Raw genomic sequence first — 113,801 nt, 5'->3', positions numbered from 1 at the left:
ATGTCGCGACCGGTCGATTCCATGATCCGGCGCACCACCGGATAGGCCTCGGGGTGCACGGAGGAGGTGTCCAGCGGGTCGTCGCCGCCGCGGATACGCAGGAAGCCCGCGCACTGCTCGAACGCCTTCGGGCCGAGGCGCGGCACGTCGAGCAGCGCGGTCCGGCTGCGGAAGGGTCCGTGCTGGTCCCGGTGCGCGACAATGCTTTCCGCGACCGAACCGGCGATACCCGACACCCGGGACAGCAGCGGCACCGAGGCGGTGTTCACATCGACGCCGACCGCGTTCACCGCGTCCTCGACCACCGCGCCCAGCGAGCGCGCCAGCAGCGTCTCGGACACGTCGTGCTGGTACTGGCCGACACCGATCGACTTCGGGTCGATCTTCACCAGCTCGGCGAGCGGGTCCTGCAACCGGCGCGCGATCGACACCGCGCCGCGCAGCGACACGTCCATGTCCGGCAGTTCCTGGGTGGCGTACGCCGAGGCCGAGTACACCGAGGCGCCCGCCTCGGACACCACGATCTTGGTCGGCTTGTTCTCGGGGATCCGCGAGATCAGCTCGGCGGCAAGGGCATCGGTCTCGCGCGAGGCGGTGCCGTTGCCGATGGCGATCAGTTCGACGCCGAACCGGGCGACCAGCGCGCCGAGTACGGCGAGCGACTTCTCGGTCTGTCCCTGCGGCTTGTGCGGGTAGATCACCTCGGTGGCGACGACCTTGCCGGTCGCGTCGACCACCGCCACCTTCACGCCGGTCCGGTAGCCCGGGTCCAGACCCATGGTGGTGCGGGTGCCCGCGGGCGCGGCCAGCAACAGGTCGCGCAGGTTCGCCGCGAACACGTCGACCGCGTCCTTCTCGGCGGCTTGCCGCAAGCGCATGCGGGTATCGATGCCGAGGCTCACCTGGAGTTTGGTCCGCCAGGCCCACCGCACCGTGTCCAGCAGCCAGGTGTCGGCAGCGCGGCCCTTGTCCGCGATGCCGAACTTCACCGCGATGCGACCTTCGTAGATGGTTCGCTCGCCCGGCTGCGGCTCTTCGGTGTCGGGCTCGAGGTGCAGCGTCAGCACCTCTTCCTTCTCGCCGCGCAGCAGCGCGAGGATGCGATGCGAGGGCAGCTTGGTGAACGGCTCGCTGAACTCGAAGTAGTCGGCGAACTTGGCGCCGGCCTCCTCCTTGCCCGCGCGCACCGTCGAGGTGACCTGGCCGCGGTTCCACATCAGTTCACGCAGCTCGCCGACCAGGTCGGCGTCCTCGGCGAACCGCTCGACCAGGATCGATCGCGCACCGTCCAACTGCTCGGCGTTGTACTGCGCGGGATCGGTGGTCGGATCGGAGATGAGCGCGTCGGCGACCGGCTCGTGCCCCGCCTCGCGGGCGATCTGTGCCTTGGTGCGCCGCTTCGGCTTGTAGGGCAGGTAGATGTCCTCGAGCCGGGCCTTGGTTTCGGCGAGCATGATCTGCTGGTGCAGGGCGTCGTCCAGTTTGCCCTGGCCCCGGATGGATTCGAGGATCGCGCCGCGGCGCTCGTCGAGTTCGCGCAGGTAATGCAGGCGCTCGTCCAGCTGCCGCAGTTGCGCGTCGTCGAGACCGCCGGTGACCTCCTTGCGGTACCGCGCGATGAACGGCACGGTCGAGCCGGCGTCGAGCAGCTCGACGGCGGCCCGCACCTGGGTCTCGCGCACCGCGAGCTCGTCGGCGATGCGGCGATTCACGCTGGCCTGGCTCACGATCGTCGCGGGGGCGGACACGGGCTGGGACTCTGCACTGGTGGTCTCGGGCGCTGTCGTCACGCCGGAGACACTACCTCCGTCGCCCGACACGGGGCCCACACCCAGGTGAACCGGCCTGCCCGACCGCCCGCGCCGCAGGCGTCCGGGCTGCACGCGAGCACGCCGAACGGGCCGAGGATGCCCGGCCCGGTTCGGCGATTTCGGCGCGCAGACGCGAATCATCTACTACAGGACCAGTTCCGGGCTGAAGATGGGCGAGTTGACGTTACCGTTCACGGTGACCTTGGTGACGGTGACGTAGCGATGCCCCGGCTTCGCGTCGGCGGCGTCCACGGTCAGCGGCGGGGACGGGTACCGTCCGTTGAAGCAGTTGAACTCGCTGGTCGCGACGTGCGCGTCGGAACCGTCGGGAGCGCCGCCCCGGTCCACGACGGTCACCTCCATCGTGCAGTTGTCCGGCGTGATGGTGTTCTTGATGGTGAGGCCGCCGAAGGCGCGCGGCACTCCGTTCTCGGCGTAGATGCACGACTCGACTTCCCCTGTGCCGTCACCCAGCAGGAAGACACCCGAGCAGCTGTACTGGCCGTCCGGCGCGGCTACAGCTTGCGGCGCGAACATCAGCAGAGGCGCCGCGGTGGCGAAAACACAAGACAGGACACGGGACAACGAACCGATGGACATGCAAGACCTCTCGATATCAGATGTGTCAGATCCCCCCGACAGTCGAACTCATCCCACCTTATGGTCGCCACCTCCGGGTCACATGACCGTAGTAATCGGGGCACCTCATCTCAGGTCTGATCCGGCAAAGCGAGTAGCGCACGGGACAATTCACGCATTTCGGCCTTGCGGATCTTTCCGGTGACGGTCATCGGGAATTCGTCCACCACGTGCACGTAACGCGGAATCTTGAAATGCGCCAATTTGCCGGTGCAGAACTCGCGAACCCTCGTCGCGTCCAACGGCGCCGCGCCCTCGCGCATCCGGACCCAGGCCATCAGCTCCTCGCCGTACTTCGGGTCGGGTACGCCGATGACCTGGGCATCCAGGATGTCCGGGTGGGTGTAGAGGAACTCCTCGATCTCACGGGGATAGATGTTCTCGCCGCCGCGGATCACCATGTCCTTGATCCGCCCGGTGATCGCCAGGTAGCCGTCGTCGTCCATCACGCCGATATCGCCGGTGTGCATCCAGCGGGCGGCGTCGATGGCCTCGGCAGTCTTGCCGGGATCGCTCCAGTAGCCGAGCATCACCGAGTAACCACGGGTGCACAATTCGCCCGGCTCGCCGCGGGGCACGGTGAGACCTGTTGCGGGATCGACGATTTTGACCTCGAGATGCGGGCCGACCCGGCCGACGGTGGCGGTGCGGCGATCGATGCCGTCGTCGCGGCGGGTCTGGGTGGAGACCGGCGAGGTCTCGGTCATGCCGTAGCAGATGCACACCTCGTGCATGCCCATCCGATCGATCACCCGCTTCATCACCTCCACCGGACACGGCGAGCCGGCCATGATGCCGGTGCGCAGGCTGGACAGATCAGTTGTGGCGGTGTCGAGTTCGGTGAGCAGGGCGATGAACATGGTCGGCACGCCGTAGAGCGAGGTGCAGCGCTCGGCTTCGACCGCGGCCAGGGTCGCCACCGGATCGAATGCGGGCGCCGGAATCACCACCGCCGCAGCGTGACTGGTGGCGGCCAGATTCCCCATCACCATGCCGAAGCAGTGGTAGAACGGCACCGGCACGCAGATCCGGTCCTGCTCGGTGTAGCCGCACAGCTCCCCGACGAAGAAGCCGTTGTTCAGGATGTTGTGGTGGCTCAGCGTCGCCCCTTTGGGGAAACCCGTTGTGCCCGAGGTGTACTGGATGTTGATCGGGTCGTCGATGGACAGTTCCGCGGCGCGTGCCGCCAGCCGATCCGGATCGATCGCGGTCCGCGCCAGCTCGTCCCACTCCGGCGTGCCCAGGATCAGCACCTGTTCCAGCGCCGGGCAGTTCGGGCGGACCTCGTCGATCATCGCGACGTAGTTCGAGGTCTTGAACTCCGCGGCCGCGATCAGCACGCGCACGCCCGCCTGGCGCAGGACGTATTCCAGCTCACTGGTCCGGTAGGCGGGATTGATGTTCACCAGGATCGCGCCGATCTTCGCCGTCGCGTACTGCGCGAAGAACCATTCCGCACAGTTCGGCGCCCAGATGCCGACCCGGTCGCCCTTCGCGATGCCGCGCGCGGCCAGCCCGGTGGCCAGCGCGTCGATCGCCGCACCCAGCTCCCGATAGGTCCAGCGACGATCGGAGGTCTTGTCCACCAACGCTTCCCGATCCGGATGCGCCGCCACCGCGCGGTCGAGATTGCCGCCGATGGTGTCGCCGAGCAGCGGAGTCTGCGACGTCCCCGAGGCGTAGCTGGGCTGCGACATCACTTGTTTCCCTTCTGCCGCAGCACGAATCGCTGCACCTTGCCGCTGGGCGTCTTCGGCAGCTCCGGCACGAAATGCACGGTGCGCGGATAGGCGTGCGCGGCGAACTTCCGCTTCACCAGATCCTGCAACTGGGCCGCGAGCTCGTCGCTGCCCCCGGAACCGTCGCGCAACACCACGAACGCCTCCAGCACCTCGCCGCGCAATTCGTCGGGCATGCCGACCACGGCGGCCTCGGCGACCTGATCGTGCAGCACCAGCACGCTTTCCACCTCGAAAGGGCCGATCCGGTACCCGGCCATGATGATCACGTCGTCGTCCCGGGCGGAGAAGTGGAAGCAGCCGTTCTCGTCCTGCGAGCCCGCGTCACCGGTGAGGTACCAGCGGCCGTCCGGCGTGAAGCGCTGCGCGGTGCGTTCGGGCGCGTCCAGATAGCCGAGGAACCACAGCAGCGGACTGTTGGCCGTATCGATCGCGACGCGGCCGAGTTCGCCGACGGGCGCGACGGTGTCCGCGTCGTCGGCCAGCACCGCGCAGGTCCAGCCCGGCAGTGTGCGTCCCATCGACCCTGCGGGCACCTCCGCGTCGAGCGCCTCGTGCCAGGCATTGCAGATGAGCATCCCGTGCTCGGTCTGGCCGTAGTGATCGCGCACCGCGACGCCGAGATTCTCCAGCGACCAGGCCACGACCTCGGGCGTCAGCGGTTCACCCGCCGAAGACGCGCGGCGCAACCTGATCCGCGGCGGCGTGCCACCCGCCGCGCGCAGCGCGCGGTACACCGTCGGCGCGGCCGTGAAATTGGTGACGCCGAAGTGTTCGAGCACCTGCCAGGTGAGCGGCGCGGAGAAACCCGCGTGCAGCAGCAGGCTGCGGATGCCGCTGGACAGCGGCGACAGAATCGCCCAGTAGAGGCCGTAGGCCCAGCCCGGATCGGCGGCGTTCCAGTACACGTCGTCCGTGCGGACGTCGAGCGCGAACTCCTGATACGCCTGGAAGGAAGCCAAGGCGCGCAACGGAATCGGCACCCCCTTCGGGGTGCCGGTGGTGCCGCTGGTGAACAGCTGGATCAGCAGCCCGTCCCCGCCGACCGCGACCGCGGCGGCGTTCGGATCGTCCGCGGACTTGCCGGCCAGCAGCTCCGCCATGCTCAGCGTGCCGCTCGGCGCCGCACCGCTGACGATGACCTGCCACGGCGCGTCCGCGGGCATGTCCGGCCCCGGCGCGAGCTTGCCCGCCTGGTCGGCGTCTGCGATGACGACCGTGGTCCGGCTCGCCTCGAGCCGGAACGCGATGGCGGGCGGCGCGAACGCGGTGAACAGCGGGACGTGCACCGCCCCGCGGCGCCAGATGGCCAGCAGGGCGACCACCAGATCCGCGGACTTCGCCATCAACGTCGCCACCCGATCGCCGGGCCCGATCCCGAGGTCGGCCAGCGCCGCGGCGAACCGGGACGAGCGCTCCCGCAGTTCGCCATAGGTGAGATCGGTCGACGACAGGTCGCTCTCGACGATGGTGAACGCGATCCCGTTCGCGGGATGCCGATCGCACAGTACGTCGGCGGCCGAGGCGTCCGGCCGGTCGTACATGTCCAGCAACTCCCGCACGCGTGGATTCAAGTCGATACCCATCTCGTCACTCCTCAGTGTTCGGGTCACGCACTGGCGCGTCCCCGCCGCGCGCCAGGCGTGACCGAACACGCACTACGTCCCGTTGGTCCTAATAGGATGTGGGTCACACCTAGTTCGCCACTACCCCCGAAAAGGGGTGAGTCCCATGACCCACACCGCGCTGCTCCGCCCGCGCGACTCAGACGCGCTGCGCGCCGAAATCCGCTGGGTAGCGGGCACGGCCGGGGTGCCGGTGGCGTTCGGCGGCGAGGTGCACGGCGATGCGCTACTGCTATCGGAATTCGTCGGCACCCTGACCAATGGACTGCGCGGTCTGTCCGTGCTGCGCACCTCGGGGCTGGGCGGGCGGGTGATGGAGTCCGGCCGTCCGGCGTCGGTCGCCGACTACGTCAACACCTCCACGATCACCCATCACTACGACGGGCCGGTGTCCGGCGAAGGGTTGCGTTCGATCGTCGCCGTGCCGGTGGTGGTCGGTCAATGTTCGCGGGCCGTGCTCTACGCCGCCACCCGCGGCGCCAGTCCGATCGGCGACCGCACCGCCGATCTGGTGGTGCAGGCGGGCCGCAGGCTGGCCACCGAGATCGCCGTCCGGGACGAGGTGGACCGCAGGCTGCGCCTGCTGGAGATGACCGCGCCCGCCTCCGACACCGCGCCCGCGGTCGCCGAGGAACTCCGCGACATCCACGCCGAGCTGCGCGGCATGGCCCGCTCGGCCGACGACGACAACCTGCGTGGACGGCTGCACACGGTGTGCGAACGCCTCACCCGCGTCATGGTCGGCGCACCCGCCGCCGACGCGCCCCAGCTGTCCCGGCGGGAGCTGGACGTGCTCTCGCAGGTCGCCCTCGGCTGCACGAATCAGGAGGCGGCGCAACGGCTCTCGCTCGCCGCGGAAACGGTCAAGAGCTACCTGCGCAACGCGATGACGAAACTGGACGCGCACTCACGCCACGAGGCGGTGGTCGCGGCGCGGCGGCACGGGCTGCTGCCCTAGGTAGGTCAGGGCAGCAGGTCGGGGCGGCGCTCACGGGTGCGCGCGAGGGACTGCTCGCGGCGCCAGGCAGCCACCTTGGCGTGGTCGCCGGAGAGCAGGATCGGCGGGACCTCGAGCTCGCGCCAGGTGACCGGACGGGTGTAGCTGGGGCCCTCGAGCAGGCCGTCGGAGAACGAATCCTCTTGGTGGGATTGCTGATTGCCGAGCACCCCGGGGATCAGCCGGACCACGGCCTCGGCCAGCACGAGCACGGCGGCCTCGCCACCGATCAGCACGTAGTCGCCGATGCTCACCTCTTCGACGCGCACCCGACGGGCCGCATCGTCGAAGACGCGTTGATCGATGCCCTCGTACCGGCCGCACGCGAAGACGAGATGGTTCTCGGTGGCCCAGCGCTGCGCGGTCGCCTGAGTGAACGGGACGCCCGCGGGCGTCGGGACGACGAGCAGCGCGTCGTCGGGGCAGACCGCGTCCAGCGCGTCGCCCCACACCGTCGGCTTCATGACCATGCCGGGGCCGCCGCCGTACGGAGCATCGTCGACGGACTTGTGCACGTCGTGCGTCCAGTCGCGCAGATCGTGCACGGCGACCGAGATAAGGCCCTTGTCGATCGCCTTGCCGAGCAGCGCGGTCCGCAGCGGCTCGAGGTACTCGGGGAAGATCGTGACGACGTCGAGTTTCATACGCTCATCCCCTACTCCGGATCGAGCAGTCCCTCGGGCGGATCGATGACGATCAGCCGTTCCGCCAGCGAGACGGTGGGCACGATCGCGGTGACGAACGGGATCAGGATCTCCCGGCCGTCCGCGGCGGCCCGCACCGAAAGCAGTTCTCCCGCAGCCGAATGCAGGACCTCACGCACGGTGCCGACCACGGTCTCGTCGGTGAGCCGGACGGTCAGCCCCTCGAGTTCGTGGTCGTAGTACTCGTCCGGATCGTCCGAGGGCGGCAGATCGGCGCTGTCCACCACGAACAGCATTCCGCGCAACGCGTCGGCCGCCTCGCGCCCGCTGACGCCGTCGAGAAACACCAGAAGCCGGCCCGAGTGCTCTCGGGCCGACTCCACGGTGAACTCACGAACTTCCTTGGACCGCGCCAGCCGTCCGCGCAGCGTGCTGCCCGGCGCGAACCGGGCCTGCGGCTCGTCGGTGCGTATCTCGACGACCAACTCGCCACGCACGCCGTGCGACTTGGCGACCCGTCCTACGACAAGTTCCATCTACTGGTCGGTGTCGACCACGTCGACCCGGATGCCCCGGCCGCCGATACCGGCGACCAGGGTGCGCAGCGCGGTCGCGGTACGACCGCCGCGACCGATCACCTTGCCCAGGTCATCAGGGTGAACGTGCACCTCGACGGTGCGTCCGCGGCGGCCGGTGATCAGCTCGACGCGGACGTCATCCGGATTCGCGACGATGCCGCGAACCAAATGTTCCACAGCATCGGCGACGACTGCGCTCATTACTCAGCAGCCTCGGTCTCGGCCACGGCGGCCTCGTCCTTCTTGGCGGCCTTCTTCTTCGGGGTGACGGCCTCGGTGGTCGGGGCGTTGTCGGCGGCGGCCAGCGCGGCGTTGAACAGGTCCAGCTTGGACGCCTTGGCGGCCTTGACCTTCAGCGTGCCCTCGGCGCCCGGCAGGCCCTTGAACTTCTGCCAGTCACCGGTGATCTCCAGCAGGCGCTGGACGGGCTCGGTCGGCTGCGCGCCGACACCCAGCCAGTACTGAGCGCGCTCGGAATCGATCTCGATGAGCGACGGCTCTTCCTTCGGGTGGTACTTGCCGATGGACTCGATGGCCCGGCCGTCCCGGCGGGTACGCGCGTCCGCGACGACGATGCGGTACTGCGGGTTGCGGATCTTGCCCATGCGGGTGAGCTTGATGCGAACAGCCATGCTTGTTCTGCCTCTTTCATTGGTTGGTCACGGCGCAATTCAGCGACCCGCATGGTCTGCGAGCCCGGTTTAGCGCTTGGAGTGTGTGACCGCCGCGCGGTACGTAACCGGAGACGGGCTGACACTTTGTCCGGAAGGACGGTGGTTCATTGTGCCAGATGGACCGCGAGCACCTGAAATCGCCTGGACTTGTTGCGCCGAGGCGGCCCGCCGGTATAACAGGTCATGGGGATCTTCCGCCGCCGCCGACGCAGGCGTAGCACCGCGCGTGACACCGCCCGCGAAACAGTCACCGACATCGGCCAGGACGTCGCCGTCGAATACGCCACAGCGGGCGGTTTCCGCCTGCTGCGCGGCATCGCGTCCGGCCTCGCGAACCTCTTCAACTGAGGCTAGGCGGGCCGGTATCGCAGCAGCACCACCCCCGATTCGAAGGGGCGCGTCTCCACGAGCCGCAGCGCCGGGATCGCCGCACCCCCGGTGAACAGGCGCCGACCGGTGCCCCGCACGACCGGATAGACGAACATCCGGTACTCGTCGACCAGGTCGGCGGCGATCAGGGCATGCACCAGCCGGATGCTGCCGGTGGCCACGATGGCCTTGCCCGGCGCCGCCTTGACCGCGCGGATCTCCTCGACCAGCGGACCACGCAGCACCACGGTGTTCGCCCAGTCCGGTTGGTCGAGGGTGCCGGAGACGACGTACTTGGTCGCCCGGTTCAGATGATCGGTGACCCCGGTGGTGTCGTCGGCCTGCGCCGGCCAGTAGCCCCGCATGTCCTCGAAGGTGGCCCGGCCGAACAGGACCGCGTCGGAATCGGCCATATGCGACCGCAACGTCGCTACCAGGTCGGACTGATCCACACCGGCCGCGTTGGCCACCTCGAACCACTCCGCGGCCTCGATCACGCCGTCCAGCGTGATGTTCTCGGTCACGATCAATTCCCGCATCGCCGTTCCTCCCGTTCGGAATTCGCCTGTTACTGAAGACGTTCCGCACCGAGGGAATTCATCGGCGGGTCAGGCGGTGGCGGGTGGGGCGGTGGCGCTCAGGGTGCGGGTCGGCATCCAGGGGCCGCCCCACCAGACCTGCCAACCGAGGGTTCGGGCGCGCAGGGCTTGGGCGCCGTTGGCGACGAGCGTGGTCTCGTATTCGCCGGTCCGGCCGATATCGACGAGGACGAGGTGACCGCCGGGCCGCAGCACGCGCAGCGCCTCCCGCACGGCGGCCGCGCGCCCCGCCGAGGATTTGATGTTGTGGATGACCAGGCTGGAGACGACGACGTCGAACTCGCCGGTCCGGAACGGCAACGAGGTGATGTCGCCGGTGTGCAGTTCGATCCGGTCCGCGACCTGCTCGGCGACCGCGTTCTGCGCGGTGGTCGCGGAATTGTTGCCGGATTGGTCGACCGAACGCCACAGATCGATGCCGACGGCCTTACCCTCGGGCAAGCGCTTGGCCGCGGCGAGCAGCACCGCACCGCGCCCGCAGCCGAGATCGAGCAGGCGCTCGTCGCCGCGCAGCCGCAGGTCGTCCAGCAGCCCGTCCCAGGCGCGGAACTTACCCCGCCGGGTGGCGTGCAGGAACAGGCTGAACTGCGCGGCCATCGCGAGCCCGATCAACACCAGCACCGCCGCCGACGCGAGTTCGCCGACCAGCACGTCGACCACCGCACCGATCAGGAACCCGAGCGCGAGCACGCCTAGCAGGACCATGATCGGTGGCGCGTCGAATCCGTAAGAACCCCGCCGCTCCGGTGTGGACGCTGTCACGTTGCCGATTCTATCGACCGGAAAAGTTTCCGTACTCCCAACAGTTTTCAGGGCACGTTCGATCAACGCACCAGCGGCGCAAGGGCATGTCCCGCGAGCTCGACCGCACCGGGGCGATGGCCGTTGGTGAGCATGTTGACGACGAGTCCTTGCACGCCGTGATCGAGGACGCGGCGCTGCAATTGCTCGGCGACCTCGTCGGCGTCGCCGGCGAACTGGCGGTCCGCGACGGACTGCGCCAGCTCCGCAGGGGACATGCCGGACAGCTCGATGCCGTTGCCGCGCAGGAAGTCTCGCTGCTGCTTGCGGGCCTGGTCGCCGTCCTCGTCGAGGAACAGCATGCACAGGTAGCTGACCTCCAGGGTCGCCGGATCGCGGCCGATCTCGGCGCAGCGCTGGTGCAGGGCCGCCATCTTCCGTGGCAATTCCGAAGCGTTGCACACGATGTTGAGGTGATCGGCGTACCGCGCGGCCAGGGCGAAGGTCTTCTTCTCCCCGGAACCGCCGAGCATGATCGGCAGATCGTCGCGCAGCCGCGGCTCGTTCATCGCGTGCTCGGCCCGGTACCACTTGCCGTCGAAGGTGGCCGGCTCGCCGCGCAGCATCGGCCGGATGATCTGCAGCGCCTCGTCGAGCCGCTCGAAACGCTCGGTGAACGTGCCGAACTCGAAACCGTAGGCCGTGTGCTCGAGTTCGTACCAGCCCGCGCCGATGCCGAGCACCGCGCGAGCACCGCTGACCAGGTCCAGCGTGGTGACGGTCTTGGCGAGCAGTGCCGGGTTGCGATAGGTGTTGCCGGTCACCAACGCCGACAACTGGATTCGCTCGGTCGAGGCGGCCAGTGCGGACAGCGCGGTGTAGGACTCCAGCATCGGATCGTCCGGCGTGCCCAGCCCCGGCAGTTGATAGAAGTGGTCCATCACGAACACGGTGTCGAAACCGGCGGCCTCGGCCGCCCTGGCCTGCGCGACCACGGTCGGGAACAGCTCACGCACCGGCTGTCCGTACGTGAAGTTGGGCATTTGATAGCCGAGGCGAATGCTCATGGGTGCCGACCCTACGCGCGCCGTTCGGTCCTACGCGCGGGGCGCTCAGCCGGCCGGACGGGCGAAACGCACCGCGACCGCGGAACCGCCTTCGGCGTCGGGACGTTCGATCTGGCGCTGCGCGATATCGACCGCCCACGCATAGCGCGCGTCCGGGCGCAGGGCGTGCTCGCGCAGGCAGGCCTCGGTGAACTTGATGACGTGCTCGTCACCGTGGTCGACGGCCCGGCCGACCAGTTCGTCCCAGGCCGGCACCTCGGCCCGTTGCGCACGGTCCAGTGCGCCGTCCTCACCGTCGCGGCCGTTGGTGACCATCATCAGCAGCGTCACCTGGGCCTGCCACAGCGCGGCCACGGTCGGCCCGTGCAGCTCCTGCGGCAACTGCGGCAGCACGAGCCGGGCCGCGGCGGGCGCGGTGACGCCGTGCAACAGCGGGATCGGGAACCCGGCACCGGAGTGCGCGACGCACACCCCGGCGTAGGTCGCGGTCATCTCCGAGATCAGCCGGTCGGTGTGGTCGGCGGCGAGCGCGGTGAGCGCGTCGGTGTAGCCCGGCATCGCCTGCGGATTCCGCATCCGCGCCAACCCCTCCTGCGGACTGCGCGGCCGTTCGGGCAGGCGCGGCACCGCGGCCAGCGCGGCGGGCACCGGCAGCCGGCCGGTCAACCTGCCCGCCCACCCGGCGTCGACGAACCGGGCGGCCCAATAACCCAGCCCACGGGACAGTTCGCGCAGCTGCACCGGAGTCGGTGGCGCGGCGGACAGGCCGCGCACCGCGTGCGCGGTTCGGATCAGTCCGTGCGTCAGTCCGGTCATCGGGCCCGGGAGCAACCGCGGCCACCAGCGCACCAGCACCGCCTGCCAGCCTTCCTCGGCGATCTCACGCAGGAAGAGTTCTTCGAAATCACCCGCGCGGCCGATATCGCCCAGCGCGGCCCGCCAATCCGCCTCGTCGGTGCCGTCGATCCGCTGGTACGGCACGGGCGGTTCGTGGTGCGGCGCCGCCTTGCGGTAGGTCGCGACCCAAGCCGGCACCGCGTCGCCGTGCCCGAGCACCGCGAGCGCCTCGGCACCCATCGGCCCGTGATTGGCGAGATCGCCACCCCCGAGATTGCGTTCGTAGCCGAGGTCGTCGAGGCGCTCGAGCGCATCGATGACCGCATCCTGATAGCTGGACACCCCAACCCCCAATGGTTTGGATATACGAATAGTTCGTTTATCCGAATATATATGCTGTACCCATGCCCGACAAGCCCAGCGCACCCCGGCTGCCGAACCGCGCGGAGATCACCGAGGTGATCGGTTACGTACCGCTGATTGCCAACTTCTTCGACAAGGCACGGTCCGACATGCCTGTCGCGCATCAGGATTCGTTCGCAGCCCACGGTCTGACCGCTCGGCACGGCGCGGTCTGCGTACAACTGGTACCCGAGGCTGCGCTCAGCGTCAGCGAGCTGGCCGGACGGATGGGCCTGGCCCTGTCCACGGTCAGCGAACTCGTCGGCGACCTCGACCGCGCGGGATGGGTGAGCAGACAACCCGATCCGGCCAACCGCCGCCGGACCCTGGTCGCGCTGCTGCCGCAGTGGCGCGAACACATGGAGACCTTCGTCGCCCGCCGCGCCGAACCGCTACTCGCCGCGATGGCCACCCTCACGCCGGAGCAACGCGCGGGTTTCGCGGCGGGACTCCAAGCCTGGGCGCGCGAAATCCGCCACTGGCGCACCTGATTCGAGCACGCTCGAGATCAGGGGGAACCCGTGGCGGCGTTTCGCGAGAGGCCGCCGCCACCAGTTCCCCCTGATCTTGTCAGCGGTGACCCGTGACCGGGTCCCGCTGGGCGTACACGCGGCCGCGCAGGATCACCGCGTAGGGCGCGATGAGGGTCTCGGGGCGAGCGCGGGGATCCTCCTGGTAGACAACGAAGTCCGCAGGAGCGCCGTGCTCGATGCCGGGACGGCCGAGCCACGTGCGAGCGTCCCACGAGGCCGCGCCCAGTGCATCGTGCGGCGACAGACCCGCGCCGCCGAGCGCGGCGATCTCGTCCGCGATGCGGCCGTGCCGGATCGAACCGCCCGCGTCGGTGCCCGCGAAGATCGGCACGCCCGCGTCGTGCGCGTTGGCGACGGTGGTGCGCACGCGGCGGTGCAGGTCACGCATGTGCGCGGCGTAGACGGGGAATTTGCCCGCGCTGTCGGCGATATCGGGAAAGGTGTCGATATTCACCAGGGTCGGCACCAGCGCGGTGCCGTGCGCCACCATCAGCTCGATGGTGTCGTCGGTGAGGCCGGTGCCGTGCTCCAGGCAATCGATGCCCGCGCCGATCAGGCCGGGCAGCGCGTCCTCGCCGAACACGTGCGCGGTGACCCTGGCGCCGTTGGCGTGGGCCGCGTCGATCGCCTCCTTCAGGATCGCGTCGCTCCACAGCGGACGCAGATCTCCCACCGCGCGGTCGATCCAGTCGCCGACGATCTTCACCCAGCCGTCGCCGAAGCGCGCCTGCTCGGCCACGATCTCCGGCAGGTCGCGCTCGTCGTCCAGCTCGATGCCGAGTTCCCGGATGTAGCGGCGCGGGCGCGCGATATGGCGGCCGGCGCGGATGATCTTCGGTAGTTCCGGATGGTCGTCGATGAACCGCGTGTCGATCGGTGAGCCGGCGTCCCGCAGCAGCAGCGCGCCCGCGTCCCGTTCGGTCTCGGCCTGCGCGATCGCCCCCGCCCGGTCCTCGTCACCACCGCCGTAGCGGATCCCGACGTGGCAGTGCGCGTCCACCAGACCCGGCACGATCCACCCTGTGCGGCACAGTGTTTCGGCTCCGGGCACGGGTTCGAACGACACGGTTCCGTCCCGAACCCACAGATCGCGGACCTCGTCACCGGGGAGAAGCACGCCACGCAGATGCACAGAGACCTCCTTTGTCCCCAACCTACTGCGTGCGAGTGCGGTCCGCGCCTCGGCCGACGCGCGCGCAATAGCGCGCCGCGCACGAATTCGTGCGCGGCGTGCGGAAACGTGCGCGGCGACGGTCAGTTCTTCGGGAACTTCAGCTTCGAGATGTCGAAACCCTCCAGGCCGGGCGGGAGCTGGTCCAGGCCGGGCGGCATGTTGGACAGGTCGGGCATCCCGGCGGGCATGCCCGGCATCCCCGCGGGCATCCCCGGGAAACCGCCGCGTGCCTTGGGCGGGGTCGGTCCGCGACCGCCCTTCTTGCCCTTCTTGCCCTTCTTGTTGTTGCCGCGGCGGGCACCGGGCATGCCCATCTGGCGGCCCATGGCGGCCATCATCTTCTTGGCCTCGAAGAAGCGGTCGACGAGCTGGTTGACGTCGGACACCTGGACGCCCGAGCCGTTGGCGATGCGCAGCCTGCGGGAGGCGTTGATGATCTTCGGGTTGTCCCGTTCGGCGGGGGTCATGCCGCGGATGATCGCCTGCACCCGGTCGAGCTGCTTGTCGTCGACGGCGGCGAGGGCGTCCTTCATCTGGCCCGCGCCGGGCAGCATGCCGAGCAGGTTGCCGATCGGGCCCATCTTGCGGATCGCGAGCATCTGCTCGAGGAAGTCCTCCAGCGTGAGCTCGCCGCTGCCGATCTTGCGCGCGGCCTCCTCGGCCTGCTGCGCGTCGTAGATCTGCTCGGCCTGCTCGATCAGGCTGAGCACGTCGCCCATGCCGAGGATGCGACTGGCCATCCGGTCCGGGTGGAAGACGTCGAAGTCCTCGAGCTTCTCACCGGTGGAGGCGAACATGATCGGCGCGCCGGTCACGTTGCGCACCGAGAGCGCCGCACCACCGCGGGCGTCACCGTCGAGCTTGGTCAGCACGACGCCGGTGAAGCCGACGCCGTCGCGGAACGCCTCGGCGGTGTTGACCGCGTCCTGACCGATCATGGCGTCGAGCACGAACAGGGTCTCGTCGGGCTGCACGGCGTCGCGGATGCCCGCGGCCTGGCGCATCAGTTCCTCGTCGATGCCGAGGCGACCGGCGGTGTCGACGATGACCACGTCGTACTGCTTGGACTTGGCCTCGGCGATACCGCCGCGGGCCACCTCGATCGGGTCGGCGGCCGTGACGCCCAGGGCGTTCTCGCCGCCGCCGGTGGAGGTGCCGGGATGCGGCGCGAAGACGGGCACGCCCGCGCGCTCACCGACCACCTGCAGCTGCGTGACGGCACCGGGCCGCTGCAGGTCACAGGCCACCAGCAGGGGCTGATGCCCTTGGCCCTTCAGCCATTTCGCGAGCTTGCCGGCGAGCGTGGTCTTACCGGCGCCCTGCAGACCGGCCAGCATGACCACGGTCGGCGGATTCTTCGCCAGGGTGAGCCGCCTGGTCTCGCCGCCGAGGATCGTGACGAGTTCCTCGTTGACGATCTTGACGACCTGCTGCGCCGGATTCAGCGCGGCGGAGACCTCGGCGCCCTTGGCGCGCTCCTTGATTCGGGCAATGAAGCCGCGCACCACCGGCAACGCGACGTCGGCTTCGAGCAGCGCCAGCCGGATCTCGCGACAGGTGGCGTCGATGTCGGCCGGTGACAGACGCCCCTTACCGCGCAGATCCTTGAGGGCACCGGTAAGCCGGTCGGACAGGGATTCGAACACCGATCGCGCTCCTGATCTCGGGGGACGTCAATTGCCTCCCAGGGTAATGGGATAGCCGACCCACCCGCGCAGGCGGTGCGTCCTTCGAGGTCGGAACGGGTCGATCAGTCGAGCGAACGGCGACGCGGTTTGGCGGTCTTGCGGTAGTCGTGGTTCTCCTTGGCGACCATGTAGACCGCCTCGCGCGCGGTCAGTCCCAGCTCGAGGGCCAGGTCGTCGAGGATGGCCCATTCCGTCGTGGTGGGGATCCGTGAGCTGGCCACCGTCGAGGCGATGGTCATCGCGGTCACGGCCTGTTGTCCGGTCAATGTGCGACCGGGAAGCCAGGAAACAACCCAGCGGTCCCCGCCGACGCACCGCGCCATATGCGTGGTCTCGTCGCTCGTCATCATCGACGCCGAAACAACTTCAATTGCCAACGACGTGCTCCCCTCATGCAGCGATAGCCGGATGCTCTGATCCTAAGACGACCGGCGGCGCCGACATATGGGTTACAGCAAATCGTGTGCAACAGATTGGTTACTTCGTGGCGTGTCAGGTCCCGACGATCCCCGGACCGGGCATACCCGCCTCCGGCTTCTTCGGCGCGGGACGCGGCACGACCGCCAGGATCGCCTGCTCGATCTCGGTCCGGCGGGCCGGGCCGTCCGCGGTGCCGAGGTCGAGGCAGAAGGTGTCGACCACCGCCGAACCCATGGTCACCACCTTGGCCCAGCGCACGTCGGCGGCGCAGTTCTCCAGCGCGGCGGCCAGCCTGCTGAGCACCCCGATCCGGTCCTCGGCCCGCAACTCGAGCAGCACCTGACCGGGCGCCGAGGTGCCCGACCACAGCATCCGCGGCTGCGCCTGCGCGTACTCACTCGGTTTGACGCCGCCCGCCTCCCGTTCCCGTTTGGCGAGCACCGCCGCGACATCGAGATCGCCGCCGATGGCCCGGATGAGCTCCTGGCGCAACAGTCCGGCATCCGGCGGATCACCGAACTTGGGCGACACCACGAAGGTGTCGATGGCGGACTCGCCCTCGCTGCCGAGTGCGGCCGAGAGCACCCGCAACGAGTGCAGCGCGAGCACCCCGGCGGCGTCGGACAGCAGTCCGGCGCCGTCCGGCGCGATCACCGTCACCACGTAGGTGTACTTGCTCTCCCCCGGCTTCAGCTCGACGTGCACGCCGCCCGCTTTGGCCTTCGCGATGAGTTCCGGTGCGATCGGTTCCGGTTGCGGCAGTTCGGCGCCCGCCAGCACCAGCCGACACCGGCGCACGAGGTCGCCGATGAGCGAGGCCTTCCAGTCGCCCCACACGCCGGGTCCGGTGGCCAGCGAGTCCGCTTCGGCGAGGGTGTGCAGCAGTTCCAGCAGTTCCGGGTCGCCGTCGAGGGTGTCGACGACGTGCTGCACGGTGGCGGGGTCGGCCAGGTCACGCCGGGTGGCGGTGTCCGGGAGCAGCAGATGGTGGCGGACCATCGCGCTGAGCGTGCGCACGTCCGACGGCCACAGCCCGAGCCGGCGGCCGATATGGGTGGCCAGTTCCGCGCCGACCACGCTGTGATCGCCCGTGCGGCCCTTGCCGATATCGTGCAGCAGCGCGCCGAGCGCCAGCAGATCCGGCCGGGCCACCCGGGTGCTCATCCCGCTCGCGTAGGCCACCGTCTCCATCAGATGCCGGTCCACGGTCCAGGTGTGCAGGGCATCGCGCGGCGGCAGGTCACGCACGGCGCCCCATTCGGGAAGCAGCCTGCCCCACAAGCCCGTTCGGTCCAGCGCCTCGATCGCGTCGATGACGCCGCGGCCCGCGCCGAGCAGCACGAGCAGATCGTTCAGCGCGTCCTTGGGCCACGGCTCGCGCAGTTCGGGCGCGTCCTCGGAGAGCCGGTTGAGCGTGGTGGCCGACATCGGCAGGCCGGTCTGCGCCGAGGCCGCGGCCACCCGCAGGATCAGGCCCGGATCGCGTTGTGGCCGTGCGTCTCTGGCCAGCACCACCTCGCCGCCGTGCTCGACCACCCCCTCATCGAGTGGCCGGCGCACCGGCATCCGACGCAGCCGAGCGAGCCCGCGCCGGGGCAAAGCGTTTGCCGCGGTACGCAATCCGACGTCGACGGAATAGCTGACCGTGCGCGCGGAATCGCTGAGCGTGCGCGCGAGATCGAACCGGTCGCCGATGCGCAACGCCGCGCCGATCTCGTCGGCGTCCTGGGCCCGCAACTGGTCGCGGGCCCGGCCCGCCACCCGATGCAGTTCGGTCCGCACGTCGAGCAGTCGCCGATGCGCGTGTTTCAAGCCACCGCCCGGCACGTCGGGACCGAGGCCGGGCATGGCATCGGTCAGCTGGGCGACGGCGAGCGCGTCGAGCAGCTGGATATCGCGCAGGCCGCCGCGACCGTTCTTCAGATCCGGTTCGGCGCGGTGCGCGATCTCGCCGCTGCGCTCCCACCGGGCCTGCGCCTGGGCGATCAATTCGTCGAACCGGGAACGGATTCCGTTGCGCCATTCCCGGCGCACCCCGCCGATCAGCAAGTTGCTCAGCTCTTGGTCGCCGACGATATGCCGGGCCTCCAGCATGCCGAGCGCGGCGATGAGATCGTCCGAGGCGACCCGCAGCGCCTGCGGGACGGTCCGCACGCTGTGATCGAGCTTGATGTGGGCGTCCCACAGCGGATACCAGAGCTGATCGGCGACCTCGGCGACCCGGGCGGGGTCGACGTCGTCGTGCAGCAGCACCAGGTCGAGATCGGAGTACGGCAGCATCTCCGCACGGCCGAGACCACCGACCGCGACCACGGCCAGTCCGCTGTCGCGGGTGATGCCGAGTTCGGCGCCCTTACTGGTGAGCCACAGCTCGAACAGGTCGACCAGGGCCTGTCGCAGGGACTCGGCGTCGAGCCGGGGATTGCGCGGCACCCCGCCGTCGAGCAGTTGGCCGCGCGCGCGAACCAGATCCGCCGCCCCGTTGGACACCTTGCCGTCGTGCTCGTGCTGACCTGCCACAACCCACCGCCCATCCCTAACAGTCGCGGCCCCGCCCCGACCGGAGCTCCGGTGGGAGCGGGGCCGCCGCTCAGCTCAGATATTCGAGATCTACAGCGCGTCGGTACCGCGTTCGCCGGTACGGACGCGAATGATCGTCTCCACCGGCGTCACCCAGACCTTGCCGTCGCCGATCTTGCCGGTGCGCGAGGCCTCGACGATCACCTCGACGACCTTGTCCACGGACGCGTCGTCGACGACCACCTCGACCCGGACCTTCGGCACGAAATCCACGGAGTACTCGGCACCTCGATAGACCTCGGTGTGCCCCTTCTGGCGGCCATATCCCTGCACTTCGCTGACTGTCATGCCGAGCACACCCGCCTGCTCGAGACCGGTCTTGACGTCCTCGAGGGTGAACGGTTTGACGATTGCGGTGATCAGTTTCATGTTCGTCATGCCTCCTTGACGGCCGAACGTGCCGTGCTGCCCACGGCGGCGAAGTCGTACGCGGATTCGGCGTGCTCGGACTCGTCCAAGCCCACCGATTCCGCTTCTTCGCTCGCGCGCAGCCCAATGGTGAACTTCACGATATAGGCAATGATCAGGCTGGCGACGAAGGAGAAGGCAAGTACCACACCGGCACCCACCGCCTGACGCCACAGCTGATCGATGCCGCCGCCGTAGAACAGGCCGGTCTTCGCGGCACCCATCTCGGGCGCGGCGACGAAACCGACCATCAGGGTGCCGACGATGCCGCCGACCAGGTGCACGCCCACCACGTCGAGCGAGTCGTCGAACCCGAACTTGAACTTCAGGCCGACCGCGAGCGCGCACAGCGCACCCGCGACCACACCGACCGCGAGCGCGCCGAGCACGTTCACCGACGAACAGGACGGGGTGATCGCGACCAGACCCGCCACGATGCCCGAGGCCGCGCCCAGCGAGGTGGCGTGCCCGTCGCGCAGCTTCTCCACCAGCAGCCAGGCCAGCATGGCCGCGGCCGTCGCCACCGCGGTGGTCACGAAGGTGGTGCCCGCGAGACCACCGGAGGTCAGCGCGGAACCGGCGTTGAACCCGAACCAGCCGAACCACAGCAGGCCGGCGCCGAGCATGACGAAGGGCAGGTTGTGCGGGCGGAACGCGGTGGTCGGCCAGCCCTTGCGCTTGCCGAGCACCAGCACCAGGGCGAGCGCGGCCGCACCGGCGTTGATGTGCACCGCGGTACCACCGGCGAAGTCGACCGCGAGCAGTTTGTTGGCGATCCAGCCGCCCTCGTGCACGACATTGCCGTCGGCGTCCTTGGCGTCGAAGTCGAAGACCCAGTGCGCGACCGGGAAGTAGACGACGGTGACCCAGATGCCCGCGAAGAGCAGCCAGGCACCGAACTTCATGCGGTCGGCGACCGCACCCGAGATGAGGGCAACCGTGATGATGGCGAACATCAGCTGAAACGCGACGAACACGCTCATCGGAATGGTGCCCGCGAGCGGAATGCCGGAGGCGGCGGTGGTGACGGCGCCGGTGGCGTCCTTCACCTCGGCCACCGCGTTGCCGCCGAGCAGACCCTTCAGGCCGAAGAACTGCGCCGGGTCGCCGATCAGGCCGAAGGTGTTGTCACCGAAGGCGGTCGAGAAACCGTACAGCGACCAGAGCACGCCGACGAGGCCCATGGCGCTGACGCTCATCATGATCATGTTCAGCACGTTCTTCGAGCGGACCATGCCGCCGTAGAAGAACGCCAGACCGGGCGTCATCAACAACACGAGCGCTGAGCTCGCCAGCATCCATGCGGTGTCACCGGTGTCCGGTGCACCGGTAAGGGGAAATGCCACCTTAATGTCCTCCTCATCTCGGGCCCTGCCGACTCCGGCAAATGGACCTGACCAGAAGGGTGGTCACTCGGTGTTTCATCTACAGAGCTGCGGTGTTTCACCTGCGTGAACGGATGAGCCAGTTGTGTTGCGGCCACGTTTCGGGGTTTACACCGGGAGTTTCCGGGCGCCGGTGAGGTGCGGGCCGGCGTCGGCGCGGCTCCGGTTACCGGCCCGCTAGAAGTAGCAAACATTCGGTTTTCGGCGTGTTTCGTCGCAAACACTGCCGTGTCAGCCGCGATCGCACGTCGAGTTGTCGGGACGAGCCGGACAATTCGGTCAAGGGCTCAGTTTGCCGAGACGATGCTGTCGCGTGAGGCGGTTTTCCGGCCCGCGCGCGGCTCAGCCGAGCAGCGCGTCCACGAAGGCGCCCGGCTCGAACGGCGCCAGATCGTCGGCCCCCTCACCGAGACCGACCAGCTTCACCGGCACGCCCAGCTCGTGCTGCACCTGGAAGACGATGCCGCCCTTGGCGGTCCCGTCCAGCTTGGTGAGCACCACGCCGCTGATATCGACCACGTCGGCGAACACACGCGCCTGCATCAGGCCGTTCTGGCCGACCGTGGCGTCGAGCACCAGCAGCACCTCGTCGACGGCGGCCTTCTTCTCTACGACGCGCTTGACCTTGCCCAGCTCGTCCATCAGACCGGTCTTCGTGTGCAGGCGACCCGCGGTATCGATGAGCACCACGTCGACGCCGCGATCGATGCCCGCGCTCACCGCGTCGAAGGCGACCGCGGCCGGATCGGCGGCCTCCTTGCCGCGCACGGTTTCCGCGCCGACCCGCTCGCCCCAGGTCTGCAACTGGTCGGCGGCGGCGGCCCGGAAGGTGTCGGCCGCGCCGAGCAGCACGCGGCGGCCGTCCGCGACGAGCACGCGCGCGAGTTTGCCGGTGGTGGTGGTCTTTCCGGTGCCGTTGACGCCGACGACCAGCAGGATCGACGGGTGATCGGCGTGCGGCAGCGCCCGGATCGAGCGGTCCAGTTCGGGGCGCAACGCCTCGATCAGCACGTCCCGCAGCACGGCACGGGCCGCGTCGGTGGTCCGCACACTGCGCGAGGCCATCTCCTCGCGCAGGCGGGCCACCACCGCGGCGGTGCTCGCGGTGCCCAGGTCGGCGAGCACCAGGGTGTCCTCGACCTCTTCCCACGAGTCGTGGTCCAGGTCGCCGCCGCCGAGCAGGCCGAGCAGGCTCTTGCCGACCGCGTTCTGCGAACGGGACAGGCGGCCGCGCAGGCGGACCAGCCGGCCCGCGGTGGGTTCGATCTCCTCGAGCGGGGCGGGGGCCTCGGCGCCAGCGGCGGTGTCGGGGAAGGTGGTCGGCTCGGTCGCGGGGGACGCTGCGTCGGCGGGCGCGGCCGGTGCGTCGGTGGACGCGGTGGTCGGTGCGTCGGCGGACGCGGTCGTCGGTGCGTCGGTGGACGCGGTGGTCGGTGCGTCGGCGGACGCGGTCGTCGGTGCGTCGGTGGACGCGGTGGTCGGTGCGTCGGTGGACGCGGTCGTCGGTGCGTCGGTGGTGGCCGGTGCATGCGCGGCGACTTCGGTCGACTCGGCCTCGGGCGCAGCGGTTTCGCCCGCGGGCGCCGCGGCGACATCGCCCTCGGGCAGTTGCACATTGGTGATGCCGCGCTTGGGTGCGTCCCGGGGAATGGCCGCGTCGTCGCCGACGTGCGGCTGCCCGTCCGTATCGGTCCGCTCGACCAGCTGCGGTTCGGGTGCGGTCGCCGTGCCGCCTTGACTGAAACTGAATCCGCCCGAGGCGGCGTAACCGCCGGACCGGTCGGTCAGCTGCTGCTCCGCGGGCTGTGTCAATGACACCCGAGAGCGCTTGTACCGGACAAAACCGACAACAAGCACCACCAGCAGCAGAGCAGCGGCAACGGCGACAATGATCCAGGCTTCGGAACTCACGCGCCCCATCCTTGCAGAACGAACCGGCCCGCTTTACCACGCCGCCCCGGTGCCGACACACAACCCCCGAGATTTCTTGTCCTGCGGAACTTCTCGCGACGTGCCAATAGGATCGGCGACGTGACCGATCGAAACGTGCTTGGGGGGCCGCTGGAAGAGTGCGGCGCCGATCCTCTCACCGGCTTCTACCGGGACGGCTGCTGCAGCACCGGGCCGGAGGATCTCGGTAGCCACACCGTGTGCACCGTCGTCACGGCCGAATTCCTGGAGCATCAGGCGTCCATCGGCAACGATCTGAGTACGCCGCGGCCGGAGAACAACTTCCCGGGATTACAGCCGGGCGACCGGTGGTGTGTGGTGGCCGTGCGGTGGTTACACGCGCACGAGGACGGTGTCGCCGCACCCGTGGTGCTGGCCGCCACGCACGAGAACGCCCTGGAAGTGATCTCGATGGACATCCTGCGCAAATATGCCGTCGACGTGCCCGACGACGTCAGCGACCTGCTGTAATCCGCATGCCGCGCACGGCAGCCCGGGCCGGATCCGGCTGCCGTCGGGCCTGACCCGTCCCGTTCGACCGTGACCGGGCCTCGACACGTGTCGCTTATGCGCCACGTGTTCGCTTCGTCGCCGCGCGGCGACGATGCGCTTTCTGCCGACAGGCGGGTGAGCAATATCGCGGACGACGGCCGGTGCCCGAGTGCCGGACGGCACTGGCGCAAACCAGGCACCGCGTTTCGTTACTATCCGCCGTTTCGTTACGAGTTTCGCCCGCCGCGGCGGGACGATTCGTTACGCCCGGGGCACGCATCGCATCGATGACCAACGCGGCCGTCCGGCCCAGTGCACCGTCGGCCGGTTGAAGTCGTTGGATGGCAACGCAACCGGTGAAGATCGCCAGTACATCCGAGACCTCGAGATCCGGGCGGACCGCGCCCTGACGCTGCGCGGCCGTCAGCAGCGCGCCCAGCGCCTGATGGAATCGTGCGCCCGCACTCATCAACAGGGCGCGCGGCCAACCGTCATCGGACTGCACCAGATCGCACAGCGCTTGATTGCCCGGCGTCGAAACGACCACCTGCGTGCAGAAATCGAAGAAGGCGGCACCGGGATCTCGCGCGCCCAGACGGTCGGTGGCCAGTTGGGCGAGCCGGTCCACGCGCTGCTGCATAACCGCTTCCAGCAGATCGACTTTCGTTGGAAAGTGCCGGTAGACGGTGCCCGCGCCGACCCCGGCGCGCCGGGCCACCTCCGCCAGCGACACCGTCGGCCCCTGCTCGGCGAACGCGCGTTGCGCGGCGGACAGCACCGCGGCGCGGTTGCGGGTGGCGTCGCTGCGGGCGGTAGGTGGGGCGGTCAATTCGTTACGGCCTTCCGTTCTCCGACCTGGTCAAGCGGGCCAGGCCACCCGTACCGTCTCGAAATACGGGTTATCCGACCCGATTCTATCGACAGACAAGGCGAACATGTCTTCTTCGCAGCACCTCATCCTGGTCACCGGCGCCACCGGCAAGCAGGGCGGCGCGACCGCCCGCAAACTGCTTGCGGACGGTCGTGCGGTGCGCGCGCTGGTGCGCGACCCGCACGCGCCGGCCGCGCGAGCGCTCGCCGCCGCGGGCGCCGAACTCGCGGTCGGCGATTTCGACGACCCCGCCACCCTGCCCGCCGCACTGGCCGGTGCCACAGCCCTTTTCGCGGTGCCGCCCGCCGCCTACGACCCGGACGGCTGGGATGTCGAGCGGGAAGCGCGACGCGGCGAAGCGCTCGTCGACGCGGCCCGCCGGGCCGGGGTGGCACAGATCGTGTTCACCGGTATCGCCTCGTTCAACGAGGACACCTCGTGGGGCGCGAGCGGCAAACAGCGCATCGAAAACGCCGTCGCGGCCAGCGGGGCGCGCTACACCCTGCTGCGCCCGGTCCGGTTCATGGAGAACTACCTGCTGCGCGGTCTGCCGCTCGACGGCATCGTCGACGGCGTACACCGGCACATGTTCCCCGCCGACCGCCCGATGAAGGTCATCGCGGTGGCCGATGTCGCCGAGGTCGCCGCCCTGGCCTTCGCCGACCCCGACCGTTTCCACGGCCGGACTCTGGAGCTGGCCGGTGACGCCCTCACTCCGCCGGACGCCGCCGCCGCGATCGCCGCCGCCACCGGCCATCCCATCCGCTATCAGGAACTGGACGAGGCCTACGCCGCCTCCCTCGGCGCATCGATCGCCTACACCTGGCGGCTGATGCGCGAAACCGGCGGCTGGCGCGCCGATATCGATACCGTCCGCGCCATCCACCCCACCCTGCGCACCTTCGCCACCTGGCTCGCCGAAACCGGTGCCGCGCAAATCAAATCCCTGCTCGACAACGACCGACTCCCCACCGCCTAGGCCCGAGCCGCGAAATCCCGCGCAGGCGACGTCTCCGCGGGATTTCACCAGGCGGGCCGCGGAAATGCCGAGCACACCTCGACACCGCAGGGGCTGATACATCAGCATCGAAATCCTGCCTTGGAGCTAAGCGGATGGGCGAACCTCGACCGACGGCGCGCCGTGGGCGCTGAACCACTCGCGTAACTCTGGGCCGTCCAGCAGCTTCGACGTGTCGACGCCGACGTCGACAGGCCCGATGACCTGTCCGGATGCCCCGGCGACCCGGCAGCCCCCCATGCGCGCACGTGACAGTCTGGTCCGCTCGAAAACACTACCTCGAAGGTCCGCCTCTCGAAGGTCCGCCCCTGAGAATGTAACTCGTTGGAGCTGTGTGCCTCGAAGAACCGCGCCGCGAAAGTTCGACTGAGCGAAATCCGCTCGCTGTAGATTGGCGCCGGAAAGGTTGGCGTACTGCGCTTTACAACCGCGACCCTGGACCTTGCGCAGATCCGCACCGCTGAGGTCGGCGCCGTCCAGTCGAGTCTCGCCGAGCGAAGCGGTGTATAGGTCGGCGTCGATGAGCACCACCCGACTCATGTTCGCGCCGCCCAACTCCGCACCGAGCAGGTCCAGCCCCGACAGATCCGCACCCGAGAAATCCGCTCCCCACCCGTTGAGAACCGTAGCCGCCGTCCGCTCAGCAGCAGGATCGGCTGGCAGCACCTGCAGATACTCGGCCAATGCTCGATGTGCCGCCGAATCCGAAGGCCACCTGGCGACACTGCTCGAACTGGGACCATCAGCCGTGGTCATCTCTACCAAAGCACCTTTCCTTGCCACTCGGGGTGACTCTCGACCAGTTGCTTCAGGCGTGCTATCCGGGCGGGCGTCATCCCGCTCTGATCGATCATGACACCCTCACCGTCTGCGATCGAATCCTCGATCATTTCGGTGAATTCCTGATCAGTTTGCGGATTGGGTATCGGATTGCCCGCAACCTGGGCCGGTCTGTAGTCCGGAATGACATCCGGTGAGCTTTTCACGTCCCACCGTTTGCCTGAGGCATCGATGAACTCGCCTTGGTCCTCTCCGTTGGCTCCCAACGGAGCTCGGGTGATCGGTCCTTCGACCGCGCCGGAGTTCTCCAAACCCAAACCCACCTCTGCCTCCCGTTTCGACTGGGGGTTCACCTTCCCGTTTTTCGCCGGGTCTTGCGCAAGTTCTTCGACGCGCTTCTGGTACTCAGTCGTTCCGGGCGTGTTGGAGGCGTTCGATGAACCGGGCTGCACCCCGTCTGCACCGTCGATGAGCACACGCATACCGATAATCGCGGTGAGTTTTGCGCTCAGGTCCAGGAGTGCTTCACTGGGCACTTTGTCGAAATGAGTCAGAACGACGGCAGCCGTTGCGGTCGCAGCGGTGAGACCGACGATTCGATACAGTCTGCTGGCGGTATAGGCCGTGCGGATGGCGTTGATGGTGTTGGCGACGAGCCCGACAACGGCGCCGCCGCTGACTGCCAAACTGCCCCCAAAGCTGAAGGCGGCTGCGACAACTCCCAGCGCGACGGCGATTCCAGCACCGATGACGAGAGTATTGATCTCGGACTCGAACGTCTTGCGAGCATCCACGGTGCCGGTGTGGAATTCAGCCACCGGCGTTGCCAAGTTCTGTGCGGCAAGAGCGACCTGGCCGGCGCTGTCTCGAAGTGTGGTCAGGTTCTCGAGGACCAGCTCCAGGTTCTTCTTGTCCGCGACACCATCGAACAAACCGATGACACCCGCGAGTTGCCCTGCCGAACCGGTGATCGTGGCGTGCTCGGCGAACGTGCGCCATGCGGTGGATGCCTTGCTCAACTTGTCGACGTCACCGTTGGGAAGTTTGCCGAACTCCTCCCCGATCTTGTCGACCAGCTTGTCGTAGAACTCCTTTATGCCGGCGCCGTCTTTTTCGTGCACGCCGGGACCGTTGTCACCGACCGACGACGCGATGGTGACCTTGTACTCCGGTAGCGGAGCGACGACCGGACGCTGCGGCAACGGATTGCTGTTGTTCGCGACTGCGTAGTTGTAGCCCATCGCGGAGAGGACGTAACCGTAATTGGTAAGCGCGTCGGCAAGGTTGGTGCAGGTTTGCATGGTCTGCTGAGCTAGCTGGTCGTATTGGGTCCCCACTGTTTGCAGCCGTTGGCGTCCCCAGCCATGCCCGCACAGTCGTTCTTGACGGCATCGTGCAGTGGCTTGTCCGCAGCACGTAGATTGGTCGCGATCTCATGGCATTTCGCGGCGGCATCGTAGTAGACCTGCCAATCCAACTTCAGGTCGTCGCCCACTGCCTCACCCCCGGACCACCATCTAGTAGTTCAGATCTATCGCGTGGGTGTAGCGACTGCGGGCATCGCTTCACCCATTCGGTGTGCGCGGTGTCGTATGCCTGCGCGGCTACCGGGCCAACCGTCGCTCAGCACCCAGTCCACGCCGATGCCGGCTGAGTCCAGCCCGGACCGTAGCTCCCCACAGGCTCATACAGGCGGCTCCCGGCTGCTGGAGCCACGGCGAAATTCTGGGTGCGCGGTGCTCCCCCACCTTCGGCCATGCATGGCAGCTTAACTACGCCCCGAGCAACTGTCGATCACCGACTCTGTCGGTTTACGCCGCGCCCGCGGGCGTGAGGTTTTCGCCGCGGAGGCGTTGGGAGATCACCTGCGTGATGCCGTCGCCGCGCATGCTGACGCCATAGAGGGCGTCGGCGATTTCCATGGTGGGTTTCTGGTGGGTGATGACGATGAGCTGGCTCTTCTCGCGGAGCTGCTCGAAGAGGCCGATGAGGCGGCGCAGGTTGGTGTCGTCCAGGGCGGCCTCGACCTCGTCCATCACATAGAACGGTGAGGGGCGGGCACGGAAGATGGCGACCAGCAGGGCGACGGCGGTGAGGGACTTCTCGCCACCGGACAGCAGCGAGAGCCGCTTCACCTTCTTGCCGGGCGGGCGCGCCTCCACCTCGATACCGGTGGTGAGCATGTCGGACGGGTCGGTGAGTAGCAGCCTGCCCTCACCGCCGGGGAACAGTTTCGCGAACACCCCGACGAATTCGCGTTCCACGTCCTCCCATGCCTCGGTGAACACCTGCAGGATGCGCGCGTCCACCTCGGCGACCACGTCGAGCAGGTCCTTGCGCGCGCTCTTCACGTCCTCGAGCTGGGTCGCGAGGAAGTTGTAGCGCTCCTCGAGCGCGGCGAACTCTTCCAGCGCAAGGGGATTCACCTTGCCGAGCGTGGTGAGGTCCTTCTCGGCGCGTTTGGCGCGCCGCTCCTGGGTCTGGCGCTCGTAGGGCATCGGGGCGGGCGCGGTGACCTGTTCGCCGCGTTCCTTGGCCTGCTCGTACTCCTGCCATTCCAGGTCGGTCGGCGGCAACGGCACGTCAGGACCGTACTCGGCGATCAAATCGCTGAGCGCGATACCGAACTGTTCGGAGATCGTCGCCTCGAGCTGCTCGATGCGCAGGGCCGCTTGGGCTTTCGCGACTTCGTCGCGGTGCACGGCGTCGGTGAGCTGGGCGAGCTGGGTGGACAGCGCGCGCACCCGCTCCTTGACCTGCTCGACCTGGGCGGCGGCTTCGCCGCGGCGGCGGACCAGATCGTCGCGGCGCGCACCCGCCTCCGCCACCACCTTTTCCAGTTCGGCGGCGACCTTGGCCCCGGATTCGGCGACCGCGGCGGCGACTTCGGCGGCTTTCTTGCGCGAGGCCTGGGCCCGTTCGGCCCTGGCCCGCGTCTCCCGTTCGGCGCGGGCGGCGCGGCGCAGCGAATCCGCCTTGCCGCGTACCGATTCCGCGCGTTCCTCGGCGGTGCGTACCGCCAGGCGCGCCTCGACCTCCATCGACCTGGCCTCGGCCAGCGCGGCGGCGGCTTCTTCGCGTTCCCGGCCCGCTGTCTCGGTGCCCGCCGCGGTGCCGTCGGAGTCGATCTCGGTCTGTTCCAGTTCGGCGTTGCGCAGCCGGTCTTCGAGTTCGGCGAGCGAGGTGAGCGATTCCTCCCGGCTCGCTTCGGTTTCCGCGCGCTGGGCGAGCAGCCGGTCGTTGTCGGCCTGGGCGGTGCGGGCCGCGTGCCCGAGCCGGCCGAGCCGGTCATAGATGGCGACCAGGGACTGATCGGATTCGTGCAACGCGAGCAGCGCCTGATCGACGGCGTCCTTGCGGTCGGCCTGTTCGGCCAGCGCGCCGGACAGGGCGGCTTCCAGTTCCTCGGCCCGGCGTTGCGCCGCGACCAGATCGGCTTTGGCGGTGTCGATATCGGCCTGGATCTCCAGTTGGCTGGGCGCGCGATCGGAGCCGCCGAGCAGCCAGCCGGTTCCGGTGAGGTCGCCGTCGCGGGTGACCACCCGCACGTCCGGGCGGGCCGCGAGCACCGCACGGGCCGCGGCCAGATCGTCGGCGACGGCGATACCGGCGGTGAGCGCCATGATCGCCGCACGCACGCTGTCCGGGCACTCGACCACGTCGGACAGCCAGCGGGCCGCGCCAGGCAGCGGTCCGGGATGCGGGCGATGGCCGCCGTCGGCGCCGAATACCAGTGCGGCACGGCCGCCGTCGGCTTCCTTCAGCGCGCGGATGGCGGCGTGCGCGGATTCCCCGGTGTCGGCGGCGACCGCGTCGGCGAGCGGGCCGAGCGCGGTGGCGACCGCGGCTTCGAAACCGCCGTGCACCCGCAGCAGACCGGACAGCGGACCGAGCAGCCCCTGGGACCGGTGCTCGACCAGCCAGGCCGCGCCGTCGCGACGGGCCAGATTCATGCCGAGCGCCTCGATCCGCGCCGAGAGCGACGCGACCCGCTTGCTCGCCTCGCGATCCTGTTCGCGCAGTTCGGTCACCCGCTGGTCGGCCAGGGCGAGCGCCTGCACCGCGTGCTCGTGCTGGGCGTCCAGGCCGGCCTCGCCGGCGTCCAACTCGGTGAGTTCGGCCTGCACCGTGTCGAATTCGGCCTGCGCGGCCTCGCCGCGCTGCCGGGCGTCGGCGATCGCGGTGGTGAGCCGGGAGATCTCGGCGTCCACCGACTGCGCCCTGGTCCGCAACGTGTCGACCTTGCCCGCGAGCCGCGCCACGCCTTCGCGCCGGTCCGCGATCGCGCGCACGGCGGCGAGATGCGCCTGCTCGGCGGCTTTGGCGGAGTGTTCGCGTTCGGCCAGTGCGTCCCGGGCCGCCTCGAGCGTCTCGGTCGCGATCTCGACGGCCTCGCGCAGTTCGGCTTCCTCGGCTTCCACCCGTTCGGCTTCGGCTTCCAACTGTTCGGGATCGCGTCCCGTGCCGACCGGCGCTTCGGTGTCGAGATGGCGGGCCCGATCCTGCGCGATCCGGATGGTCGCGTTGACCCGCTCGGCCAGCGCCGACAACTGGAACCAGATCTGCGCGGCGGCTTCGGCGCTCGGCGTCAGCCGGGACAGCTGGAATTCCTGCTGGGCGAGCGCGGCATTGGCGGCGTCGAGTTCGCTCTGCACGGTGATGTGCTGCTCGCGGGCGTAGGCTTCCTTGCTCTGCTGGCTCTCCAGCTCGCCGCGGCGGGTCACCAGATCGTCCGCGGCCAGGCGCATCCGGGCGTCGCGCAGGTCGGCCTGCACGGTCTGCGCGCGGCGCGCCACCTCGGCCTGCCGGCCGAGCGGTTTGAGCTGACGGCGCAACTCGGTGGTGAGGTCGGTGAGCCGGGCCAGGTTGGCCTGCATCGCCTCGAGCTTGCGGACCGCCTTTTCTTTCCGCTTGCGGTGCTTGAGCACGCCCGCGGCCTCTTCGATGAACGCGCGCCGATCCTCCGGGCGCGATTCCAGAATCGCCGAGAGCTGGCCCTGTCCGACGATGACGTGCATCTCGCGGCCGATGCCGGAGTCACTGAGCAGTTCCTGCACGTCCATCAGCCGGCAGGTGCTGCCGTTGATCTCGTATTCGCCCGCGCCGTCCCGGAACATGCGCCGGGTGATGGACACCTCGGCGTAGTCGATCGGCAGCGCGCCGTCGGAGTTGTCGATGGTGAGGGTCACCTCGGCGCGCCCCAGCGGGGCCCGGCCCGCGGTGCCCGCGAAGATCACGTCCTGCATCTTGCCGCCGCGCAGCGCCTTGGCCCCCTGCTCACCCATCACCCAGGTGAGCGCGTCGACCACGTTGGACTTGCCGGATCCGTTCGGACCGACCACACACGTGATGCCGGGTTCCAGGCGCAGCGTCGTCGCGGACGCGAAGGACTTGAAGCCCTTCAGCGTCAGGCTCTTCAGATGCAAGTCCGACGACCTTTCGTTATTCGTTGCCGGTGTGCACGCCGCCATATTCCGCCTGCTCATCGATGCAGGCGACCAGTCATGGTATCCGTCGCGGACCGAGTGACCCCGACGCGGGACAGGCCGCGTCGCCGCATGGCGGTTCGGCGGTACCCGTAGGTTATCGAGTCGGCCCACGATATCCCGTATTTCGATGCGCTCGGAGTTAGCCGGATGTCGCGTTTCGACGCCCGGCGCGCCCGGTCGGTGCGTTCGCGGCGCGCACCGGCGGCATCGACGCGAGGTATCGACGGAAGGTGACGAACGCGGGGCTGTTGATCGACCTCGACGCGACCTTCACACCAAAAGACGGACCGACTTGCCGGACGCTCTGCCGCGCGGCGACGACGCCGCATACGATCCAGTCGATCCGCCAGCGGGAATATTTGGAGCGCCACGCCGATGCCAGCTCGAACCGGGACCAGAACGGCGTTCCGGCTTGCCCGAATCGCGGCTCTGGTGCTCGGCAGCCTGCTGTTTCTCTATGCGTGCGAGTACAGCAAGAGCGCGGTGCTCGCCGACCGGTGGCTCGAGGTCGCGGGCGCGGGGCTGTTTTTGGCCGTCGGAATCGGGCTGGCGTGGTTCGAGATCAAACTGACGGATTTCCGCGAGTTCCTCGGCGACGAGGCGGACATTCCGGCCGAACCGGTCCCGGTGCGGAGCACGCACGCTTCGGTTCGCCGGGGCGCCAGCGCAATTCGCTCGGAGTATGCCGAGGAGCGGGCGGAGCGGGCGGCAACTCGTATGGGGCACCGGGAAACTCGGCGTGACGATCGGGTGCCCCCCGGCGAATCGGTCGCCGCCCGGATTCGCACAGCAGGGCGCAAAGCGGCCGGCCTTGGATCCGAGAGTTGGTGGAAACCTGGTAGATCCGGTGCCGACCGAGCCGAGACGCGGGACGGGCACAGCGAAACCCAGGAATTCCTGGTCGAATCCGAAGGCTGGTCGATGCGCGCCAAGCTCGGGCGCTCCGGCGATCTCATCTTCCACGGACACGACCGCGGTGGAACCTATCCCGCGTACGAGTGGATGTGGATCTTCCACCCCGACACCTTCCCCGCCATCCGCGACGCCCTCGGCGATCCCGAAGGCGAGATCCTCGACCTGCTCGAAGATGTTGTGCCCCAGCTGGATCGGCACGGACGACACGACCCCGGCGCCTGGCTGCGCGCCCACGACATCCCGGCGACCTACCGGGAGAAGGGCGTCAGCGCCACCCAGGACACCAGGGAAATCCCCCTGCTCGTCCCCGGCCTCCCCCGCCTCGTCCCACCCGAACGCCGACCCGACCCCGCCCCCCACTGGCCCCAACGCACCGCCGAACCCCCACCCCGCAAGTCCCGCAACCGCGCGGACGAGGTCGCAGCACCATCGGAATCACCTGCGCGGCGGTCCCGCAGAAGCGCGGAACCCGCCCCCACCCGAGCAGCGTGGGAAAGCGAACCAGCCGGGCGGCAGTGGTACAACCGCTCTGACGAAGCCTCCCCGTCTGCCTGGGAAGCCGAACCAAGTGCGCGGCGGTCACATGGTCACGTGGCGGAGTCGCCTCCGAGTCGCGCAGCGCGGGAGGGCGAACCGGCAGCGTTGACCGCACGCGACCGAGGCTATGCGCCCAGGTCGGCCCAATCGGCATGGGAGGGCGAGGTTTCGGCGCGACGGTCGCGTGGTCGTGGGGGCGAGCCTGCTGCGGCGCGGTCGGTGTGGGAGGTGGAACCGGAAAGCGTGGTGTACGAGGAGCCGCGGTGGCGGGCGCGTGGTCGGCCGCAGGAGTCCGACCGCGATTGGACTCGGCGGGACGCGCAGGGGTATGAGCAGGATGTCGGTGAGCCGTACGAGGATGTGCGGGGGCACGGGCAGGCCGCCGGGGCTTGGCCTTCGTACGCGGAGCCGGACTATCAGCAGGACGCCGCTGATCGGTACGAGGAACCGCAGTACGCATCGCACCGCCCCGAAGTCCCACGGCGTGAACCACTTTCGACCCGGCGACCACCTCCGGGCGCGGAAGCGCTGGGGCGCGGACCCGCGCCGGTGTGGAGCGAACGCCCCGGCAGGCAGCGCAACCCAGCTTCTGAGCCGTGGCCCGAGGAGCAGCCGGAAGAGTATCGGGCCCCCTCCCGTCGACGCCGGTACGCCGCGCCACCGAATTCGACCGAAGCCCCACGCCGCACCACCTCGTACGGCGCGACACCCCCTCGGCCCTGAGCCCTGTCACCCGCGCACTGCCGAACCGCAGCGCGTCGCCTTCTTCACCACCACGTCGTGGTCTGTGCGCCTTCCCCTCGCACACGCGGAACGCAGTCCGGCGCTGACCGCGCGTAAAGCACGGCAGCGCCGGGTCGGCCGACTTCGTCCCGCTAGTGGGTGCGGCGGCGGTATTTGCCGGATTCGAAACCGGTGAGCATGCGGAAGACGAGGACCGCGCCCCACGGGACGATCACCCAGATCGGCCAGGGGTAGGTGAATTCGCCGACGCTGAGCGAGATCGCGGCCCAGATGAACAGGACGAGCAAGCTCACCCCGAGCCAACTGGTGCCCTCGATCTTCTGCCAGATCGGAATGCGTGAGCCCGCTTGCCCGGCAGTCTCTTTCGCCAGACTGGGCAGATCGGACAGCACGAGTCGCAGGTCGTCGGTGGTGGTCGTCGCGTACACCTGGGCGGTGCGCTGGTCGTATTCGGCGAGGTCGATGCGTCCGTCTTCGAGGTGCCTGGCGAGCAGCCGGACCACCTTGTCGCGTTCGGCGTTCGAGGCGCGCGTTCCGGTCGAGATGTCCATGAGCAGTCCTTGTCGGCGATTTCCACCCTCCATAGTGGAATATGTCTCGATCATGCGCCTTCCATAGTGGAATGTCAACCCAGGCCGGTCCGCCGCTGGTGTCCGAATCGCGGGCGCGGCAGTATGGACGAAAGGTCAACTCGCGGCCGGACGGTCCGCGTCCACGAAAACTCCCAGGAGGCATAGGTGTCGGAAACCGTGCGCGGTGTCATCGCCCGTAGCAAAGGCGCGCCGGTCGAGGTCGTGGACGTGGTGATTCCGGATCCCGGACCGCACGATGTGGTCGTGCGCGTACAGGCCTGCGGCGTCTGCCACACCGACCTGCACTATCGCGAGGGCGGCATCAACGACGAGTTCCCGTTCCTGCTCGGCCACGAGGCCGCGGGCATCGTGGAGACGGTCGGCGACGCGGTCACCCACGTGCGGCCCGGCGATTTCGTGGTCCTCAACTGGCGCGCCGTCTGCGGCGAATGCCGGGCTTGTCGCCGCGGCCGCCCCTGGTACTGCTTCGCCAGCAACAACGCCAGCAAGAAGATGACGCTCACCGACGGCACCGAGTTGAGCCCGGCCCTGGGCATCGGCGCGTTCGTCGACAAGACGCTCGTGCACGAAGGACAGTGCACCAAGGTCGATCCCGCCGCCGATCCGGCGGTGGCGGGACTGCTCGGCTGCGGCGTGATGGCAGGCATCGGGGCGGCGATGAACACCGGCAACGTCTCGCGCGGCGATACCGTCGCGGTGCTCGGCTGCGGCGGCGTCGGCGACGCGGCCATCGCGGGCGCCCGGCTGGCCGGCGCGAAGACCATCATCGCGGTCGATCGTGATCCGCGAAAGCTGACCTGGGCCAAGGACTTCGGCGCCACCCACACCATCGATGCGAGCAGCGAGGACGTGGTCGCGAAGATCCAGGAGTACACCGACGAGTTCGGTGCCGACGTCGTCATCGAGGCGGTGGGCCGGCCGGAAACCTGGAAACAGGCGTTCTACGCGCGCGACCTGGCGGGCACCGTCGTCCTCGTCGGCGTCCCCACCCCCGATATGACCATCGAGATGCCGCTGATCGATCTGTTCTCCCGCGGCGGCGCGCTGAAATCCTCCTGGTACGGCGACTGTCTGCCCGAGCGCGACTTCCCGACCCTGATCGACCTGCACCTGCAGGGCCGACTGCCGCTGGAACGCTTTGTCAGCGAACGGATCTCCCTCGATCAGGTGGAGGAGGCGTTCACCGCGATGCATGCGGGCGACGTGCTGCGTTCGGTGGTGGTCCGGTGATCGAGCGCGTCGTCACCTCCGGCACCTTCTCCCTCGACGGCGGCACCTGGGACGTCGACAACAATGTCTGGCTCATCGGCGACGACCGGGACGTGCTGGTCGTCGATGCCGCGCACGACGCGGACGCGATCGCCGCCGCCGTCGGCGGACGCAACGTCGTCGCCATCCTCTGCACCCACGGACACAACGACCACGTCACTGTCGCACCGGAATTGAGCGCCCGCCTGGACGCGCCGATCCTGCTGCATCCCGGTGACGACCCGCTGTGGCGGATGACCCACCCCGACGTCGACTACCGTTCCCTGGCCGATACCCCGCGAATCACGGTGGCCGACATCGACATCGATATCCTGCACACCCCCGGCCACTCCCCCGGCTCGGTCTCCCTGCACGTTCCGGCGGCGGCCGCCCTCTTCACCGGCGACACCCTCTTCTCCGGCGGCCCCGGCGCCACCGGCCGCTCCTACTCCGACTTCGACACCATCATCGATTCCATCCGCGACCGCCTACTCACCCTCCCCGAAGAAACCACCGTGCACACCGGCCACGGCGACGCCACCACCATCGGCACCGAAAAACCCGCCCTCGCCGACTGGATAGCCCGCGGCCACTGAACCCTCAACCCACCCGCAACTGCTCGTCGCCGAAATCGGCGACGAGCTTCAGCACGCCGCCCAACGCGGAGACGTAGCGGTCCAACACCTCCCGCGTGGCGACCTCACCCTTTTCGATCTGCGACACGCGTGCCACGGACACGCCCATGTGCTCCGCCACTTGTCTTTGGCTGAGCCCTCGGCGCTTGCGCAGTTCGGCCAGTCGCCAGCCGCGCGCCTGGTCCTGCAGCTGCTCGACACCGGCCTCGAATTCCTCGGGCCCGCTGGCCGTCTCGACCGCACGGTCGAGATGGCCGGTGTCGCGCCAACGTCGATGAGTGGTCATCGGTGCAACTCCTCGCGTCGCTCGATCAAGTAAGCGTCGTAAAGCTTTTCGGCGCGCGGTATCGCGTCCCGATACCACCGCTGCCATGCGCCCGCCTTGTCCCCGGCGACCAGCAGGATGGCCGACCGCCACGGATCGAATACGAACAATATTCGGATCTCGCTACTCCCTGCAGAACCAGGTCGCAGCTCCTTCATGTTGGCGATCCGCGACCCTGCGATGCAGTCGACAAGCGGACGCCCCTGCGCGGGCCCGGCTCGCTCCAGCAGCAAGATCGCCTGGTTCACCAATCGGTGCGTTTGGCGGTCGTTCTTCCACAAATCGTCGAGGAACTGCTCTACCTCATCGGTTATGAAGATCTCCCACTCGTCCACGACGGTACCTCCCCCAGGGGCAGAATTCAAGGATTTCCTTAACAGACAGATCGAGCGAACGCGCCTGAAGATTAGGCCACAGGTCCGACAACCACGGGCGCCGGAAAATCGGTCGAGAGATGGCGGGCGGGTTGTTAGGGTGCGCGTGTGACTTCTCCGGAGGCTTCTAGACGTTAGCCGCCTGTCGTGTGATCAGGTGGCGTTGATCGGGACCTGGTTGTGCGGCGTCGAGTGCTGCCCGTTTGTGGGTGGAATCTGCTCTGCCGCCTCAGCTTTCAGTGGTGGGCGGCTCGGTGTCGAACGAGTCCGGGAGTCTTGTAGTGCCAATTCTGGTGTGGGTTATGGGTGTCGCTGTGTTCGCGCAGGGGACATCGGAGTTCATGTTGTCGGGCTTGTTGGAGCCCATCGCGCAGGATGTCGGGGTGTCGCTCGGGGCGGCGGGGGCGCTGACGTCGCTGTTCGCGGTCGGGATGATCGTGGGGGCACCGCTGATGGCGATGACGGCGGGACGGTGGCCGGTGCGTTCTGCGCTGACCGGGTTTCTGGCGTTGTTCATCGGTGCGCACGCGGTCGGCGCATTGACCGCGAATTTCATTGTGCTGCTTGCTACTCGCGCCGTAGCGGCGGTGGCCTACGCGGGGTTTCTGTCCGTGGCGCTCGCGTCGTTGCCAGCCCTGGTGGGCGCGGCCCGGGTCGGCAGGGCGACGGCGATCATTCTGTCCGGCGTGACGCTGGCGTGCATCGTGGGCGTCCCGGCGGGCGCGTTCCTCGGCCAGACGTGGGGCTGGCGGTCGGCGTTCTGGGCCGTCGTGGCGGCCAGTGTTCCTGCGCTGGTGGCGCTTTGGGGCCTCGTGCGCGTGCCGGTCGATCGAGTCACGACCGCCGAAGGCCGGGTGATCCGGCGGGAATGGCAAGCGATCACCGAACGGCCGGTACGGGTGGTGCTGATCGCGGGTGGACTGGTCAATGCCGCGACGTTCGCCTCGTTCACCTATCTGGCCGTGCTGGCCACCGAGGTCGGCGGCGCCGGAAAGGCCTGGGTGCCGGTGTTTTTGGCCCTGTTCGGCCTCGGCTCCTTCCTCGGTGTCAGCCTCGGCGGACGCTACGCCGATCGCCACGCCACTCCCCTCGTCACGATCGGGTCCGCGGCGCTGATATTCGCTTGGGCGACAACCGCTTTGACGGCGCAGTATCTACCGATCCTGTTGATCATGACCACTGTCTGCGGCGCGGTGTCTTTCGCGGTCGGCTCCACCCTGATCGGCCTGATCGTCAGCGCGGCGACGCCGACGGCTCCCCGAATGAGCGGCGCTTTCGCCACCGCCACCTTCAACATCGGCGCGGCCGCCGGACCCGCGGTCGCGGGCATCGCGATCACTTCGACCGGCACACCGAGCGCCGCGGTCTGGACCAGCGCGGTGATCTCTTGCGCCGCAACGGCTGTCACGCTGATCGGCCGACGCCCGCAACACAGGACGGTAGACGGGGTCAGCGCTCCGAGTTCCGCCACACCGCCACGATCGCGCCGAACAGGACAGTGAGCAGGATCAGCGCCAGGAAGATCTGCCCGTGCATGCCGAGCACGAAAACCGTTCGCTCGGCGAACTCGGGATCATAGGTAGCGGTATCGGGAAACAGCAGCGCCCCGGCCATCCCGAGCCACGGGATGGCCACCACCGCTGCGGCACACAGTGTGGCGCGTCGCGCGTCCGGACCCGGTCGCAGGGTGAGTACCAACCCGGCGAGGCCGAGCAGCACCGTCATCACCAGGTACTGAGCGTCGTGAAACTTCGCGTGCGGCGGCCAGTTCGGGTTGAACGCGTGCTGCTCGGCCAAGTCCGGTATGACCAGATCGGCGAGTACGGCACCGAGCATCGTGATCGCCGCCACCACGGCGATGACGATTCGAGGAAGTGGCATCGCGCCAGCCTTTCGAGAGAGATGTTCCAGCAGATCAGGGCGTCCACGAATAGGTGGGCGTGATCGAGCGGCCCAGCAGCGAGCTGGGCAGGAGGGGAAGCGCGGTGTCCCGCAATGCGGTCGCCAGTGACGAGTTCCAGTGCGCGGGCGCCCCGACCCGGCGCGAGAGCTGCGCGATCATCTGGGTGCGCGGCCTGCGGCGGCGGTCGTATTCGGCCAGCCCCGCCTCGACCCCGTGGGCGTCCACCGCCGCCGCGAGCGTGACGGCGTCCTCCAGCGCCTGACAGGCGCCCTGCCCGAGGTTGGGCGCCATGGCGTGCGCGGCGTCCCCGAGCAGCGCGACTTTCCCGCTGACGTAGCTGCGCAGCTTCGGCAGCTCGTAGGTGTCGTGTTGCAGGACGGCGTCCGGGTGCGCCGCCGCGAGCAAGGCCGGAACCGGGTCGGGCCAGTCCGCGAACCGCGCGCGCAATGCGTCTAGCCCGGCGCGGGATCCGGCAGGGGCATTCCCCATCAGATAGCAGTAGACCCGTCCGTCAGGCATCGGCAGGTAGCCGAATCGTTCACCCTTGCCCCATATTTCGACACTGCCCTCGACTGAACCCCCTGCCGTGAGCAGCCGCCAGGTGGTGTAGCCGACGTAGCGCGGGCCTGCGGCACGCGGCCAGACGGAGCTCCGGGTCACGCTGTGCACGCCGTCGCCGCCGATGACGAGATCCGCTGTGGTGGTCCCACCGCCGTAATGGACTGTGCCGTCGGGCATTACCTGCCGCACGGCGCTGCCGGGGCGCAGCGCGTGCGCGGGGAGGGCCGTACGCAGGAGATCCACCAGCGCGGCGCGATGCACGATCGCCCACGCCCCGAAGCGCCGTTCGAGTTCGTCGACATCGTTGCGGATCAGCCAGTCGCCGTTCATGTTTCGAATACCTCGCGGTGGACCTGCCGAACGGTTGACACGCAACTCCTCCCCTAACCCGAGCACGTCCAGGGCACGCAACCCGTTCGGTTGAATCGACAGTCCCGCACCGATTTCGGTGATCTGCGGCGCACGCTCGAGCACCTCCACCTGCCAGCCGCGCCGATGGAACGCCACCGCCGCGGCCAGCCCGCCGATCCCACCGCCCACCACGAGCGCCTTCATCGCCGCTCCGCACGCACACGAACCGACCCGTCGCGCAACCGCGCGGTTCTGGACTGCCGCCACCACACCGCCGTCACGATCAGCGCGATCACCGGCACCCACCGCCAACGTTCCATATCCACTCCCTAGAGCCTCTAAATTATCTAGAGAAATTAAGACACCATAGATGCTCTAAGCTGTCAACGGGTACGGCAGATCAACAGAAGGGTGAGGATGTCGACACAGAGCGGCAGCAGGCGCGAACGGCAACGCAAGTCCACCTTGCGGGAGGTCCACGAGGCGGTGCGCACACTGCTGGTCGAACAGGGATCGGCCGCGGTAACCGTCAACGCGGTGGCCCGGCAGGTCGGCATGAGCGGACCGGCGCTCTATCACTACTACGCCGGCCACGATGCGCTGGTCGGCGCGGTGACCGCAGACTTCTTCGACGAGTTGGCGGACGCGATGGAAGCGGCGCGCGACGCTCGTGCGCACGCGCCGGTCGGCGAGCGCATCCTCGCGGTCTGCCGCGCCATGCGCGCCTGGGCGATCGCGCACCCGGCCGAGTTCGGCTGGATCTTCACCGCGCCGATCGCGCCACCGAATCGGCAACCCGATTCCGCACGCCATCGAGCCGGGCAGCGCTTCGAACGCGTGCTGCGTGACCTGACGATCGAACTCTGGCAGACCCGCCCGTTCCCGGTTCCGGACCTGGCCGAGCTGCCCGCGTCCTTAAGCGAGCAGCTGATCGACTACTCGGCGAGCATCGGCGAACAGCTACCGCCCGCGGCCGCACACGTCTTCTTGTCCTGTTGGATTCGCCTGTACGGCCTGCTGTGCATGGAGGTCCTGCACCAGCTCGACTTCGCGTACTCGGACCTCGAGCCGGTCTACGAGGAATGTCTGCGCGACCTCAGCCGCATCCTCGGCCTGACACCCGCCGACCGGCCGACCGCGTGAGGACCAACCGGCCGAATCAGAGAATGGCGAAGGCGACGACCAGGCCGAGCGCGAAGTGGGCGGCGGCCACGACGAGGACCTCGGTGGTGTAGGTCTCGGAGTGCAGAGCGGCGCCGATGTCGATACCCAGTGCCTTCTCGATCACCCGCACCGAGATGACCTGCGCGACAATGCCGACGAGGCCGAACACCAGGGCGGCGATGAGCCCCTCGGACAGCTTGCCGCCGCTGCCGACGGCCAGGATGGCGAGCACCACGATGAACGCCATGCTGATCATGCCCGCCGCGGTCACGATGATCGCGTTGGGCTTGCCCTCGACGACCAGCGCGCGCAGCTTGCCCGGCGTGGTCAGGTCGATGGCGTAGAAGCCGACGAGCATCAGTACCAGACCGATGAGGGCGTAGAGGATGATCGCTCCGACACCCTCGCCGAGCGAGCTCCAGTACCCCGATTCGAGGGCGACTGCGGTCATCATGATCCTTCCGAGGTGTATTGACTACCAGGTGAATTGGCTACGAGCTGACGATGCGGTGCGGGACGAAGGCGGAGCCGTCGTCGGTGATCAATCCGGCGGTCTCCCGGATGCCCAGGCCCGCCGAGGTGTCGCCGACGATCCAGGCGCCCAGCACGGGGCGCATGTCGTCGAATTCCGGTAGCGGATCGAGTAATTGGTAGACGTAGCCTTCTTCGCCGTAGACACCGCCGGTGGCGGTCTCCAGCCCGGCGCCGACGATGGTCATGTTGGCGCCCTCGCGGCCGAGCTTCGGCTTGCGGATGTACTCGGTGAGCTCGTTGGGCTGATCGAGGTAGGCGGGCAACAGGTTCGGGTGACCCGGGTACATCTCCCACAGCACCGCGAGGATCGCCTTGTTGCTCAGCAACGTCTTCCAGAGCGGCTCGATCCACATCGTCTGCGGCAGGCTCGCGACCACACGCTTGCCGAAATCGTCGTCGAGAGCCCACTCCCACGGGTACAGCTTGAAGATCGCTTCGATCGGCGCCTCGGCCAGATCGACGAAACGTTCCAGCTCCGTGTCGAATCCGACCTCTTCGATGGGCAGCGCGATGGTGTCGAACCCGGCCTCGGCCGCCGTCTCCTGCATGTAGGCGGTGGTGACGTTGTCCTCGCCGGTGGCGTCGGCACCCGACCAGCTGAAGTGCAGCTGCGCGGTCGGCAGCGTGTCCCGCAGCTCGGTCCAGCGTTCGACGAGCTTCTCGTGCAACGAATTCCACTGATCACCGTCGGGGTACAGCGCGGTCAGCCAGTGCCACTGCACGATCGCCGCCTCCAGCAGCGAGGTCGGCGTATCCGCGTTGTATTCGAGCAGTTTCGCGGGGCGGCGCGCGTCGTAGCGCAGATCGAAGCGGCCGTACACGTGCGGGTCACTGCGCCGCCAGGATTCGGCGATCGGTCCCCAGGTCCATTCGGGCAGGCCGAAATCCTTGAACCGTTCGGTGAGCACGATGTGCTCCACCGCGTTCAGGCACATCGAGTGCAGCAGTTCGACATCGGCTTCCAGCGCGAGGATTTCCGGCATCTCGAACTCGTAGTGCACCGATTCGTCCCAGTACGGCCGCGGCTGACCGCTGGCGTCGCGGCCCGGCGAACCGTAGACCAGCCCTTGGCTTTCGGTGATCTGCTGCCACCCCGGGCGGGGTGTACTGCGTACGCGCCGCATCAGGACCCGCTGCCTGTGCTCTTGCTACCGAGCCCGCCGCGCTGCACGGTGGTGCCGCTCTTGGTCTTTATCTCGGCGCTCTTGGGTTTCACCGTGGTGCCGCCGGTCGGCGGCTTGCCGATCGTCGGGGTGCCGCCGTAGTAGTAGCGGTATTGCGGACCGCCGCCGAGGATGATCAGGCCGGGGCTGACGTGCGGTCCGCCGTCACCGACGAAGCCGGGACGTCCGTCGCCGCAGTAGCTGTCCTCGACCACTATTTCCTGGCCGTTCTCGGTCTTCACGCAGGACGCCGTGACCTTGTCCGGCGCGGTGATCGCGCGGTAGGCGAGGTAGCCGCCGCCGACCAGCGCGGCGACACCGACGATCGCGGCGCCGCCGATCATCACCCGTTTGCGGCCACGCTTCTTGGCATCTTCGGCGGCGGCCGCGGCGCGCTGCGCCGCTTCGGCCCGCTTGCGCGCCTTGTCCCTGGCGCGCGCCTCGGCGACGGTCGGCGGTCGGGGCTGCGTGACGCCGGCTTCTTGCCGCTGCACACTGCCTTGCCGTGCGGGTTGCGTTGGATCTCCGGCGCCGGGTTCGGACGGCGGCGACGCGCCGAACTGCCCGGAGGTCGCGCCCGCGGACGGCTCGGCGCTCCACTGCTGCCCGGCACTCGGCGGCCCGGGATTCGACGGCGGCTCGGAGTGCCACGACTGGCCGGGATTCGACGGCGGCTGAGCGGGATTCGACGGTTGCGGCGGTGTACCCCCGGCCTCGTTCGGCCCGGCGCCGGAACGGTCCGCACCCGGATTCTGTGTGCTCACTGTCGCGTCCCCGTCCTAGCCCGAGCCACCACTAACGCTCCTCGAATCCGGTCAAATCACCCCGCGCGGGCTCCCAGCTTTCCACAACCAACGTCACCCGACCAGGAGTATCGCCGGACCGTAACAGTTCGAGCAACCGCGCACAGTCGGGGCGCGGTCCCTCCGCGACCACGTGCACCCGCCCGTCACGCGCGTTGGTGGCGTGCCCGCTCAGCCCGAGTTCCAGCGCCCGCGACCGCGTCCACCAGCGAAATCCCACGCCCTGGACGCGGCCGTGCACCCACGCGCTCAGCCGGACGGTTTCGAGCGCCTCCCCCATCAGGCCTCGATATCGAAGGACAGGGTCACCTTCGTCCCGGCCTGCAGGGTCCGGCCCACCGTGCAGGCCTTGTCGATGGCGCGCTGCACCGTCACCAGCAATCGTTCGCGCGCCTGCTCGTCCAGTTCGCTGAGATCGAGTTCGAACGACTCGTCCAGCTGCGGGTACACCTCGTTCTCCCGGTCCGCGTCGCCCGAGACGCGAATGGTCGCGTCGAAGGAATCGCCGAGCTTGCGCGCGAGGGAGAAGTCGGCGCTGAGCCCGGAGCAGCCGGCCAGCGCGATCTTCAGCAGCTCGCCGGGGGTGAAGGCGCCGGGCACGCCCTGCGAGGCGATCAGCACTTCGGCGCCGCGCGAGCTGCGGCCGGTGTACGCCCGCGTCCCCGTGCGCTCGACCCAGAGTTCGGTCGGTTGTGCTGCGGTGCTCGCGGAGGTAGCGGTTGGTTCAGCCATGGGTCCGATCCTGCCATTCTTTGTCGGAATCAACTCACGCCTGGCAACGCCGACTGGTCGGTCGCCCATTCCGCGCCGTGCGCAAGCTCTCCGCCGCACCCGAATTCGCGCGCCGCACCGCCCGCTAAGCCTCGCGCGGCGGATCAAAACGCGCGCGGCACCGTCACTCCTGGAAGCGGTAACCCATGCCCGCTTCGGTGAGCAGGTGTTTGGGGTGTGAGGGATCGTCCTCGAGCTTGCGCCGCAGCTGAGCCAGATACACCCGCAGGTAGTGCGTCTCCGTCGCGTACGACGGACCCCACACCTCGCGCAGCAGCTCTTTGCGCCCGACCAGTTTGCCGCGGTTGCGGACCAGCATCTCGAGCATGCCCCACTCGGTCGGGGTCAGATGCACCGTCTCGTCGTTCTTGGTGACCTTCTTGGCCGCGAGGTCGACGGTGAACGACGAGGTCACCACCACCGGATCGGACGCGTCGGAATCGGTGGCGCCGCGCCGGACCGCGGCGCGCAACCGGGCCAGCAGCTCGTCCATCCCGAACGGCTTGGTGACGTAGTCGTCGGCGCCCGCGTCGAGCGCCTCGACCTTGTCCGCCGAATCGGTGCGCGCCGAGAGCACGATCACCGGCGCCGAGGTCCAGCCGCGCAACCCGGCAAGCACCTCGATGCCGTCGATATCGGGCAGCCCGAGGTCGAGGATCACCACATCGGGATGCTTGTCGGCGGCCGCGCGCAGCGCGGCGCCGCCGGTGCCCGCGGTGATCACCTCGTAGCCGCGGACCGACAGGTTGATCCGCAACGCGCGCACGATCTGCGGTTCGTCGTCGACCACCAGCACCTTGACCGCCGGGGCGTCCTGCTTCTTCTCGGTCATCGCGACTTCCTGTGTGGTCGTGGACTCCACTGTCGTCATGAGCTGCTCGCTCCGTTCGCTGCGGCGGGCAGATCGACGATCATGGTCAATCCTCCGCCCGGGGTCGGTTCGGCGTGCACGGTGCCGCCCATCGCTTCGACGAAACCGCGCACTACCGACAGGCCGAGGCCGACCCCGGTGGTGTTGTCCCGGTCGCCGAGCCGTTGGAACGGTTCGAACAGTTGCTCTTCGGCACCCGGCGGGACGCCGGGGCCGGTGTCCACCACCGCGATGGACACCCGATCACCCTCGCGTTCCGCGGTGACGCGTACCGGCGGGGGATGGTAGTCGCCGGCACCGCCGGGTTGGGTGAAGGCCATGTCGCGGGTGGCGTGGCGCAGTGCGTTGTCGATCAGGTTGGCCACCACGCGCTCGAGCAACCCGCTGTCGGCACGCACCGACACGTCGCCGACCTCCACCTTCACCCGATCCATCGCGGCGCGCCGCAAGCCGCGCGCGCCCATCCCGACGCTCACCAGCGCCCGGTGCACCACCTCGTCCATGTACACCTGCCGCAGTTGCGGTTTCACCACGCCCACGGCGAGCCGGGAGGAATCGAGCAGATTGCCGACCAGCGCGGTCAGCTGGTCCACCGATTCCTCGATCGTCTCCAGCAGTTCGCCGGTGTCCTCCGCGGAGAACTCGATATCGTCGCTGCGCAGGCTGGACACGGCCGCTTTCGCCCCGGCCAGCGGCGTGCGCAGATCGTGGCTCACCGCGGACAGCAGCGCGCGGCGCAGACGGTCCGCCTCGAGCAGGGCCGCCGCGGCGCTCGCCTCCTCCGCGAGCCGGGACTGGCGCACCAGCCCGGCTGCCTGATTGGCCACGGCGTTGAGCACCGGGCGGTCACCCGCGGCCAGCGGCCGTCCGGCGAGCAAGAGCAGGCTCGTCGCGTCGCCTGCCTGGATGGTGGTGTCGGCATCCGTCGCACGCTGTGGCGGGTCTGCCCCCACTTCGGCAACCACTTGTTCGCCGCACAACATGCTCACCGCCCGCTGCCCGTAGGTCTCGCGCACCTGCTCCAGCAGGTTGGGCAGGTCCGCGCCGTGCAGCACGGCACCGGCGAACATCGTCAGCAGCTCGGCTTCCTGCGACGCGCGCCGCGCCTGCAACGTCTGTTTGGCGGCCACGTCGACCAGCGCCGCCACCGCCACCGCGACGAACAGCAGCACCACCACGGTGACGAAGTTGTCCGGCTCGGAGATGGTCAGGCTGTAGCGCGGGTCGGCGAAGAACCAGTTCAGCAGCAGGCCGGACAGCAGCGCCGAAAACGCCGCGGGCACAACGCCACCCAGCAGCGCGACCGCGACGACGCCGATGAAGAACACCGCGCTGAGCCCGCCGAGTTGCAGGAAACCGTCCAGGAACACGATGCCGATCCCGCACACCGCCATCGGCACGAGCACCGCCGCCAGCCAGGCCCGGATCGGCTGGCGCGGCATGAACGAGGACCGGCGCAGACCGCGGTGCGCCTCCTCGTGGGTGACCATGTGCACGTCGATCTTTCCCGACTGCTGCACCACTGTGGAGCCGATGCCCTCGTCGAGCATCCGCGCCCATCGGGAACGGCGCGAGGTGCCGAGCACCAGTTGCGTCGCGTTCACCTCGCGCGCGAACTCCAGCAGGGCGGTCGGCACGTCGTCACCGGTGACGGTGTGCAGCGAGGCGTCCAGACTCCCCGCCAGTTCCCGCAGCCGCGCCAGCCGCGCGGTGGACACCCCCGCCAGCCCGTCGCCCCGAACCACATGCACCAGAACGAGTTCCGCGCTGGCCTTGCTCGCGATGCGGCTCGCCCGGCGCACCACGGTCTCCGATTCGGGGCCGCCGGTCACCGCGACGACCACGCGTTCGCGCGCCTCCCAGAGTTCGGTGATCTTGTGGTCCGCCCGATACTTTGCCAATGCGGCGTCGACCTGATCGGCCAGCCACAGCAGCGCCAATTCCCGCAGCGCGGTGAGGTTTCCGGGGCGGAAGTAGTTGCGCAGCGCGGCGTCCACCTTGTCGGCGGCGTACACGTTGCCGTGGGAGAGCCTGCGCCGCAACGCTTCCGGCGTGAGATCTACCAGTTCGACCTGATCGGCGCCGCGCACCACCGCGTCCGGCACGGTTTCCTTCTGCTGGATCCCGGTGATCTGCTCGACCACGTCGTTGAGACTCTCCAGGTGCTGCACATTGACCGTCGAGATCACGTCGATCCCCGCATCCAGCAGTTCTTCGACGTCCTGCCACCGCTTTTCGTGTTTGCTGCCCGGCGCGTTGGTGTGCGCGAGCTCGTCGACCAGCGCCACCGTGGGGCGCCGCCGCAGCACCGCCTCGACATCGAGTTCCGGCAGTTCGGCGCCGCGATAGCGCACCGTCCGCGCCGGGATCCGTTCGATGCCCTCGAGCAAGGCCGCGGTCTTGGCCCGGCCGTGCGTCTCGACCACCGCTGCCACCACGTCGCGGCCGCGCTCGAGCCGCCGGTGGGCCTCGCCGAGCATGGCGTAGGTCTTACCGACTCCCGGCGCGGCGCCGAGGTAGATGCGCAGTTGGCCGCGTTTCACCGGTCCATCATCGCGTGCCGCGATCCCGGAACCGAGTACCCCGCGGATCGATCGGCGTGCTGCGCCCGATCCTCACGCATCCAGCGGCCCCGACTCCGCGCCGTGCAGGCTGCCGACCCGCTCGCCGTCCCCGGCGACGTCCATTTCGTCGCCCTGACTCCGGAGCGCGCGAATGAGCAGCGCGCAGCACACGAACCCGACGAGCAGGGCCACGGTGACAGCCGACATGACGATCCTTTCTCCGACCGATCGAAACAACCGGTTGCGCTGGAGAGATCCGCCTGGCCGGGCCTTCCATTACTACCCGCACCCGCGCGGTTGAGCTGGATCTTTACGGTGTGTTGACGGTATCGCGGCGGCTTTTGACGGCATCCTTTCACTGATCCCGGGCCGAGGTGTAAACGAAGCGCAAAGGCAATGATTCCACCCGCAAAGGAGTCGTAAGGAACCTCGGCAGGACCCGGAACGAAGACTTGACTCGCCCTGGTGCGCTCGACAACACGAGCGCTGATGGAGGTTGGTTAGACATGTCTGTCGTGGTGTTCACGGTGCTGACCGTGGCGATCTTCGCGCTGCTGGGCCTGATCCAGCGGGGGGTGGAAAAGCTGTGATCGCGAACCTGATCGGTTTGGTTCTCGCCATCGCAGTGGCGATCTACATGATCGCCGCGCTGCTTTTCCCCGAGAGGTTCTAGGTGAACACGACAACAGCGGGGATCGCGTTCGTCGCTTCCCTGATCATCGCGCTCGCCCTGGTGCATGTGCCGCTCGGCGACTACATGTTCCGGGTCTACAACGGGCGCAAACACTCCCGTGCGGAACGGGTCATCTACCAGACCATCGGCGTGCAACCCGAGGTGGAGCAGACCTGGGGCGTCTACGCCCGTAGCGTGCTGGCCTTCTCCGCGGTGGGCATCCTCTTCCTTTTCTTCTTCCAGTTGTTGCAGGGCAAACTGCCGCTGCACCTGAACGACCCGGCCACCGAGATGACGCCGGCGCTGGCCTGGAACACCGCGGTCAGCTTCGTGACGAACACGAACTGGCAGAACTACTCCGGTGAGTCGACCCAGGGTCACCTGGTGCAGATGGCCGGGCTCGCGGTGCAGAACTTCGTCTCCGCCGCCGTCGGCATGGCGGTGGCGGTCGCGCTGGTGCGCGGCTTCGCCCGCAGGCACACCGGCGACCTGGGCAACTTCTGGGTCGATCTGGTCCGCGGCACCCTGCGCATCCTGCTGCCGATCGCATTCGTGTTCGCCATCGTGCTGGTCGCCGGCGGCGCGATCCAGAACTTCCACCTGCACGATCAGTTCGCACAGACGCTGAACGGCAGCGCGCAGACCATTCCCGGCGGCCCGGTGGCCAGCCAGGAGGTGATCAAGGAACTCGGCACCAACGGCGGCGGCTTCTACAACGCCAACTCATCGCATCCGTTCGAGAACCCGACCACCTGGACCAACTGGGTGGAGATCTTCCTGATCCTGATGATCAGCTTCTCGCTGCCGCGCACCTTCGGCCGCATGGTCGGCAGCAAGAAGCAGGGCTACGCCATCGTCGCCGTGATGGGCACCATCGCGCTGGTCAGCACGGTGTTGCAGAACGTCTTCCAGCTCGCGCACCACGGCACCGTGCCGACCGCGATCGGCGCGTCTCTCGAGGGCGTCGAAACCCGTTTCGGCGTGGCCGATTCCGCGACCTTCGCATCCGCGACGACGCTCACCTCGACCGGCGCGGTCGATTCGTTCCACGACTCCTACACCAGCCTCGGCGGCATGATGACGATGTTCAACATGCAGCTCGGCGAAGTAGCGCCGGGCGGAACGGGTTCCGGGCTCTACGGCATGCTGATCCTCGCGGTGATCACCGTTTTCGTCGCGGGTCTGATGGTCGGACGGACACCGGAGTACCTCGGCAAGAAGATCACGCCGCGCGAGATCAAGCTCGCCGCTTCGTATTTCCTGGTGAGCCCGTTGATCGTGCTGGTGGGCACCGCGCTTGCGATGGCCATGCCCGGACAACGCGCGAGCATGCTGAACTCCGGACCGCACGGACTCTCGGAAGTGCTGTACGCCTTCACTTCCGCGGCCAACAACAACGGTTCGGCCTTCGCCGGCCTGTCCGGCAATACCGAGTGGTACAACACCGCGCTCGGCCTGGCGATGGTCTTCGGCCGGTTCCTGCCCATCATCTTCGTGCTCGCGCTGGCCGGTTCGCTGGCCCAGCAGGGCAGCACACCCGAGTCGATCGGCACGCTGCCGACGCACCGGCCGCAGTTCGTCGGCATGGTCGTCGGCGTGACCGTGATCCTGGTCGCGCTCACCTTCCTGCCCGCACTCGCGCTCGGGCCGCTCGCTGAAGGAATCCACTGAAATGACGAGTCCCACTACTGAAGTCGCCGAAGTTCCGGACGAGTTCAACGAGTCGAAGAAGCAACTCGAGCACAACGCCGGCCGGGTGCCGCGCGGTGCGCTCGACCCGAAGATGCTGCTGACCTCACTGCCGGACGCGGTGCGCAAACTCGATCCGCGCACCATGTGGCGCAATCCGGTGATGTTCATCGTCGAGCTCGGCGCCGTCTGGTCCACCGTGCTGGCGATCACCGACCCCAGTTTCTTCGCCTGGACGATCGTCGTATGGCTCTGGCTCACCGTCATTTTCGCGAATCTGGCCGAGGCGGTCGCCGAAGGGCGCGGCAAGGCCCAGGCCGACACGTTGCGAAAAGCCAAGACCGACACCGTGGCCCGGCGACTGGTCGACTGGACGCCGGGTGGCCCGATCGTCGAGGAAGGCGTCGCGGCGCCGGAGTTGCAGCGCGGCGACCACGTGGTGGTCGAGGCCGGCCAGGTCGTCCCCGGCGACGGCGATGTCGTGGAAGGCATTGCCTCGGTGGACGAGTCGGCGATCACCGGCGAATCCGCGCCGGTCATCCGGGAATCCGGCGGGGACCGTTCGGCGGTCACCGGCGGCACCACGGTGCTGTCCGACCGGATCGTCGTCAAGATCACCCAGGAGCCCGGCAAGAGCTTCATCGACAAGATGATCGCCCTGGTCGAGGGCGCGAGCAGGCAGAAGACGCCGAACGAGATCGCGCTGAACATCCTGCTCGCCTCGCTCACCGTCATCTTCGTGTTCGCGGTGGTGACCTTGCAGCCGCTGGCGATCTTCTCGAAGGCGAACAACCCCGGCGTGCCGGACACGGCGGCGCTGGACGTCAACGGCATCACCGGCATCGTGCTGGTCTCGCTGCTGGTATGCCTTATTCCGACCACCATCGGCGCCCTGCTGTCCGCCATCGGCATCGCGGGCATGGACCGGCTCGTCCAGCGCAACGTGCTGGCCATGTCCGGCCGCGCGGTCGAGGCCGCGGGCGATGTGAACACGCTGCTGCTGGACAAGACCGGCACCATCACCCTCGGCAATCGGCAAGCCTCGGATTTCGTTCCGATGCCCGGTATTTCGGCCGACGAACTGGCCGACGCGGCGCAACTGTCCAGCCTCGCCGACGAAACTCCCGAAGGCCGTTCCATCGTCGTGTATGCGAAGCAGGCGTTCGGCAAGCGCGAGCGCACACCCGGTGAGCTGAAAGGCGCCACCTGGGTGGAATTCACCGCGCAGACCCGGATGTCGGGTGTCGACCTCACCGGCGGGCACCAGCTGCGCAAGGGCGCCGCGAGCGCGGTGATCGAATGGGTGCGCGCCCAGGGCGGCGTGGTGCCCACCGACGTCGGCGTGACCGTGGACGGCGTATCCGCCTCCGGCGGCACCCCACTGGTGGTCGGCGAGCTGAAGGACGGCACCGCCCGGCTGCTGGGCGTGATCCATCTCAAGGACGTCGTCAAGCAGGGCATGCGCGAGCGGTTCGACGAGATGCGCCGGATGGGCATTCGCACCGTCATGGTCACCGGCGACAATCCGTTGACCGCCAAGGCGATCGCCGACGAAGCGGGCGTCGACGACTTCCTCGCCGAGGCGACGCCGGAGGACAAGCTGGCGTTGATCAAGAAGGAACAGGACGGCGGCCGGCTGGTCGCGATGACCGGCGACGGCACCAACGACGCGCCCGCGCTCGCCCAGGCCGACGTCGGCGTCGCGATGAACACCGGCACCTCGGCCGCCAAAGAAGCGGGCAACATGGTCGATCTGGACTCGGACCCGACCAAGCTCATCGAGATCGTCGAGATCGGCAAGCAGCTGCTCATCACCCGCGGGGCGCTGACCACCTTCTCGATCGCCAACGACATCGCCAAATACTTCGCGATCCTGCCCGCGCTGTTCATCGCGCTGTTCCCCGGCCTGGACAAGCTCAACATCATGCGACTGGCCAGCCCGCAGTCGGCGATCCTGTCCGCGGTGATCTTCAACGCGATCGTCATCGTCGCGCTGATCCCGCTCTCACTGCGCGGCGTGAACTACACGCCGAGCAACGCGTCGAAGTTGTTGAGCCGCAACCTGACGATCTACGGCCTCGGCGGCATCATCGCGCCGTTCATCGGCATCAAACTCATCGACCTCGTCGTCCAACTCCTCCCCGGGATGTCCTGACATGCGTACTTCGACCTGGATCCGGCAGCACGTGGCCGCACTGCGCGCGCTGCTGGTGCTCACCGCGATCACCGGAATCGCCTATCCCCTGGTGGTTTTCGCCGTGGCTCAGTTACCCGGCCTGCACGACAAGGCGGACGGGTCGCTGGTGAGATCCGGCGGCACCGTCGTCGGCTCCAGCCTGATCGGCCAGTCGTTCACCGACACCGACGGCAACGCGCTGGTGCAGTACTTCCAGAGCAGGCCCTCCGCGGCCGGGACCAACGGGTACGACCCGATGGGCACCGCCGCGTCCAACCTGGGTCCGGAAAGCATCGTGGACACGCTCGCCGCCGATCCGGCCGAGACCAAGCTGAGCCTGCTGTCCACCGTCTGCGCCCGCAGCAAGGCGATCGCCGACCGTGAGGGGGTCGACGGCGCCCGGCCGTTCTGCACGAAGACCGGTGTGGGCGCGGTGCTCTCGGTGATCGGGCCGCGCGACGGCCGCGGCGAGGTGGCCCATCCCACCCGGGTCGTGAGCGTCAACGAGGCGTGCCCGGCGACGCCGTTTCTGTCCGCCTACAAGGGCGTCCAGGTCGAGTGCGCCCAGCCCGGCGAGGACTACGCGGCGGGCCGGATCGTGCCGATCTTCGGCGACGCCCCGGTCGACACCCCGGTGCCCTCCGACGCGGTAACCGCCAGCGGCAGTGGCCTGGACCCGCATATCTCGCCGCGGTACGCGGACCTCCAGGTCGCCCGAGTCGCCAAGGCGCGCAACATCTCCGAGGGTCAGGTCCGTCAGGTGGTGGACGCGCACACCGACGGCCGCACACTGGGCTTCCTCGGCGAACCACGGGTCAACGTGGTCGAGTTGAACCTCGACCTCGACCAGCGGTACCCGTTCCGCGGGTAGCGGTGCGAAAGCGCAAGGGCCGGTGGCGTCTACGCCCACCGGCCCTTGCGTGTCCGGCGGCGATCAGCGGTATTCGGGGTTCTCGAAATCGAAGCGACAGCCGGCGTCCCACTCCGAGCGCTGGTTGCCGTGGGCGGGGATGCCGTTGGCGTCCTTGAGCATTCGGGCCAGGTGCAGCAGGTTCCAGGTCATGAAGGTGGTGTTGCGGTTGGTGAAATCGTTGTCGGGGCCGCCGGAGCCGGGATCGAGATAGGACGGGCCGGGGCCCGCTTCGCCGATCCAGCCCGCGTCGGCCTGCGGCGGGATGGTGTAGCCGAGATGCTGCAGGCTGTAGAGGATGTTCATCGCGCAGTGCTTGACCCCGTCCTCGTTGCCGGTGATGAGGCAGCCGCCCACGCGGCCGTAGTACGCGTACTGGCCGTGCTCGTTGAGGATCGACGAGTTGGCGTAGAGCCGCTCGATGACCTGTTTGGTGACGGAACTGTTGTCGCCCAACCAGATCGGGCCCGCCAGCACCAGGATGTCGGCGTCCATCACCTGCCGTTGCAGTGCGGGCCATTCGTCGGTGGGCCAGCCGTGCTCGGTCATGTCGGGCCAGACGCCGAAGGCGATGTCGTGATCGACGGCCCGGATCTGGGCGACCTGCACGCCGTTCTTCGCCATGATGCGGGCACTGATATCGATCAGGCCCTGCGTGTTGCTCACCTCGGGCGAGCGTTTCAAAGTGCAGTTGACGAACAGAGCGCGCAGGTCGTCGTAGGTGGTCACGAAGTGCTCCTTCGGGTCGTGGTGTCGCGCCGGCGGCGCCGATCTACGAGTTTCGCCGCCCCGGCGGCACCCACCAGCATCCAGACCATTACCAGCGCGGCCACCAGGCCGAGGGGATAGTTCCGGTCCAGCACCGTGGGGTTGTCCGGCATGGCGTGACCGCGGTCGAGCACGGGCGCGGCGATCGCCAGCAGCGCCACCGTACAAACCGCACCGCACGCGGCAGGTCCCCACCAGATGCCCGGCAGGAACCGGCGAGCGGTGACGCCGGCCGCGGCGCACAGCGGCGCGAAAACCGCGTCGTGCAACAGGATGCCACCCGCGAACCACACGGCGATCGAGATCAGGTCCGCCCGCGGGAAGTCGAGCAGCAACGTGATCCCGTACCACCCGAGCCAGCCGCCCGCCAGCAGCAACAACAGCCGAATCACGGTCATGATCGGGCCTCGATCGTCGAAAGCCATTTCGTCTGCAGCACTCCCGGCCGGCTGGGCGCGATGAGGCGGCACGGGTAGCCGTGGTCGAGGTCGAGCGTCGCGCCGTTCAACGACAGCGCCACCAGCGTGTCCGCGTCGGCGACATGTCGTTGCGGCAGTGTCGAACTCGCATAGATGCCGTTGGTCTCCAGCGATCGGAAATGTACGTCACCACCGGGATACGGTCCCACCGCGGCGAGCAGATCACGCAGGCGCACACCGGACCAGTCGGCGGTGGCACTCCAGCCCTCGACACAGGCGATCGGCAACCTGGCCCGCGTCTGCGGCATGGCCAACAGTTCGTCCCTGGTGAAGGCGCGTTTCCGGTCACCGACCTGGACGATCAGCCGATAGTCCGCTGCCCGCGCCGGCCCGCCGACACCGGCGGACGCGGCGGTCCTGTTGACCGGAAGTCCCTGCGGCCCTTCGCCACTACGCGGTGCGAGCACAGCGGCCCAGCGCAGGAACGGAACCGTCTGACCGGCCATCGCCAAGGTCGCCGCGCCCGCGGAAACGCAAGCCGCGGTCAGCACCGTCCGTCGTGAAACATGGCGCGCGCCCGCCCCTTCTGCAGCCTCGCGGTCTGCGGGCTCCGTATCGATCGGACGGCTCAACGCCGCCCGGATCACCGGCAGCTTCACCGCGAGGTGCACCGCCAACGCACCCGTCGCGACAAAGGCCATCGCGTAATGCGCGGTGCGAAAGAAGAACTTCCACGGGTAGTACTGCGCGATGTTCAACAGTCCGGTCGACAGCTCGAACACCATCGCGCCGACCAGCACCGCGATCGATCCGCGCTCCAGCATGCGCAGCGGCGATCCGAGCACCGGGCGCTCGAACAGCTTCGGGTACACGGCCCAAAGTTTCACCAGCAGCATCGGAATCGCGGCGACACCCGAAACGACGTGCAGCCCTTGCGTCAACCGGTACAGCCACACCGGGTGCGCAGGCCACCAGAACCAGCTCGGCGGATGCTGAATCCAGTGGCTCAGCAGCCCGGTCACAAAGCAGATCAGGATCGCCGCACCGAGCGCGAGGCCCACCCGGCTCGCCACCTCCGGGCCGCGGGCGCCGGACACCCGGTACCACCGATCGTCCGATCCGCCCGTGCGCTCAGCGGATTCGTGCACAGTCATCGGACACCGCCTCGAATGCTCGAATAGTCATGAACAGGAAGACGGAGCGTGCCTACCGCCGCACCAACTACGCCATGGCCAACCGACGGCGGAAAGCCCCGGCGACCGAATGATCCGCCGGATCCGCCCGGTCGAACTCGACAGGCCGATCCGATCTCATCCCAGCCCAGCACGCGGACCTCCTATGCCCCGACGCGAACCGGTCGCGATCGCATCGCGGCGCGGGAAACTCGGCGACTGCGCAACCATGCGATGTGCCTGCCGCCCACGTCCGCTGTGTCGAGCACCCGAAACCCGGTGCCGCGCGCGAGATCTGCCGCATGGTCGATGCTCACCGTGGCCCACGGGAACCAGCAGCCCACGTGCGCCCGTGACTCGACGCGGAGCTGCCGAGTGGCCGAACCCGTACCGGGACGGCCGAACTCGACGACTGCGACGCCGCCTGGCATGAGCAGGGACGCGGTACGCCGGAGGATGCGCTCCGGGTCGCCGCCGATCCCGATATTGCCGTCGGCGAGCAGCGCGTAGGCCCAGCGTCCCGTGCCGGGCAGCGGACCGAACAGATCACGCCGTAGCGCGGGCGCACCACGAAACCTGGTGATGGCCACTGCGGTTGGGGAGATGTCCACCCCCAGCGCCAGCACACCGCGCCGAAGCAGCGCCGCCACCAACCGGCCGGGCCCGCAGCCGAGATCCACCGTCGGACCGTCACAACATCTGGTCAGCGTCAGATCCGCACGACGATCCGCGCGGGACAGTCCCAGCCACCGCTCCATCGGCAGGCTATGCCGCACACCGTCCGTATCTCGGACCCAACACTTCTCGCCCGCCAGCGCGCGGTCGAACACGTCCAGCTCGATCCCGCTCACGACGTCGCCTCCCGTGCTGGGCGGTCGACTACGGCGGCGAAAGCTCCGATCGCTCCGGCCAGGCGCGCGCGGAGCACATCGCGGCGCCGGCCGCCGCCGGCCGTGGCAAGACGGCCGGTGCGGACGCGGAGTCCGCCCGCCCGGCGCGGAACGCCGCAGACGCCGCTCACGATCGCACCAACCCGCGTTCACGCAGCCGGTGGATCTCCCCGGCGAATCGGCCGCGCGAAGCAGCGGCGACCCGTTGCGCATCGGCGAAGGTATCGACATCGCTGAATCGCGGCAGCGAGGTCACCGCGTACCCGCACTGCTGCAACGCCTTCCGCGTCAACTCGCCGGTGCGAGCGGTGGACATCGGAACATGCTCGAGCACTCGCGCGGGTTGCGGCGACGGTAATCCGAGTCCCCACCAGCCGCCGTCCTCGGCCGGGCCGAGCAACGCACCGTCACCCGCGACGAGCGCACGCGCCGCCGCGGTCAAGGTCTCCGGGCCGAGCTGCGGCGTGTCCATCCCGATCTGGAATACCGGCGCACCGAAACGCGCGGCATCGGCGTGCGCGTTCGCCAGGCGCGCACCGAAACCCGTGCCACGTTGCGGTACGACCTCGAACGACTCCAGCGCCCTTGCCAATTCACCACTGCATTCGGCCGCCGACAGATCGCCGGTGAACGCGACGACCCGATGCGCGACCTCGCTGCGCAGCACCGCTTCGAGGGTGTCCAGCAGTGCGGCGGCAGCCACCGTGGCCGCTTCGTGCGGGGTCAGCGGCGGAGAGAGCCGGGTTTTGGCGAAGCCCGCGATGGGCGCCTTCGCGATCACCAGCAGCGTCGCCGGACAGCAGCTCATCGCAGCACCGCCAGGAAATCCTTGGTGGCACGCAAAGTTCCGAGCCACGAGCCCGACACCTTCGACACCCCGCCCGCGCGCGGCCGGTAGACGATATCCCGCTCCTCCACCCGCCAACCGGCGCCGGCCGCGCCGACCAGCAGCTCGAGCGGATAGCCGGACCGCTGGTGCAAGGGTCCGAGCGACAGCATTCCGGCCCGCCGCGCCACCCGCATCGCGGCGATATCGTGCACGGGCAGACCGTATTTGCGTCGCAGTCGGCGCGCGACGAGCAGATTGCCGAGCCGGGCGTGCCAGGGCCAGACCCCGGCATGCGTGGGCCGTCGCCGGCCGACCGCGAGATCGGCTCCGCCACGCACCAATTCGACGAGGCCGGGCAGTTCGGCCGGATCCATCGATCCGTCGCCGTCGAGTACCGCGACCAACTCGGTGCGGGCCGCCGCGATGCCCGCCTGCACGGCCGCGCCGTAGCCCGGTCTGGCCTCGTGCACCACCGTGGCGCCGCGGCTGCGCGCGACGGCGCCGGTGCCATCGGTGGAGCCGTTGTCCACCACGAGGGCGTGATATCCGGCGGGTAGCGCGGCGAGCACATCGGGCAACGCATCAGCTTCGTCCCGGCACGGAATCACGACGGTCACTCCGGCAGGATCAACCTGGGTTCGAGTCACGCTGCCGACGCTAAGCCGTCGCGGCCGCGAAACGGCCCGAAAACCTGTGACGAAACAGTGACATCATCAGAAAAACCGCCGGGATCTGCATAGACGGCTCGATTGCCGCCCTATCGTGATAACCGTGCCCGATACCTCCGTCCTCGATCCCCCGCGGCGGGCCCGGCTCCGTGGCGACCTGGTGGGCGCGGGCAGCGCCGCCGTGCTCGTCACGGCGGCCTTCGTCGTCCCGCGAATCGCCGGCGAATCGTGGCGTAGCAAGCTGTACGCCGGCGCCGCACCGCTCTTCGGCAACTGGTTGCCGCACGCGGGCTGGGGTACCGGGCCGGCTATCGCTCTCGCGATTGTCGTTGTGGCACAGGGCCCCACGCTCGCCCGCCGGTTGTCCTGGCGTCCGTTGCTCGCCGTCTCCTGGGCGGCCGCGCTGGGCTGGGCGTTCGCGCTCGCCATGGTCGACGGCTGGGAGCGCGGATTCGCCGGCCGGCTCACCGATCCCAACGAGTATCTGCACGAGGTCGGTGGCGTCACCGACATCGGCGCGATGCTGCGCGGATTCGCCGACCGCATCCTCGATTTCGAGCCGGACTCGTGGACCACGCACGTGTCGGGGCATCCGCCGGGCGCGTTGCTCTTCTTCGTGCTGCTCGACCGCCTCGGCCTCGGCGGCGGCGCGTGGGCGGGCGTGGCCTGCCTGCTGATCGGCACCAGCGCGGTGCTCGCCGTCGCGGTCGCGCTGCGGGCGCTCGGGGCCGAGGATCGAGCTCGGGCGGCGCTGCCGTTCCTGGTGCTCGCGCCCGCCGCGCTGTGGATCGCGGTTTCCGCGGACGCCATGTTCGCCGGTGTCACCGCCTGGGCCGTCGCATTACTGGCGATCGCGGCGCGGCCCGGCGGCAAGACCAGCGCCGCGATCGCCGCAGGCGTTCTGTTCGCGCTCGGCATCTATCTCAGCTACGGCTTGGTCCTGATGGCTCTTCCGGCCGTGGCCGTGCTGATCGCGGCCCGAACCGCGCGGCCCCTGCTGCCCGCACTGGCCGGTGCGCTGGTGGTCGTGGTCGCGTTCACCCTGGCCGGCTTCTGGTGGCTGGACGGCTATCACCTCGTGGTGCAGCGCTACTACCAGGGCATAGCCAGTGAGCGGTCCTATGCGTACTGGTGGTGGGGCAACCTGGCCGCGACGGTGTGCGCGGTGGGCCTCGCGACCGTCGCAGGCCTGTCCCGCGCGCTGTCGCCGCGCCCGCTGCGTGCCCTCGATCCGACGGCGCTGCTGGTCGCCGCGGCCCTGTGCGCGATACTCGCGGCAGACCTCAGCGGGCTGAGCAAAGCGGAAACCGAGCGAATCTGGCTACCGTTCGATATCTGGTTGCTCGCCGCGACCGCCTTTCTGCCGCGCGCCACCGCCCGGCCCTGGCTCGCGCTGCAAGCCGCCGCGACCCTGCTGCTGGTCCACACGATCCTGACGAACTGGTGAGGGCATGACGATTCTGATCGCCGACGACGATCCCGTCGTCCGGGACGTGGTCCGCCGCTATCTCGAGCGCGACGGCCATACGGTACGCGAAACCGCGGACGGCACAACCACTTCGGCGGCGCTGGCGAATCCGGACGAGGTGATCGAGCTGGCCGTGCTCGACGTGATGATGCCCGCGCCGGACGGCATCGAGATCTGCCGCAGCATCCGCTCGGGCCCGCGACCGGACATGCCGGTCATCCTGCTCACCGCCCTCGGCGACGAGGACGACCGGGTACTCGGCCTGGAGGCGGGCGCCGACGACTACGTCACCAAGCCGTTCAGCCCACGGGAACTCGCGCTGCGCGTCGCCTCGGTGCTGCGGCGCTCGCAGGTGGTGCGCGACAGCGACCATCCGGTGCTGCGCGACGGCGCCGTGGAGATCCGCCCGGCGGTCCGGCTCGTCCTCGTCGCCGGGGCGCCCGTGGATCTGACGCCGCGCGAGTTCGACCTGCTCGTCTTCCTGCTGCAGCATCCGCAGCAGGTGTTCAGCCGGGAAGCCTTGCTCGCCAAGGTGTGGGGCTGGGATTTCGGCGACCTGTCCACGGTCACCGTGCACATCAAACGGCTGCGCGCCAAACTCGGCGACAGCCATCGCATCGAAACCGTGTGGGGCCGCGGTTACGCGTGGGCGCGCACCGGCAACGGAGCCGTCGATGCCTGAGGACACCACCCAGCTCGTCATCTATTCGCTGGCCTGCTCGCTGCCGGTGGTCCTGGTCGGCGCGATCATCCTGCGCACCACCAGGAATCGGTCGGTGACCACGAGCATGGCGGTGCTGGTGCTGATTCCGACGCTGGCCACCCTCGCGGGCGTGATCGGGGTCAGCGGGCTGATGTTCACCCAGGAGCTACAGCGCACCGCGGTGGTGCTCGGCATCGTCGCGGCGGTCACCGTCCCCGCCGCGATCCTGCTCGGGCGCGAGCAGGCCCGAAAGATGGTCTGGGAGAAGCAGATCCTCGAACAGGAGCGCGCGGCCGAGCAGTCCCGCCGCGAGCTGGTCGCCTGGGTGAGCCATGACCTGCGGACTCCGCTGGCGGGCATTCGCGCGATGGCCGAAGCGCTCTCCGACGGTGTCGTCAGCGGACAGGCCGACGTGGCGACCTACGCCGAGCAGATCGGCGTCGAGACGAATCGGCTCTCCCGCATGGTCGACGACCTGTTCGAGATGTCGAAGATCAACGCGGGCGCGCTGCGCCTCGAGCTGGAGCCGGTGGATCTGCGGGAACTGATCGACGAGGTACTCGCCGCGAACCGGCCGACCGCGGCCCGCGCCCAGGTCGAACTCCGTGCGGAACAACCGGATTCGCGCATCGTCGTCACCGCGAACGATCAGGCGCTCGGCCGGGTGCTGACCAACCTGGTGTCCAATGCCATCGCGCATACGCCGCCCGGCGGCGAGGTCGCCCTCTCGGCGGGCACCGCCGACGGTCAGGCGTGGGCACGGGTCGACGACACCGGGCCGGGGATCGCCGAGGCGGACCTGCCGCGCATTTTCGAGGTCGCCTATCGCGGCACCGCCGCGCGCTCCCCGGTCGCCGCCGACGGCGTACCCACCGGCAGCGGCATGGGTTTGGCGATCGCGGCCGGTCTGGTCGAGGCGCACCAGGGCCGCATCACCGCCGAGAACCGGCCCGGCGGCAGCCGTTTCGAGGTACGGCTGCCGCTGTCGGGGAACTGACCGCTCACAGGGTCGGTGCGCACATCCCCGCGCTGTCGCGCAGCGGGGCGAACGCGAACTCGGTGAGACCGGCCACCGGATCCACCTGTGCGACGAAACCCAGGACGCGCCTGGCCTGTTCGGGATCGGCGACGATATGCCGCACGTCGCCGGCCCGATAGCGGCCCGTCACCACCGGGTCCGGGCCGCCGCGCGCCGCGGCCAAGGTCTGCGCCACCTCGCCGATGGTGATCGGGTGGCCGGAAGAGACATTGAGCGCGACGAAGCCGGACAGCGGCTGCTCGACGGCCGCGAGGTTCGCCGCGGCGATATCGGTGACGTGCACGAAATCCCTTGCCTGCCGGCCGTCCTCGAAGACCTGCGGCGACTGCCCGGCCTCGAGCGACGACCGGAAGATCGCGGCGACCCCGGAATACGGTGTGTCCCTGGGCATATCGGCACCGTATACATTGTGATAACGCAGTGCGGTCACCGTCGATCCGGTCACCGCCGCCCACGCGGCGGCGTAGTTCTCTTGCGCGAGTTTGCTTGCCGCGTACAGGCTGCGCGGCCGCAGCGGCGCGTCCTCGCGGACCGTTTCCCAGCCGAGGACCTCGCCGGTCGCCGGACAGCGGTGCTCGAACATCCCCGCCGCGAGATCCGCCGGGCGGCGGACGCCGACCTGCACCGGCCCGCACCGCGCGCCGCGGTAGTGCCCCTCGCCGTACACGACCATCGACGACGCGAGCACCAGCCTGCGGCACCCGGCCCGATCCATCGCCGCCAGCAGGACCGCCGTGCCGAAGTCGTTGTGACTCGCGTAGGCGGGCGCATCCTGGGCGCTCACGCCGGCACCGACCACCGCGGCCTGATGGCAGACGACGTCGACGTCGTGCAGCAGCGCATCGAGGGCCTCCCCGTCCCGGACATCCACCTGCCGGACGCCCTCGGGCACCGCGGCGGCCGGCCCGTGCGCCGCCGGGATCATCAGGTCGACCGAGACCACCTCGTGCCCGGCGGCGGCCAGCGCGTGACGGATATGCGCACCGATGAATCCGGCCGCGCCGGTCAGCAACACCCGCATGCCGGTCACGCCGGATCTCCTGGCCGTGCAATTCGTGTCATGGACCGATCGTGCCTGGTGAACGCGCCGCGGCGGGTGCTCCACGCCGCACCGTCAGACTTTCGTCATGCCTCGATCGCCCGGCACCGTGTCGGTGGGTGTTGCTAGCGTGCGCCTATCCGAGGAATCACAACGCACGGGAGGTCGTGATGGCGGAGCAAACGTCGGCGGCAGAGTTTCCGCACCGGATGGGCAAGGTCGCCAACCGCGAGCTGGCCGCGCACGGGTACACCCGCTACGACCAGCTCACCGCGGTGACGGCGAAGGACCTGCTGCGCATCCACGGCGTCGGCCCGAAGGCGATCCGAATCCTCGAAGAGGAACTGGCCCTGCGCGGCCTGCACTTCGCCGACCAGGCCGCGCCCTTGCCCGAGTAGTCCCACCCGGCTCCGCGCCCTCGGGTCAGCCCTCGATGATGATCTTTCCGTCCTGACCGGAGGCGACGAATCCGAGCAGGCGCTCGGCCTCGGCGCGCAGGGCGGACTCGTCGGCTGCAGACAGCGGGTGCCAGGGCGTGACCCGAATGGTGCTGTCCTCCAACGCCCATCGGCCGTGCACGAAACCGTCGACCAGGTACATCGGCACCCCGCCGGAGGCCTCCTTGGCGATCCGTTGCCGATCCTCCTCGCTGATGATCCGGCGCCGGTCCTTGTGCCCGAGCAGCGCGTTGTCGAAGGCGGGCAGGAAGCGCACGGGCATCGGCAGGCCCGGATCGGCCAGCGGCGCGTCGGGCAGGTCGAACAGCACGCGATGCTGGTCGTCGGTGAAAACCCGCAGGCTCGAACGCATCTCGTCCACCACCTCGGCGAGCTTGGTCACCCCCGCCCACGCCTGCATATCGGCCACCGTGGCGGGACCGAACGCCGCCAGGTACCGCAGGATCAAGGTCTGCGCGTGCGGCTCGGTCGACATCGGCACCCCGATCCACTCGTCGGCGAGCGCGACCGTCACCGACCGGTTGCGCCATTTGCCCCAGGCCCCGGTCACCGGGCTGTGCACCATCGGCACCAGCAGTTCCGCCGCCTCGGCGAGCCTGCGCGCGTGCCGATCCGGGAAGCGTTCGGCGAGCAGGCGGCCCAGCTCGGTGCGCGACAGGATCTGGCCGGACAGCAATTCCCTTCCCGCGACGGCGAGTTCGGCGAGATCCATACCCTCGATCTCGTCGCGGTAGTACGGCGCCTGCAACGCGGCGTGCACGATCGGGCGCACCGTGGGGCGCAGCCAGCGGAAGTCGTCCACGTCGGCCAGGTGCACAGTGCGGCGGATCATGGTGGACCGCACCAGTTTTCGTTCTCGCAGTAAGGCAGCCAGATCGTCGTGCCGGAAATCGGTAAGCCGGGACCACAGGCCCACATAGGGCCAATTGGGTTCCTGCCCTTGAACCGCGACGAGATGCCGGACGAGCTCCAACGGTGTCATCGCGACCCGCTGTGCCAGCATCTGACGCACCAGCAGGGTTCGGTTCAGCTCACGCAGCGATAGTTCCGTCATGCCTGCCATCTTCGCCGATGGCACCGACACATCGGGCCGATTCCGGCGGGCATACGTATACGTACAATGTGTTCATGTTCGATCCCATCACCCTGGCCGTCGGCGCCGGGATCGCCGGCGTCGGCTGGGCGATCGGGCGCTACGGCCACCGCGCGGCGTTCGGCAAGACGAAGAGCGCCGCGCAGTGCGGCTGCGGCCACGATCTGTCGGTGCACGATCCGAATGGTGAGTGCCACACCGAGTTACGCCGTTCCGTCGCGCCTTCGGTGTGGGAGTGGGTGCAGTGCCCGTGCCGCCGCTACACCGGCCCGCTACCGGTCGAGGACTACTTCTCCCGGCCGTTCCTGCCGCCGAAAGAGTGAACCGTGCGTGGGCACCGGCCCGGCGCCCACGCACGGCGCCTCAGCCGACCTCGGGCTGCATCCGCAGCGGGACCCCGATCCGGTTCCACAGGTTGATCATCGCGGTGACCGCGACCAGCCCGGCCCGCGCGCCCTCGTCGAAATGTTTCTCGACCTCGGCCCAGATCTCGTCGCTCACACCGTGTTCGCCGAGTTTCGTGACCGCCTCCGCGTAGGCGAGGGCGGCCCGCTCGGTGTCGTCGTAGAGCGCGGACTCGCGCCAGGCGTCGAGCTGGTAGATCCGCTTCTCGGTCTCCCCCGCCAGGCGCGCATCGGTGGTGTGCAGGTCGATGCAGTACACGCAGCCGTTGATCTGGGACGCGCGAATCTTCACCAGCTCGCGCACCACCGGATTCAGCGGACCGCGCCGGATCGCCTTCTCCGCCTCGAACCACGCCTTGTAGTACTCGGGGGCGACCTCTGCGAGCTTCATCCGTGCCACGGTGACGTCCTTTCCTCGATGTCCTCGTACAACAGATGGACGAGACAGCGGCCGCGAGTGTGACGCGTTCCCGCACAATTCACGATCCGGCGGCCATCAAACTTCGGCGGTCGCCGTCCAGGCCAGCAGCTCGGCCAGCGGCCAGGTGTTGATCACGCGTTCGGCCGGAACATCATTGGCCACCGCGCGTTCGCAGCCGTAGCCCTGCCAATCCAGCTGACCGGGCGCGTGCGCGTCGGTATCGATGGCGAACAGGCAATCCATCTCGAGCGCCAGCCGCATCAAACGCGAAGGGGGATCGCGTCGTTCGGGCCTGCTGTTGATCTCGACGGCGGTGCCGAACTTGCGGCACGCCTCGAACACCACCTCGGCGTCGAAGCTCGACTCCGGCCGGGTGCCGCGACCACCGGTGACCAGCCTGCCCGTGCAATGCCCGAGCACGTCCACATTGGGATTGGCGACCGCGTAGACCATCCGCTTGGTCATCGTCGCGCTGTCCGCGCGCAGGTGCGAATGCACGCTCGCCACCACGATATCGAGTTCGGCGAGCAGATCGGCCTGCTGATCCAGGGTGCCGTCGTCGAGGATGTCCACCTCGATGCCGGTCAGGATGCGGAACGGCGCCATCCGCTCGTTCAGTTCGGCGACGACGTCCAACTGCTTGCGCAACCGGCTCGCGGACAGGCCGTTCGCCACGGTCAGCCGGGGCGAATGATCGGTCAGCGCACAGTATTCGTGCCCGAGCGCGGCGGCGACGCCCATCATCTCCGCGATCGGGCTGCCACCGTCGGACCAATCCGAATGGGTGTGCAGATCGCCGCGCAGGCGGGTGCGCAGCGCCTTACCGGGCGCGCCGATCGGCTTCGCGGCGTTGCGCTGATCGATCAGATACTGCGGCAGCACGCCGGCCGACGCCTGTTCGATCACCGCCGCGGTTTTCGGGCCGATCCCGGGGATCTCCCGCCAGCTGTGCGCCGCCTGGTGTGCCGCGCGTTCCGCCGCGGACAGTCCCGCCACGATATCGGCGGCCTTGCGGTAGGCCTTCACCCGATAGGTCTCGGCCCGCGCGCGTTCCAGCCAGAAGCCGATTTCGCGCAGCACCTCGACCGGGCCCGGCGTCGCCGCCGGGCCGGTCGCGCTCGAATCGTCTTCCGCCACCGCGGTTAACGAATCCTGCTGTACTTCATGAACGCCACTCCGTCCTCGAAGACACGGCTGGTGATCACCCGGAACCGGGCCGCGTCGGGCAGCCGTGGACCGGTGCCGAACAGCGACCGGCCGTGCCCGAGCAGTACCGGGTACAACTTGAGGAAGATCTGATCGATCTCCGGCAGCAACACCTGGGCGAGTTCACCGCCGCCGCACAACCAGATGCCCAGTCCGGGTTCGCGCTTGAGCTCGCGCACCTTCGCCAGCGGATCCGCGGCGATCAACTCGACGTCCGGGTCGGGATCCTCTGGCAGCGTCGTCGACACCACGTACTGTTTCAGATGCGAATACGGGCTCGACGTACCCGTGCGCACGCCGAAATCGTGCGTCTTGCGACCCATCAGCACGGTGTCGAAATAGCGGTTGCGCTTATCGATGCCGAGCGACTCGCGCACCTTGGTCGGCAGCGTCTCGGGGTACTGCGCGGTGATCGCAGGGCCGTGGTCGCCGCCGACCGGGAAGAAATCGACCGACCCGTCATCGGTGGCGATGAATCCGTCGATGGTCGACGCTACGTAGTACGTGAGCTTGCGCATATGTCCTTCCTCCACGGCCCCGACACCCGGACCGCCTACAAGAAAGGTAGCTCGTGCTCCCTAACGAGGGCGAGGCTTCGTCTGGCACCGCGGGCAAGAATAGGAGGAACGATTCATGAACTTCTCCCGCTGGATCGCGGCCCCGCAGCGGCGGCACGGCTCGTCCTCGCGCCCGTACACGGCGAGGGAACGCTCGAAATAGCCGGACTGTCCGTTGACGTTCACATACAGCGCGTCGAACGAGGTGCCACCCGCGGCGAGCGCCTCCCCCATCACCGCGCCGACATCGGCGAGCAGGCCGCGCAGCACGGGGCGGGACAGGCCGGAAGCGAGGCGGGTGCCGTGCAGCTTTGCGCGCCACAGGGATTCGTCGGCGTAGATGTTGCCGATGCCGGAGATCACGCTCTGATCGAGCAGCACACGTTTGATCTCGGTCTGTTTGGCGCGGATCGCGCGCACCACGGACTCGACGTCGAAGCGCGGGTCCAGCGGGTCACGGGCGATGTGCGCGACCGGTTCCGGCACGAGCGTGCCGTCCACCTCGACCAGCGGCGCGAGCGCCCAGCCGCCGAAGGTGCGCTGATCGACGAACCGCAATTGGGTGCCGTCGTGCAGGGTGGCCCGGATGTGCGCGTGCTTCTCCAGCGGCGCGTCGGCGGGTTGCACCAGCATCTGCCCGCTCATCCCCAGGTGCACGACCAGGGACGTGTCCGGCTCGTCGAAGGTGAGCCAGAGGAATTTGCCCCGCCGCTCGGCGGACTGGACCTTCAGTCCGGCCAGCCGTGCGGCGAGATCGGCGGCGCCTTCGAGATGACGGCGCACCGAGCGGGGATGGGTGATCGCGACCGAGTCGATGACCCGGCCGACCACGTGTTCGGCGATACCGCGCCGGACGACCTCGACCTCGGGAAGTTCGGGCACGGTCAGGCTTCGGCGGTCAGCGCCTGGTAGGCGGTGCCCGCGGCCTTCTGCTCGGCTTCCTTCTTCGATCGGCCGACGCCCTGGCCGTAGGCCTGGCCGCCGATCATCGTGGTCGCGGTGAATTCCTTGTCGTGATCGGGACCGGTCGAGGTGATCTCGTAGCTGGGCACGCCGAGACCGCGCTCCGCGGTGAGCTCCTGCAGGCTCGTCTTCCAGTCGAGCCCGGCTCCCATGCGGGGACCGCGCTCGAGCAGGTCGGCGAACAGGCGCAACACCACCGCGCGCGCGACATCGATGCCGTGCTCCAGGTGCACCGCACCGAGCAGCGACTCCATCCCGTCGGCGAGGATGCTCGGCTTGTCCCGGCCGCCGGTGAGCTCTTCGCCCTTGCCGAGCAGCAGGTGCGCACCGAGACCACCCGCGCCGAGCTGACGAGCCACCTCGGCGAGCGCGTGCATGTTCACCACGCTCGCGCGCAGCTTCGCCAGCTCACCCTCGGACTTGTCCGGGTGCTCGTGATACAGCCGCTCGGTGATGCTCAGTCCGAGGACGGAATCGCCGAGGAACTCCAGGCGCTCGTTGGTCGGCAGCCCGCCGTTCTCGTATGCGTAGGACCGGTGCGTCAGCGCCAGGCGCAGCAACTCCGGCTGCACCTCGACGCCGAGCGCCGCGAGCAGGCTCGCGTGCGCACCGGACGAGTCTGGTTCATCAGTCACGTCGATACGACAGGTCGAACTGTCAGACAGCAGCGGTGACCTGGCGACCCTTGTAGGTGCCGCAGGACGGGCACGCGATGTGCGGCAGGGTCTTCTCACCGCAGGCGCGGTTCGGGCAGGTGATCAGGGTCGGCGCGGTGGCCTTCCACTGGCTGCGCCGCGACCTGGTGTTGGAACGGGACATCCGGCGCTTGGGAACGGCCACGACTACTTCTCCTCTGTCCTATTGCTTACCATATCGGCTGAGTGGTCTGTTGCTGTGGCCGCACCCGGTTCGGGGCTGCCGTTACCGGGCGATTCGGTGGCGAACTTCGCCAGCCCGGCCCAGCGAGGGTCAAGTATCTCATGCGAGTGCGCAGAACCCGCAATCGCCATCCGTACGCCGCATTCCGCGCATAGTCCGGCACAGTCCGGGGTGCACAGCGGCTGCAGCGGCAGTTCCAGCCCGATCGCGTCGATGATCACCGGTTCGAGGTCGATGGTGTCGTCCACCATGCGGTAGACCTCGTCGTCGTCGGTGGTCTGCTCGGTGGTGCTGTCCGGGTAGGCGAACAGCTCGGTGAGGTGCAGATCGATGTGATCGGTGAACGGTTCGAGGCAGCGCGAGCACTCGCCTTCGATGGGCGCGTGCACCGCTCCGGTCACCAGCACACCCTCGGACACCGCCTGCAACTGCAGATCGAGCTCCACCTGCGCACCCACCGGGACGCCGATCAGGTCGAGGCCGATCCGCGCGGTGGTATCGAAGCTGCGCTGCAGTTCACGCATCGTCCCCGGCCGGCGGCCGAGGCTGCGCACGTCCAGCACGAAAGCCGCGTCCGGCTCCCGGCGCGAGGCCGAGCGCGGACGCGAGGCAGAACCGGAACCGGCGGGCATCACGAACTCACTTCACAATCGGGGGGAATGGGCAACCACTCAACGGTACGCGAGCAGCGGCGTCCGCCCAAATCGGCGCAGGTCGATTTTCGCGCGCGTTCTTCCACATCCCGCGCGCGTGTCGTTCGCAAAACATGCGCGCGCGGCACCAAGACGTGCGCGGCAGCAGCTCGACTCAGGCACTGCCTGCGCTAGCGGCGATATTCGCCGGCGTAGTCGGGGGCGCCCGCGCCGGAGCGCAGCTGATGGCGGCCGCGGCCGACCGTGCGCAAGGTATTGGAGAGGGTTTCCTCGAAGTCGGCGAGTTTCGAGTCGACGTAGTGGTCGCATTCCTCGCGCATCGCGTCGGCGTCGGCGTGCGCCGCATCGATCACCCGCGCGGATTCGGCGTGCGCGGCCCGCACCACCTCGGTCTGCGAGACGAGCCGGTCCCGCTCCGCTTCCCCGTCGGCCACCGAGCGATCGTAAGAAGCCTTGCCCGCCTCGATCATTCGCTCCGACTCCACCCGGGCCCGGTTGGTGACGGCCTCGAATTCGGCGTTGCCGTCGGCGATCACGCGATCGGCCTCGGCCTGTGCGGTGTTGACCAGATGGTCGGCGTGCGCGCTGGCCTCGGCCACCATCCGGTCGGCGTGCGCCTTCGCGTCGGCGAGGATGCGGTCGGCTTCTTCCCGAGCCGAGCCGATGGTGTGCGCGGCCTGCTCGTTGGCACTGGTCACCGTCACGTCGGCGGCCGAGCGGGCGTCGGACACGATCTTGTCCCGGATGTCGAGCACATCCTGGGCGTCGTCCAGTTCGCCCGGCAACGCGTCGCGCACGTCGTCGAGCAATTCGAGCACGTCGCCGCGCGGCACGATGCAGCTGCGGGTCGGCGGGATGCCACGCGCCTCCTCGACGATGGCGACCAGCTCGTCGAGTGCTTCGAATACGCGGTACATGCTGACTACCCCACTCTCCTACGACTCACGGCGAACTCTCCGCCGAGCCCCAGTGTGCCCCTCGTCACGGCTTGTGCCGAGTCACCTTCCGGTGTGTCGTGCCAGTGTCTCGCACGCCACATAAATCAAGTGGAGGATAAGCCTCCACTTCGTGGTACCTTCGATAGGAAGATCGACAAGGTCTTCGGCTTAGCGCGCAGCCCCCACCGGGACCTGCGGGATGGAGGAAGCCAGAGAGCAAGGGACACACCGGTCCGCCCGTTGTCGACAGGTTTTGTGCGAAACCTGCCGAGAGCCCGGCGGGAAGGAAGCGATCACCGTCGCTGTTGTCCCACTCGAAGGCCCTGTTCGATCGGAAAGACCATGACAGTTCTGGATCTGGAGCGACCGGCGGGAGCAAACGCGACCAGCTTGTTCCTGCCGTGGGTCGGCCCGTACCCGGTGCTACCCGCAGCACCCGTCGCGGCGCGATTCGAGCAGCTGATCACCTACCTGCGCGGCGACCGCGCGTTCGCCCAGCTCATCCGCTTCGCCCTGGTCGGCGGCTCCAGCAATATCGCCTACGTCCTGCTGTTCTTCGCGATGCACGGCATCGGTCCGCTGATCGCCAACGTGGTCGGCTCGATCGTCAGCACCGTCATCGCCAACGAACTGCACCGCCAGCTCACCTTCCACGCCCGCGGTCGCGTCGGCTGGTTCACCGCCCAGTGGGAAGGCGGCGGCTTGGCCCTCGTCGGCCTCGCCATCACCACTGCGGGCCTGGCCGCCCTCGACGTCTGGGCCCCCAGCATCGGCGGCCCCGCCGAGGCCACCGCCATCCTCGCCATCACCGCAGCAGTAGGCGGCATGCGCTTCCTGGCCCTGCGCGGCCTGGTCTTCTGAACCATCACCGCAGCCCACGAATCAGCCCCGGCGCCGAACTCGACCCGGGGCTGATTCCTATCCAGAGTTACGAAGGGCCTCGCGAACCGCCTCCGTCACCGAACCCAGGGCAGCCGTGATCTCGTCCGCGTCGTAGCCGGTGCGATAACGCGCCTCCTTGGGCCCCAACAGTTCCCAGGTAGCGGCAAGAAGAGCCGGCCACAGCTCGAACACAGGCCGAGGAACATGCCGCACAACTTCGCCGTCCAACCTGAGCACCCGCTCCGGCACTTCGGCCTCGTCGACTGTTCGATCCCCCGCAACGATCCTGACCCGAGCCGTCGATGCCACCTCTCGCGGAATCGACTTCACGAGCTCGTACAAGAGCGTATCGATCTCCCAAGTCCAACCATGTCCGACCATCGCCGCCCGGTTCACGTCCCCCATTTGACGTGTCAGCTGCCTGATGAGCTCGAAATCCGTCCCCATTATGACGAACTCGGCTCCAGCAGAATCCGAACCCATTCGATCTTTGTCCGTATCAGCGCGGTGACTTTGTGCGACGGAGGCGGCGGGTTCGATCAGCTTTTGCGGTCGGCGAGGCGGGCTAGGAGGCGTTTGTGGACTGAGGGGGGGAGCATGTCTACTACGTCGCCGCCGAAGGCTGCTACTTCTTTGACGAGGGAGCTGGAGAGGTAGCCGAAGGCGGGGTTGGTGGCTATGAAGAAGGTTTCTACGCCGGAAAGCTTTTTGTTCATCTGCGCCATTTGCAGTTCGTAACCGAAGTCGGTGGCGTCGCGCAGGCCCTTCACGATCGCGGTGACGTTCTGCTCCTTGGCGAAATCGACCAGCAGCCCGTACCAGGACTCCACCCGGACGTTGGGCAGGTGCGCGGTCGACTCGCGCAGCATCTCCATGCGCTCGTCGACGCTGAACATGCCCTGCTTGTTCTTGTTGATCATGACGGTGACAACGACCTCGTCGAACTGGGCCGCGGCCCGGGTGAAGACGTCGATGTGTCCGTTGGTCACGGGGTCGAAGGACCCGGGGCACAGTGCTCCAGCCATGGTCAGACGCTATCGTGTCGACCCGCCCCACACCACAGTGGGTGCGCCAGGCCACACCGGGACTATTCGAACGTCGCCAGCTCGATCCGCGTTTCCCCGTATTTGCGCGGCTTCAGCGCGGAATACCCTGCGGGCCAGACGATCTCCGGTGACCGGATGGATCGCTCCACCACCACCAAGGCGTCCGGGCGCAGCCAGCCTCGGGTCAGCGCGCGCAGATCCGCGAGCACCGCGTCGGTCTCGACCGCATACGGCGGATCGGAGAACACCAGGTCGAATTCGCCCGCACCGCCCAGCGCCAGCACCGACGAGACCGTGCCGAGACGTAGCTCCGCCCCGGGCAGCCCGAGGTCGGCGATATTGCCGCGCACGATCGCCGCGGCCTTGCGATCGGATTCGACCAGCAACGCGTGCGCGGCACCGCGCGAGAGCGCCTCCAACCCGAGCGCACCCGACCCCGCGTACAGGTCGAGCACTCGGGCACCGTCGAAGTCGATCCGGGCGTCGAGCGCGCTGAACAGCGCCTCGCGCACCCGATCAGAGGTCGGGCGGGTACCGGCGGGCGGCACCCGCAGGCGCCGCCCACCCGCCGTTCCGGCGACGATCCGCGTCATTCGGCCGCGGACTCGCGCAACGCCAGCTCGATCAGCAGATCGCCACCCTCGACCTGCTGCACCTGGCCGATCGCGACCCGGCCGACGGTGCCCGCGCGCGGCGCGGTGATCGCCGCCTCCATCTTCATTGCCTCGATGGTGCCGATGGTGTCGCCGGCCGCGATCGAATCACCTTCGGACACAGCCAATGTCACGACGCCGGCGAACGGGGCGGCGATGTGGCTCGCGTTGCCCTTGTCCGCCTTCTCCGCGGCCGGGATCTCGCTGGCGATGGACCGGTCCCGGACCGCGACCGGGCGCAGCTGCCCGTTGAGGATGCACATGACCGTGCGCATGCCGCGCTCGTCGGGTTCGGAGATGGCTTCGAGGCCGATCAGCAGCGTGACGCCCTTCTCCAGCTGCACGCGGTGTTCCTCACCGTGGCGCAGACCGTAGAAGAACTGGTTCGCCGAGAGCCCCATGGTGTCGCCGTACTTCTCCCGGTGTGCGAGGAATTCGGCGGTGGGCGCGGGGAACAGCAGCCGGTTGAGGGTGGCCCGGCGCTCCTCGGAGCTGCCCGCCAGTCCGGCCTCGTCCGCCGCGGTGAGCGGGGTTTCGGGCTTGGCCGGGCCGCGGCCTGCCAGCGCGCGGCTGCGGAACGGTTCCGGCCAGCCACCCGCCGGGGTGCCGAGTTCGCCACGCAGGAAACCGATCACGGAATCGGGGATGTCGAAGCGACCGGGGTCGGCGGCGAAATCTTCGATGTCCACGCCGGTGCCGACCAGGGACAGGGCCAGGTCGCCGACTACCTTCGACGACGGCGTCACCTTCACCAAGCGGCCCAGCAGCCGGTCGGCCGCCGCGTATTTGGCTTCCACCTCTTCGAACCGGTCGCCGAGGCCGAGCGCGATGGCCTGCTGACGCAGGTTCGACAGCTGACCCCCGGGGATCTCGTGGGTGTACACCCGGCCGGTCGGGGCCGGCAGCCCGGATTCGAACGGCGCGTACACCTTTCGCAGCGCCTCCCAGTACGGCTCGAGATCGCACACGTTCTGCAGGTTCAGCCCGGTGTCGCGTTCGCTGTGCGCCGCGGCCGCGACGATCGCGGAAAGTGCGGGCTGACTGGTGGTTCCGGCCATCGCGGCGCTGGCGCCGTCGACCGCGTCGGCGCCGGCCTGCCAGGCGGCGAGGTACGTGGCCAGCTGACCGCCGGGAGTGTCGTGTGTGTGCACGTGCACCGGCAGATCGAAGTTGCTCCGCAGGGCCTTGACCAGAGTCGCCGCGGCGGGAGCGCGCAGCAGTCCGGCCATATCCTTGATCGCCAGCACGTGCGCGCCCGCGTCCACGATCTGCTCGGCCAGTTTCAGGTAATAGTCCAGGGTGTACAGGGTTTCGTCCGGGTTGGACAGATCACCGGTGTAGCTCAGCGCGACTTCGGCTATGGCCGTGCCGGTTTCGCGCACCGCGTCGATCGCCGGGCGCATCTGGTCGACGTTGTTGAGCGCGTCGAAGATGCGGAAGATGTCGATGCCGGTCGCGGTCGCCTCGGCGACGAACGAGCGGGTCACCTGCTCCGGGTAGGGCGTGTAGCCGACCGTGTTGCGCCCGCGCAACAGCATCTGCAGACAGATATTGGGCACCGCTTCGCGCAGCAGGGCCAGGCGTTCCCACGGGTCCTCGTACAGGAACCGCAGCGCCACATCGTAAGTCGCGCCGCCCCACGCCTCGATGGACAGCAGCTCCGGCGTCAACCGCGCGACATGCCCGGCGACGCCGAGCAGACCGTTGGTGCGCACCCGGGTGGCGAGCAGGGACTGATGCGCGTCCCGGAAGGTCGTGTCGGTGACGCCGACGGCCGCCTGCGCGCGCAGATCCCGCGCGAAACCCTCAGGGCCCAAACGCAACAGCCGCTGCCGCGAGCCGTCCGGCGGGGGCACGGACAGGTCGATGGCGGGCAGTTTGTCGTGCGGGTAGACCGTCGTCGGCCGTTCACCGTGCGGCTTGTTCACGGTGATATCGGCCAGATAGTTGAGAATCTTGGTGCCGCGGTCGGCCGAGCCGCGCAGCGTCAGCAGTTGCGGCCGCTCATCGATGAACGAGGTGGTGACCCGGCCCGCCTTGAAGTCCGGATCGTCGAGCACCGCCTGCAGGAACGGAATGTTGGTGGTGACGCCGCGGATGCGGAACTCGGCCAGCGCCCGCCCGGCCCGCGCGACCGCGGCCGGGAAGTCGCGACCGCGGCAGGTGAGCTTCACCAGCATCGAGTCGAAGTAGGCGCCGATCTCCGCGCCGAGGTTGGCGCCGCCGTCGAGCCGGATGCCCGCGCCGCCCGGCGTGCGGTACGCGGTGATGCGGCCGGTGTCCGGGCGGAAGCCGTTGGCCGGGTCCTCGGTGGTGATCCGGCACTGCAGCGCCGCGCCGCGGATGGTGACCTTGTCCTGGCTCAGGCCGAGATCCGCGAGTGTCTCGCCCGCCGCGATGCGCAGCTGCGACTGCACCAGGTCGACGTCGGTGATCTCCTCGGTGACCGTGTGCTCGACCTGGATGCGGGGGTTCATCTCGATGAAGACGTGATTGCCTCGCTCGTCGAGCAGGAACTCGACGGTGCCCGCGCAGCTGTAGCCGATCTCCTTCGCGAAGGCCACCGCGTCGGCGCAGATGCGGTCGCGCAGTGCGGGATCCAGGTTCGGGGCCGGCGCGAGTTCGATCACCTTCTGGTGCCTGCGCTGCACCGAACAGTCGCGCTCGAACAGGTGCATCACGTTGCCGTGCTGGTCGGCCAGGATCTGTACCTCGATGTGGCGGGGGTTCACCACCGCCTGCTCGAGGAACACCGTCGGGTCGCCGAAGGCCGATTCGGCCTCGCGCGAGGCCGCCTCGATCGACTCGCGCAGCAGCGCGGGCTCGGCGACCCGGCGCATGCCCCGCCCGCCGCCACCGGCGACCGCCTTGACGAAGATCGGGTACTCCAGCTCCTGCGCGGCCGCGAGCAGTTCGTCCACGTCCGCACTCGGCGCGCTGGAACGCAGCACCGGCAGGCCCGCGGCCTTGGCGGCGGCGATGGCGCGCGCCTTGTTGCCCGCGAGCTCGAGCACCTCGGCAGAGGGGCCGATGAAGGTGATGCCCTCGCGCGCGCACGCCGCCGCGAGGTCCGGATTCTCGGACAGGAAGCCGTAGCCGGGGTACACCGCGTCGGCGCCCGCCGACTTCGCCGCGTCGATGATCGCGTCGATCGAGAGATAGGCCCGGACCGGGTGCCCTTGCTCACCGATCTGGTAGGACTCGGCCGCCTTCATCCGATGGACCGAGTTGCGGTCCTCGTACGGGAAGACGGCTACCGTCCCCACGCCGAGTTCGTAGGCCGCACGGAAGGCCCTGATGGCGATCTCGCCGCGGTTGGCGACCAAGACTTTCGTGAACATTGGCCTAAGGTACCCGGCTGAGCGCATCTCACAGACACTGATGCGGCCTTCGCAGGGATCTTCACAACGGCACCCGGCAACGCTGCGAAGTTGCGTTCACCGCGCCGTCACAGACTCGGCTCGCTTCGAACTATGCCCGATAGGGGTTCCGGTGCCGCAACCCACGCGGCACTGACCGACAGCGAGACCGACCCTCAGCCCGCGTTCTTCGGCGACCAGGACCCGGGTGAACGGCACCCGCACGATCGGCGACAACACCGTCCGCAGCCGGGTCTCCGGCAGTCCGTTGTCGGTACTCCCTGGTGACGCGCCCGCGCACACCACCGCGGGCGGCCCGCCTATGCTGGTACGTGCAGCTGGTTCACCGATGCGCGCGAGATGGAGCCCCGCCGACGCGCACGGAGCCGAGTTCGGCCACCCGCGAACGGGCGGTCGGGCGAGAGGGAACCCGGTGGGAATCCGGGACTGTCCCGCAGCGGTAAACAGGAACGAATGCCGTCACCAGCACTGGGTACCCCAACCCGGGAAGCGACGGTTAGTAGGTCGGCCGACAACGGCCGGTGCCTGTGAGTCCGAAGACCTGCCAGCCGTGCCGGGTACGCCGTATCCGGCGACCACCGCCTCGTGGATTTGGGCGTGCGGTTGCACCAGTGCTGAAGTGTCGGGCTCCCTTCGTGGTTCGCCGGCTCGTCAGCCGGTGGCCGCGCCGCCCGTATGGCGATGGTCCACGACTCAGCACTGGAGAGACATCGTGACTGTTGTACATCAGACACCGTTCACCGCAACGGTTCTCGGGCTACCACGGGTGGGACCGCGACGTGAACTCAAGCGGGCCACCGAGTCCTACTGGGCAGGCAAGATCGACGCCGATCGGCTGCACGCCGTCGCGCGCGAGCTGCGGCACGCCCAGCTCGCCGAACTCCAAGCGGCAGGCCTGGATTCGATCCCCGTCGGCACCTTCTCGTATTACGACCAGGTGCTCGACACGGCCGTACTGCTCGGCGCGCTGCCGCCGCGGGTCGCCGGCATCGCCGACCCGCTGGATCGGTACTTCGCGGCCGCGCGCGGCAACGAAACCATCGAACCCCTGGAGATGACCAAGTGGTTCGACACCAACTACCACTACCTGGTGCCGGAAATCGGCGCGGACACCGTGTTCTCGCTGCACCCGGAGAAGCTGCTGGCCGAAGTGCGCGAGGCACTGGACCTGGGCGTCGCGGCCCGGCCGGTGGTGATCGGTCCGGTCACCTTCCTGAAGCTGGCCAAGGCCACCGGCGGCGCGGCGCTGGACCGGCTCGCCGAACTCGTGCCGCTCTATCGCGACCTGCTCGCACAGCTCGCCGCGGCCGGCCTGGGCTGGGTGCAGCTCGATGAGCCGATCCTGGTCACCGATCTCACCGCGGCCGAAATCGAGCTGGTGCGTAGCACTTACGCCGAACTCACCGCGACCGCGCAACGTCCCGCCATCCTGGTGGCGACCTACTTCGGTCATCCCGACGCCGCGCTGACCGCGCTCGCGAGCACCGACGTCGAGGGCATCGCGCTCGACTTCACCTCCGGCACCGACGTTTCCGACGTCGCGGCGGTACCCGCGCTCGCGAGCAAGCTGCTCGTCGCGGGCGTGGTGGACGGGCGCAACGTGTGGCGCGCGGACCTCGACAAGTCGCTGGCCACCCTGGGCACCCTGCTGGGCTCGGCTGGGTCGGTGGCGGTTTCGACGTCGAGCTCGCTGCTGCACGTGCCCTACACGCTGGCCGTCGAGACCGGACTGGACGACGCGCTGCGGTCGTGGCTGGCGTTCGGCACCGAGAAAGTCGCCGAGGTGCGGCTGCTCGCGACCGGCTTGACCCAGGGCCCGGAGGCGATCAGCGCCGAACTGGCCGACACCCGCGCGGCACTGGCCTCGCGGCACGCCGACCCGCGACTGAACGACGCACAGGTCCGGGCCCGGCTGGCCGCGCTCGGCCCGGACGCCGTCACCCGCGCGCCCGCCGAGGAACGCCGTGTGCTGCAACAGGATCGGCTGCAGTTGCCGCCGCTGCCGACCACCACGATCGGCTCCTACCCGCAGACCTCGGCGATCCGGGTGGCCCGGGCCGAGCTGCGCAAGGGCGAGATCGACCAGGACGAGTACGTCCGCCGGATGCGGGCCGAAGTCGCCGATGTCATTGCGCTGCAAGAACAGCTGGGCCTGGACGTGCTGGTGCACGGCGAGCCGGAGCGCAACGACATGGTGCAGTACTTCGCCGAACAGCTCGACGGCTTCGCGGCCACCGAGCTGGGCTGGGTGCAGTCCTACGGCACCCGCTGCGTGCGGCCGCCGATCCTGTTCGGCGATGTGGCGCGCCGCACGCCGATGACCGTCGACTGGATCAGCTACGCGCAATCGCTCACCGACAAGCCGGTCAAGGGCATGCTCACCGGTCCGGTGACCATCCTGGCCTGGTCGTTCGTCCGTGACGACCAGCCGCTCGGGGATTCGGCGCGTCAGGTGGCGCTGGCCATCCGGGACGAGACGGTGGACCTGCAGAGTGCGGGCATCCGGATCATCCAGGTCGACGAGCCCGCCCTGCGCGAACTGCTGCCGTTGCGCGAAACGGATCAGCAGGCCTACCTCGACTGGTCGGTGCAGTCGTTCCGGCTGGCGACCTCGGGCGTCTCCGACGCCACCCAGGTGCACACGCACCTGTGCTATTCGGAGTTCGGCGAGGTGATCGACGCGATCGCCGGACTGGACGCCGACGTGACCTCGATCGAGGCGGCACGCTCCCGGATGGAGGTGCTCGACGATCTCAACGCGGCGGGCTTCGATCTCGGGGTGGGCCCGGGTGTCTACGACATCCACTCGCCGCGGGTGCCCAGTGTCGAGGAGATCACCACCTCGTTGCGGGCCGCGCTGAAAGCTGTTCCCGCCGAACGGCTCTGGGTCAACCCGGATTGCGGATTGAAGACCCGCGGCCAGGCCGAGGTGGCGGCGTCACTGCGCAACATGGTCGCCGCCGCGGCCGCCGTGCGCTGAGCACCGCGATCACACACTGAAAAGCGCAGCGCCTCCTCCCTGTTCAGGGAGGAGGCGCTGCGCCCGGGGCTGCTCGCCGGTCAGAGGTCGAAAGCCTTGTTGATGGCACCCATGTCGAAATAGTCGCGCCAGGCGGTGATCGCGCCGTCGGCTACTTCGAAGACGCCGGTCACCGGGAGTGGAATCGCTCGGTCGGCGGTGCGCAGGGTGTCGGTGCGCTCGTTCATGACCAGATTGCCCGCCGCGACCTGATGGTGGATGTCGAAATCGACGCCCTGGAAAGTGGTCAGGAATCCGGCGAGGAAGTCGCGGATCGCGGCCCGGCCGACCACCGGCTCCATCGGAATGTTGTGGTAGACGGCGTCTTCGGCGAAGAAGGACGCGATGCGGTCCGGATCGGGGTCCGACCAGCTACGGCACATGGCACGGACGAGTTCATCGGGGCTCGGCATCGACTTTGCTCACTTTCGTTCGGAGACGGCACGCGTCGCGCACCCTCCGATTCAACCAAGCAAATGCTCGGTTCGGAACCCCGGCGCCCACTGGCCGGACCCCAGTCTCGGTGTCGCACACGGATATCGACTTGTCCGTGGCACCGCCTAGGCTGACCGGATGACCGATCAACCCCTGCGCTACCGATTGATCACCGGCGTCGACGACGCGACGTTCTGCGAACGGATCAGCGCCCTGCTCGACCAGGGCTACCACCTGCACGGCTCACCCGCGGTGACCTTCAACGGCGCCGACGTGATCGCGGCCCAGGCCCTTATCTGGGGTGGCGAGCAGTAGCCTCTTCGCACGCTACGCAGCTGGCATCTCGGACAAAACACCTCGCAGTGACATATTTTCACAACGAACAAGCGTGGATATGCGATGTTTGCGAAGGCGTGGGGCTACCATCTTGCACGTGCGGAAGATGTACGCGGGTGCGCGGCTGCGGCGGTTGCGCGAGGAACGCCGGCTCACCCAGGCGGCGCTCGCGAAATCGCTGGATCTCTCCCCCAGTTATCTCAACCAGCTCGAACGCGACCAGCGCCCGCTCACCATCCCGGTGCTGCTGAAACTCAACTCCACCTTCGACCTGGACGTGCAGTTCTTCGCGGCGGACTCCGACGCCCGGCTCGTCTCGGATCTGCACGAGGTGCTGATCGAGGCCGCAGGCGGGCACACCGCGCCGCTCACCGAGGTGGAGGAGCTGGCGACCAGACAGCCCGACGTCGCGCGCATCGTCGTCGCGATGCACCGGCGGCTGCGCGCCGCCACCGACCAGCTGGACCTGCTCTCCGCCCGGGTGGACACGCCCGCCGGCACGCCCGGCGTGCCCATGCCCTACGAGGACGTGCGGGACTTCTTCTACGACCACCACAACCACATCCCGCAGCTGGACATCGCCGCCGAGCAGCTCTTCGAACAGTCCGGGCTGACCATCGGCTCGCTCGATCGCCAGCTCGCCAGGGTCGCCGAGGAACGCGCCGGGGTCACGGTGCTGGTCCGCGGCGACGGCGCCGATCCCACCATCCCGAAACGCCACTACGATCCCGAGACCCGCACGCTGACCCTGGCGCGGCGCCTGCGGCCCGGCCAGCGCGCCTTCCAGATCGCGACCACCCTCGCCCTGCTGCTGTACAGCACCGAACTGGACGGGGTGCTCGCCGAAACCCCATCGCTCACCGGCGAATCCCGCACGCTCGCCCGCATCGGACTGGCCAACTATTTCGCGGGCGCACTGGTGCTGCCCTACGGCCGTTTTCTGCGCTCGGCCGAGGAGCTGCACTACGACATCGACCTGCTCGGCCTGCGTTTCGAGGTCGGCTTCGAGACCATCTGCCACCGGCTCAGCACCCTGCAACGGCAGGGTCAGCGGGGCGTGCCGTTCTTCTTCGTCCGCACCGACCGGGCGGGAAACATCTCGAAACGGCAGTCCGCCACCGCTTTTCACTTCTCCCGGGTCGGCGGTAGCTGTCCGCTGTGGGTGGTGCACGAGGCGTTCGCCTATCCGGGCCGCATCCTGACCCAGATCGCCGAGATGCCGGACGGCAGGCGCTATCTGTGGATCGCCCGCACCGCGATGACCGCGCCGCAGGGATTCGGTACCGCGACAAAGAATTTCGCGATCGGGCTGGGCTGCGATATCGAATACGCCGACCGCCTGGTGTACTCCTCGGGACTGCAACTCGACGACCCGGCGACAGCCGTGCCGATCGGTGCGGGCTGCAAGGTATGCGAACGCCCCGCCTGCGCCCAGCGCGCCTTCCCGAACATCGGCAGCCCCCTGGCCGTCGACGAGAACACCAGCACCGACCTCCCCTACCCCCGCGTCGGGCAGTGACACGGGACGTTCCATTCGTCCAAGCCACCCGCTCGCGCGGAGCCTACCGTTGCGCCCATGGCTACCACACCCACTACCGGCGCACTGCACGATCGGCTCGTGCCGCTGCTCGACGCCTGGATGGCGGCCATCGTCGCCGACGACGCGGCACGGATCGCCGAATTCATGACCGACGACTGGACGATGGTCTCCGAGAACGGGATCACCAGCGCCCAGGACTTCCTGGGGTTCATCGCGTCCGGCGTGCTCACCCATTCAGCGATGCAGCGGGTGGGCGACCCGGTGATCCAGTGCCACGGCACGGTCGCGGTATTGACGGTCCGAGTCACCAATACCGCGCACTACCAAGGCAAACGGTTCGACGCCGACGAGTGGACGACGGACGTCTACGTCGAAACCGCCCAGGGCTGGCGCTGCTCGCTCAGTCATATCACCGGGGTCGCGACGGCCTAGTTCACGACTTGGCCAGGTACTCCAGGCGTTCGGAGTCGACGGCGGCGTGCATCATGCCTGCCAGACCAGGATGCTTACGCAGCCCGGGGTCGGCTTCGACCACCTCGCGCGCGAGTTCCTGTGCGGCGGTGATGACTTCGAGATCGTCGAGCAGCGAGAGCAGTTTCAGGGAGCGGGCCGTCCCGGACTGGGCCGCGCCGAGCACATCGCCTTCGCGCCGGGTACGCAGGTCGAGCACCGCCAACTCGAAGCCGTCGGTGGTGCTCGCGACCGCGTCCAGCCGCGCCATCGCCGAGCCCCCCGGCGCGGAATCGGTGATCAGCAAGCACAATCCGGCATGCTTACCGCGACCGATACGGCCGCGCAGCTGGTGTAGCTGACTGACGCCGAAACGGTCCGCGTCGACGATCACCATCACGGTCGCGTTCGGCACGTCGACGCCGACCTCGACGACCGTCGTGCAGACGAGCACATCGACCGACCCGTCGTTGAACGCGCGCATCACCTGGTCTTTTTCGTCCGCGGGCAGCCTGCCGTGCAGCAGGCCGACCCGGACCCGGGACAGCGGTCCGGCCCGCAACTGATCGAACACGTCGAGCGCGGCCGCGGTGGTGGGGCCTTCCTTCTCGGCGTCCTTGGCTTTGGCCTTGCCGTTCTTCGACTTACCGGCGGCCTCTTCGTCGTCGCCGATCCGCGAGCACACCACGTAGGCCTGCCGACCGGCGTCGACCTCCTCCAGGATCCGCTCCCACGCGCGGTCGACCCAGTTCGGATGTTGCCTGCGCGGTACGACCTTGGACGTGATCGGCGAGCGGCCGCGCGGCAACTCGGTCAGCGTCGAGGTCTCCAGGTCGCCGAGGGTGGTCATCGCGATGGTGCGCGGAATCGGCGTCGCGGTCATCACCAGCAGGTGCGGGCTGGCTCCGGCTTTCGCTTTGGCCCGCAACGCATCCCGCTGTTCGACACCGAAGCGGTGCTGCTCGTCGACCACCACCATGCCCAGGTCGAAGAACTCGACGTTGTCCTGGATGAGCGCGTGCGTGCCGATCACGATGCCCGCCTCCCCGGTCACTGCCTCCAGCAGCGCCGCCTTCTTCGCCGAGGACGACATCGAGCCGGTGACCAGCACCACCTTGGTCGCGTGCTCGGCCGCGCCTAGTTCGCCGCCGCTGCCGAGATCGCCGAGCATCCCGCGCATCGACCGATAGTGCTGGGCGGCAAGGACTTCCGTCGGCGCGAGCAAGGCGCACTGCTGCCCCGCGTCGACGATCTGCAACATCGCGTTCAGCGCGACGATCGTCTTACCGGAACCCACCTCGCCCTGCAGCAGCCGGTGCATCGGCTGGCTGCGGGACATGTCCGCGGAGATCTCCGCGATCACCTGCTGCTGACCGGCGGTCAACTCGAAGGGCAGCCGGGTCTGGAACTCGGCGGCGATGCCGTCCGGCCGCGGCGGGCACGGGCGCGCGGACCGGCCGGACACCTCGTGCCTGCGCTCGGCGAGCACCAGTTGCAGCGCCAGCGCCTCGTCGAACCGCAGACGCTCTCTGGCCTGGTCGATATCGGTCTTACGCTCCGGCAGGTGGATCAGGCGCAGGGCGTCGGAGATCTTCATCAGCGAGCGATCGGCCCGGATGTCGTCGGGCACCGGATCGTCGATCGGGTCCAACTGGTCGAGCACCTGCCGGATACACGCGAGCACGTCCCAGCTCTGCACCTTCGCCGTGGCCGGATACACCGGAATGAACTCGCGCTCCATGAACGAGGTGTCCACGCCCTCGGCGCCTTTCGCGCTCTGCGCCAGCCCGCGCAGGTTGCCGCCGCCGCGCACGGTGGTGAGCGAGCCGACCTTCTCTTCGTCGTCGGCCTCGGGCAGGATGAGGTAGCCGGGGTGGCTCAGGTTCCACTGGCCGGGCCGCCAGTAGGTGACGGTGCCCGACATCATCGCCCGAAGACCTTCTTTGACAACGTATTTCACCTTGTCACCGTTGAAGAAGGTGACGTCGACACCGCGACCGGTGCCGGAACCGGTGTCCAGCACCACCTTCAGCAGCGAACCGCGCCGGTTGCGCATCGGGCGCAGCTCGGCCTTGGTGATCCGGCCGATCACGGTGATGTGCGCGCCCTCCTCCGGCGCCTCCTCGGTGAGCGGTTGCCCCTGGGTGGCGTAGCGCAGCGGATAGTGCCGGAGCAGGTCCTCCACCGTGTGCATATCGAAGGCGTCGACCAGGGAACCGGCCGCCTTCACACCGAGAATATGGTCGAGCCGATCGCTCAGGGTCGCCATCTACTCCACTCCGATCTGCACCAGATCCCCATGCTGCCCACCGGAATACACGGTGACCTCCACGCCGGGAAACCTCTCACCGATATGTGCGGCCAGCGCGTCGGCGAGGCCGTCCGGCGCCGCCGCGCCCATGAGCAACGTGACGAGCTCGCCGCCGAAGGCGAGCATCCGGTCGAGCAGCGTCAGTCCGGCCGCCCGCACGTCGTGGTCGATCACGACGACATCGTGGCCGACCAGCCCGAGTCCGTCGCCCGCCGAGCAGGTGCCGACCATGGTCAGCGCCCGCTCCGCGGCGGCCCGCAGCGCCCCCCAGCGCGTGGTCGCGGCCGCCTCCGACATGGCGAAGGCGTCGTCGACGGCGATCCGGCCGCGGTCGTGCACCGCCAGCGCCGCGAGCCCCTGCACCACCGACGCGCTCGGCAGCAGCAGCACGTCGCGGTGCGCGTCGCGGGCGGCGACACCGACCGCGAGCAGGTCGTGCGCGGGCAGTGCGCCGTTGGGCAGCACCAGGACTTCCCGATTCGGCATCGCGCGGATCGCGTCGAGCAGGGCGGCCGCGGTCACCGGGCCGTCGCCGTCCAAAACCACCGCCCCCGCGTCCTCGAACAGGGCGGCCGCGCCGTCGCCCGCGGCCACGGCGAGGATGCCGCGATCGGCGGGCCCCTCGGGGACGGGCAGCTCGTCACCGCTGACGAGCTGCTCGGCGGCGTCGTGCAGCGGCTCGTGCCGGGCCAGGGCGAAGCTCTCGATCCGGATACCGCTGAGCCGCCCCGCGACGAGCCCCGCCTCCACCGCCGCGCCGGCGTCGGCGCAGTGCACGTGCGCGGACCAGGAGCCCTGCCCGTCACCGACCACCACCACCGAATCCCCCAGCTCGGTGAGCCGGGCGCGCAGTGTCGCCAGCCGTGCCTCGTCGGTGTCGCTCAGCAGGTACATCACTTCGTATTGCGGTGTGGGCGAGGTTGTTTCGGACGGCTCGGGTTCGGGCTGGGTCATGCCGGGTTCCCTCGGGGTGTACTCGGGCCGGGACGGGACCTCGCCGAGCGTCACCGAAACCAGGCTGTCCAGCAGCACCACCAGACCGCGTGCGCCCGCGTCGACCACCCCGGCATCGCGCAGTACACCGAGCTGCGACGGCGTTTCGCCCAGCGCCTTGGCCGCGCCGTCGGCCGCCGCCAGGGCGACCTCGGCGAGCGTGCTCTCGGCGTCCCCGGCCGCGCTGGCGGCGGCACAGTCGAGCACGGTGAGAATGGTGCCTTCGATCGGCACGCTCAGCGCCGCACGGACCAGCACGGCCGCGCGCCGCAACGCCTCGCGCAGCGTCGCCGCGGTCAGCGGCCCCTCGCGGACGGCTTCGGCGATCCCGCGCAGCACCTGGGACAGGATGATGCCGGAATTGCCGCGGGCGCCGATCGTCGCGCCGCGCGCCATGGCGGCGGCGACCTCGTGCGCCGTCACCTCGCGCGCGCTCGACGGGGCCGCTATCGCCTCGGCGGCCGCCATCGCCGCGCGCATCGTCGCGAGCAGGTTCGTGCCGGTGTCGGCGTCCGGTATCGGGAAGACGTTGAGTGCGTTGATCTCCGCACGCCGATGCGCGAGGCCGTCGAGGCAGGTTCGACCCCAGCGCAGCAGCGCCGTGCCGTCCATCACATCCCGCACTCCGGGCACCGTCACCCCTCTCCCTCCGCCACTCGTGTCCGGCGCGCGGCACGCCGCCGGGCCCGCGCTCACGCCGCAGACGCCGCTCGCCAGGTTAGCGGGCGATACCGACACCCGGCCGACGGTATGGGCCGCGGCGGGCGGGCGTTCGTTTCCGACTACACTCGGGGTACCCCACAGCCGGCACCGGCATCGGCTGCCGACGCCCGGTTTGGTGGATCGGTGCCCGTCCCGCTACCCTTGCAGGGTTGCCTCGCGTGGCCGTCGCCGGTTTGCGCTGGCCGACATCAGTCGGCAGGGGTACGTCGATACATTGTTTCCGGACATGCTGCCCGCGGGCGGCGGTCCCCACCATGACATGAAGGAGTTCGCGACTATGGCTGCCGTCTGCGACGTCTGCGCCAAGGGCCCCGGCTTCGGGAAGTCGGTCTCGCACTCGCACCGGCGCACCAACCGTCGCTGGAACCCGAACATCCAGACCGTTCGCGCCCAGGTTGCGCCGGGTAACACCCGTCGCATGAACGTGTGCACCTCCTGCCTGAAGGCGGGCAAGGTCGTCCGCGGCTGATACGCCACGGCTGATCGGTACGAGACCGACGCACGCCCCGGCACCCTCACGGGTGGCCGGGGCGTAGTCATCTGCGGGTCCGTTCGGCGACCATGGTGCACATGACCGAGTCGACGTGGCGCATCCTGCCGCTCGCCGCCGAGCACACCTATCGCCTCGCCGAATGCCATATCGCCTGCTGGCGCGAGGCCTACGCGGACCTGGTGCCCGCACACGTGCTCGCCGCGTTCGATGTGCGCCGCCGGGCCGCCCAGTGGGAACGCGACCGCCTCCGCTACCCGGGACGCACGCACGTCGCGGTGCTCGGCGACGCGGTGATCGGTTTCGCGAGCGCGGGCGAGTCCACCGATGAATCACCGGTCACAGCACTGGAGTTGAGCGCGCTGTATGTCCGCGCCGCCTGGTACGGCACCGGCGTCGCCGACGATCTGCTGCGCACGGTGCTCGACCCGCGAAAGCCCTGCTCGCTGTGGGTGTTCGAGGACAATCCGCGGGCCCGCGCCTTCTACGGCAGACACGGCTTCCGCCCGGACGGCGCGCGCAAGATCGAACCGTTCACCGCGGTGCTGGAGCTGCGCATGGTGCGCCCACCGGACGAAACCGACCTCGGCGCAACGCCGTCCGGCCCCGCGGTGGCCACACGTTAAAGTGCAGACCATGACCTCCACCGCGCAGACCGGGTACGTGAGCACCGTCGACGGCGTCCTGCAGATCACCATCGCCACCGCCGCCAACGGCACGTCCATGGACTTCGCTGGCATCGTCGCCGGCACGGCCGCGCTGCGCTCGCTCGGCGCGGACGTCGGGGCCGTGCTGCTGACGAGCAGCGGGGCGAACTTCTGCGCGGGCGGCAACGTGCGCGGCTTCGCGGCCGCCGACGATCGCGCCGCGCACATCTACGGTCTGGCCACCGACCTGCACCATTTCGTCCGCGCGCTGGACGCGACCGCGGTGCCGGTGGTCGCGGGCGTGCACGGCTGGGCGGCGGGCGCGGGCATGAGCCTGGTCTGCGCCGCGGATATCGCGCTCGGCGGACCCGGCACCAAACTGCGCCCCGCCTACCCGGGTATCGGGCTCAGCCCCGACGGCGGCATGTCCTGGACGCTGCCGCGCATCGTCGGACTGGGCCGGGCTCGCGAAATCCTGCTCACCGACGCCGTGCTGGACGCCGACGAGGCGGTGCGGCTGGGCCTCCTCAGCAGGCTGGTCGCCGACGAGGACGTGCAGAGCGCGGCGCTCGACCTGGCTCGCACGCTCGCCGCCGGACCGCGTTCGACCCATGCCAGCATCAAAACGCTGCTGGCCCAGTCGACTTCGTCGACCCTCAGCGACCAGCTCGACCGGGAGCGCGAGGCGATCGCCGCCGCGGCGGACGGCCCGACCGGGCGCGAGGGTGTGGACGCGTTCGTGGCGAAGCGCAAGCCGGAGTACCGGTAGTCACGGTTCGTTGCGCAGCACGAACTTGGCGACCGCGTCGGTGAACGAATCGTTGTTGTCGCCCGCCGCGGTATGCGCGGCGCCGCCGATCTCGACCAGCTCCGCGTGCGGCACCAGTTCCTGGAAGGCCGCGGCTCCCTCGGCGCTCACCACGTCGGATTGCAAGCCGCGCACCAGCAGCACGGGCATGGTCAGCCGGCGGGCCGCCGCCTCCATCTGATCGACCATCTCCGAGGCGTCCTCGATCCGGCCGGAGAGCATGTCCGGATCCCAGTGCCAGTACCAGCGACCGTCGCGCCGGCGCAGATTGCGTTGCAGGCCGTCGGTGTTCTCCGGACGCGGACGATGCGGCAGATATTCGGCAACGGCATCGGCGACCTGCTCGAGCGAATCGAAGCCGTCCCGATGCCGGCCGAGGAAGTCGATCACCCGCGCCACCCCGGCCTGTTCCGGCCTGGTCACGATGTCGACGAGCACCAGCGCCTTGATCGGTGCGCCGGGGACCGCGGTGGCGAGCAGCCCGGTGATCCCGCCCATACTGGCCCCCACCACCACGGCGGGCGCACCGAGCTGCTCCAACACCAGCAAAAGATCCCGAACCATGGTGTCGCGGCGGTAATCACCGTCCGCGGACCATTCACTGTCACCGTGCCCGCGCGCGTCCAGGGTGACCACCCGCATACCGGAGGCCGCCAGCTTCACGCCGGTCTGCTTCCACGAGTGCCTGGTCTGCCCGCCGCCGTGCAGGAACACCACGAGCGGGCCGGCGATCGGGCCGAATTGGTCGGCAACTAGCTCGAGACCGCCCGAACCACGCAGCCGCAGCGGCGCGGGCTCGAGCAGATTGTTCGCATTACTCACTAACCGAGGATCGCATAGAACTGGTTACAGTTCACCCGCGAGCCTCCAGGACGGGTTTCCGCTCAGCAATTCCACTTGCCGGACGCGCTGAAGGTGTTCTGCAGCAGGCAGGTGACCTTGGCGTTGACCGACGACGAGATGGTGGAGGAGCCGTTGGAGGTGAATTCCTCACCGATCGGCGCCGTACCGGCCGGGGCCGAGGTGGTGTCCGTGGCCTGCTCCAGCGGCAGACCCTCGGCACTCGCGGTGGCGGCGCCACCGGCGAGAGCGGCGCAGAGGGCCAGGGTGGCGGTGGTGCCGCGCAGTGCGCCACGAACGGTGGTGTTGGGCATGGGTAGAGCTCCTCACTCGATTCGAACTCGGTAGATCACACACAGACGCCTGCTCACGGCAGGCGCCAGTCAACAGGTTCGGCACCCAGCTCGTCGAGCAGTTCGTTCACTCGGGAGAACGGGCGGGAACCGAAGAAACCGCGCGACGCCGACAGCGGCGACGGATGCGCGGACTCGATATAGGGCACCTCGGCCTCGACCAGGGTCGGCTTCAGCGTCGACGCGTCCCGACCCCAGAGGATCGCGACCAGCGGCTCGTCCCGCGCGACCAGCGCGCGAATCGCCTGTTCCGTCACCGCTTCCCAGCCCTTGCCGCGATGCGAGGCGGGCTGGCCCGGTGTCACCGTCAACACCCTGTTCAGCATCAGCACGCCCTGGTCCGACCACGGGCTCAGGTCGCCGCAGGACGGGGTCGGGTGGCCGAGATCCTTGGTGTATTCGGCGAAGATATTGGACAGGCTGCGCGGCACCGGCGAAACATCCGGAGCGACAGAGAAACTCAAGCCCATCGCGTGCCCGGGGGTCGGATACGGGTCCTGGCCCACCACCAGTACACGGACCGCGTCGAACGGGCGCTGGAACGCGCGCAGCACATTCTCACCGGCCGGTAGATAGCCGCGGCCCGCCGCGTTCTCGGCGCGCAGGAACTCGCCCATGGCCGAAATTCGATCCGCCACCGACTCAAGTGCCTTCGCCCATCCCGGATCCATGATTTCCGACAGTGGTTTCGCGCCCATGACCGCACAACTTAGCGTGGTTCGCCGGGCGACGCCGAGTCCGCCCCACCGAACGATTCCCAACCGGCGCTGCCGGCGCGCGGCACACCGTCGACTGTGACGCCGTGACCGGCGCACACACGCCCGATCGGCACCCAGCCCGCGGGCAGCGACCGACCGGCGGGCCAGGTGCCGGCGAAGGCGTGGTCCTCGCCGCCGGTCAGAATCCATTGCGCCGCATCGGCATCCAGTGCGGCGGCGATCTGCTCGAGTGCCGGGTCGCGCAGCGCCGCCGAATCCAGATCGATGGCGACGCCCGAGGACTCGGCGATATGTCCGAGATCGGCGAGCAGGCCGTCGGAGACGTCGGTGAGTGAATTCGGGCCCGGTGTTGCCGGATTCGCAGCGTTGTCGTGCGGGTGCGGCGCAGGGTCGTTCATGGGCAGGACGTCCAGTACCGCGGCGTAGGGGGGTTGCGGGACTCGATGCGCGGCAAGCACTTCGGCGAACTCGGCGGAGTCCACGCCGGCGGTCAGCGCCGCGAGACCGGCCGCGGACCAGCCGAGCCGGCCCGCCACGGCGACCGTGTCGCCCACGCGTGCACCGGATCTCGGCACCGGTGCCCGGCCGTTCAGGTCACCGAACGCGGTCACCGAGATGACGATCTCGCGGCTGCGCACCAGATCGCCGCCCGCGATCGAGGCGCCGGCGCGGGCCGCTTCCGCCCACATCCCGTCGGCCAAGCCGTCGACCACTTCGAGCGGGGTGTCGGACGGCAAACCGAGCGCGACCACGAACGCGCTGGGTGCGGCACCCATCGCGACCACGTCGGCGGCGTTCTGCGCGATCGCCTTGCGGCCGATGTCCGCGGGGCTGGACCAATCGAGCCGGAAGTGCCGGTCCTGCACGAGCATGTCGGTGGTCACCACGAATCGGCCGTCCGGCGCGGCGACCAGCGCGGCGTCGTCGCCCGGCCCGAGCAGCACGCCGGGTGCCTGCACCCGACGCCGGTTGATCCGCTCGATCAGCGCGAACTCCCCCAGTTCGCGCACCGTCCGCGGCGTAGCGCTCTCGCTGATGACCGGGTCCTTCCGACACGCTGCTGGCTGGAAACGACCCGAAGGTACCCTTTCCAGGGCAATCGAGTACTACCGGGCCGGTCACGGCACCCGCGGCAGCGATCGCGGCCCCCGCCCGGTCATCCAGCGCAGGAAGGGTCGGTGAGCATGGCGGCGGAATCGTCGGACCACGATTCGTCGAAGGGCGAGGACGCCGAAGTGGGCGGTACGTCCGCGCGTGGTGCCGCGGCCGACCTCGCAGAATCCGAGGCCTCTGCGAGCACCGATGCGGTCGCGCGGCAGTATCCGCCCGCGTTGATCGCCACGGCTGTCGCGCTGCCGGTGGTGCTCATTGTCGGGTTGTTGGTGGCCGCGGTGCTCGCCCGGCGCGCGCCGGTCGAACGCGAACCGCTGGTGCTCGGTCCGGTTCCCGCACCCGCCGCGGACGGTCAGGCGTGCGTGACGTTGCTGCCCGCCTTGCCGACCACCGTCGGCGACTTCACCAAATCCACTCTCGTGGAACCCTCCCCGCCCGGCACCCGCGCCTGGCAGCGGCCCGACGGCGGCGACGCCATCGTGCTGCGCTGCGGCCTGGATCGCCCGCTCGAATTCAACCGCGCCTCGCCCTTGCAACTGGTGAACAACGTCCAGTGGTTCGAGGCCCGTGATCCGGCCGCCAAGGCCAGCACCTGGTTCGCCGTCGACCGCGAGACCTATATCGCGCTCACCGTCCCCGACGGCTCCGGACCCACACCGCTGCAAAGCGTCTCCGACGCGATCACCGCCAACCTCCCGGCCAAGGCGCTCGACCCGGGACCGCTGCCCAACTGATCGCGGCGGCGTCGGTCCCTGGCGTACTCGACGAGACGCAGAATCGGCTAACCGAGCTTGCGCAAGGCGTGTAGGCAGATCTGCTCGCACAGTTCGGCGAAGTCGATTCCTGCGGCCGCCGCGGATTGCGGCAGCAGGCTGGTCGCCGTCATGCCCGGCAGGGTGTTCGCCTCGAGACACCAGATGTCACCGGCGGCGTCGACCCGGAAATCGACGCGACTGTAGGCACCGAGCTTGAGCGCCCGGTGTGCGCGCACCGCCTGGGTGCGCATCTCGTCCGCCAGCGCGGCGGGAAGCTCGGCCGGGAAGATCTCGACCGCACCGCCGACCTGATATTTGCTGCGGTAGTCGAAGATCTCGCTGCCCTGCGGAATGATCTCGCCGACCGCGAGCGGTTCGTCGCCGAGCACGCCGACCACGAATTCGCGCCCTGGCACGAACCTTTCGACCAGCACCTCGTCGTCGTGCGCGCGGGCCACCCGCACCGCCTCGGCGTAGTGCGCGGGATCTTTGACGACCGTCAGGCCGACCGTGGAGCCCTGCTTGTTCGGTTTGACGATCACCGGCCAGCCGAGCCGGTCGTCGAACTCGTCCGCCGTCGCCATCTCCCAGTCCGGTGTCGGCACCCCGGCGAGCCGGAACAGCCGCTTGGACACGTCTTTGTCCATCGCCATCGCACTGGCCAGCACGCCGCTGCCGGTGTAAGGCACGCCCGCCAGATCGAGCAGACCCTGGATGGTGCCGTTCTCGCCCGTACCGCCGTGCAACGCCAGGAAGACGACGTCGACGTCGCGCAATCCGCCCTGCTCGCACAGCAATTGCATGGTCAGGTCCGGCACCGCACCGCTGATCTGCGGCGGCTCCGCCGGGACCGTCGCCGCCATGAGCCGATCCTCGCCGTCGGCGTCGAGGCGGCCCGCCGTGGTGTCGTAGGCCGAGACCTCGTGCCCACGCGTGCGCAACGCGCGAAACACCTGCCCCGCTGTGGCAATCGAGACATCCCGCTCGGCATTCGTCCCGCCGAACAGCACCGCAACCTGCATCTGACCCGCCTTCATCCGCGCTCGATGCCGCCGGTATCGACCGCGACTAGCGAAGTCCGGTGCCGCGTGTGACGGCGGTTTCGATCAGGGTGGAGATCAAGGTCCGGTAGTCGATGCCGGTGGCATCCCACATTTTCGGGTACATCGAGATGGGGGTGAAACCGGGCATGGTGTTGATCTCGTTGATCACCGGGCCGTCCGCGGTGATGAAGAAGTCCACCCGGGCCAGGCCCTGACAGTCCAGCGCCCGGAACGCCTTGACCGCGAGTTCCCGTACGTTGTCGGCGATTTCGTCGTCCAGCTTCGCCGGGATGTCGAATTCGCAGACGTCGTCGAGGTATTTGGTCTCGAAGTCGTAGAACTCGGGGAGCGCCGCGGCGTCGTCCTCCGGCATCCGGATCTCGGCCAGCATGCTCGCCTGCACCCGTCCGTCCGGGAACTCCAGCACGCCGCATTCCACTTCGCGGCCGATGATGCCCGCCTCGACAATGACTTTCGGGTCGTGCTCCCGCGCCACGGCGATGGCGGCGTCGAGTTCGGCCCAGCTGGTGACCTTGGTGATGCCGATCGAGGAGCCGCCGCGCGCGGGCTTGACGAACACCGGCAGCCCGAGCCGATCCCGCTCCGCCGCATCGAGTGTCGCGGTGCCCGGCCGCAACACCACCTGCTTGCCGACCGGCAGCCCTTCGGCCGCAAGGAGTTTCTTGGTGAACTCCTTGTCCATCCCCGCCGCGCTGGCCAGCACGCCCGGCCCGACATAGGGCACTCCGACGAGTTCCAGCAGACCTTGCAGGGTTCCGTCCTCGCCGAACGGCCCGTGCAGGATGGGGAATACGACATCGACCGCGCCGAACGTCGCGTGGGGATCGTCCAGGGCGACCAGCGCGCCGGAGCCGCCCCGGCCCGCGGCCAACGTCAGCGCGGTGCCGGTGCCGTCGACCGCGGGCAGCGCACGATCGTGGAAACCGAGCGCGGCGACCTCCGAATCGGCCAGCACCCAGGTGCCTTCGGTGCTGATCCCGATCGGCACCACATCGTATTTTTCCGGATCCAGATTGCGCAGCACGCTACCGGCCGACACACACGACACAGCGTGCTCATTGCTCCGCCCGCCGAAAACCACAGCCACCCGGATCCGGTTCGTCATGCCCCGAACCGTACCCGCCACCGCTACTCCGGCTTGATTCGGCGGCCGAGGAGGTTGCCTACGGCGGCGAGGACGGGGACGTTTTCGTGGCAGACCTGGTGGACGGCGGTGGTGAGGGGCATGTCGACGGTGTGCTTTTCGGCGAGGGCGCGGATGGAGGTGCAGGATTTGACGCCCTCGGCGACCTGGCCGTGGGTCGCCTCCTGGGCCGATTCCATGGAACCGCCCGCGCCGAGCGCGTGCCCGAAGGAACGGTTGCGCGACAGCGGTGAGGTGCAGGTCGCCACGAGGTCGCCGACACCGGCCAAGCCGGCCAGGGTCGCCGGTTCGGCACCGAGGGCGACGCCGAGCCGGATGATCTCGGCGAGACCGCGGGTGATGATGCTCGCGACGGTGTTGTCGCCCAGGCCCATGCCGGAGGCGATACCGCAGGCGAGCGCGATCACGTTCTTACAGGCGCCGCCGATCTCGCAGCCGATCACGTCGGTGTTGGTGTACGGGCGGAAATAACCGGTGGCGCAGGCCTGTTGCACCGCGACAGCACGTTCGGCATCGGTGCACGCGATCACCGTTGCCGCGGGCTGGCAGGTGGCGATCTCGCGCGCCAGGTTCGGACCGGACAGCACCCCGATCCGGCTCGGGTGGGCGCCACTGACGTCGGCGATCACCTGGCTCATCCGGAGCAGGGTGCCGGTCTCGATGCCCTTGGCCAGGCTGAGCAGGGTCGAGTCCGGGCCGATCAGGTCCTTCCAGTGCGCGAGATTCGCGCGCAGGGACTGCGACGGCACGGCGAGGACGACGAGGTCCGCGCCGTCGAGCGCGACCGCCGGGTCGTGCGTGGCCGCGATCGGCGGCAACTGAATATCGGAAAGATAGGACGGATTGCGATGATCGGTGCGCAGTACCTCGGCGACCTCGGGTCGTCGAGCCCAGATGGTGACATCGGTGCCCGCGTCCGCCAAAACCTTCGCGAACGCGGTACCCCATGATCCCGCGCCCAGTACTGCCGCCCTCGTCATCTGCCCAATATGCCATGGAAGGATTGGTCGCATGCGCCCGCACGCCGTGCATGCCGTGATCGCGGTCAAGAGCCTCGATCAGGCCAAGAGTCGACTGGCCGACCGGCTGCGCCCGGAACACCGGGCCCGGTTGGTCCTGGCCATGCTCGCCGACACCGTGACCGCTGCCGCGACCGTCGAGGAGATCGCCTCGGTCACCGTCGTCACGCCCGATCCGGCGGTGGCCGATCTGGCGCGCACGCTCGGTGCCGCCGTCCATCCCGAGCCGCGTCCCCTCGGCCCGGACAGTTTGAACGCCGCACTCGCCGATGCCGCCGCCGCACTGCGCCACCGGCACGGCGCGGTCGATCTGCTCGCCGTGCAAGCGGACCTGCCCGCGCTGCGGCCGGAGGAACTCGCCGATATGTTGGCGACCGCGCCGCGCGGCGTCCGCTCGATCGTGGTCGATCACGCGGGCACCGGAACGGCCGCGCTACTTGTCCGCGACCCCGTCGTCCCGCTCGACCCGAGGTTCGGGCCGGGTTCGGCGGGCAAGCACGTCGCGGCGGGCGCGGTGGACCTCCCCGGCGATTGGCCGGGGTTACGGCTGGATGTGGATACGGCCGACGATCTGGACCTGGCGATCGAGCTCGGCGCGGGCGGGTCGACCCGCGCTGTGCTGCACGACATCGGCTGGCAGGGCCGCGTTCACCAGCCCGTTCGCCGAGTGTGCTAGAAGGTCGCCACACCAGCGGCCGATGGTGACGGCAATCGCAGTGTCGGCCTGCACATCGCACCCCGAGTAGGGGATGATCGTTGGCGTGAGTGAGCTAACTATGGACCGGTGCGCATCGCGCATGTCGGCGCCGAGCGCCAGCGAGGTACGGGCATGAGCGATACCGAGACCGTCAAGCAACAGTTGCTGCCCACCCCGCCGCCCGCGGCCTCACCGGTGCCGACGGACGCCACCGTCGAGCAGTTGCCACGCGATCGCTATCTCAATCGAGAGTTGAGTTGGCTCGACTTCAATGCGCGCGTGCTCGCCCTGGCCGAAGACGCTTCGCTGCCACTGCTCGAACGGGCCAAGTTCCTCGCGATCTTCGCGTCGAATCTCGACGAGTTCTACATGGTGCGGGTCGCGGGCCTGAAACGGCGCGCCGAGACCGGTTTACTGGTCCGCTCCGCCGACGGCCGCTCCCCCGGCGAACAGCTCGAGTTGATCACCATGCGCACCCAGGAGATCGCCGAGCGGCACGCGCGGGTCTTCCTCGACGAGGTGCTGCCCGCGCTGACCGACGAGGGCATCGCGATCATCGACTGGAAAGATCTCAACGACGATGAGCGCCAACGTCTCTCGGGACACTTCCAGGATCAGGTGTTTCCGGTGCTCACGCCGCTGGCCGTCGATCCGGCGCACCCGTTCCCCTACATCAGCGGCTTGAGTCTCAATCTCGCCGTGACGGTGAAGGATTCGTCGACCGGCGGCGAGCACTTCGCCCGCGTCAAGGTGCCCGACAACGTCGACCGGTTCGTCCGGGTGCGGCGCACCGACTCGAATTCCCCCATCGCGGCGTTCCTTCCGATGGAGGAGCTGATCGCGGCGCACCTCGATCTGTTGTTCCCCGGCATGGAAGTTGTTGAGCAGCACTCGTTCCGGATCACCCGCAACGCCGACTTCGAGGTCGACGAGGATCGCGACGAAGACCTGTTGCAGGCGCTGGAGCGTGAACTCGCCCGGCGGCGGTTCGGATCGCCGGTGCGCCTGGAGGTCTCGGACGACATGACCGAGCACATGCTCGAATTGTTGTTGCGGGAACTGGATGTCGATCCCGGCGACGTCATCCAGGTGCCCGGCCTGCTCGACCTGTCCTGCCTGTGGCAGGTGTACGGCGTGGACCGGCCCAACCTCAAGGACACCCCGTACGTGCCCGCGACGCCCGCCGCGTTCGGCGAGCGGGAGACGCCGCGTAACGTGTTCGCGGCGCTGCGCGAGGGCGATGTGCTGGTGCACCATCCCTACGATTCGTTCTCCACCAGCGTGCAGCGGTTCATCGAACAGGCGGCCGCCGACCCGCAGGTGCTCGCGATCAAGCAGACGCTCTACCGCACCTCCGGTGACTCCCCGATCGTCAACGCGCTCATCGACGCCGCGGAGGCGGGCAAGCAGGTCGTCGCGCTGGTCGAGATCAAGGCGCGCTTCGACGAGCAGGCCAACATCAAATGGGCGCGCGCGCTGGAGCAGGCGGGCGTCCACGTGGTCTACGGTCTGATCGGCCTCAAGACGCACTGCAAGACGTGTCTGGTGGTGCGCCGCGAGGGCGCGACCATCCGCCGCTACTGCCATATCGGCACCGGCAACTACAACCCGAAGACCGCACGACTCTACGAGGATGTCGGATTGCTCACGGCCGCACCGGAAATCGGCGCCGACCTGACCGACCTGTTCAATTCGCTGACGGGTTACTCACGAAAAGAGAACTACCGCAACCTGCTCGTCGCGCCGCACGGCGTGCGCGCCGGGATCATCGAACGGATCCAGCGCGAGACCGAGTTGGCCAGGGCGGGCAAGGATGCCCGAATCCGGCTGAAGGCCAACGCCATCGTCGACGAGGAGATCATCGACGCGCTCTATCGGGCCTCGCTGGCCGGCGTGCCGGTGCAGATCGTGGTGCGCGGGATCTGTGGTCTGCGGCCCGGGGTGCCGGGCATGAGCGAGAACATCGAGGTGCGCTCGATCCTCGGCCGTTTCCTCGAACACTCCCGCGTCATGCACTTCCAGGCCCAGGATCAGTACTGGATCGGCAGCGCCGACATGATGCACCGCAACCTCGACCGGCGCGTGGAAGTGATGGCGCAGGTGAAGGATCCGCGGCTGACCGAACAACTCGGCCAGGTTTTCGACTCCGCCTTGCATCCCAACACCCGCTGCTGGGTACTCCGGTCGGATGGTAATTGGCTCGCTTGGCCGGAGCACGCCGGAGATGACGACGTGAAAGTACGTGACCACCAGGAGTTCCTCATGCGGCTGCGGAGGCCCGATCAGCAGTGAGCGGTCGCACCGGGTACGAGATGGAAGGGGGTCCCTTCTGGGACCCCCGGGTAACCGCCAACATTCACGCCGCGGGCGCGGTGGTGTGGCGCAGGACGCCGAACGGCACGATCGAGATCGCCGTCGTGCATCGACCCAAGTATCAGGATTGGTCGCTGCCCAAGGGCAAGCTCGACCCCGGCGAGACGCCGGTGCTCGCCGGGCTGCGTGAGGTGCGCGAGGAGACCGGGCTGGACTGCAAGCTCGGTCGCTACCTCGGCCACGTCACCTACCCGATTCCGGGGCACCGCAAGCTGAAGCGGGTCGACTACTGGGCCGCGACGGTGGCCGGTGGTGAGTTCACCGCCAATAGCGAAGTGGACGTGCTGGATTGGCATCCGCTGGATCGGGTGATGGATGAGCTGTCCTACCCGATGGACCGGCAGGTGGTGCGCGCGTTCACCCGGCTGCCACCCGACACCAGCACCCTGCTGCTGGTGCGGCACGCGAAAGCTGGTCGGCGCGACCGCTTCTCCGGTCCGGACCCGCTGCGACCGCTGGATCGGGAGGGGCAGTCCCAATCCCGGGTGCTGGTGCCGAATCTGCTGGCGTTCGGGGCATCTGAGATTCATTCGGCCGAGCCGGTGCGCTGCGTGCAGACGGTGACACCGTTGGCGGAGAAGCTCGGCACCGAGATCGTGCTCGAGCCCCTGCTGTCCGAAACCGGTTATGCCGCAGCGCAGGACGAGGCGCGCGAGCGACTCGTCTCGCTGGTCTCGAATACCGAGGTTCGCGTTGTGTGCAGTCAGGGCAAGGTGATTCCGGATCTGCTGCAGTGGTGGGCCGACCGGGACGGTGTCGTCCTGCCCTCCGCGCGCAACCGCAAGGGCAGCGTCTGGGTGCTGTCGTGCCACCGCGGCAAGCTGGTCGCGGCCGACCACATGGACCGCACCTTGTCCGCCGACGTCGTCCGGGCCTGAGCGCACCGTCCCCAAAGCCGGACCCCGACAGGGAAAACCGGCCCTTTCCGCCCGCATCGGGCCGGAAAGGGCCGCTACGGCTGCGTCTGGCAGCCGAACCAGCCGACCACCGGGCCCGGGCCTCGACACCCGCCTACGGTGCGCGGGAGCCAAACTCAGCCCACACGGCCCGAAAGACCGGTCAGGACAGCCGAAACGGCCCCGGAGGCGAGCCTCCGGGGCCGTTTTCGCGGTCTTACCGCTTGTTCCTAGCGGCTGCGACGAGCCGGCGCCTTCTTGGCGGCCGACTTCTTCGCGGGCGCCTTCTTGGCGACGGTCTTCTTTGCCGCAGTGGTCTTCTTGGCGGCGGTGACCTTCTTGGCGGGGGCCTTCTTGGCCGCAGCCTTCTTCACCGTGGCCTTGGCCGGAGCCTTCTTGGCTGCGGTCTTGGTCGCAGTCGCCTTGCGAGCGGCGGTCTTTGCGGGTGCCTTCTTGGCAGCCTTCTTCGCCGTCGTCTTGGCGGGGCCCTTGGTCGGGGTCGCCTTCTTGGCGGCAGTCTTCTTGGCTGCCGTCTTCTTGGCGGCCGCTTTCTTCGCTGCCACCGGGGCATTCGCGCCGCGCTTGACGGCCGGGCCGCTCGCGGTCAGCTTCTGCTTGCCGGCGATCACGGCCTTGAACTGAGCGCCCGGACGGAACGCAGGCACCGAAGTGGGCTTCACCTTGACCGTTTCGCCGGTACGCGGGTTGCGGGCGACCCGAGCCGCACGCTTACGCTGTTCGAACACACCGAAACCGGTGATTGTGACGCTCTGACCCTTGTGCACCGCGCGCACGATGGTGTCGACCACATGCTCGACTGCCGCGGTGGCCGTGCGCCTGTCCGTACCCAACTTTTCGGTCAGAACGTCGATCAGTTCCGCCTTGTTCATTGAATCCTCCGCAGACTAATGGCCCGTCGTCGGACCGACTAGGTACCACGGTAAACCCACAATGGGCAAGAGTCTATGTGCCACGCCAAAATTCATGTGGTTTAGCACACGTCCAGCTATCGGCCCCCTGCCCATCCAGCTAACCGAGCGGGGTGTTTAGGACTGCGAAATACGTGCTGGGAGGGTAGTGGGTTTCCATGCTGGCCTTGCGTTTTCGAACTCGGCGATGGTCTCGCTGCGGCGCAGAGTGAGCCCGATGTCGTCCAATCCTTCGAGCAGACGCCACCGTGTGTAGTCATCAATATCGAACGGCAACACGGCGGTTCCAGCGGTCACCGTGCGCGCCTCGAGGTCCACAACCAATTCGAGCCCGGGCTGTTCCTCGAGCAACTTCCAGAGCATTTCGACATCGTTCTGTGACATCTGAGCGGCCAGTAGACCGCCCTTACCGGCATTGCCGCGGAAGATGTCGGCGAACCGGGAGGAGATCACCACCCGAAAGCCGTAGTCCGACAGCGCCCAAACAGCGTGCTCACGTGAGGATCCGGTGCCGAAATCCGGGCCGGCCACCAGCACACTTCCCCGCTTGTACGGCTCGGTGTTCAGAATGAAGTCCGGATCCGTTCGCCATGCGGCGAACAGTCCGTCCTCGAATCCGGTGCGGGTCACCCGCTTCAGGTACACGGCCGGGATGATCTGATCGGTATCGACATTGGAACGGCGGAACGGCACGCCGATCCCCTGATGCACGGTGAAGGCTTCCATTGATTCTCCTGAGTCGGTAGAGGTATCGCGCCCGGTCAGTCCAGATCCGCAGGCGAGGACAGGGTTCCGCGGACCGCCGTCGCGGCCGCTACGAGCGGGGAAACCAGGTGTGTGCGGCCGCCTTTGCCCTGGCGACCCTCGAAGTTCCGGTTCGACGTGGAGGCGCAGCGCTGCCCCGGCGCGAGCTGATCCGGATTCATTCCCAAGCACATTGAGCACCCCGCCTGCCGCCATTCGGCGCCCGCCGCGGCGAAAATGTCGCCCAGTCCTTCTAATTCAGCCTGTGCGCGAACCCGCATCGAGCCCGGTACAACCAACATTCGCACTCCGTCGGCGACCCGGCGTCCCTTTAAAATCCCGGCCACCGCACGCAAATCCTCGATGCGCCCGTTGGTGCACGAACCGACGAATACGGTGTCGATCGCCACATCACGCAACGGGGTTCCCGGCGCCAAATCCATGTATCGCAGCGCTTTCTCCGCGGACTCGCGCGCCGTCTCGTCGGCTATCTGGGCGGGATCGGGCACCGATTCGCCGAGCGGCGCGCCCTGTCCCGGGTTCGTGCCCCAGGTGACGAAGGGGGTCAGCGCGTTCGCGTCGATGTGCACCTCGGCATCGAAAACCGCGCCCTCGTCGGTCTTCAGCGCCTCCCAGGCGGCCACTGCTGCCGTCCAGTCGTCCCCCTGCGGGGCGTGCGGGCGCCCTTCGAGGAATTCATAGGTTGTTTCGTCAGGGGCGATCATGCCCGCCCTGGCGCCCGCCTCGATGGACATGTTGCAGATGGTCATTCGCGCCTCCATGGACATCGCGCGAATCGCCTCGCCGCGATACTCCAGCACGTAACCCTGGCCGCCGCCGGTGCCGATCTTCGCGATGACGGCGAGAATCAGGTCCTTACTCGTCACACCGGGCGCGAGGGTGCCGTCGACGGTGATCGCCATCGTCTTGAACGGACGCAGCGAGAGTGTCTGGGTGGCAAGCACATGCTCCACCTCGGAGGTGCCGATGCCCATCGCCAGCGCGCCGAACGCACCGTGCGTCGAGGTGTGGCTGTCGCCGCAGACCACCGTCATCCCGGGCTGCGTCAGCCCCAATTGCGGGCCGACGACGTGCACGATGCCCTGATCCAGATCGCCCATCGGATGCAGCCGCACACCGAATTCCGCGCAGTTGCGGCGCAACGTGTCCACCTGGGTGCGCGAAACGGGGTCGGCGATCGGCTTGTCGATATCGACCGTCGGGACATTGTGATCCTCGGTCGCGATGGTGAGATCGGGACGCCGCACCGGCCGGCCCGCCGCCCGTAGCCCGTCGAAGGCCTGCGGACTGGTCACCTCGTGCACGAGATGCAGGTCGATGTAGATCAGGTCGGGCTCACGCCCGACGCCCTCGCCCTCGCCGCGGGCGACGACATGCTGCTCCCACACCTTTTCGGCCATGGTGCGCGGCTGTGCCATTCTCGATCACCTTTCGACAAGCATCCGGTCCGCGATCGGGGCTGTGAACGCGGCGACGGCTGCACAAGTTTTTTCGGATAGGCGAGATCGGATGTCGCGTGGCGAGCAGCCGCGCCGGGGAGCATCCGCCGCAGTGGATTTCCCAGCATCCGAGACGCTAGTATCGTTCTATGAGACAGCATAGCGGCATCGGCGTCCTCGACAAAGCAGTGGCGGTGTTGTACGCCGTCGCCGAGCATCCCTGCGGTCTCAACGAGCTGTGCGCCCGCACCGGACTCCCCCGTGCCACCGCACATCGGCTCGCCGTCGGACTCGAGGTGCATCGCCTGCTCGCCCGCGACAACAGCGGCATGTGGCGGCCGGGGCCCGCGCTCGCCGAACTCGCCGCGGGAGCCACCGATCCGCTCCTGGAGGCCGCTTCGGCCGTGCTGCCCCGATTGCGCGAGATCACCGGCGAAAGCGTCCAGCTGTACCGCCTGGACGGCAATGCGCGCGTCTGCATCGCGGCGATGGAACCGCCGGTCGGCCTGCGCGACACCGTGCCCGTCGGCGCGCGCCTGCCGCTGACCGCCGGTTCGGCCGCGAAAGTCCTGCTCGCCTGGGCCGATCCCGAGTTGCAGCGCACCATCCTGGCCGATGCCGTCTTCGGCGAACGCGCCGTCACCGAGGTCCGCAAGCGCGGTTGGGCACAGAGCGCCGCCGAACGCGCGTCCGGCGTGGCCAGCGTCTCCGCGCCCGTCCGCGACGCCGGCGGCACCGTGATCGCCGCCGTCTCCGTCTCCGGCCCGATCGACCGGATGGGCCGCAGGCCGGGCGCCCGCTGGGCCGCCGACCTGGTCGCCGCCGCCGAGGCCCTGCACAAGCGCCTATAACACGTTCTAGAAATCTGCCTCTAGAGTTGGCCCATGGGAGTCAATCAACGGGCACAGATCGTCATGTCCGAGACCGAGATCACCGAGTTCCTGCAGCGCAGCCGCATCGCGACGCTCGCCACCCTCGGCCCGGACGGCAGGCCGCACCTGACCGCCATGTGGTACGCGCTGCTCGACGGCGAGATCTGGTTCGAGACCAAGACCAAATCACAGAAGGCGGTCAATCTGCGCCGCGACCCGCGCATCACCTGCATGGTCGAGGCCGGCCAGACCTACGATCAGCTGCGCGGCGTCGCCGTAGAGGGCCGGGCCGAGATCATCGACGACCCCGACCGGTTGTTCGCCGTCGGCGTCAGCGTCTGGGAGCGCTACACCGCCCCCTACAGCGAGGACGTGCGTCCCATGGTCGAGGCCATGCTGCACAAACGCTCCGCCATCCGCGTCGTCCCCGAGCGCGTCCGCAGCTGGGACCACCGCAAGCTCGGCCTCCCCCAGATCCCCTTCGGCGGCACCACCGCCCACCCCTTGGACTGACCCTTCCCACCTCTCGAGACACCATCCACCCGCCCGGCTCCGCCCACCACCGGAGACGCGCACCGATATCCACCTGACATCCCCTCCCCAGACGACTACCGTCGAACCGTTCGACACCGATCGGCCGGGCACCGCCGCCCCCAGTGCTGCGGCGCACGGCCGCGACGACGAGGAGCAGGCGATGGCGGAATCGGATAGTTCCCAGGGCTCAGGCAGTTCCGAGGGCGCGAACGCCGACGAGGTGAAACGAAAGTTCAAAGAGGCGCTGGACCGCAAAAACAAGAACCACGCCCGAACCGCCGACCACCTCGACGGCCGCTCCAAGGCATCAGCCGCCCACGGCAACGCCAGCCACAAACGCGAATTCCGCCGCAAGAGCGGATAAGCACCAGGCCCTCCGCCCCGCGGAGGGCCTAACTTTTTCGCCCCAGCATCGACCCCGCCGGACGCGAAGCGACGGCACAACGGCAGCGAAGCACCCCGCAGCGGACGCCCAGCCTCCCGGACCCGAAGCGACACCAGAACGGGCAGCGAAGCCCCTCGCACCAGACCTGTAGAACAACACCACACCCCTGCGAACAACGGCAGAGCAGGCAGCGAAGCGCCCCCGCAACGACCCCGACAACGTCCCCACACCGCTGCCAACAACGGCAGCCCGAGCAGCAAAGCACCCCCGCAACGACCCCGACAACGTCCCCACACCGCTGCCAACAACGGCAGCCCGAGCAGCAAAGCGCCCCTCGCAACAGACCCCGACAACGTCACCAATCTGCTGCAAACAACGGCAGCGCGGGCAGCAAAGCGCCCCCGCCAGGGGGTCCGGGGGCGCCAGCCCGCCGGGTGGGGCGTGGGGGCTTCGCCCCCACAAAATACGCGGAAACCAGAAAAGGCCCACGCTCTGTGTGAGCGTGAGCCTTCGATCTGGTTGTAGCCCCGACGGGATTCGAACCCGCGCTACCGCCTTGAGAGGGCGGCGTCCTAGGCCGCTAGACGACGGGGCCTTGGACTGCTTCTCGTTGGTACGAGAAGCACCTTTGTGATCTTGCGATCTGGAGGCTCGGTTAGCTTAGCTTCCCGAGGCCTGGCGACCAAATCGCCAGGTGCTGTTCGATTTTCGGTCGCGTACCGTTGTCGACAGCTGCTCTCTCCGCTGGGGTACCAGGACTCGAACCTAGAATGGCTGAACCAGAATCAGCTGTGTTGCCAATTACACCATACCCCAATGACCTGGTAATTCGGCCTCGCAGTCTGGCTGACTGGGAGGCCGTGTTCCGGCCGAGAAGAAGAGTACCAAACGGCTACCCGTTTACTACAAATCGGCTGGTAGAGGCCATGTTTTCGGCTGTTTTGGGGACGTCAGGCCGTCGCGGACCACTCTTGTGCGGAGCGGAGGCGTTCGAGGCTGACGTCGCGGCCGAGCAGTTCGAGGGACTCGTAGAGCGGCGGGCTGATGTGTGAGCCGGTGACGGCGACGCGGACCGGTGCGAATGCTTTGCGTGGTTTGAGCCCCAGGTCGTCGATCAGGGCGGTTTTCAACGCTGCTTCGATTGCCAGGGTGGTCCACTCGGCCAGTGGCTCCAGCGCAGTAATAGCGGCTTGCAATACCGGGGTGGCTTCGGTGCCGAGATTCTTGGTCCCGGCTGCCGGGTCGATCGCAAATTGTTCGGCGGGCGCCAACAGAAAACGCAACAGTTCCCAAGCGTCGGACAACACAACGATGCGGGTCTGTACGAGTTCGGCCGCGGCGGCGAACAGCTTCTCATCGATTTCGGCGCCGATATGCGAGTGATCGGTCAGATACTCCCGCAGCCGATGGGTGAAATCTCCGGTCTCCAGCAATCGGATGTGCTCGGCGTTGAGCGCGTCCGCCTTCTTCTGATCGAAGCGGGCCGGATTCGAATTCACTTTCGATATGTCGAAGGCGGCAACCATCTCCGTCATGGTGAACACATCGTGGTCGTCGGCGATGCTCCAACCGAGTAATGCCAGGTAATTCAGCAAACCTTCGGGGATGAAGCCGCGGTCGCGGTGCACGAAGAGATTCGACTCCGGGTCGCGCTTGGACAACTTCTTGTTGCCCTGACCCATCACGAACGGCAGGTGGCCGAACTCCGGGGTGAAGTCGGCCACGCCGATGCGGCGCAGCGCGGCGTAGAGCGCGATCTGGCGCGGGGTCGAGGAGAGCAGGTCTTCGCCGCGCAGCACATGGGTGATCTTCATCAGCGCGTCGTCGACCGGGTTGACCAGCGTGTACAGCGGTTCGCCGGTGCCGCGGGTGAGCGCGAAGTCCGGTACGACACCGGCTTTGAACGTGGTTTCGCCGCGCACCAGGTCGTGCCAGGTGATGTCCTCGTCCGGCATCCGGAGCCGAATCACCGCGGGGCGCCCGGCATCTCGGTAGGCCTCGAGCTGCTGCGCGGTGAGATCGCGGTCGTAGTTGTCGTACCCGAGTTTCGGGTCGCGTCCGGCGGCGCGGTGGCGGGCTTCGACTTCCTCAGGCGTGGAGAAGGATTCGTAGGCTTCGCCGGCGGCCAGCAACCGCTGGACCACGTCGAGATGCTGGTCCTTGCGCAGAGATTGGCGGTACGGCTCGTACGGGCCGCCCACCTCCGGACCCTCGTCCCAGGTGAGGCCGAGCCAGCGCAACGCGTCCAGCAGTGCGCGATACGATTCCTCGGAATCCCGTGCCGCATCGGTGTCTTCGATCCGGAACACGAACTTTCCACCGTGGTGCCTGGCGTAGGCCCAGTTGAACAGCGCCGTCCGGATCAGGCCGACGTGCGGCGTGCCGGTCGGTGACGGGCAGAAACGGACCCGTACTTCAGTCATGGCTCTCTTTCGATGATCAGCGTTTGGCGGCAACGGGATTGATGAGCGTGCCGATCCCTTCGACGGTCACGGACACTTGCTGTCCGGCCTGCATGGGTCCGACACCTTCGGGCGTTCCGGTGAGGATGACATCGCCGGGCAGCAGCGTCATCACGGTGGTGATCCACTCGATGAGCTTCGGGATGTCGTGCAGCAGCAGTGAGGTACGACTGCGCTGGCGGACCGCACCGTCGAGTTCGGTGACGATCTCCAGATCCGATGGATCCAGGGCGGTTTCGATCCAGGGGCCGAGCGGGCAGAAGGTGTCGTAGCCCTTGCCCCTGGTCCACTGCCCGTCGTGGCGCTGTTGGTCTCGCGCGGTCACGTCGTTGGCGACGGTGTAGCCGAGCACCACGTCCAGCGCACGGGCGGCGGACACGTCCTTGCACGGCCTGCCGATGACGACGGCGAGTTCACCCTCGTAATCGACCTGAGAGGAGCTGGGCGGCAGGATGATCGGCACGTTCGGCCCGATGATCGAGGTGTTCGGCTTCATGAAGATCACCGGGTCTTCCGGTGCGGGCCCGCCCATTTCGGCCGCGTGCGCGGCATAGTTCTTGCCGATACAGATCACCTTGCTCGCCAGGATCGGCGCGAGCAGCCGCACATCGGCCAGCGGCCAGCTCCGTCCGGTGAACGTCGGCGTACCGAACGGATGTTCCGCGATCTCCTTCGCGATGCTGTCGCTTCCTTCTCCTTCGATGCTGACGAACGCGACCCCATCGGGACTGGCAACTCGACCTAGACGCATGTCCGGCAGTCTATCGACCGGCTTCCACCTGCCCGAACGCACCCGACCGAGCGGTCACCCGCGGTCTGCGGTCGCGCTGTGAGCAGTCCGACAGCAGAGCGCGGCCCACGCGCCCGCGATGCGGTGTGAGAGATCGCTCACCCGCGAAATCCGCTTGCCCGCAAGGTGTAGCGTGAGCGATGAGTTCATTCAGTGGGAATTTAGTCCCGAATAGTGAGATTACGAGGTGAGGCCGATGACCACCGTGACGGCGTTGACGGACATCCGACGGTGGTCCATGCTCGGCCTCGGCGTCTTCGCGCAGGCCGCCAGCGCCGTCTTCGTGCAGGGCGTGCCCTTTCTGCTACCCGCGCTGACCGATCGCGGGATGCACCTGGCCACTGCCGGGCTGCTGGTGGCGATGCCCACCGCCGGGCTGGTCTGCACCTTGATCGCGTGGGGCTATGTGGTCGACCGGATCGGCGAGCGCAAGGTGCTGGTCGGCGGCCCGCTGCTGATGGCGGCAGCCGGCGTGGCCGCCGCGTGCACCACGAACGACGTCGCCCTGGGCGCGCTGCTGTTCTTCGGCGGCATCGGGGCGGCGAGCACCAACGGCGCCAGCGGCCGGGTCATCGTCGGCTGGTTCCCACCGCAGCGCCGCGGCCTGGCGATGGGCATCCGGCAGGGCGCACAGCCGCTCGGCGTCGCCGTCGGCGCACTGGCCGTGCCGGCGGTCGCGGCGACATACGGTGTGCCCGCGGCGATTCTGGTGCCCGCGGCACTGGCGGGCCTGGCCGCGGTGGTCTGCTTGATCGGCATCATCGATCCCCCGCGCCCCGCGGGGACCGAAACCGACGCGGCGTTGCGTGCCAACCCCTACCGGGGTGACACGACACTGTGGCGTATCCACGCGGTGTCCCTGTTACTGGTGATTCCCCAAGGCACGGTATGGACTTTCGCGCTGCTGTGGCTGCATCGGGACGTCGGCTGGTCACTGGCCGCGGCGGGAGTTCTGGTCACCGCCACCCAAATCCTGGGCGCCGCAGGCCGAATCGGCGCGGGCGCGTGGTCCGACCGGGTCGGCAGCCGGATGGGACCGCTGCGGATCGTCGCGATCGCGGCGGTACTGTCGATGACGGCCTTGGCGCTGGCGGCCTGGACCCATATGTGGTGGGCGGCAATACCGTTGCTGGTCGCCGCCTCGGTGATCACAGTCACCGACAACGGCCTCGCCTTCACCGCGGTCGCGGAGATCGCGGGCCCGTACTGGAGCGGCCGGGGCCTCGGTCTGCAGAACACGGGCCAGAATCTGGCGATGGCCGCCGTCCCGCCGGTTTTCGGCGCGCTCATCACCGCGAGCGGTTTCGCGGCCGCCTATCTCGCGGCCGCCGCGATGGCGGTGGTCGCGATACCGCTGGTGCCGGCCGACCGTCCTGCCCAATAGCCGTGCCACAGTGACGGATTGGTCCACTTCGTACCGATTCTCCCGCTTCGGGCGATGTCGGTTTTAGCGACATGGTGTTGCCAAGTGTAGGATGGACACCCTTCCGTCGCCGTCGTGACCAGGAGTGCAATGCCGAGGATCGACGCACCAACCGTCGCCGAACACCGGGCGAACCAAGAGCGGGCGCTGCTCGACGCCGCGCGCGTTGTGTTGTTACAGAAAGGGCCACAGGCGGTTACGCCCGCGGCGGTCGGCGCGGCCGCGGGCTTGGCGCGCAGCAGCGTCTACAAATACTTCCGCTCCGGCGACGAGATCTTGGCCAAGATCGTCTCGGATGCGTTGGCCGAGTGGGGCGAACGCGTCCGCGACACCGTCGAACGGGCCGAGACGCCGGCCGGCCAGGTGGACGCCTACGTCCGAACGACGCTGGCACTGGCGGCTTCCGGAGCGCACCGCATCGCGGTACTCGGCGGCACCCTGCCCCGCGACGAGGCTGCGCGCCGCGATCTCGCGCACGCGCATCACGATCTGGCGGCACCGTTGCGCGCGGCACTCGACGATATGGGCAACCCCGATCCCGAACTGACCGCGGACCTGATCGACGGCGCGCTCGGCCGCGCCATCGAACGCATCGATTCAGGACGGTTGCACGACGAGATCGCGCCGGAGACAGTCGCGTTCGTCCGTCGCGCCGTCGGTATCAGCCACCGCCCGCCCCGCACACGCAGTAAGAGCTGAGCGCACCGTCGACCGCGGCACTGCCGCACAACGCTTTTCGATCATGCACCGGACTCGCACCAACCGACCAGTATGGGTAATCCCGGTCAAACAGCAAGCAGCGCAGCGGGATCGAAGGTGACCCGGAACGGCTGATCGGCTTCCACCACCGCGTCGAACACCACGCCCGGCCCGACCACCGGGTCGGCGCCATAGGTGCCGTCGGACAACACCATTCGATGCACCTGCACGTCGGGCTGGTGCTCGACGATCCAGTACTGGGGAATGCCGGCCGCCGCGTACTCGTGCACCTTGCGCACCCGATCGGTGCGCTCGGTCCCACTGCCCGGGGCGATGACCTCCACCGCGAGCCGAACTTCGGTGCCCGGAATGAGTTTGGGCACTTCGGCGACAACCGCGGCCCGCGCTACCTCTCGGGGCACCACGATGATGTCGGGTTTGCGAACTCCGCTGCGCGTGCTGATCTCCCAGCCACTACCGACACACAGATGAACGGAAGCGCCCACCGCGCCCGCATCGATGAATCTGCCCAGACGCTGCGCCACATGATTGTGCCTGGCGCCGGAGACGACCTCGACCAGCCAGCCGTCCTCCAGCTCGTAACCCTTACCGCCGCCGGGCAATCCACGCAGATCCGTCGCGGTGTACGGGCCGAGCCGCGATCGTCGCTGTCCGCTCACCCGCGCCTCCGTTCGCCAGCCGAGCCGGGTCGCCGGCGAAACGACCGGCGCCACCACGGCATGAGTACCACGCTGCACCCGATTCACACCCGCCCCCTGGATGCACCGGCCACGAAGAATAGCGGCCCCGCACCTATCGATTCGGTGCAGGGCCGCTGTTCCGGCGATTCGTGCTCAGACGACGGCCGCGATGCGGTCTCCGACCTCGACCGTCGACGCGCTGCCCGAACGTGTGGCGAGGTCCTTCGCGACGGCGGACTCGATGCGCGCCGCGCCTTCGGCGTTGCCGAGATGGCTGAGCAGCAGCGAGACCGACAGGATCGCAGCGGTCGGGTCGGCCTTGGACTGACCCGCGATATCCGGCGCACTGCCGTGCACCGGCTCGAACATGCTCGGGTTGGTGCCCGAGGCATCGATGTTGCCGCTGGCCGCCAGGCCGATGCCTCCGCTGACGGCGGCCGCGAGGTCGGTGATGATGTCACCGAACAGATTGTCGGTGACGATCACGTCGAAGCGGCCGGGATCGTTCACCAGATGAATGGTCGCGGCATCGATGTGCTGGTAAGCCGTTGCGACATCCGGGAATTCGGCGCCGACCTCGTCGACGGTGCGCTGCCAGAGCGATCCGGCGAAGGTGAGCACGTTGGTCTTGTGCACCAGCGTCAGGTGCTTGCGCCGGGCCTGTGCCTTCGCGAAGGCGTAGCGCACCACGCGCTCGATGCCGAACCGGGTGTTGGTGCTGACCTCGGTCGCCACCTCGTGCGGGGTCTCGACGCGGATCGCGCCGCCGGTCCCGGTGTACGGCCCCTCGGTGCCCTCGCGGACCACCACGAAATCGATGTCGGGGTTGCCCGCGAGCGGGCTGGTCACGCCGGGGAACAGCTTGGACGGCCGCAGGTTCACGTGGTGATCCAGCGCGAACCGGGTGCGCAGCAGCAGCCCGCGCTCGAGCACACCGCTGGGCACCGACGGATCGCCGATCGCGCCGAGCAGGATCGCGTCATGCTGCCGCAGTTCCGGCAGCACGGAATCCGGCAGGATCTCGCCGGTCGCGTGATACCGCTTGGCGCCGAGGTCGTACTCGGTCTTCTCGACGCCGGGCACCACCACGTCGAGCACCTTGAGCGCTTCGGCGATGACCTCGGGCCCGATCCCGTCGCCCGGGATGACAGCAAGCTTCATGACAACAACGCTCCGTTCGGTCGATCAGAACAGGTCGACGACGACGACCTTGGCGGCGCCGACGGATTCGCCGATCGCGGCCTCGACCTCGGCGGGCACCTCACGGTTGACGCGCAGGATCACCGTCGCGCCTTCCTTGTCCACGTCCTGGCTCAGCTGAGCGGCGAGGATGTCGATGCCGGCCTCGCCCAGCTTGGTGCCGATCTTGCCGAGCGCGCCCGGCTTGTCCTCGTAGTTGAGGACGGCGATATTGGTGCCTTCGGCGCGCATGTCGTAGTTGCGGCCGTTGATGTTGACGATCTTCTGCACCTGCGACGGCTCGGTGAGCGTGCCCGCCACGTTGAGCGTGCGGCCGTCGCCGAACACCGCGCGCAGGTCGACCAGGCTGCGGTGACTCGGGCTCTCCGAGATCGTGTTCACGGTCGCGGTGATGCCGCGGTCCTTGGCCAGCGCGGGCGCGTTGACGAAGGTGACCTGGTCCTCGACGAGCGCGGAGAAGATGCCGCGCAGCGCCGAAAGCTCCAGCACCGCAACGTCTTGTGCGGCGAGTTCGCCACGCACCTGGACCTCGACGCTCACCGGGAGCTCGTTGGAGAGGGCACCGAGCAGCGCACCCTGCTTGCGCACGATGTCCAGCCACGGCGCGACGTCCTCGCCGACGCTGCCGCCGGTGACGTTCACCGCGCCCGGCACGAATTCACCGGCGAGCGCGAGCAGCACGGACTTCGCGACGTCGGTACCCGCCCGGTCCTGCGCCTCGGCCGTCGACGCGCCGAGGTGCGGGGTCACCACGACCTGCGGCAGCTCGAACAGCGGGCTGTCGGTGCACGGCTCGGTCTCGAACACGTCGAGGCCGGCAGCGCGCACATGGCCGGACTTGATGGCATCGGCGAGCGCCTGCTCGTCGACCAGACCACCGCGCGCGGCGTTGACGATGATGACGCCCGGCTTGGTCTTGGCGATGGCCTCCTTGCCGATGATGCCCTTGGTCTCGGGCGTCTTGGGCAGGTGCACGGAGATCAGGTCGGCACGCTCGAGCAGCTCGTCCAGGCTCAGCAGCTCGATGCCGAGCTGGGCGGCGCGGGCCGGCGACACGTAGGGGTCGTACGCGACGATCTTGGTCTCGAACGCCGCGAGGCGGGCGGCGAACAGCTGGCCGATGCGGCCGAGACCGACCACGCCGACGGTCTTGTCGAAGATCTCGACACCGTTGAACTTGCTGCGCTGCCAGGTGTGTTCACGCAGCGTGGCGTCGGCGGCCGGGATCTGGCGCGCGGCGGCGAGCAGCAGCGTGACGGCGTGCTCGGCGGCGGTGTGGATGTTCGAGGTCGGCGCGTTGACGACCATGACACCGCGCTCGGTGGCCGCGGGCACATCGACGTTGTCGAGGCCGACGCCGGCCCGGGCGACGATCTTCAGGTTCTTGCCTGCCTCCAGGACCTCGGCGTCGACCGTGGTCGCCGAGCGCACGAGTAGCGCGTCGGCTTCGGGCACCGCGGCGAGCAGAGCCTGACGGTCGGGGCCGTCGACCCACCGAACCTCGACTCCGTCACCGAGCGCGTCGACGGTCGACTGGGCAAGCTTGTCGGCGATCAGGACAACAGGACGGCCTGCTTGGCTCACTGTGGAGTACTCCTGGGGAAAGGGGTCGGCAATTACCGCGGATCAGCTTAGTGTGCGCTGTTTCGCCGCTTGCTACCCCCTGGTAGGCGGCCGTCGTCAGTAGGACCGGCACGGTTGCCGGCAGACGAGGAGGGCCCCGCACCGCTCTGGTGCAGGGCCCTCTCCGGAAACGCGCCCGAATGGCGCGAGACCCGGCCGATCAAACGACCGTTACGTTGATTCAGCGACCGCCGAAGGATCCCGTCCACAGGGTGTTGACGATTCCGTGCAGAGCGGCACCGAAGGTGTCCAGGAAACCGCCGAGGGCAGCGCTACCGGTGTCGATGATAACGGGGATCATTGAATTACCTCTTCGTTGGAAGACAATCCAGTTGTACTGGCTGACACAGGACACATCGGGCCTCGAACAAATGCGGTTACGGAATTCGACCATTTAGTGACATAGGTAACATTCACATCACGAAGAACACCTGGTCAGGCGTCCAATCCAACTGAATGCCCTGATCATCGGGGGCTTGACCATCGGAGGCGACCGCGACGGCAGGCGTTCTGGCGAAAAATAAGATCTCTCTGAGAAATCACTGAAAGCCGAGTGAGAGACCGGGCTCGATAAACGCTCTGCTACGGCGGCGTAGGTTGCCGAATTATGCGTGCACGCAAGAGAAACAAATGACTCACCGAGTTACCGGAACGACGCAGACAGGCATGTCCGAGATGGCGACGTCCCCAATCGAATAACACGTCACATAACGTCCCCGGCAGCCCGCCGGTTTATCCACTGACTGCGGCAACCGCACGGGAGAACGCCCGTACCCGCGCGGTCTCGCGATTGCGGTGCCACACCAGCCCGAGCCGGGAATGCGCCAGCCCGGTCACGGGCACGAAGGCGACCTCGGGCCGGTCGTGGAACACGGCGGTCGGATGGCACAGCAGCATCGCGCCGTGCCCCGCGGCCACCGCCTCGATCCCCTCCCACAGCGTGCCGACTTCGGGTCCGGCGGCGACCGGCCGCCCACCCGGGGTCACGTCCAGCGCCTGTGCCCGCCGCCAGTACTGCGGCGCGGGTCCGCGCACCCCGATCAGCGCGAACTCGGCGAGCTCCTCCGCGGACAAGCTGCCCCGGCCGGCCATCGGATGATCCCGATGCATCGCCAGCATCTGCGGCTGCTCCGAAAAGACCTGTCCCAGGACGAGTTCGCTCTCCCCCATGGGCAACAGCACCACCGCGATATCGACCTCGCCGCGCTGCACCGGCCCGAACGGGTCGGCCAGCGGAATCTCGATGACCTCGGTGGCACAGGACGGGAAGCGGCTGCCGAACAACGCGACCGCGGCCGCGAGGTTCTCACTCGTCGAGCCCTGAAAGCCGATGCGCAGCAACCCTTCCATGCCGCGAGCCGCCGCGCGGACGCCGTCCACCGTCGCCCGCAACGTGTCATAGGCGGGCTGCAACTCGGCCAGGAAATCCTTGCCCAGCGGGGTGAGCGCGACCTTGCGGCTCGTCCGTTCGATCAGCCGCGCACCGACGCGCTGCTCCAGCGCCCGCAGCAGTTGACTGACCCGGCTCTGCGAGACGTACAGGCGATCACCCGCCCGCCCGAAGTGCAGTTCCTCGGCCAACACGAGAAAGGCCTCCAGCTCGCGCACCTCCAAGCCAGTCATGGGCTTCCTCTCCACCGTCGATGAGTCCAGCTCATAGAACGATGAGACCTTCGCCGTTGTTTCCACCCCGGCCGAAGCCGTTGTCTGGA

Annotated in this window: 113 protein-coding genes, 2 tRNA genes and 1 riboswitch (1 of these 116 running past the window's edge); of the genes, 37 read left to right on the top strand and 78 right to left on the bottom strand. The window is 68.5% G+C overall.

What is annotated here, in order from left to right:
* The 4 genes from TY25_RS04245 to TY25_RS04230 all read right to left on the bottom strand — a co-directional run.
* On the bottom strand, positions 1-1,790 hold the 5' portion of the coding sequence (locus TY25_RS04245) for a Tex family protein (protein WP_081868655.1). 643 nt of this gene lie to the left of the window's left edge; 1,790 of the gene's 2,433 nt are visible here — the first part of the coding sequence; it begins with the start codon at positions 1,788-1,790; its stop codon lies beyond the left edge, outside the window.
* Positions 1,791-1,955: 165 nt separating this feature from the next.
* Positions 1,956-2,411, bottom strand: a complete 456-nt coding sequence (locus tag TY25_RS04240; protein WP_042254185.1) for a hypothetical protein — start codon at positions 2,409-2,411, stop codon at positions 1,956-1,958.
* Between the two features lie 110 nt (positions 2,412-2,521).
* A complete protein-coding gene (locus TY25_RS04235) occupies positions 2,522-4,147 on the bottom strand; it encodes an AMP-binding protein (RefSeq protein ID WP_042254184.1) in 1,626 nt (541 codons plus the stop codon).
* Entirely contained in the window at positions 4,147-5,775 is a 1,629-nt protein-coding gene (locus tag TY25_RS04230) for an AMP-binding protein (protein ID WP_042254182.1), read from the bottom strand. The genes TY25_RS04235 and TY25_RS04230 overlap by 1 nt, the downstream gene beginning before the upstream one ends.
* A 145-nt stretch (positions 5,776-5,920) precedes the next feature.
* Between TY25_RS04230 and TY25_RS04225 the strand changes: the two genes are divergently transcribed.
* Positions 5,921-6,772 carry a helix-turn-helix transcriptional regulator gene (locus TY25_RS04225; RefSeq protein WP_042254180.1) on the top strand — a complete coding sequence of 284 codons (852 nt, stop codon included), beginning with the start codon at positions 5,921-5,923 and terminating at the stop codon, positions 6,770-6,772.
* A gap of 5 nt (positions 6,773-6,777) precedes the next feature.
* Here TY25_RS04225 and trmD read toward each other — a convergent pair whose 3' ends face one another.
* The 4 genes from trmD to rpsP are packed head-to-tail and all read right to left on the bottom strand — an operon-like array spanning position 6,778 to position 8,665.
* Positions 6,778-7,455: a tRNA (guanosine(37)-N1)-methyltransferase TrmD gene (gene trmD / locus TY25_RS04220; protein ID WP_042254179.1), complete on the bottom strand. Its 678-nt coding sequence runs from the start codon at positions 7,453-7,455 to the stop codon at positions 6,778-6,780.
* An 11-nt stretch (positions 7,456-7,466) separates the two neighbouring features.
* Complete coding sequence (rimM, locus tag TY25_RS04215; RefSeq protein WP_042254178.1) at positions 7,467-7,991, bottom strand: ribosome maturation factor RimM; 525 nt, start codon at positions 7,989-7,991, stop codon at positions 7,467-7,469.
* A complete protein-coding gene (locus tag TY25_RS04210; protein ID WP_011210690.1) occupies positions 7,992-8,234 on the bottom strand; it encodes an RNA-binding protein in 243 nt (80 codons plus the stop codon). It lies immediately after the preceding gene.
* Positions 8,234-8,665, bottom strand: a complete 432-nt coding sequence (gene rpsP / locus TY25_RS04205; protein ID WP_014987048.1) for a 30S ribosomal protein S16 — start codon at positions 8,663-8,665, stop codon at positions 8,234-8,236. The genes TY25_RS04210 and rpsP overlap by 1 nt, the downstream gene beginning before the upstream one ends.
* A gap of 225 nt (positions 8,666-8,890) precedes the next feature.
* Between rpsP and TY25_RS42400 the strand changes: the two genes are divergently transcribed.
* A complete protein-coding gene (locus tag TY25_RS42400; protein ID WP_156055040.1) occupies positions 8,891-9,055 on the top strand; it encodes a hypothetical protein in 165 nt (54 codons plus the stop codon).
* A gap of 2 nt (positions 9,056-9,057) precedes the next feature.
* On the opposite strand, the gene TY25_RS04200 is transcribed toward TY25_RS42400, so the two are convergent.
* The 4 genes from TY25_RS04200 to TY25_RS04185 form a co-directional block, all read right to left on the bottom strand.
* Positions 9,058-9,615, bottom strand: a complete 558-nt coding sequence (locus tag TY25_RS04200; RefSeq protein ID WP_042254175.1) for a dihydrofolate reductase family protein — start codon at positions 9,613-9,615, stop codon at positions 9,058-9,060.
* A gap of 69 nt (positions 9,616-9,684) precedes the next feature.
* Complete coding sequence (locus TY25_RS04195; RefSeq protein ID WP_042254174.1) at positions 9,685-10,437, bottom strand: class I SAM-dependent methyltransferase; 753 nt, start codon at positions 10,435-10,437, stop codon at positions 9,685-9,687.
* A 62-nt stretch (positions 10,438-10,499) separates the two neighbouring features.
* Positions 10,500-11,483, bottom strand: coding sequence for an LLM class F420-dependent oxidoreductase (locus TY25_RS04190; protein ID WP_042254173.1), 984 nt, complete (start codon positions 11,481-11,483; stop codon positions 10,500-10,502).
* A gap of 45 nt (positions 11,484-11,528) precedes the next feature.
* Positions 11,529-12,662, bottom strand: coding sequence for a questin oxidase family protein (locus TY25_RS04185; RefSeq protein WP_042254172.1), 1,134 nt, complete (start codon positions 12,660-12,662; stop codon positions 11,529-11,531).
* A gap of 62 nt (positions 12,663-12,724) precedes the next feature.
* Here TY25_RS04185 and TY25_RS04180 point away from each other — a divergent pair, with 62 nt between their 5' ends.
* On the top strand, positions 12,725-13,213 hold the full coding sequence (locus tag TY25_RS04180; protein WP_042254171.1) for a MarR family winged helix-turn-helix transcriptional regulator: 489 nt from the start codon (positions 12,725-12,727) through the stop codon (positions 13,211-13,213).
* 79 nt (positions 13,214-13,292) lie between these two features.
* Here TY25_RS04180 and TY25_RS04175 read toward each other — a convergent pair whose 3' ends face one another.
* From TY25_RS04175 to ftsY, 7 genes are all read right to left on the bottom strand, one after another.
* On the bottom strand, positions 13,293-14,387 hold the full coding sequence (locus TY25_RS04175) for an amidohydrolase family protein (protein WP_042254170.1): 1,095 nt from the start codon (positions 14,385-14,387) through the stop codon (positions 13,293-13,295).
* A 122-nt stretch (positions 14,388-14,509) separates the two neighbouring features.
* Positions 14,510-16,075, bottom strand: a complete 1,566-nt coding sequence (ffh, locus tag TY25_RS04170; protein ID WP_042254169.1) for a signal recognition particle protein — start codon at positions 16,073-16,075, stop codon at positions 14,510-14,512.
* Positions 16,076-16,179: 104 nt separating this feature from the next.
* Entirely contained in the window at positions 16,180-16,494 is a 315-nt protein-coding gene (locus TY25_RS04165) for a hypothetical protein (RefSeq protein ID WP_106387032.1), read from the bottom strand.
* Between the two features lie 115 nt (positions 16,495-16,609).
* Positions 16,610-19,057, bottom strand: coding sequence for a [protein-PII] uridylyltransferase (locus tag TY25_RS04160; protein WP_042254168.1), 2,448 nt, complete (start codon positions 19,055-19,057; stop codon positions 16,610-16,612).
* A 90-nt stretch (positions 19,058-19,147) separates the two neighbouring features.
* Entirely contained in the window at positions 19,148-19,486 is a 339-nt protein-coding gene (locus TY25_RS04155; protein ID WP_014352094.1) for a P-II family nitrogen regulator, read from the bottom strand.
* Positions 19,487-19,491: 5 nt separating this feature from the next.
* On the bottom strand, positions 19,492-20,871 hold the full coding sequence (locus TY25_RS04150) for an ammonium transporter (protein WP_014987058.1): 1,380 nt from the start codon (positions 20,869-20,871) through the stop codon (positions 19,492-19,494).
* 381 nt (positions 20,872-21,252) lie between these two features.
* The gene (gene ftsY, locus TY25_RS04145; protein ID WP_063602697.1) at positions 21,253-22,830 is read right to left on the bottom strand and encodes a signal recognition particle-docking protein FtsY; all 1,578 of its coding nucleotides are present in this window, start codon (positions 22,828-22,830) and stop codon (positions 21,253-21,255) included.
* Positions 22,831-22,941: 111 nt separating this feature from the next.
* Here ftsY and TY25_RS04140 point away from each other — a divergent pair, with 111 nt between their 5' ends.
* Positions 22,942-23,331, top strand: a complete 390-nt coding sequence (locus TY25_RS04140) for a DUF2237 family protein (RefSeq protein WP_014987060.1) — start codon at positions 22,942-22,944, stop codon at positions 23,329-23,331.
* A 94-nt stretch (positions 23,332-23,425) separates the two neighbouring features.
* Here the strand turns inward: TY25_RS04140 and TY25_RS04135 are convergent, their stop codons facing one another.
* Complete coding sequence (locus TY25_RS04135; protein ID WP_226887224.1) at positions 23,426-24,130, bottom strand: TetR/AcrR family transcriptional regulator; 705 nt, start codon at positions 24,128-24,130, stop codon at positions 23,426-23,428.
* A 157-nt stretch (positions 24,131-24,287) separates the two neighbouring features.
* On the opposite strand from TY25_RS04135, the gene TY25_RS04130 reads away from it, so the two are divergent.
* Positions 24,288-25,202: an NmrA family NAD(P)-binding protein gene (locus TY25_RS04130; RefSeq protein WP_081868654.1), complete on the top strand. Its 915-nt coding sequence runs from the start codon at positions 24,288-24,290 to the stop codon at positions 25,200-25,202.
* A 126-nt stretch (positions 25,203-25,328) separates the two neighbouring features.
* Here the strand turns inward: TY25_RS04130 and TY25_RS04125 are convergent, their stop codons facing one another.
* From TY25_RS04125 to smc, 4 genes are all read right to left on the bottom strand, one after another.
* On the bottom strand, positions 25,329-25,997 hold the full coding sequence (locus TY25_RS04125) for a pentapeptide repeat-containing protein (protein WP_081868653.1): 669 nt from the start codon (positions 25,995-25,997) through the stop codon (positions 25,329-25,331).
* 2 nt (positions 25,998-25,999) lie between these two features.
* Positions 26,000-27,358, bottom strand: a complete 1,359-nt coding sequence (locus tag TY25_RS04120) for a hypothetical protein (RefSeq protein ID WP_146154175.1) — start codon at positions 27,356-27,358, stop codon at positions 26,000-26,002.
* Positions 27,334-27,516: a hypothetical protein gene (locus TY25_RS40320; RefSeq protein ID WP_052382779.1), complete on the bottom strand. Its 183-nt coding sequence runs from the start codon at positions 27,514-27,516 to the stop codon at positions 27,334-27,336. The genes TY25_RS04120 and TY25_RS40320 overlap by 25 nt, the downstream gene beginning before the upstream one ends.
* Positions 27,517-27,832: 316 nt before the next feature.
* Entirely contained in the window at positions 27,833-31,447 is a 3,615-nt protein-coding gene (smc, locus tag TY25_RS04115) for a chromosome segregation protein SMC (RefSeq protein WP_042254162.1), read from the bottom strand.
* Between the two features lie 438 nt (positions 31,448-31,885).
* On the opposite strand from smc, the gene TY25_RS04110 reads away from it, so the two are divergent.
* Positions 31,886-33,685 carry a hypothetical protein gene (locus TY25_RS04110; RefSeq protein WP_146154174.1) on the top strand — a complete coding sequence of 600 codons (1,800 nt, stop codon included), beginning with the start codon at positions 31,886-31,888 and terminating at the stop codon, positions 33,683-33,685.
* A gap of 152 nt (positions 33,686-33,837) precedes the next feature.
* Here TY25_RS04110 and TY25_RS04105 read toward each other — a convergent pair whose 3' ends face one another.
* On the bottom strand, positions 33,838-34,257 hold the full coding sequence (locus TY25_RS04105) for a DUF1707 SHOCT-like domain-containing protein (protein WP_042254159.1): 420 nt from the start codon (positions 34,255-34,257) through the stop codon (positions 33,838-33,840).
* A gap of 186 nt (positions 34,258-34,443) precedes the next feature.
* Here TY25_RS04105 and TY25_RS04100 point away from each other — a divergent pair, with 186 nt between their 5' ends.
* Together TY25_RS04100 and TY25_RS04095 are read left to right on the top strand one after the other, a co-directional pair.
* The gene (locus tag TY25_RS04100; RefSeq protein WP_042254157.1) at positions 34,444-35,529 is read left to right on the top strand and encodes an S-(hydroxymethyl)mycothiol dehydrogenase; all 1,086 of its coding nucleotides are present in this window, start codon (positions 34,444-34,446) and stop codon (positions 35,527-35,529) included.
* The gene (locus TY25_RS04095) at positions 35,526-36,143 is read left to right on the top strand and encodes an MBL fold metallo-hydrolase (protein ID WP_042254155.1); all 618 of its coding nucleotides are present in this window, start codon (positions 35,526-35,528) and stop codon (positions 36,141-36,143) included. The genes TY25_RS04100 and TY25_RS04095 overlap by 4 nt, the downstream gene beginning before the upstream one ends.
* Positions 36,144-36,147: 4 nt before the next feature.
* On the opposite strand, the gene TY25_RS04090 is transcribed toward TY25_RS04095, so the two are convergent.
* Together TY25_RS04090 and TY25_RS04085 are read right to left on the bottom strand one after the other, a co-directional pair.
* Positions 36,148-36,468, bottom strand: coding sequence for a helix-turn-helix domain-containing protein (locus tag TY25_RS04090; RefSeq protein ID WP_042254154.1), 321 nt, complete (start codon positions 36,466-36,468; stop codon positions 36,148-36,150).
* A complete protein-coding gene (locus TY25_RS04085; RefSeq protein WP_043676543.1) occupies positions 36,465-36,842 on the bottom strand; it encodes a type II toxin-antitoxin system RelE/ParE family toxin in 378 nt (125 codons plus the stop codon). Before TY25_RS04085 ends, TY25_RS04090 begins: the two co-directional genes overlap by 4 nt.
* 278 nt (positions 36,843-37,120) lie before the next feature.
* Here TY25_RS04085 and TY25_RS04080 point away from each other — a divergent pair, with 278 nt between their 5' ends.
* Entirely contained in the window at positions 37,121-38,383 is a 1,263-nt protein-coding gene (locus TY25_RS04080) for a Cmx/CmrA family chloramphenicol efflux MFS transporter (RefSeq protein WP_369405377.1), read from the top strand.
* On the opposite strand, the gene TY25_RS04075 is transcribed toward TY25_RS04080, so the two are convergent.
* Complete coding sequence (locus TY25_RS04075) at positions 38,331-38,762, bottom strand: DUF6640 family protein (protein WP_042254151.1); 432 nt, start codon at positions 38,760-38,762, stop codon at positions 38,331-38,333. The two genes, TY25_RS04080 and TY25_RS04075, sit on opposite strands and share 53 nt — an antisense overlap.
* A gap of 34 nt (positions 38,763-38,796) precedes the next feature.
* Positions 38,797-39,900: an FAD-dependent monooxygenase gene (locus tag TY25_RS04070; RefSeq protein ID WP_042254150.1), complete on the bottom strand. Its 1,104-nt coding sequence runs from the start codon at positions 39,898-39,900 to the stop codon at positions 38,797-38,799.
* 213 nt (positions 39,901-40,113) lie between these two features.
* Here TY25_RS04070 and TY25_RS04065 point away from each other — a divergent pair, with 213 nt between their 5' ends.
* Positions 40,114-40,839, top strand: coding sequence for a TetR/AcrR family transcriptional regulator (locus TY25_RS04065; RefSeq protein WP_042254149.1), 726 nt, complete (start codon positions 40,114-40,116; stop codon positions 40,837-40,839).
* A 16-nt stretch (positions 40,840-40,855) separates the two neighbouring features.
* Here the strand turns inward: TY25_RS04065 and TY25_RS04060 are convergent, their stop codons facing one another.
* The 8 genes from TY25_RS04060 to TY25_RS42395 form a co-directional block, all read right to left on the bottom strand.
* The gene (locus TY25_RS04060) at positions 40,856-41,311 is read right to left on the bottom strand and encodes a DUF350 domain-containing protein (RefSeq protein WP_014987075.1); all 456 of its coding nucleotides are present in this window, start codon (positions 41,309-41,311) and stop codon (positions 40,856-40,858) included.
* 40 nt (positions 41,312-41,351) lie between these two features.
* Positions 41,352-42,518, bottom strand: coding sequence for a glutathionylspermidine synthase family protein (locus tag TY25_RS04055; RefSeq protein ID WP_042254147.1), 1,167 nt, complete (start codon positions 42,516-42,518; stop codon positions 41,352-41,354).
* Entirely contained in the window at positions 42,518-43,321 is an 804-nt protein-coding gene (locus TY25_RS04050; protein ID WP_042254146.1) for a hypothetical protein, read from the bottom strand. The genes TY25_RS04055 and TY25_RS04050 overlap by 1 nt, the downstream gene beginning before the upstream one ends.
* Before the next feature lie 31 nt (positions 43,322-43,352).
* Positions 43,353-43,640 carry an acylphosphatase gene (locus TY25_RS04045; RefSeq protein ID WP_042254145.1) on the bottom strand — a complete coding sequence of 96 codons (288 nt, stop codon included), beginning with the start codon at positions 43,638-43,640 and terminating at the stop codon, positions 43,353-43,355.
* Positions 43,640-44,092 (bottom strand): OsmC family protein, encoded by a 453-nt coding sequence (locus tag TY25_RS04040; RefSeq protein ID WP_014987079.1) that lies wholly within the window; start codon positions 44,090-44,092, stop codon positions 43,640-43,642. Before TY25_RS04040 ends, TY25_RS04045 begins: the two co-directional genes overlap by 1 nt.
* A 163-nt stretch (positions 44,093-44,255) precedes the next feature.
* Positions 44,256-44,963, bottom strand: a complete 708-nt coding sequence (locus TY25_RS04035) for a response regulator (protein WP_042254237.1) — start codon at positions 44,961-44,963, stop codon at positions 44,256-44,258.
* A 35-nt stretch (positions 44,964-44,998) separates the two neighbouring features.
* On the bottom strand, positions 44,999-47,545 hold the full coding sequence (locus TY25_RS04030) for an ATP-binding protein (protein WP_081868651.1): 2,547 nt from the start codon (positions 47,543-47,545) through the stop codon (positions 44,999-45,001).
* A gap of 72 nt (positions 47,546-47,617) precedes the next feature.
* The gene (locus TY25_RS42395; RefSeq protein WP_156055037.1) at positions 47,618-47,773 is read right to left on the bottom strand and encodes a hypothetical protein; all 156 of its coding nucleotides are present in this window, start codon (positions 47,771-47,773) and stop codon (positions 47,618-47,620) included.
* A gap of 245 nt (positions 47,774-48,018) precedes the next feature.
* On the opposite strand from TY25_RS42395, the gene TY25_RS43885 reads away from it, so the two are divergent.
* The 5 genes from TY25_RS43885 to TY25_RS04015 are packed head-to-tail and all read left to right on the top strand — an operon-like array spanning position 48,019 to position 52,975.
* Positions 48,019-48,156: a hypothetical protein gene (locus tag TY25_RS43885; RefSeq protein WP_226887555.1), complete on the top strand. Its 138-nt coding sequence runs from the start codon at positions 48,019-48,021 to the stop codon at positions 48,154-48,156.
* Positions 48,153-48,239 carry a potassium-transporting ATPase subunit F gene (locus tag TY25_RS44630; protein ID WP_226887541.1) on the top strand — a complete coding sequence of 29 codons (87 nt, stop codon included), beginning with the start codon at positions 48,153-48,155 and terminating at the stop codon, positions 48,237-48,239. Before TY25_RS43885 ends, TY25_RS44630 begins: the two co-directional genes overlap by 4 nt.
* The gene (kdpA, locus tag TY25_RS04025) at positions 48,240-49,910 is read left to right on the top strand and encodes a potassium-transporting ATPase subunit KdpA (RefSeq protein WP_042254143.1); all 1,671 of its coding nucleotides are present in this window, start codon (positions 48,240-48,242) and stop codon (positions 49,908-49,910) included.
* Position 49,911: 1 nt separating this feature from the next.
* Positions 49,912-52,083, top strand: a complete 2,172-nt coding sequence (gene kdpB / locus TY25_RS04020; protein WP_042254142.1) for a potassium-transporting ATPase subunit KdpB — start codon at positions 49,912-49,914, stop codon at positions 52,081-52,083.
* Position 52,084: 1 nt separating this feature from the next.
* The gene (locus TY25_RS04015) at positions 52,085-52,975 is read left to right on the top strand and encodes a potassium-transporting ATPase subunit C (RefSeq protein ID WP_042254141.1); all 891 of its coding nucleotides are present in this window, start codon (positions 52,085-52,087) and stop codon (positions 52,973-52,975) included.
* A 63-nt stretch (positions 52,976-53,038) separates the two neighbouring features.
* On the opposite strand, the gene TY25_RS04010 is transcribed toward TY25_RS04015, so the two are convergent.
* From TY25_RS04010 to TY25_RS03985, 6 genes are all read right to left on the bottom strand, one after another.
* The gene (locus TY25_RS04010) at positions 53,039-53,743 is read right to left on the bottom strand and encodes a flavodoxin family protein (protein ID WP_042254140.1); all 705 of its coding nucleotides are present in this window, start codon (positions 53,741-53,743) and stop codon (positions 53,039-53,041) included.
* Entirely contained in the window at positions 53,740-54,180 is a 441-nt protein-coding gene (locus TY25_RS04005; RefSeq protein ID WP_042254139.1) for a hypothetical protein, read from the bottom strand. Before TY25_RS04005 ends, TY25_RS04010 begins: the two co-directional genes overlap by 4 nt.
* On the bottom strand, positions 54,177-55,355 hold the full coding sequence (locus tag TY25_RS04000; RefSeq protein WP_042254138.1) for a molybdopterin-dependent oxidoreductase: 1,179 nt from the start codon (positions 55,353-55,355) through the stop codon (positions 54,177-54,179). Before TY25_RS04000 ends, TY25_RS04005 begins: the two co-directional genes overlap by 4 nt.
* 182 nt (positions 55,356-55,537) lie before the next feature.
* A complete protein-coding gene (locus TY25_RS03995) occupies positions 55,538-56,224 on the bottom strand; it encodes a methyltransferase domain-containing protein (RefSeq protein WP_052382776.1) in 687 nt (228 codons plus the stop codon).
* Between the two features lie 166 nt (positions 56,225-56,390).
* Complete coding sequence (locus tag TY25_RS03990; RefSeq protein ID WP_042254137.1) at positions 56,391-57,071, bottom strand: TIGR04282 family arsenosugar biosynthesis glycosyltransferase; 681 nt, start codon at positions 57,069-57,071, stop codon at positions 56,391-56,393.
* Entirely contained in the window at positions 57,068-57,709 is a 642-nt protein-coding gene (locus TY25_RS03985; RefSeq protein ID WP_088607173.1) for a glycosyltransferase family 2 protein, read from the bottom strand. Before TY25_RS03985 ends, TY25_RS03990 begins: the two co-directional genes overlap by 4 nt.
* A 154-nt stretch (positions 57,710-57,863) precedes the next feature.
* Here TY25_RS03985 and TY25_RS03980 point away from each other — a divergent pair, with 154 nt between their 5' ends.
* From TY25_RS03980 to TY25_RS03970, 3 genes are read left to right on the top strand one after another with little or no spacing between them, the layout of a single operon-like run.
* A complete protein-coding gene (locus tag TY25_RS03980) occupies positions 57,864-59,207 on the top strand; it encodes a membrane protein (protein WP_042254135.1) in 1,344 nt (447 codons plus the stop codon).
* Positions 59,208-59,211: 4 nt separating this feature from the next.
* Positions 59,212-59,910, top strand: a complete 699-nt coding sequence (locus tag TY25_RS03975) for a response regulator transcription factor (RefSeq protein WP_042254134.1) — start codon at positions 59,212-59,214, stop codon at positions 59,908-59,910.
* A complete protein-coding gene (locus TY25_RS03970; RefSeq protein WP_042254132.1) occupies positions 59,903-60,928 on the top strand; it encodes a sensor histidine kinase in 1,026 nt (341 codons plus the stop codon). The genes TY25_RS03975 and TY25_RS03970 overlap by 8 nt, the downstream gene beginning before the upstream one ends.
* A 4-nt stretch (positions 60,929-60,932) precedes the next feature.
* Here TY25_RS03970 and TY25_RS03965 read toward each other — a convergent pair whose 3' ends face one another.
* On the bottom strand, positions 60,933-62,000 hold the full coding sequence (locus TY25_RS03965) for an NAD-dependent epimerase/dehydratase family protein (RefSeq protein WP_042254130.1): 1,068 nt from the start codon (positions 61,998-62,000) through the stop codon (positions 60,933-60,935).
* A gap of 179 nt (positions 62,001-62,179) precedes the next feature.
* Here TY25_RS03965 and TY25_RS03960 point away from each other — a divergent pair, with 179 nt between their 5' ends.
* Entirely contained in the window at positions 62,180-62,407 is a 228-nt protein-coding gene (locus TY25_RS03960; protein WP_042254234.1) for a helix-hairpin-helix domain-containing protein, read from the top strand.
* Positions 62,408-62,432: 25 nt separating this feature from the next.
* Here the strand turns inward: TY25_RS03960 and TY25_RS03955 are convergent, their stop codons facing one another.
* A complete protein-coding gene (locus TY25_RS03955) occupies positions 62,433-63,521 on the bottom strand; it encodes a winged helix DNA-binding domain-containing protein (protein WP_042254129.1) in 1,089 nt (362 codons plus the stop codon).
* A gap of 74 nt (positions 63,522-63,595) precedes the next feature.
* Between TY25_RS03955 and TY25_RS03950 the strand changes: the two genes are divergently transcribed.
* Positions 63,596-63,883, top strand: coding sequence for a hypothetical protein (locus TY25_RS03950; RefSeq protein ID WP_041564618.1), 288 nt, complete (start codon positions 63,596-63,598; stop codon positions 63,881-63,883).
* Positions 63,884-63,923: 40 nt separating this feature from the next.
* Here the strand turns inward: TY25_RS03950 and TY25_RS03945 are convergent, their stop codons facing one another.
* The 8 genes from TY25_RS03945 to TY25_RS03910 all read right to left on the bottom strand — a co-directional run bounded on the left by TY25_RS03945 (position 63,924) and on the right by TY25_RS03910 (position 69,560).
* On the bottom strand, positions 63,924-64,355 hold the full coding sequence (locus TY25_RS03945) for a carboxymuconolactone decarboxylase family protein (RefSeq protein WP_014987099.1): 432 nt from the start codon (positions 64,353-64,355) through the stop codon (positions 63,924-63,926).
* A gap of 105 nt (positions 64,356-64,460) precedes the next feature.
* On the bottom strand, positions 64,461-65,522 hold the full coding sequence (locus TY25_RS03940; RefSeq protein ID WP_042254128.1) for a PHP domain-containing protein: 1,062 nt from the start codon (positions 65,520-65,522) through the stop codon (positions 64,461-64,463).
* Between the two features lie 5 nt (positions 65,523-65,527).
* Positions 65,528-66,109, bottom strand: a complete 582-nt coding sequence (locus TY25_RS03935; protein ID WP_014987102.1) for a dihydrofolate reductase family protein — start codon at positions 66,107-66,109, stop codon at positions 65,528-65,530.
* 60 nt (positions 66,110-66,169) lie between these two features.
* Positions 66,170-67,030 carry a bifunctional DNA-formamidopyrimidine glycosylase/DNA-(apurinic or apyrimidinic site) lyase gene (gene mutM, locus TY25_RS03930; RefSeq protein WP_042254127.1) on the bottom strand — a complete coding sequence of 287 codons (861 nt, stop codon included), beginning with the start codon at positions 67,028-67,030 and terminating at the stop codon, positions 66,170-66,172.
* Positions 67,031-67,032: 2 nt separating this feature from the next.
* Positions 67,033-67,746, bottom strand: coding sequence for a ribonuclease III (rnc, locus tag TY25_RS03925; RefSeq protein ID WP_014987104.1), 714 nt, complete (start codon positions 67,744-67,746; stop codon positions 67,033-67,035).
* Positions 67,747-67,768: 22 nt separating this feature from the next.
* Positions 67,769-67,951: a 50S ribosomal protein L32 gene (gene rpmF / locus TY25_RS03920; protein ID WP_014987105.1), complete on the bottom strand. Its 183-nt coding sequence runs from the start codon at positions 67,949-67,951 to the stop codon at positions 67,769-67,771.
* 2 nt (positions 67,952-67,953) lie between these two features.
* Positions 67,954-68,622, bottom strand: a complete 669-nt coding sequence (locus tag TY25_RS03915; protein ID WP_042254126.1) for a YceD family protein — start codon at positions 68,620-68,622, stop codon at positions 67,954-67,956.
* A 191-nt stretch (positions 68,623-68,813) separates the two neighbouring features.
* Positions 68,814-69,560, bottom strand: coding sequence for a DivIVA domain-containing protein (locus TY25_RS03910; protein WP_042254125.1), 747 nt, complete (start codon positions 69,558-69,560; stop codon positions 68,814-68,816).
* A gap of 363 nt (positions 69,561-69,923) precedes the next feature.
* Between TY25_RS03910 and TY25_RS03905 the strand changes: the two genes are divergently transcribed.
* Complete coding sequence (locus TY25_RS03905; RefSeq protein WP_014987108.1) at positions 69,924-70,442, top strand: GtrA family protein; 519 nt, start codon at positions 69,924-69,926, stop codon at positions 70,440-70,442.
* Between the two features lie 57 nt (positions 70,443-70,499).
* Here TY25_RS03905 and TY25_RS03900 read toward each other — a convergent pair whose 3' ends face one another.
* From TY25_RS03900 to TY25_RS03885, 4 genes are all read right to left on the bottom strand, one after another.
* Complete coding sequence (locus tag TY25_RS03900) at positions 70,500-70,946, bottom strand: hypothetical protein (protein WP_042254124.1); 447 nt, start codon at positions 70,944-70,946, stop codon at positions 70,500-70,502.
* 56 nt (positions 70,947-71,002) lie between these two features.
* Positions 71,003-71,488, bottom strand: a complete 486-nt coding sequence (coaD, locus tag TY25_RS03895) for a pantetheine-phosphate adenylyltransferase (protein ID WP_042254122.1) — start codon at positions 71,486-71,488, stop codon at positions 71,003-71,005.
* A 62-nt stretch (positions 71,489-71,550) separates the two neighbouring features.
* Positions 71,551-72,102: a 16S rRNA (guanine(966)-N(2))-methyltransferase RsmD gene (gene rsmD, locus TY25_RS03890; protein ID WP_042254120.1), complete on the bottom strand. Its 552-nt coding sequence runs from the start codon at positions 72,100-72,102 to the stop codon at positions 71,551-71,553.
* Positions 72,099-75,503, bottom strand: a complete 3,405-nt coding sequence (locus TY25_RS03885; RefSeq protein WP_042254118.1) for a pyruvate carboxylase — start codon at positions 75,501-75,503, stop codon at positions 72,099-72,101. The genes rsmD and TY25_RS03885 overlap by 4 nt, the downstream gene beginning before the upstream one ends.
* A 408-nt stretch (positions 75,504-75,911) precedes the next feature.
* Positions 75,912-76,087: riboswitch (cobalamin riboswitch) on the top strand.
* Positions 76,088-76,251: 164 nt separating this feature from the next.
* Between TY25_RS03885 and metE the strand changes: the two genes are divergently transcribed.
* A complete protein-coding gene (gene metE, locus TY25_RS03880; protein ID WP_042254230.1) occupies positions 76,252-78,522 on the top strand; it encodes a 5-methyltetrahydropteroyltriglutamate--homocysteine S-methyltransferase in 2,271 nt (756 codons plus the stop codon).
* A gap of 80 nt (positions 78,523-78,602) precedes the next feature.
* Here metE and TY25_RS03875 read toward each other — a convergent pair whose 3' ends face one another.
* Complete coding sequence (locus TY25_RS03875; protein WP_042254117.1) at positions 78,603-78,974, bottom strand: nuclear transport factor 2 family protein; 372 nt, start codon at positions 78,972-78,974, stop codon at positions 78,603-78,605.
* Positions 78,975-79,134: 160 nt separating this feature from the next.
* On the opposite strand from TY25_RS03875, the gene TY25_RS41435 reads away from it, so the two are divergent.
* The 3 genes from TY25_RS41435 to TY25_RS03865 all read left to right on the top strand — a co-directional run bounded on the left by TY25_RS41435 (position 79,135) and on the right by TY25_RS03865 (position 81,304).
* Positions 79,135-79,311 carry a DUF1737 domain-containing protein gene (locus tag TY25_RS41435; RefSeq protein WP_081868649.1) on the top strand — a complete coding sequence of 59 codons (177 nt, stop codon included), beginning with the start codon at positions 79,135-79,137 and terminating at the stop codon, positions 79,309-79,311.
* A gap of 118 nt (positions 79,312-79,429) precedes the next feature.
* Positions 79,430-80,851 (top strand): short-chain fatty acyl-CoA regulator family protein, encoded by a 1,422-nt coding sequence (locus tag TY25_RS03870; RefSeq protein ID WP_174484629.1) that lies wholly within the window; start codon positions 79,430-79,432, stop codon positions 80,849-80,851.
* Between the two features lie 57 nt (positions 80,852-80,908).
* Positions 80,909-81,304, top strand: coding sequence for a nuclear transport factor 2 family protein (locus TY25_RS03865; protein WP_042254114.1), 396 nt, complete (start codon positions 80,909-80,911; stop codon positions 81,302-81,304).
* A gap of 1 nt (position 81,305) precedes the next feature.
* On the opposite strand, the gene recG is transcribed toward TY25_RS03865, so the two are convergent.
* Positions 81,306-83,591 carry an ATP-dependent DNA helicase RecG gene (gene recG, locus TY25_RS03860; protein ID WP_042254113.1) on the bottom strand — a complete coding sequence of 762 codons (2,286 nt, stop codon included), beginning with the start codon at positions 83,589-83,591 and terminating at the stop codon, positions 81,306-81,308.
* Complete coding sequence (locus tag TY25_RS03855) at positions 83,592-85,238, bottom strand: DAK2 domain-containing protein (RefSeq protein ID WP_042254112.1); 1,647 nt, start codon at positions 85,236-85,238, stop codon at positions 83,592-83,594.
* Positions 85,239-85,626: 388 nt separating this feature from the next.
* On the opposite strand from TY25_RS03855, the gene rpmB reads away from it, so the two are divergent.
* The 3 genes from rpmB (at position 85,627) to TY25_RS03840 (ending at position 87,255) form a co-directional block, all read left to right on the top strand.
* Positions 85,627-85,818, top strand: coding sequence for a 50S ribosomal protein L28 (gene rpmB, locus TY25_RS03850; protein WP_011210730.1), 192 nt, complete (start codon positions 85,627-85,629; stop codon positions 85,816-85,818).
* Between the two features lie 101 nt (positions 85,819-85,919).
* Positions 85,920-86,465 carry a GNAT family N-acetyltransferase gene (locus TY25_RS03845; RefSeq protein ID WP_042254229.1) on the top strand — a complete coding sequence of 182 codons (546 nt, stop codon included), beginning with the start codon at positions 85,920-85,922 and terminating at the stop codon, positions 86,463-86,465.
* Positions 86,466-86,475: 10 nt separating this feature from the next.
* A complete protein-coding gene (locus TY25_RS03840) occupies positions 86,476-87,255 on the top strand; it encodes an enoyl-CoA hydratase/isomerase family protein (RefSeq protein WP_042254228.1) in 780 nt (259 codons plus the stop codon).
* On the opposite strand, the gene TY25_RS03835 is transcribed toward TY25_RS03840, so the two are convergent.
* The 4 genes from TY25_RS03835 to TY25_RS03820 all read right to left on the bottom strand — a co-directional run bounded on the left by TY25_RS03835 (position 87,256) and on the right by TY25_RS03820 (position 90,216).
* Positions 87,256-88,116, bottom strand: a complete 861-nt coding sequence (locus tag TY25_RS03835; RefSeq protein WP_042254111.1) for an alpha/beta fold hydrolase — start codon at positions 88,114-88,116, stop codon at positions 87,256-87,258.
* 62 nt (positions 88,117-88,178) lie between these two features.
* A complete protein-coding gene (locus tag TY25_RS03830) occupies positions 88,179-88,448 on the bottom strand; it encodes a hypothetical protein (protein ID WP_042254109.1) in 270 nt (89 codons plus the stop codon).
* A 53-nt stretch (positions 88,449-88,501) separates the two neighbouring features.
* Positions 88,502-89,185: a uracil-DNA glycosylase gene (locus TY25_RS03825; protein WP_014987125.1), complete on the bottom strand. Its 684-nt coding sequence runs from the start codon at positions 89,183-89,185 to the stop codon at positions 88,502-88,504.
* A gap of 11 nt (positions 89,186-89,196) precedes the next feature.
* A complete protein-coding gene (locus tag TY25_RS03820; RefSeq protein WP_081868647.1) occupies positions 89,197-90,216 on the bottom strand; it encodes a thiamine-phosphate kinase in 1,020 nt (339 codons plus the stop codon).
* 174 nt (positions 90,217-90,390) lie between these two features.
* On the opposite strand from TY25_RS03820, the gene TY25_RS03815 reads away from it, so the two are divergent.
* Complete coding sequence (locus tag TY25_RS03815) at positions 90,391-91,053, top strand: DUF3515 domain-containing protein (protein ID WP_081868646.1); 663 nt, start codon at positions 90,391-90,393, stop codon at positions 91,051-91,053.
* A 47-nt stretch (positions 91,054-91,100) separates the two neighbouring features.
* On the opposite strand, the gene TY25_RS03810 is transcribed toward TY25_RS03815, so the two are convergent.
* Genes TY25_RS03810 through TY25_RS03800 form a run of 3 tightly spaced genes read right to left on the bottom strand, consistent with a single transcriptional unit; the run spans position 91,101 to position 94,262 of the window.
* Positions 91,101-92,096, bottom strand: a complete 996-nt coding sequence (locus TY25_RS03810) for a D-alanine--D-alanine ligase family protein (RefSeq protein WP_088607314.1) — start codon at positions 92,094-92,096, stop codon at positions 91,101-91,103.
* A gap of 46 nt (positions 92,097-92,142) precedes the next feature.
* Positions 92,143-93,243: a D-alanine--D-alanine ligase family protein gene (locus tag TY25_RS03805; protein ID WP_042254102.1), complete on the bottom strand. Its 1,101-nt coding sequence runs from the start codon at positions 93,241-93,243 to the stop codon at positions 92,143-92,145.
* 23 nt (positions 93,244-93,266) lie between these two features.
* Positions 93,267-94,262, bottom strand: a complete 996-nt coding sequence (locus TY25_RS03800; RefSeq protein ID WP_042254100.1) for an NAD(P)H-dependent glycerol-3-phosphate dehydrogenase — start codon at positions 94,260-94,262, stop codon at positions 93,267-93,269.
* 31 nt (positions 94,263-94,293) lie between these two features.
* Here TY25_RS03800 and cofC point away from each other — a divergent pair, with 31 nt between their 5' ends.
* From cofC to TY25_RS03785, 3 genes are all read left to right on the top strand, one after another.
* The gene (gene cofC, locus TY25_RS03795; protein ID WP_042254098.1) at positions 94,294-94,977 is read left to right on the top strand and encodes a 2-phospho-L-lactate guanylyltransferase; all 684 of its coding nucleotides are present in this window, start codon (positions 94,294-94,296) and stop codon (positions 94,975-94,977) included.
* A gap of 153 nt (positions 94,978-95,130) precedes the next feature.
* Complete coding sequence (locus TY25_RS03790) at positions 95,131-97,290, top strand: RNA degradosome polyphosphate kinase (RefSeq protein ID WP_042254226.1); 2,160 nt, start codon at positions 95,131-95,133, stop codon at positions 97,288-97,290.
* A 20-nt stretch (positions 97,291-97,310) separates the two neighbouring features.
* Entirely contained in the window at positions 97,311-98,249 is a 939-nt protein-coding gene (locus TY25_RS03785) for an NUDIX hydrolase (RefSeq protein ID WP_042254225.1), read from the top strand.
* Between the two features lie 248 nt (positions 98,250-98,497).
* Here TY25_RS03785 and TY25_RS03780 read toward each other — a convergent pair whose 3' ends face one another.
* From TY25_RS03780 to leuC, 3 genes are all read right to left on the bottom strand, one after another.
* Entirely contained in the window at positions 98,498-99,157 is a 660-nt protein-coding gene (locus TY25_RS03780) for an HU family DNA-binding protein (RefSeq protein WP_014987139.1), read from the bottom strand.
* A gap of 156 nt (positions 99,158-99,313) precedes the next feature.
* A complete protein-coding gene (gene leuD, locus TY25_RS03775; RefSeq protein ID WP_014987140.1) occupies positions 99,314-99,922 on the bottom strand; it encodes a 3-isopropylmalate dehydratase small subunit in 609 nt (202 codons plus the stop codon).
* 35 nt (positions 99,923-99,957) lie between these two features.
* A complete protein-coding gene (leuC, locus tag TY25_RS03770; RefSeq protein WP_029897173.1) occupies positions 99,958-101,379 on the bottom strand; it encodes a 3-isopropylmalate dehydratase large subunit in 1,422 nt (473 codons plus the stop codon).
* 170 nt (positions 101,380-101,549) lie between these two features.
* Between leuC and TY25_RS03765 the strand changes: the two genes are divergently transcribed.
* The 3 genes from TY25_RS03765 to TY25_RS03755 all read left to right on the top strand — a co-directional run bounded on the left by TY25_RS03765 (position 101,550) and on the right by TY25_RS03755 (position 103,170).
* A complete protein-coding gene (locus tag TY25_RS03765) occupies positions 101,550-102,251 on the top strand; it encodes an IclR family transcriptional regulator (protein WP_042254096.1) in 702 nt (233 codons plus the stop codon).
* 33 nt (positions 102,252-102,284) lie between these two features.
* On the top strand, positions 102,285-102,785 hold the full coding sequence (locus TY25_RS03760; RefSeq protein WP_042254095.1) for a pyridoxamine 5'-phosphate oxidase family protein: 501 nt from the start codon (positions 102,285-102,287) through the stop codon (positions 102,783-102,785).
* Positions 102,786-102,966: 181 nt separating this feature from the next.
* Entirely contained in the window at positions 102,967-103,170 is a 204-nt protein-coding gene (locus TY25_RS03755) for a DUF5302 domain-containing protein (protein WP_042254092.1), read from the top strand.
* A gap of 543 nt (positions 103,171-103,713) precedes the next feature.
* Here the strand turns inward: TY25_RS03755 and TY25_RS03750 are convergent.
* The 4 genes from TY25_RS03750 to TY25_RS03735 form a co-directional block, all read right to left on the bottom strand.
* Positions 103,714-103,786: transfer RNA gene (locus tag TY25_RS03750), tRNA-Glu, on the bottom strand.
* Between the two features lie 149 nt (positions 103,787-103,935).
* Positions 103,936-104,007, bottom strand: a tRNA-Gln gene (locus TY25_RS03745).
* Positions 104,008-104,141: 134 nt separating this feature from the next.
* Positions 104,142-105,614 carry a glutamate--tRNA ligase gene (gene gltX, locus TY25_RS03740; protein ID WP_042254091.1) on the bottom strand — a complete coding sequence of 491 codons (1,473 nt, stop codon included), beginning with the start codon at positions 105,612-105,614 and terminating at the stop codon, positions 104,142-104,144.
* A 16-nt stretch (positions 105,615-105,630) separates the two neighbouring features.
* Positions 105,631-106,404: a fumarylacetoacetate hydrolase family protein gene (locus tag TY25_RS03735; protein WP_042254089.1), complete on the bottom strand. Its 774-nt coding sequence runs from the start codon at positions 106,402-106,404 to the stop codon at positions 105,631-105,633.
* Positions 106,405-106,639: 235 nt separating this feature from the next.
* Here TY25_RS03735 and TY25_RS03730 point away from each other — a divergent pair, with 235 nt between their 5' ends.
* On the top strand, positions 106,640-107,827 hold the full coding sequence (locus tag TY25_RS03730) for an MFS transporter (RefSeq protein ID WP_042254088.1): 1,188 nt from the start codon (positions 106,640-106,642) through the stop codon (positions 107,825-107,827).
* Positions 107,828-107,956: 129 nt separating this feature from the next.
* On the top strand, positions 107,957-108,565 hold the full coding sequence (locus tag TY25_RS03725; protein WP_042254086.1) for a TetR/AcrR family transcriptional regulator: 609 nt from the start codon (positions 107,957-107,959) through the stop codon (positions 108,563-108,565).
* A gap of 86 nt (positions 108,566-108,651) precedes the next feature.
* On the opposite strand, the gene TY25_RS03720 is transcribed toward TY25_RS03725, so the two are convergent.
* The 4 genes from TY25_RS03720 to TY25_RS03705 form a co-directional block, all read right to left on the bottom strand.
* Entirely contained in the window at positions 108,652-109,245 is a 594-nt protein-coding gene (locus tag TY25_RS03720) for a Uma2 family endonuclease (protein ID WP_042254223.1), read from the bottom strand.
* A 174-nt stretch (positions 109,246-109,419) separates the two neighbouring features.
* Positions 109,420-110,427: a 3-isopropylmalate dehydrogenase gene (locus TY25_RS03715; RefSeq protein WP_042254085.1), complete on the bottom strand. Its 1,008-nt coding sequence runs from the start codon at positions 110,425-110,427 to the stop codon at positions 109,420-109,422.
* A gap of 24 nt (positions 110,428-110,451) precedes the next feature.
* Positions 110,452-112,050 (bottom strand): phosphoglycerate dehydrogenase, encoded by a 1,599-nt coding sequence (gene serA / locus TY25_RS03710; protein ID WP_042254082.1) that lies wholly within the window; start codon positions 112,048-112,050, stop codon positions 110,452-110,454.
* A 771-nt stretch (positions 112,051-112,821) separates the two neighbouring features.
* Entirely contained in the window at positions 112,822-113,712 is an 891-nt protein-coding gene (locus TY25_RS03705) for a LysR family transcriptional regulator (RefSeq protein WP_042254081.1), read from the bottom strand.
* Positions 113,713-113,801 lie beyond the last annotated feature (89 nt).

Origin of the sequence: Nocardia brasiliensis NBRC 14402, from assembly GCF_000308475.2 — a bacterium.
Taxonomy (GTDB): Bacteria; Actinomycetota; Actinomycetes; order Mycobacteriales; family Mycobacteriaceae; genus Nocardia; species Nocardia brasiliensis.
The sequence above is the reverse complement of the archived record's forward strand: the minus strand, read 5'-3'. Positions and strand labels throughout refer to the sequence as shown.

Coding starts and splice junctions, on each gene's coding strand:
- kdpB (WP_042254142.1), top strand. CDS start 49,912: ATGACGAGTCCCACTACTGAAGTCGCCGAAGTTCCGGACGAGTTCAAC.
- TY25_RS03900 (WP_042254124.1), bottom strand. CDS start 70,946: ATGGGTTCGGATTCTGCTGGAGCCGAGTTCGTCATAATGGGGACGGAT.
- recG (WP_042254113.1), bottom strand. CDS start 83,591: ATGGCGACCCTGAGCGATCGGCTCGACCATATTCTCGGTGTGAAGGCG.
- TY25_RS04000 (WP_042254138.1), bottom strand. CDS start 55,355: ATGACTGTGCACGAATCCGCTGAGCGCACGGGCGGATCGGACGATCGG.
- ftsY (WP_063602697.1), bottom strand. CDS start 22,830: ATGGGGCGCGTGAGTTCCGAAGCCTGGATCATTGTCGCCGTTGCCGCT.
- TY25_RS03840 (WP_042254228.1), top strand. CDS start 86,476: ATGACCTCCACCGCGCAGACCGGGTACGTGAGCACCGTCGACGGCGTC.
- TY25_RS03755 (WP_042254092.1), top strand. CDS start 102,967: ATGGCGGAATCGGATAGTTCCCAGGGCTCAGGCAGTTCCGAGGGCGCG.
- TY25_RS03885 (WP_042254118.1), bottom strand. CDS start 75,503: ATGTTCACGAAAGTCTTGGTCGCCAACCGCGGCGAGATCGCCATCAGG.
- rpmB (WP_011210730.1), top strand. CDS start 85,627: ATGGCTGCCGTCTGCGACGTCTGCGCCAAGGGCCCCGGCTTCGGGAAG.
- TY25_RS04060 (WP_014987075.1), bottom strand. CDS start 41,311: ATGACCGCAGTCGCCCTCGAATCGGGGTACTGGAGCTCGCTCGGCGAG.
- TY25_RS04005 (WP_042254139.1), bottom strand. CDS start 54,180: ATGACCGTGATTCGGCTGTTGTTGCTGCTGGCGGGCGGCTGGCTCGGG.
- TY25_RS03715 (WP_042254085.1), bottom strand. CDS start 110,427: ATGAAGCTTGCTGTCATCCCGGGCGACGGGATCGGGCCCGAGGTCATC.
- TY25_RS04180 (WP_042254171.1), top strand. CDS start 12,725: ATGCCCGACAAGCCCAGCGCACCCCGGCTGCCGAACCGCGCGGAGATC.
- TY25_RS03730 (WP_042254088.1), top strand. CDS start 106,640: ATGACCACCGTGACGGCGTTGACGGACATCCGACGGTGGTCCATGCTC.
- TY25_RS04035 (WP_042254237.1), bottom strand. CDS start 44,963: ATGACCGAGAAGAAGCAGGACGCCCCGGCGGTCAAGGTGCTGGTGGTC.
- TY25_RS04210 (WP_011210690.1), bottom strand. CDS start 8,234: ATGAGCGCAGTCGTCGCCGATGCTGTGGAACATTTGGTTCGCGGCATC.
- TY25_RS03765 (WP_042254096.1), top strand. CDS start 101,550: ATGAGACAGCATAGCGGCATCGGCGTCCTCGACAAAGCAGTGGCGGTG.
- TY25_RS03865 (WP_042254114.1), top strand. CDS start 80,909: ATGGCTACCACACCCACTACCGGCGCACTGCACGATCGGCTCGTGCCG.
- TY25_RS03945 (WP_014987099.1), bottom strand. CDS start 64,355: ATGAAGCTCGCAGAGGTCGCCCCCGAGTACTACAAGGCGTGGTTCGAG.
- TY25_RS03935 (WP_014987102.1), bottom strand. CDS start 66,109: ATGCGCAAGCTCACGTACTACGTAGCGTCGACCATCGACGGATTCATC.
- TY25_RS03830 (WP_042254109.1), bottom strand. CDS start 88,448: ATGCCCAACACCACCGTTCGTGGCGCACTGCGCGGCACCACCGCCACC.
- TY25_RS04045 (WP_042254145.1), bottom strand. CDS start 43,640: ATGGGGGAGGCGCTCGAAACCGTCCGGCTGAGCGCGTGGGTGCACGGC.
- TY25_RS03990 (WP_042254137.1), bottom strand. CDS start 57,071: ATGAGCTGCTGTCCGGCGACGCTGCTGGTGATCGCGAAGGCGCCCATC.
- TY25_RS03845 (WP_042254229.1), top strand. CDS start 85,920: ATGACCGAGTCGACGTGGCGCATCCTGCCGCTCGCCGCCGAGCACACC.
- TY25_RS04155 (WP_014352094.1), bottom strand. CDS start 19,486: ATGAAACTGATCACCGCAATCGTCAAACCGTTCACCCTCGAGGACGTC.
- leuC (WP_029897173.1), bottom strand. CDS start 101,379: ATGGCACAGCCGCGCACCATGGCCGAAAAGGTGTGGGAGCAGCATGTC.
- TY25_RS04190 (WP_042254173.1), bottom strand. CDS start 11,483: ATGAGCATTCGCCTCGGCTATCAAATGCCCAACTTCACGTACGGACAG.
- TY25_RS04110 (WP_146154174.1), top strand. CDS start 31,886: ATGCCAGCTCGAACCGGGACCAGAACGGCGTTCCGGCTTGCCCGAATC.
- TY25_RS03705 (WP_042254081.1), bottom strand. CDS start 113,712: ATGACTGGCTTGGAGGTGCGCGAGCTGGAGGCCTTTCTCGTGTTGGCC.
- TY25_RS04130 (WP_081868654.1), top strand. CDS start 24,288: ATGTCTTCTTCGCAGCACCTCATCCTGGTCACCGGCGCCACCGGCAAG.
- TY25_RS41435 (WP_081868649.1), top strand. CDS start 79,135: ATGACCGATCAACCCCTGCGCTACCGATTGATCACCGGCGTCGACGAC.
- TY25_RS04125 (WP_081868653.1), bottom strand. CDS start 25,997: ATGACCACGGCTGATGGTCCCAGTTCGAGCAGTGTCGCCAGGTGGCCT.
- TY25_RS03780 (WP_014987139.1), bottom strand. CDS start 99,157: ATGAACAAGGCGGAACTGATCGACGTTCTGACCGAAAAGTTGGGTACG.
- TY25_RS03810 (WP_088607314.1), bottom strand. CDS start 92,096: ATGCAGGTTGCGGTGCTGTTCGGCGGGACGAATGCCGAGCGGGATGTC.
- TY25_RS04200 (WP_042254175.1), bottom strand. CDS start 9,615: ATGCGGGAATTGATCGTGACCGAGAACATCACGCTGGACGGCGTGATC.
- TY25_RS03825 (WP_014987125.1), bottom strand. CDS start 89,185: ATGGGCGCGAAACCACTGTCGGAAATCATGGATCCGGGATGGGCGAAG.
- TY25_RS03785 (WP_042254225.1), top strand. CDS start 97,311: ATGGAAGGGGGTCCCTTCTGGGACCCCCGGGTAACCGCCAACATTCAC.
- TY25_RS03725 (WP_042254086.1), top strand. CDS start 107,957: ATGCCGAGGATCGACGCACCAACCGTCGCCGAACACCGGGCGAACCAA.
- TY25_RS04240 (WP_042254185.1), bottom strand. CDS start 2,411: ATGTCCATCGGTTCGTTGTCCCGTGTCCTGTCTTGTGTTTTCGCCACC.
- TY25_RS04090 (WP_042254154.1), bottom strand. CDS start 36,468: ATGACCACTCATCGACGTTGGCGCGACACCGGCCATCTCGACCGTGCG.
- TY25_RS03805 (WP_042254102.1), bottom strand. CDS start 93,243: ATGACGAACCGGATCCGGGTGGCTGTGGTTTTCGGCGGGCGGAGCAAT.
- TY25_RS42395 (WP_156055037.1), bottom strand. CDS start 47,773: ATGTCGGCTGTCACCGTGGCCCTGCTCGTCGGGTTCGTGTGCTGCGCG.
- TY25_RS03760 (WP_042254095.1), top strand. CDS start 102,285: ATGGGAGTCAATCAACGGGCACAGATCGTCATGTCCGAGACCGAGATC.
- TY25_RS03815 (WP_081868646.1), top strand. CDS start 90,391: ATGGCGGCGGAATCGTCGGACCACGATTCGTCGAAGGGCGAGGACGCC.
- TY25_RS03975 (WP_042254134.1), top strand. CDS start 59,212: ATGACGATTCTGATCGCCGACGACGATCCCGTCGTCCGGGACGTGGTC.
- TY25_RS04105 (WP_042254159.1), bottom strand. CDS start 34,257: ATGGACATCTCGACCGGAACGCGCGCCTCGAACGCCGAACGCGACAAG.
- TY25_RS04055 (WP_042254147.1), bottom strand. CDS start 42,518: ATGCGGCGCGTACGCAGTACACCCCGCCCGGGGTGGCAGCAGATCACC.
- cofC (WP_042254098.1), top strand. CDS start 94,294: ATGCGCCCGCACGCCGTGCATGCCGTGATCGCGGTCAAGAGCCTCGAT.
- TY25_RS03855 (WP_042254112.1), bottom strand. CDS start 85,238: ATGGACGGCACGGCGCTGCTGCGCTGGGGTCGAACCTGCCTCGACGGC.
- rsmD (WP_042254120.1), bottom strand. CDS start 72,102: ATGACGCGGATCGTCGCCGGAACGGCGGGTGGGCGGCGCCTGCGGGTG.
- TY25_RS04230 (WP_042254182.1), bottom strand. CDS start 5,775: ATGGGTATCGACTTGAATCCACGCGTGCGGGAGTTGCTGGACATGTAC.
- TY25_RS03955 (WP_042254129.1), bottom strand. CDS start 63,521: ATGACGGAACTATCGCTGCGTGAGCTGAACCGAACCCTGCTGGTGCGT.
- TY25_RS03790 (WP_042254226.1), top strand. CDS start 95,131: ATGAGCGATACCGAGACCGTCAAGCAACAGTTGCTGCCCACCCCGCCG.
- TY25_RS03800 (WP_042254100.1), bottom strand. CDS start 94,262: ATGACGAGGGCGGCAGTACTGGGCGCGGGATCATGGGGTACCGCGTTC.
- TY25_RS42400 (WP_156055040.1), top strand. CDS start 8,891: ATGGGGATCTTCCGCCGCCGCCGACGCAGGCGTAGCACCGCGCGTGAC.
- TY25_RS04225 (WP_042254180.1), top strand. CDS start 5,921: ATGACCCACACCGCGCTGCTCCGCCCGCGCGACTCAGACGCGCTGCGC.
- TY25_RS04075 (WP_042254151.1), bottom strand. CDS start 38,762: ATGCCACTTCCTCGAATCGTCATCGCCGTGGTGGCGGCGATCACGATG.
- TY25_RS03950 (WP_041564618.1), top strand. CDS start 63,596: ATGTTCGATCCCATCACCCTGGCCGTCGGCGCCGGGATCGCCGGCGTC.
- trmD (WP_042254179.1), bottom strand. CDS start 7,455: ATGAAACTCGACGTCGTCACGATCTTCCCCGAGTACCTCGAGCCGCTG.
- TY25_RS04070 (WP_042254150.1), bottom strand. CDS start 39,900: ATGAAGGCGCTCGTGGTGGGCGGTGGGATCGGCGGGCTGGCCGCGGCG.
- TY25_RS03910 (WP_042254125.1), bottom strand. CDS start 69,560: ATGTACCGCGTATTCGAAGCACTCGACGAGCTGGTCGCCATCGTCGAG.
- TY25_RS04015 (WP_042254141.1), top strand. CDS start 52,085: ATGCGTACTTCGACCTGGATCCGGCAGCACGTGGCCGCACTGCGCGCG.
- TY25_RS03915 (WP_042254126.1), bottom strand. CDS start 68,622: ATGCCCGCCGGTTCCGGTTCTGCCTCGCGTCCGCGCTCGGCCTCGCGC.
- TY25_RS03970 (WP_042254132.1), top strand. CDS start 59,903: ATGCCTGAGGACACCACCCAGCTCGTCATCTATTCGCTGGCCTGCTCG.
- rpsP (WP_014987048.1), bottom strand. CDS start 8,665: ATGGCTGTTCGCATCAAGCTCACCCGCATGGGCAAGATCCGCAACCCG.
- TY25_RS03735 (WP_042254089.1), bottom strand. CDS start 106,404: ATGCGTCTAGGTCGAGTTGCCAGTCCCGATGGGGTCGCGTTCGTCAGC.
- TY25_RS03960 (WP_042254234.1), top strand. CDS start 62,180: ATGGCGGAGCAAACGTCGGCGGCAGAGTTTCCGCACCGGATGGGCAAG.
- rimM (WP_042254178.1), bottom strand. CDS start 7,991: ATGGAACTTGTCGTAGGACGGGTCGCCAAGTCGCACGGCGTGCGTGGC.
- TY25_RS03905 (WP_014987108.1), top strand. CDS start 69,924: ATGACAGTTCTGGATCTGGAGCGACCGGCGGGAGCAAACGCGACCAGC.
- leuD (WP_014987140.1), bottom strand. CDS start 99,922: ATGGAAGCCTTCACCGTGCATCAGGGGATCGGCGTGCCGTTCCGCCGT.
- gltX (WP_042254091.1), bottom strand. CDS start 105,614: ATGACTGAAGTACGGGTCCGTTTCTGCCCGTCACCGACCGGCACGCCG.
- TY25_RS04040 (WP_014987079.1), bottom strand. CDS start 44,092: ATGGCTGAACCAACCGCTACCTCCGCGAGCACCGCAGCACAACCGACC.
- TY25_RS04065 (WP_042254149.1), top strand. CDS start 40,114: ATGTCGACACAGAGCGGCAGCAGGCGCGAACGGCAACGCAAGTCCACC.
- coaD (WP_042254122.1), bottom strand. CDS start 71,488: ATGGCTGGAGCACTGTGCCCCGGGTCCTTCGACCCCGTGACCAACGGA.
- TY25_RS04235 (WP_042254184.1), bottom strand. CDS start 4,147: ATGTCGCAGCCCAGCTACGCCTCGGGGACGTCGCAGACTCCGCTGCTC.
- TY25_RS03875 (WP_042254117.1), bottom strand. CDS start 78,974: ATGCCGAGCCCCGATGAACTCGTCCGTGCCATGTGCCGTAGCTGGTCG.